We start from the raw sequence: 113,311 nt of genomic DNA, 5'->3' as shown, positions 1-113,311 counted from the left end.
TCTTCTTCGGCGCCTTGCGCGGGAACGTCTCCTGCGTGCCTAGCGCACGCGCCGTGCAATCCTCGGTGAACGGGCACAGCGAGCAGGCTGGCTTCTTCGGCGTGCAGATCGAGGCGCCGAGATCCATCAGCGCCTGCGCGCTGTCGCCGGCCCGGGAGTTCGCCAGCAGCGTCGCTGCCAGTTGCTGGATCAGCGGCTTTGCCTGCGGCAGTTCCTCCTCAACGGCAAAGAGCCGCGACACCACCCGCTCGATATTGCCGTCGACAGGCATGGTGTGGCGGTCGAAGGCGATCGCGGCGATCGCCGCCGCCGTGTAAGGTCCGATCCCCGGAAGCGCACGCAGGCCTTCCTCGGTGTCGGGAAACACGCCGCCATGCTCGCGCGTCACCGCGACCGCGCAGGCATAGAGATTGCGCGCACGCGAATAGTAGCCGAGGCCGGCCCACATCCGCAGCACGTCATCCTGCGAGGCGCTGCCGAGCGCCGTGACATCCGGCCAGCGCGCGACGAACTTCTCGAAATAGGGGCCGACCGCCTTCACCGTGGTCTGCTGGAGCATGATCTCCGACAGCCAGACGCGGTAAGGATCCGAGGTCTCGCCGGGCATCGCGCGCCAGGGCAGCCGGCGGCGATGGCGATCGTACCAGGCGAGCAGCAGGGTGGGGCGCGAGCCGGCCTCCGCCTGTCTTGGTTCCGATTTCGCCTTCAGCGCGGATTTGGGGCTCATGCCCTCACTGTAACGAGGTCACGCCGATCTCTCCACGTCATGCCCGCGCTCGCCGCGGGCATCCACGTCTTTCTTCACGGATCGCTCGCAAATAGTGAGGCCGGCCGAACCCGGTGCTATAAGGCCCCATGTCCAAATTCGGTCCCATCTTCAAACCCGGTCCCCTCAGCGCCAAGCCGCTGTCGCTGCTGCTCAACGACGTCTTTGCCGAGGCCTATGCCAAGCAGGGGTTTGCCGCGCGCGAGCTGGTGACGCGGTGGGCACAGATTGCCGGGCCTGAGATCGCGGCCCATGCCGAGCCGCTGAAGATGCAATGGCCCCGGCCGGTCGAGGGCCAGCCGCAGGAGCCGGCGACCCTGGTGCTGCGGGTCGAGGGACCGATGGCGCTGGAGATCCAGCACTCGGCCGACGTGATCCTGGAGCGGGTCAATCGCTTCTTCGGCTGGAGCGCGGTCGGCAAGCTCGCCTTCCGCCAGGCCCCCCTGTCGCGGCCCCGAACCCGGAAGCGGCCCGGCCCGCCGGATCCCAAGAGCGTCGCCAGGGTGGCGGAAAGCCTGGGGGACATCGAAGATGAAGAATTGAAGACGGCGTTGGCCCGGCTCGGGGCCGCCATCAAGCGAAATTGAGCCTCATTTCGCGGTCAATCTGAACCTGCTCCTGTTGCTCGCCATTGCCTCAACCCACGTTTCAAGCTAGCGACAGGCCGCCCGGGAACCTTGATGCAACCCTCGGGGTGAGACCACGCCAATTCGGGAGCCGACCTTGATCATCACCCGCCGCGCCTTCAACACGATGCTGTCGCTGACCGGGCTCGCCGCTCTCGCCGGGCTCTCGCCGCTGCGGTTCATCTCGGAAGCGATGGCTCAGACCGCGGCCGAGGTCGCCAAGCCCGTCTCGCTGCCCGACATGGCCCTCGGCCCGGCCGATGCCGCCGTGACCATCACCGAATTCGCCTCGATGACCTGCCCGCACTGTGCGGCGTTCAACGAGCAGGTGTTCCCGAAGATCAAGAAGGACTACATCGACACCGGCAAGATCCGTTACATCTTCCGTGAGTTCCCGCTCGACATCAAAGCCGCCGCGGGCTCGATGCTGTCGCGCTGCATCGCCAATGGCGACGCGCCGAAATACTTCGCCGTCACCGACATGCTGTTCCGCCAGCAGAACGACTGGGTGATGAAGAACACGACCGAGACCCTGACGCGGATCGGCAAGCAGGCCGGCCTGACCCAGCAGCAGGTCGAAGCCTGCCTGAAGGACCAGGCCCTGCTCGACAAGATCGCCGCCGACCAGAAATACGCCAGCGACATTCTCAAGGTCGATTCCACGCCGACCTTCTTCATCAATGGCGAGAAGATCAAGGGCGAGACCTCGTACGAGGAGTTCGCCAAGAAGATCAATTCGCTGCTGAAGAGCTGATTTTCAACGCATCACGCCTGATTCGCATCTCGAAAGCCGTATCTTTCCCGTCATAAATCCCTTGGGAAAAGCGGCTTTCGCCGGTTGCCCTCGCGGCGCACCGCGGCCATTGTCCGCCGCATGAGGCGCCTCGCGCGACTCGCCCGGATAGCGACACTGCCTTCCATGGTATTGTCCCGGCAGGGGATTCGCGCCTGCCAATAGAGATGCGTGCTTATGAAAATCACCCGCCTGCGCCTTCACGGCTTCAAGTCCTTCGTTGAGCCCACGGACTTCGTCATCGAGCCCGGCCTGACCGGCGTGGTGGGTCCCAACGGCTGCGGCAAGTCGAATCTCGTCGAGGCGCTGCGCTGGGCGATGGGTGAAACCTCGTACAAATCGCTGCGCGCCGCCGACATGGACGCGGTGATCTTCGCCGGCTCCGGCAACCGTCCCGCGCGCAACCACGCCGAAGTGACGATGACGATCGACAACGCCGATCGCACCGCGCCGGCGGCGATGAACGACAGCCAGCTGCTTGAAATCTCCCGCCGCATCGAGCGCGAAGCGGGCTCGGTCTATCGCATCAACGGCCGCGACGTGCGTGCGCGTGACGTGCAGATCCTGTTCGCCGACGCCGCCACGGGCGCGCGCTCGCCCGCACTCGTCCACCAAGGCAAGATCGGCGAGATCATCCAGGCCAAGCCCGAGCAGCGCCGCCGCGTGCTTGAAGACGCCGCCGGCGTCGCCGGTCTGCACGCCCGCCGCCACGAAGCCGAGTTGCGGCTGAAGGCCGCCGAAACCAACCTCACCCGCGTCGAGGACGTGATCGGTCAGCTCTCCGGCCAGATGGAAGGCCTGAAGAAGCAGGCCCGCCAGGCCGTGCGCTATCGCGAGGTCGCGGCCAAGGTCCGCAAGGCCGAAGCCACGTTGTTCCACCTGCGCTGGATCGGCGCGCATGCCGACGTCAACGAATCCGGCCAGACCCACGATCTCGCCGTGCGCGAGATGGCCGAGCGCACCCAGCACCAGGCCGAAGCCGCCCGCATCCAGGCGATCCGCGCCACCGAAATGCCGGCGCTGCGCGATGCCGAAGCGCGCGCCGCCGCCGGCCTGCAGCGCCTGACCAATGCCCGCGAATTGCTCGACCGCGAGGAAGAGCGCGCCAAGGAGCGCGTCGCCGAGCTCGAGCGCCGCCTCGCGCAGTTCGAAGGCGACATCTCGCGCGCCCAGCAGCAGACGATGGATGCCGACGTCGCGCTGCAGCGGCTCGACACCGAAGACGCCGAGCTGAAGGAAGAGATCAAGTCGCGCGTCGAGAAGCGCTCCGGCGTCGACGAGCGCGTCGGCGAAGCCGAGGCGGTGCTGACCGAAACCGAGCAGCAGTTCGCCGAGCTCACCACCGCGCTCGCCGACCTCACCGCCAAGCGCAACCAGCTCGAAGCCAACGTCCGCACCCACCGCGACAAGCTCGCCCGGCTCGACCAGGAGATTTCGAACGTCACCGCCGAAGAGCAGAAGCTTGCCGCCGACACCGGCGGCTTCGGCGATCTCGACGAGCTGACCGCTGTCGTCGAGACCGCCGAGCAGACGCTGGCAGCGTCCGAAGCCGCAGCACAGGCGAGCGAAGCCGCGCATGTTGCCGCACGCCAGACGCTCGAATCCTCGCGCTCGCCGCTGGTCGAAGCCGACAAGCGCGTGCAGCGGCTCGACACCGAGGCGCGTACGATCTCCAAGATCGTCAACGGCGAGACCAAGAATCTGTGGCCGCCGATCATCGACGGCATCACCGTCGACAAGGGCTTTGAAAAGGCGATCGGCGCCGCGCTCGGCGACGATCTCGACGCGCCCGTCGATCCCTCGGCGCCGATGCGCTGGACCAATGCCGGCGCGGTCACCGATGGCGATCCGGAACTGCCCGAAGGCGCCGTGCCGCTCTCCAACCACGTGCAGGCTCCGGCCGAGCTGACGCGCCGCCTGGCGCAGATCGGCGTGGTGCCGCGCGAGCGCGGTGCCGAGCTGGTCTCGCAGCTCAAGACCGGCCAGCGGCTGGTCTCGCCCGAAGGCGACGTCTGGCGCTGGGACGGCTTCGTCGCCGCCGCTCACGCCCCGACCGGCGCCGCACGGCGCCTTGCCGAGCGCGCCCGTCTCGTCGACATCGAGAACGAGCTGGAGCAGGCCCGCATCGACGCGCAGATCAAGCGTCAGGCGCTGGAGAATGCCGAGTCCGAGCTGCAGATGGCCGCCAGCACCGAAGGCGCCAGCCGCGAAGCCTGGCGCGCCGCGCAGCGCGAGCTCAACACCGCGCGCGAGCGCCATGCCACCGCCGAGCGCGAGATCAGCCGCCATGCCGCACGCAAGGCGACGCTGTCGGAAGCGCACAGCCGTCTCGCCGCCGACCGCGCCGAGGCCGAAGCCGCCTACGAATACGCCGAGGCCGGCATCAGCGAGCTGCCGTCGAGCGAGGACACCGAGACCCGTCTCGCCGCCGTTCGCAGCGACATCGAAGGCCATCGCCGCATGGCCGCGCAGGTCCGCGCCGAGGCACAGGCGCTGGCGCGCGAGGCCGAGCTCGCCGATCGCCGCGTGCAGGCGATCCTCGCCGAGCGCACCGAGTGGGCGAACCGCAAGGAAAGCGCGGCCTCCCACATCGACACCATCCAGGCGCGTATCGCCGAACTCACGATCGAGCGCAGCGATCTCGAAAACGCGCCCGCCGTGTTCGCCGAGAAGCGCAGCGCGCTGATCACCGAGATCGAGTACGCCGAGAACGACCGCCGCATGGCTGCCGACGCGCTCGCGACCGCCGAGACCGCGATGGCCGAGACCGATCGCGTCGCCAAGCTGACGCTCGAAGCCCTCTCCAGCTCGCGCGAAGCCACCGCCCGCGCCGAAGAGCGCATGGAAGGCGCGCGGCGCCGCCTTGAAGACATCGAGCGTGAGATCCGCGACATGCTCGAAGTCGAGCCGCAGGCGGTTGCCGGCCTTGCCGAGATCGAGCCCGGCGCCGAGCTGCCGCCGCTGCACGACATCGAGGAAGACCTCGAGAAGATGCGTCGCGACCGCGAGCGCCTCGGTGCCGTGAACCTGCGCGCCGAAGAAGAGCTGCGCGAGGTCGAGACCCAGCACACGGGCCTGGTCACCGAACGCGACGACCTGGTCGAGGCCATCAAGCGGCTGCGCCAGGGCATCCAGAGCCTCAACAAGGAAGCGCGCGAGCGCCTGCTGACCTCGTTCGAGGTCGTCAACAACCACTTCAAGCGCCTGTTCGTCGAGCTGTTCGGCGGCGGCGAAGCCGCGCTGCATCTGATCGAGAGCGACGACCCGCTCGAAGCCGGTCTCGAAATCATCGCCAAGCCGCCGGGCAAGAAGCCGCAGACGCTGTCGCTGCTCTCGGGCGGTGAGCAGGCGCTGACCGCGATGGCGCTGATCTTCGCGGTGTTCTTGACCAACCCCTCGCCGATCTGCGTGCTGGACGAAGTCGACGCGCCGCTCGACGACCACAACGTCGAACGGTACTGCAACCTGCTGCACGAGATGACCGGCTCGACCGACACGCGCTTCATCATCATCACGCACAATCCGATCACGATGGCGCGGATGAACCGTCTGTTCGGCGTCACCATGGCCGAGCGCGGCGTCTCCCAGCTCGTTTCGGTGAGCCTGGCCGAGGCCGTGGACATTCTCGACCAGAACGTGGCCTGACGCTGCGCTCGTTCCACACCCATTGACGTCATCATCCGCGAAAGCGGATGATCCAGTACGCCGCGGCCTCTCGGTTTTGACGGCACTGTCTCGGAGTACTGGATGCCCCGCCTTCGCGGGGCATGACCGCGGATGATGATCGCACCCACCCTTCCCGCCGAACTCAAGGCCGCCCTCGACGGCAAGCTCCAGGGCTTCTCCCGCACCGACGCGGCGCAGCGCTCGCAGAAAATCTCGACCACCTATCGTGCCGGCGGCGGCTCAGGCACGATCAAGTCGGAGGCCGATGCGCTCGCCTATGCGCTGGCGCGTATGCCGGCGACCTACGCGGCCGTGGCCGCCAGCCTAAATGCGCTGACCGAGATCGCGCCAGGCCTCGCCCCGGAGACATTGCTCGATGTCGGCGCAGGTCCCGGCACCGCGAGCTGGGCTGCCGCAGAGGCTTTTCCATCCCTGCAGGATTTCACCCTGCTCGACGCCAACGCCACGCTCAGCCGGCTCGCGCTCGAGCTGGCGAGGGACAGCACACGTCTGGCGGAGTGCCGCTATCTGCCGGGCGATGCCGGCGGCAACCTCGCCGAGGTCTCGCAGGCCGATCTCGTCATCGCCAGCTACATCATCGGCGAGCTCGGTGAGGCCGATCAGCGCAAGCTGACCGAGGCGATGTGGGCCAAGGCGCGCCACGCACTGGTCGTGATCGAGCCTGGCACGCCGGCCGGCTATGCCCGCATCCTCGCGCTGCGCCAGCAGCTGATCGCGGCCGGCGCGTTCGTTGCCGCGCCCTGCCCGCACGAAAAGCCCTGCCCGCTCACCGCGCCCGACTGGTGCCATTTCTCCCAGCGCCTGCCGCGCTCACAGGCGCACCGCCAGATCAAGGGCGCCGAGGTGCCGTTCGAGGACGAACGCTTCATCTACGTCGCCCTCACCCGCACACCGCCCGCAAGCCGCGCCGCGCGCGTGCTGGCGCCGCCGGATGTCGGCAAGGCCGAGATCACAGCCAAGCTCTGCACCGGGGAAGGCATGGTCGTCGCCAAGGTCCCGCGACGCGACAAGCCCGCCTATGCAAGCGCCCGTCGCTGGCGCTGGGGTGATGCCGCCATTGCCGAAAGTTAACCTCGTTCAAGGCTTTCGCCTTGAACTTGAATGGTTCCCGATCCGACCAAGTCTTACCTTCCTCCGCGCCGGGGCTCTCGCCCTGCGCCAATTTGGTCTAGGCTGCGCCCGCCTTCTTCCCCCTTCAGGAGTTCTCCATGTCGACCGGCTGGATCGTTCTCGGCGTCATTGTCGTTCTCGTGTTCCTGGCGTTCAGCGCCTACAACCGGCTCGTCGCACTGGGCCAGCGTGTCGGCCAGGCCTTTGCCGATATCGACGTGCAGCTCAAGCAGCGCCACGACCTGGTCCCCAACCTGGTCGAAACGGTGAAGGGCTATGCCTCGCATGAGCGCGGCACGCTCGACGACGTCATCAAGGCGCGCAATTCGGCGATCTCGGCGCAGGGACCGGCGCAGGTGTCTGCGGCCGAGAACCAGCTCTCCGGCGCGCTCGGCCGGCTGATCGCGCTGTCGGAGGCCTATCCCGACCTCAAGGCCAACGCCAATTTCCAGCAGCTTGCATCCGAGCTCTCCGACCTCGAGAACAAGATCGCCGCGAGCCGGCGCTTCTTCAACAACGCGGTCCAGGAATACAACACCGGCATCCAGCAGATGCCTGCGGCGCTGTTCGCCGGCATGTTCGGCTTCACCAAGAAGGACTTCTTCGATCTCGGCGCCAGCCGCACCGAGGTCGAGGCCGCGCCTCAGGTGAAGTTCTGATTTGAGCCGATAGGCCGGCAGGGCAGCGCGTCATGGCCGCGTATGGTCTCTACACGCATATCGCCTCGAACAAGTTTCGTTCGATGCTGCTGCTCGCCGGCCTGTTCGCGCTGGTCTATGTGCTGGTCTATGCCGGCGCGCTCGTCGCCGAAGTCCTGATCGACAGCAACCGGACGGCCTCCTTCTACCTGAGCCACGCCTTCCAGGATCTGAAAGTCGCAGCGCCCGTTGCGACGGTCGTGGTGGCGGTCTGGATCGTGATCGCCTATTTCTTCCACCAGTCGATGATCGATGCGGTGACCGGCGGCCACGACGTCACCCGGAAGGAAGAGCCGCGGCTCTACAATCTGCTCGAAAACCTCTGCATCTCGCGCGGCATCCCCATGCCGAAGCTGAAGATCATGGAGAGCCCGGCGCTGAACGCGTTCGCGACCGGTCTCAATCCGCGGCAATATTCGGTCACCGTCACCACCGGTCTCCTCAATGCGCTGAACGACAAGGAGATCGAGGCGGTGCTGGGCCACGAGCTGACCCACATCAAGAACGGCGATGTGCAGCTGATGGTGGTCGCCGTGATCATCGCCGGCGTGGTCGGCTTCTTCGGCGAGCTGTTCTTCCGCCTGTTCACGAATTTCAGCTGGAGCTCCGGCTCTCGCGGCTCGTGGTCCTCCGGCTCCTCCTCGTCGTCGCGTTCGTCTTCATCGAGCGACAGCAAGAACTCCGGCGGCGGCGCGGTGATCGTCATCATCATCGCGGTCGTGCTGATCGTGGTGGCCTGGCTGATGTCGCAGGTGGTGAAGCTGGCGCTGTCGCGCTCGCGCGAATACCTCGCCGACGCAGGCTCGGTCGAGCTGACCAAGGACCCCGACGCCATGATCTCGGCGCTGCGCAAGATCGAGGGCCGCGGCGAACTGCCGGGCGCGACCTCGGCGGTGATGGAGCTCTGCGTCGACAATCCGCGCGAGGGTTTTGCCGATTTGTTCGCCACTCACCCCTCGGTCCAGTCCCGGGTCGACGCACTGGTCAAGTTCGCCGGCGGCCACGATCCCGGTCCGCTGCCGGATCCCACTGAAGAGGCGGAACAACCCGAGACGCAGGCCGCTCCGCAGGACACCCCGCCGCCGGTGCCGCATGGCCCGTGGGGTGATGCAGGCAACCCGGGCAATCCGCCGCCCGTGCCCGCGCCAAGCCCCTCAGGAACCCCGGCAGGCAATCCGATAGGAAACCCCATGGGTCCTTGGGGCCGCCACTGAGTCTCGCATTTGGCAGCGACTTGCGGCGGGGTTTCCCGATGATCGGAAAAACCTCGGGAATTGCCGCAACGGGGTGCCAGAGATTTGAATTCTCCCTTGTTTCTGCCATGTTCGCGCCCAACAGGAGACTTGGGACATCCTTGGGACATCCTTGGGACATCGACTTGGGGCCCGGCCGATTGCGACCTCGCGATCGGGGGCGCGCGTTAGGGGACAGCAATGGCAAAGCCGGCAGTGGTTGTGGTGGGCGCGGACAAGGGCGGGGTCGGCAAGACCACGGTATCGCGCACCCTGCTCGATTATTTCTCCGCCAACAACGTGCCGACCCGCGCCTTCGACACGGAGTCGCCGCGCGGAACGCTGAAGCGCTTCCACCCCGATATCACCGAGATCGTCGACATGACGACGACGGCCGACCAGATGAAGATTTTCGACACCCTCAACGCGGTCAGCCCCTCGGTCACCGTCATCGACGTCCGCGCCGGCCTGCTCTCGCCGGCACTGGCTTCGCTCCGCGACATCGGCTTCCTCGACGCCGCCAAGGCGGGCCAGATTACCTTTGCGGTGTTCCACATCCTCGGACCCTCGATCGCCTCGCTGGAGGAGATCGCCGAGACCGCCGGCTTCATGACCGGTGCGAAGTATTTCCTGGTGAAGAACTTCATCAACGACACCCAGTTCTTCCAGTGGGACCAGGCAACCTACAATTCCTACTTCCACCGCATCAAGGACGCGACCGAGCTGACCATCCCCAAGCTCAACGAGATGGCCTATGAGCAGGTCGAGGTCTCGTCCGTCCCGTTCCTGAAATTCGTCGCCAACAAGGGCATTAACGACGAGGCCGCGAACTATTCGTTCGTGCTGCGTGGCTATGTCCGGCACTGGCTCGCCAATGTCTGGAGCGAGTTCGACCGCATCCGCCTGACCGACATCGTCGGATCGAAGCCGGTGCCCCGCAGCGAAAAATAGTTGCACGGCCCGGGCTGATACGGCTGGATTGGAGCGGTGAGTTCGCTCAGATATAGCCCGCAATGTCCGCGACACCCGTCTACATCATCTGCTCGCCCCGCCCGCAGGTCGGCAAGACCCTGCTGGCGCGGCTTTTAAGCGAATTCCTGCTGCTCAAGAACGGCAACGTCGCGGCCTTCGACGTCAATCTGAAGGAGCCGTCGCTGCTCGACTATCTGCCTGGCATCACGGAAACCGCCGACGTGATCGACACCTACGGCAAGATGCAGCTGATGGACCGGGTCATCCTCGATGACGGGCTCGCCAAGGTGATCGACCTCGGCTTCCACGCCTTCGACGAGTTCTTCAAGATGACCGACGAGATCGGCCTGCTCAAGGAAGCGGCGCGCCGGCATGTCGCGCCGCAGATCATGTTCGTCGCCGACACGGACCGTGTCTCGGCCCGCGCCCACGAGATGCTGCGCGCCCAGATCCCGCGGATGAACCTGATCACGGTAGACAACGAGTACGTCGTGCGCGGCGAGCTTCCGGCAGCGATGGAAGGCGGCCGGCTGTTCCGCCTGCCCGCCCTGCCCGGCTTCCTCAAGACCTATATCGACCGGCTGAGCTTCTCCTTCACGGGCTACCTGCGCCAGGAGAAGGACACCTCGACCGAACTGCACCAGTGGACCCGGCGCAACTACTTCGCCTTCCGGGAGCTGGAGCTCAGCTTGATCCTGCAGCGATCGTAGGCAGGAATTTACCCCGGGCGATATCCTCCGCCCGTACCCAACTCAGTGCCCCTCGAACGTCATCAGCGTGCGTACCGGCACGTCCATGGCACGCAGCTTGGCGGCGCCGCCGAGCTCGGGCAGGTCGATGATGAAGCAGGCAGCGACGACATTGGCGCCGATCTGCCGCAGCAGCTTCACCGCCCCCTCGGCAGTACCGCCGGTAGCAATGAGGTCGTCGACCAGGATGACGCGCTCGCCGGGCTGGATGGCGTCGACATGCATCTCCATCTCGTCGATGCCGTATTCGAGCGAGTAGGCGATGCGCACCGTGGTATGCGGCAGCTTGCCCTTCTTTCGGATCGGCACGAAGCCGGCCGAGAGCTGGTGCGCCACCGCGCCGCCGATGATGAAGCCGCGCGCCTCCATGCCGGCGACCTTGTCGATCTTGTTGCCGGCCCAGGGATTGACGAGCTCGTCCACCGCGCGGCGGAATGCACGCGCATCCGCGAGCAAGGTCGTGATGTCGCGGAACATGATCCCCGGCTTGGGATAGTCGGGGATGGTGCGGACGCTCGCCTTGATGTCGTGGTCAAAGGTCATCGATCTCTCGCTCTGGTTTTTCCACCGTCATTGCGAGCGAAGCGAAGCAATCCAGGTTTCTTCCGCTGCAGCAGTCTGGATTGCTTCGTCGCTCCGCTCCTCGCAATGACGGCACTCAATTTGTTTCAGTATTCAGCCGAAACGCGTTCTCGACAATCTTCAAGCCCACCTCGTTGCCGAGCGACATCAGCGATTCCGGGTGGAATTGCACGCCGGCGACCGGCAGGGTCTTGTGCTCCAGCGCCATGGCGACGCCGTCCTCGGTGCTGGCGGTGACGGCCAGCACCTCCGGCATGCTGTCGCGCTCGACGAAGAGCGAATGATAGCGGCCGATGACGATCTCGTTCGGCAGATTGCGCATCAGCCGTCCGCCCCGCACCTGCACCCGCGAGGGCCGGCCGTGGGCGGGATGGGTGAGCTGACCGAGCTCACCGCCGAAATATTCGCCGATCGCCTGCACGCCGAGGCAGACGCCGAACACCGGCAGCTTCTTCTCCAGCGCCGCATCGATCGTCGTCTTGATCCCGAAATCCTCCGGGCGCCCGGGGCCGGGCGACAGAACCAGCAAATCCCACCTCTTCCGCTTGAGCATGTCGAGCGCATGCACATAGCGGACCACGGTGACCTCGGCACCGACCTGGCGGAAATAATCGGCGAGCATGTGCACGAAACTGTCGTCGTGGTCGATCAGCAGCACCTGCTTGCCCGAGCCGGTCGCATCGGGCGCAAAGGTCGACAGCGGCTTCGGCGGATCGCCGCGCAGCGCCTGGAACAGCGCGGCGGCCTTGACCTGGCATTCGCGGTCTTCCGCAGCAGGATCGGAATCGAACAGGCAGGTGGCGCCGACGCGCACTTCAGCCAGGCCATCCTTCATGCGGATGGTGCGGATGGTGAGGCCGGTGTTGATGCTGCCGTCGAAGTTCACCGCGCCGATCGCACCGGCGTACCAGCGCCGCGCCGAGCGCTCGTGATCTTCCACGAACTGCATCGCCCAGAGCTTTGGCGCACCGGTCACGGTGACGGCCCAGGCATGGGTGAGGAAGGCGTCGAGCGCGTCGAAGCCGGGGCGCAGCATGCCCTCGACGTGATCGACGGTGTGGAACAGCTTCGAGTAGGTCTCGATCTGGCGGCGCGCCAGCACCTTGATCGTGCCGGGGACGCAGACGCGCGCCTTGTCGTTGCGGTCGACGTCGGTGCACATGTTGAGCTCGAACTCGTCCTTCTCCGAGTTCAGCAGCTGGCGGATCTGCTCGGCATCGCCGATCGCGTCGGTGCCGCGCGCGATGGTGCCCGAGATCGGGCAGGTCTCGACACGGCGCCCGTCCGAGCGGACGAACATTTCCGGCGAGGCGGAGACGAGGAACTCACCCTCGCCGAGATTCATCAGCGCGCCATAGGGCGACGGGTTGATGACGCAGAGGCGCTGGAACACTTCGGCCGGCGAACGATCACAGGGCTCGGCGAAGAGCTGGCCAGGCACGGCTTCGAACAGATCGCCGCGCGCGAAGGCCGCGCGGGCGGTCTCGACGGTGGCCTGATATTCGCCTGGGGCGTGATCGGCAAAACCCTGGCGCGGCGTCTTGAGGTAGGGGCTGTCGGCGGTCTCGCGCGGCAGGCCGTCGGTCGATTTGCCCTTCCAGGCGAAATCGTACGAGAGCACCACGCCACGGCCGGTGGCGCGGTCATAAGCCAGCAGGCGGTCGGGGACGTAGAGCACGATGTCGCGCTGGTCCTGCTCGCGCGGGCGCTTCTGCACGAGGTCCTCGATCTGGAACACGAGGTCGTAGGCGAAGGCGCCGAACAGGCCGAGCAGGCCGTCGTCATTGGCGGAGAAGGCGGCGACGAGGTCGCGCACCAGCGACATCACGCTGGCGCGCCGCGTGCGCTGGTCCTCTTCGATCGGCGCATCGCCGCGGATAATGTGGCCGGACAGGCGGGAGGCGGTCTTGTCGGAGATCACGACGCAGGGCTCGCGCAGCACGTCGGCCAGGAAGGCAATCAGCACCTGCCCGCGCCCGTTCAGCGCTTCCAGCTTGAAATTGACGCCTGTGGTCTCGAGCTTGAGCGGTGGATCGGAGAAGCCGAGGTCGAAGCTCTCGTAGCGGCCCGGCACGGTCGTGCCCGAGGACAGCACCACGCCGCGGCGGCGGTCGAGCAGGCTGATGAGATCGTCGAGCCGGTTGGCGCCGCCGGTGAACTGCTCGGCCACGCGCGTGATCGCCAGACCCCCGCGGGTCACGTAGTCGCTTCGGGCCGGGAGGGCAAAGACTGTCCTGTTCATGTCGTCCTCTTACGAAACTTGCCGAGGGAACGCCACACAGGACAAACGATCAGGCCGCCGCACTGCGTGGGCGACCTTCGACGATTTTGGGAAAAGAAATCGCACCGGCCACCTCTTAGGAGGTGCGCCACCAACGACGGGATGGGCGGGCTGCGGTGTTCATGGGGCGGATACTCACCATGGCACGGGGACGGCGTCAAGGGTGGGCACAGTGCCGTAGCCCGGATGGAGCGCAGCGCAATCCGGGGTTCGTGTCACAATGGGAAAGTCCCCGGATTACGCTGCGCTCCATCCGGGCTGCGCGGACCTACCCCAGATGCTTCCTGAAAAACTCCGTCGCCCGGCCCCAGGCGAGCTCGGCGGCTTCGCGGTCGTGCACGGCCTGGCGCTGCTCGTTGACGAAGGCGTGTTCGGCGTCATAGCGGAACAGCTCGAGCGACTTGCCGGCGGCCTTCATCGCCTTTTCAAAGCCGTTGACCAGCTCCGGCGTGCACCAATCGTCCTTGTTGGCGAAATGGGCCTGCAGCGGGATCTTCACGTCGGCGGGCTTGGCCGCCTGCTCCGGCGGGATGCCGTAGAACACGACGCCGGCGGTGAGCTCCGGCACATGCACCGAGCCGATGACGGTGACAGCGCCGCCGAGGCAGAAGCCTGTCAGCCCGACCTTGGCGCCGTTGCGCGACAGATATTGGGTGGCGCCGCGCACGGTCTGCGTGGTCGCGTCCATGAAGTCGAGCGAGTTCATCTCTTTACCGGCCGCATCCATATCGTGATACGGCACCACCTTGCCCTTGTAGAGATCGGGCGCCAGCGCATCGAAGCCGGCGAGCGCAAAGCGGTCGCACAGGCCCTTGATCTGGTCGGACAGGCCCCACCATTCCTGGATCACGACCACGCCCGGCGCGTTGCCGCGCGCGGCATTGGCGAGATAGCCCGAGGCATCCTTGCCGTCCGGGCGCTTGAAGGTGATGGTGGTTCCCATGGGGTCCTCCGACGAGTTTCTGGGGGAGCAGTTGGCGGTATTTTGGCCGCTGGGCGCGCGATAGGCAATCGCGCCAAACAACACACGCTCGTGTCCCGGATGCAATGCAGCGCGCCGCCCTTGCGGCGTGGTGCGTTGCTGATCCGGGACCCAGCCATGAGCATTCCCTGGGTCCCGGCTCTGCGCAGCAGCGTTGCACGCTGCAGCGCGTCCGGGACACAAGCGTCATAAACAAAAAAGCCCCCTTGCGGGGGCTTCTTCATTCTCGTTTCACCGCTCGCTCAGTGCGAGTCGGCCCAGACCTTCTTCTTGGTGAAGTACATCAGGAAGGCGAAGATGATCAGGAATACGAACACCTGGAAGCCGAGGCGCTTGCGCGCTTCCATGTGCGGTTCGGCGGTCCACATCAGGAACGTGGTGACGTCCTTGGCGTACTGCGCAACCGTGGTCGGCGAGCCGTCGTCATAGGTCACCTGGCCGTCGCTGAGCGGCTTCGGCATCTTGATGGCGTGGCCCGGGAAGTACTTGTTGTAGTACGAGCCCTCCGGGATGGTCACGCCTTCCGGCACCTTCTCCTCGAAGCCCTGCAGCACCGCTGCGACGTAGTCCGGACCCTGCTCCTGGTACTGGGTGAAGAAGTCGAAGATGAACCAGGGGAAGCCGCGCTTGTAGGAGCGCGCCTTGGTGATCAGCGACAGGTCGGGCGGTGCCGCACCGCCGTTCGCCGCACGCGCCGCCTGCTCGTTCGGGAACGGCGAGGGGAAATAGTCCGCCGCCCGGCCCGGGCGCTCGAACATGTCGCCCGCATCGTTCGGACCGTCCTTGACCTTGTAGTCGGAGGCGAACGCCGCCACCTGCGCCACGGAATAGCCGGGTCCGCCGGGATCTCCGAGATTGCGGAAGGCGATGAAGGACAGGCCGTGGCAGCTCGCGCAGACTTCCTTGTAGACCTTCAGACCGCGCTGAAGCGCGCCACGGTCGAACTTACCGAAAGGGCCCGAGAACGACCATTTGTTGGCCGGCGGCTGGTCGCTGCCTTCGGACGCGCGTGCGTCCTGCATGCTGCCGAGGAACAGCGCGCCGGCGGCGACGATCGCGACCATCACGGAAGCCACCGCTTTGCCGCCCTTGCTCAGGATCGCCTCCGAGATCGAGTTCGGAACCGGCCGCGGCGTCTCGATGCGCGAGAGCAGCGGCAGCACGATCAGGAAGTAGGCGAAGTAGCAGACCGTCAGGACGCGGCCGGCGATCACGTAGATGCCCTCCGGCGGCTGCGCGCCGAGATAGCCGAGCAGGATGCAGACCGCGACGAAGATCCAGAAGAACTGCTTGGCCAGCGGACGGTACTTCGACGACCGCGTCCGCGCGCTGTCCAGCCAGGGCAGGAACACCAGCACGATGATCGCCGAGAACATCCCGATGACGCCCGCGAGCTTGTTCGGGATCGAGCGCAGGATCGCGTAGAACGGCAGGTAATACCATTCCGGCACGATGTGCGGCGGCGTCACGCCCGGGTTCGCCGGAATGTAGTTGTCGGCGTCGCCGAGATAGTTCGGCATGTAGAAGATGAACCAGGCGTAGAGCAGCAGGAAGCAGGCGACGCCGAAGCCGTCCTTGATGGTCGCATGCGGCGTGAACGGCACCGTGTCCTTTTCCGTCTTCGGCTCGACACCGTCAGGATTGTTCTGGCCGGCGACGTGCAGCGCCCAGACGTGCAGCACGACGACGCCCGCGATCAGGAACGGCAGCAGATAGTGCAGCGAGAAGAAGCGGTTCAGCGTCGGGTTGCCGACCGAATAGCCGCCCCACAGCAGCGTCACGATGCTCTCGCCGACATAGGGAATGGCGGAGAACAAATTGGTGATGACGGTGGCGCCCCAGAAGCTCATCTGGCCCCAGGGAAGCACGTAGCCCATGAAGCCCGTCGCCATCATCAGGAGGTAGATGATGACGCCGAGGATCCAGAGCACCTCGCGCGGCTCCTTGTAGGAGCCGTAATAGAGGCCGCGCAGCATGTGGACGTAGACCGCGAAGAAGAACATCGACGCGCCGCAGGCATGCATGTTGCGCAGCAGCCAGCCGAAGTTCACGTCACGGACGATCAGCTCGACCGACTTGAAGGCGAGATCGGCATGCGGCGTGTAGTGCATCGCCAGGATCACACCGGTCAGGATCTGCATCCCCAGCATGAAGGAGAGGATGGCGCCGAAGGTCCACCAATAGTTCAGGTTACGCGGGGTGGGATAGACGACGAAGGAAGAGTGCATGAGGCCGAGGATCGGCAGGCGCCGCTCGAGCCATTGCAGGGCCGGATTACTCGGCTGGTAGTCGGATGGTCCGCTCATGATGCGATCCTGAGGAAATAATACGACGAGACGGCGCGAAGCTTCGGGCGTGGGTCCGAAGCTCAGCCGATCTGGATTTTGGTGTCGGAAACGAACTGGTACGGCGGCACCGGCAGGTTCGCGGGCGCGGGCCCCTGGCGGATGCGGCCGGACGAATCGTACTGCGAACCATGGCAGGGGCAGAAGAACCCGTCGTAATTGCCTTCATGGGCGATCGGGATGCAGCCGAGATGGGTGCAGATGCCGATCACGACCAGCCACTGCTCGTGGCCGGGCTTGACGCGGGCCTCGTCGCTCTGTGGATCGGGCAGGCTCGCCACGTTGACGGCGCGCGCCTCGTCGATCTGCTTCTTGGTGCGGTGGCTGATGTAGATCGGCTTGCCGCGCCAGAACACCTTGATGTCCTGGCCCTCGGCGACCGGGCTGAGATCGACCTCGATCGGCGCACCAGCCGCGATGGTCGACGCATCAGGATTCATTTGAGAGATGAAGGGCCAGAGCGCGGCTGCGCCCCCTACTGCTGCAGCTGCCCCCGTTGCAACGAATAAGAAATCACGGCGTGTCGGATGGTCCGCCGAAGACGCTGTCGTCACGATTCCAACCCTTTCTTCTTATGCTGCCGGTGGAACCGCTCCAGGGGCCCCCAAGGTCCCCGGAACAGTGCTGCCGGCGCCCGCGGCCCCCCGCGGCGGCAGAACTTGACTTGTCCCCGCCAAAACAAGGCGAAAACAGCAGTCCAGAATCGTTCTATTGGCACCCTTGCCGGGCGAGCGCAAGCCCGCTAACGGCGGGGAAGCGTGCAATGCACGAATTCCGCGGCCAGCGATGTTTTATTGAGACATTTCCGGCCCACAACCAAGCCGCAGCCGCCCATGCAGATCGCACTTTTCCAACCCGACATTCCCCAGAACACCGGGACGATTCTCCGCCTCTGCGCCTGCCTGGACATCGCCGCCCATATCATCGAACCGGCGGGGTTCCCGATCTCCGACCGACATTTCCGCCGGGCGGGAATGGATTACCTCGACCATGTCAGTATCGTCAGGCATGACTCCTGGACGAAATTCGAGGAGTGGCGCGCGGCACAGGGCTACCGCCTGATCCTGTTCACCACCAAGGCCGCCACCGATTACCGCGATTTTCATTACCAGACGTCGGACATCCTGCTATTCGGGCGCGAGAGCGCCGGTGTCACCGACGCGGTGGTCGAGGCCGCGGATGCGCGGCTGGTGATCCCGATCAGCCCGGGGCTGCGATCGCTCAATGTCGCCATGACCGCGGCGATGGCCGCAGGCGAAGCGCTGCGGCAGACCCGGAACCCGCAAGTTTGATATGTTGAGGAGAGATCAGTGAGCTACGCGGTCAAGGAAATCTTCCTGACCCTGCAAGGCGAAGGCGCCCATGCCGGGCGCGCGTCGGTGTTCTGCCGTTTTGCCGGCTGCAACCTCTGGAGCGGTCGCGAGGCCGACCGGCAAGATGCGACCTGCCAATTCTGCGACACGGACTTCGTCGGCACCGACGGCACGCTCGGCGGCCGCTATGCCACCGCCGCCGACCTCGCCGACACCATCGCCGCGCAATGGACCGCCTCCGCCGACAACCGCTACGCGGTGCTGACCGGCGGCGAGCCGCTGCTGCAGGTCGACGCGGACCTGATCGACGCGCTCCACGCGCGCGGCTTCGAGATCGGCGTCGAGACCAACGGCACGATCGCCGCGCCCGAGGGACTCGACTGGATCTGCGTCAGCCCCAAGGGCGGCAGCGAGCTGGTGCTGCGCCGCGGCCACGAGCTGAAGCTGGTCTACCCGCAGGCGCTCGCGGCCCCCGAAACCTTCGAGGGCCTCGCCTTCGAGCGCTTCTCGCTGCAACCGATGGACGGCCCCGAGGTCGTCCAGAACACCGCGCGCGCGATCGACTATTGCCTGCGCCATCCGCAATGGCGGCTGAGCGTGCAGACGCACAAGTCGCTCGGCATCAGATAGGATTGGTTTTCGAACAGATGTGGGAATTGACGAAATCGTTCCGCTTCGAGGCGGCGCATTCGCTGTCGGGAACGACCTTTGGTGCCGCCAGCGAAGAAATCCACGGCCACTCCTTCCGCGCCGAAGTGACGGTCCGCGGCACGCCGGACCCCAAGACCGGCATGGTGATCGATCTCGGCCTGCTCCAGCGCGGCATCGAAGAGGTGCGGCTCACGTTGGACCACAAGTACCTCAACAAGATCGAGGCGCTGGGCACGCCGACGCTGGAGAACCTGTCGCGCTTCGTCTGGGAGCGGCTACAGCATATCGGCAAGCTCACCCGCGTCAGCATCCACCGCGACAGTTGCAACGAGAGCTGCACCTATTACGGTCCGCAGACATGAGGTCTCGTAGGGTGGGCAAAGCGGAGCGTGCCCACCATTCGAGATGACGGAGAGAGATCGTGGGCACGGCGCAAGGGCGCCTTTGCCCACCCTACAGGCAGTCCGCATTGGAATGAACATGGACGTTTCGACAATCGAAGACCGCAAGGGCCGCGCCCGCACCTGGTTCGAGCATCTGCGCGACGATATCTGCGCGAGCTTCGAGCGGCTCGAGGACGATGCGCCGCAGAGCCTCTATCCGGGCGAGGCCGGCCGCTTCAAGCGCACGCCCTGGCAGCGCACCGATCACAGCGGCGCGCCGGGCGGCGGCGGCGTGATGTCGATGATGTCCGGCCGGCTGTTCGAGAAGGTCGGCGTGCACTGCTCGACCGTGCACGGTGAATTCGCGCCCGAGTTTCGCGCGCAGATTCCCGGCGCGGCGGACGACCCCAAATTCTGGGCCTCCGGCATCTCGCTGATCGCTCACTTGCGCAATCCGCACGTCCCCGCCGTGCACATGAACACGCGCTTCGTCGTCACCACGAAAGCCTGGTTCGGCGGCGGCGCCGACCTGACGCCGGTGCTCGACCGCAGGCGCACGCAGGACGACACCGACACGCTCGCCTTCCACGCCGCCATGAAGGAGGCCTGCAGCGGACCGAACGGCGTCGCCGATTACGACAAGTACAAGAAGTGGTGCGACGAATATTTCTATCTGCCGCACCGGAAAGAGGCGCGCGGCGTCGGCGGCATCTTCTACGACTGGCACGACAGCGGCGACTGGGAGGCCGACATCGCCTTCACCCAGGACGTCGGCCGCGCTTTCCTGAAGATCTATCCCGAGCTGGTCAGGCGCAATTTCGCGAGCGCCTGGACGACGGAGGATCGCGAGGAGCAGTTGATCCGGCGCGGTCGCTATGTCGAGTTCAACCTGCTCTACGACCGCGGCACGATTTTCGGACTCAAGACCGGCGGCAATGTGGACTCCATCCTGTCGTCGCTGCCGCCGGAGGTGAAATGGCCATAAGTACGATGAAGCTGAATTCGAAGCCGCTGCCGCGCGCCATGCTGATCGACATGGACGACACCATCCTGTCGGCCTATGGCCGGCCGGAGATCGCGTGGAATACGATCGCGACCGAGTTTGCCGAGGAGCTCGCGCCGCTGCCGCCGCATCAGGTCGCGACCACCGTCCTTGCCTTCGCAAAGAATTTCTGGGCCAACGCCGACGCCTCGTGGCGGCTCAGGCTCGCCGAGGCGCGGCACCTGACGGTCAAGGGCGGCTTTGCCGCGCTCGCCGCGGCCGGCCATCGCGCCCTGCCCGACGATCTCGCCATTCGGCTCGCCGACCGCTTCACCGCCTATCGCGAGGAGGAGATGTTCGTGTTCCCCGGCGCGCATGAGGCGATCGACAAGCTGAAGGCGCTCGGCATCAAGCTCGCGCTGGTGACCAACGGCGCCGCCGACATGCAGCGCGCCAAGGTCGAGCGCTTCGAGCTCGCGCACCGCTTCGATCACATCCAGATCGAGGGCGAGCACGGCTTCGGCAAGCCCGAGGAGCGCGCCTATCTGCACGCGATGGACGCGCTCGGCGTCACCGCGAAGGACACCTGGATGATCGGCGACAATCTCGAATGGGAAGTCGTGACGCCGCAGCGCCTCGGCATCTACGCGATCTGGATCGACGTGCATGGCGACGGGCTGCCCGAAGGATCGACCATCAAGCCCGACCGCATCATCCGCTCGCTGACCGAACTCGTGCCGGACCATCGGTAACGCGTGTCGGGAAGCTCGCCCGCGGCCATCCTTCGAGACGCCCGCCTCCGGCGGCCCCTCAGGATGAGGTCGCGTTTTGCGGCGAGATCGGCGTAACGGGGCACAAAAACAAAAACTTCGAAAACAACCCCATGCACAGTAGACGGCTGCTGCAGAATCAAGGACTTACGGATTTAGCGAAATCGCTTGCTCCGTCGGGCAAAACAGGAGCATGATGGCATGGTCGCCAAACGTGCGATGGCCAAGCCTTTAACGTCAAGCGCACCCGTTCGCTCGGCGAATTGACGCTGCGATTTCCGACAGCCCTCCTGCCCAACTCAACGTGAAATACTTCACAAGCCGCAATCTCGCGTTGCGGTACCCTCGCTCCATGGGGCGTGGAGTGAGTTGGAGGCAACGATGGAGCAGGACACCCCGAAAGACACAGCGCGCACGCAACCTGCGGCCGACGCCCCCGGCGTGTGGCAGAGGATTCAGTCCTGGGACAGCCGCCTGTCGGTCACCAAGGGATTGACGGCCGTCACCCTGCTGACCGGCTTCCTCGGCGGATACTTCCAGTATCTGAACTCCTACGAGCAGAAGGTCGGCGAGCAGGCCAAGGCCGACATGCAGAAGGCGACAGACGCCTTCCTCGAAATCTCCAACGCCTTCGCCGACGTGCAGATGCAGCAGGAGATCATGCTGCGCGAGCAGTCCGGGCCGCTGAAGGCGCAAGCGAGTCCCGCCTTTATCCCGGTGGACGCCAAGACGCCCGAGCCGCTCCTGGAGTATTGGAAGGCACGCACGGCCTTGCGGCGCAACGGCGCCATCTTCGCGCGCAAGGCGGAGATCTACATCGACTGGCCCAGCGACATTTACCGCGATGCCGCAGCCGAGCACACGCTCGACCAGGATCCCCTGACGGCATCTCTGCTCACGAAGTACAATTTCGATTGCGACTCCGAAGCCAATCTTCCGCAGTTCAAGGGCGCTATCTATTCCGGCGGCGATCCCGGGCGCCCCAGCGAAGAGCTCTGCACCGACCCGACGGCCAACGGCCTGAAGGCCTATGTCGAGCTCTGCGCGAGGACGCCGACCGGGGCGATCGATCCGTTGCAGAAGGTCGTCGCCGTCAACTGGTGGAGCGCCAAGCACCACGTCCTGGTGATGCACCATTGCTTCGAGGCACTGCGCGGCCAGCCGAACGCGGTGGCATCGAGCGCCGATGTCCCCAGCAAGCCGGCCACCACCAAGCCGCCGATCACCAGCGAGCAGAGGCTACAGCTTCAGGCCCGCCGGCTCGATGCGTTCATGACGCTGACCATGGCGCAGCTCGACCGCATCAGGGTGCGATACCGGCCGACCGGCTTCGTCTGCCATGTTCCGGTGGTGCGCGACGCCGTCGGCTATTTCAGCAACGAGTGCCTGCCGATACAGCCGGTCAAGAACGAGCGCAGCTAAGATCGGCGCCCGCAAGGCCGCGATGAAAACGCCCCGCGCCGCACGCCTGGCTGGCGTGATCGGCGTGTCATGACCGCCTGCTAGCCTCTCCGCCGCGTCGATCAACTCGAAAGGACAATCCATGGAATTGAAAGCCGGCGATGTCGTGATGCTGAAATCCGGCGGCCAGCCGCTGACCGTTGCGGAAGTGAAGGACGACGATGTGCTCTGCCTCTGGATGGGCATGGAAGGCGATCTGTTCCGCGAGACGCTCCCGCTGGCCACCCTCGTGCAGGTGGAAGAAGACCCCGACGAGGAAGAGGACGACGAAGACGAGGATGAGGACGAAGACGAGGACGACGAGTAGGCCCGCCCAGGTTCCTGGGCGACTGCCGACACAGCACCTCCTGAATTTGCAGTAGCCTGTCCGCCGGCAAGTCGCCGAACTCAAGCGATCAAAAACATCCGCGTCGCGTCAGAGCGCCCCGGTTCGACCGAAGAAGAGCGTCAGGATCAAGCTCTCGAGCTCCGTTCCGATTGCATCGGAACGGAGCAATCCGCTGAGGTCGGTCTTCGGTCAAAGGCAAACATTCGTAATGCCGCACTGCGGGGCGAAAATCCCAGCTAAGGGCCGGATTTGGCATTTCGGCTCGCGACTGGATCCGAGGCCTCCACGGGCTGGTCCTCCCAGTCTTCCCACTCCACGTTGTTGGTTTCGAGATAGCGGGAGACGGCGACGCCGATGGTCGGGAAGAAGTAGTGCTCGCCGAGCTGCGCGAACAGGCCAAATCTCTTCAGTTTGTCCTTCACGGGGTCCTTGAGCTCGGCGAAGCAGAGCTCGATACCCTGCGCGTGCAGCGTCTGGTCCAGTTCGGCCACCACGTCGCAAGCGGTGACATCCACGCTCGTCACCGGCTCTGCGGTGACAACCAGCCAGCGCACCGGCGTCGGTGACGTCGCGACGGCATCCAGGATGCGTTCCCTGAAGAACTCGGCGTTGGCGAAAAACAACGGCGCATCCCAGCGGAACAGGACGAGCCCGGGGATCCGTCGTGCATCCGGATATCGCGTGATGTCGTGGTAACCCTTCACGCCGTAGGCGCGCCCCAATATGGCCGAGTGGGGGCGCCAACCATCCCACAGGAATTCGATGATCGCGAGGACGATCGCAAGACCTATCCCCTGGATCACCCCGAGCACGGCGACACCGACGAAACAGACGATCGCCAACCAGAATTCCCACCGCTGGATGCGATAGATCCGCTTGAGGTCGGCAATTTCGAACAAGCCAAGAGCTGACGCAATGACGACGGCGGCCAATGCAGCGGTCGGCAAATGTTGAAGCAGACCTGGCGCGACCAGCAAAAGCAAGGCGATGGCAAGCGCACCGATGACGCTGGTGAGTTGCGTGCGCGCACCGGCGGCTTCGGCGACGGGCGTCCGCGAACTGCTGCTGCTGATCGGGAAGCCCTGGAAAAATCCGGTCGCCAGATTGGCGGCACCGAGCCCGACCATCTCCTGGTTGGGATCGACCCGATCTCCCAATCGCGCGGCATAGGCTCGTGAAAGCACGCTCGTATCGGCGAACGAAACCATCGCGACCGCGCAGCCGCCGAGCACCACGGGGACGATGTCGCTGGCGGTCATCCACGGGATGACGAAGCCCGGCAGCCCCTGAGGAAGAGGGCCCAACACCTTGACGCCATGCAGCGTTCCAAGATCCAACGCCCCGACGATGACCGTGGCACCGACGACCGCAATCAGGATGCCCGGCAGCTTGCTGTTCCTGAGAAGCAGGATCACGATCAAGGTGGCAAACCCGATCGCAAACGCGACCCAGTTGATCTCTCCCGCAAGGATCGCACTGACGATCGCCCACAGGCTCCGCAACGGCCCTTCGGTGTCGATGGAAAAGCCGAGCAGCTTCGGCAACTGGCTGATCAATACCGTCAGCGCGATGCCGTTCATGTAACCATAGCGGATCGGCTTGGAGAGAAGCTCGGTGACGAAGCCGAGACGCGCGACGCCTGCCAGGATGCAAACCGTCCCCGAGACGATGGCCATCATGCCGGCGAGCGTTACGGCGCGCATGGGATCGCCCTGTGCCAGCGGCGCAATCACGCCCAGAAGGATTCCCGCCAGCGCCGAGTCCGGTCCGAGGACGAGAATGCGGCTTGGGCCGAACAACGCGTAGGCCAGCAGCGGCACAATCGTTGCGTAAAGGCCGTAGATGCCAGGCAAGCCCGATGCGACAGCATAGGCAATGCCGACCGGGACCAGCATTGTCGCAAGGACGAGACCGGCAAAGATATCGTGCGGGAGCCAGGCTGCCTCATAGCGGCGGAGTGTCTCGAGTCCCGGCAGCCAGTGCATCATCAGCCATCACTCCCGCAGGCGACGTTGCATCTGCTGTGCGGTTCGCCACGCGGCTCTGCTGTGCCGCAGCAGGGCCTCATTGATCCGAAAGCGATGAGTTCAGCAATCGCCTGGAAGGCCATTGATCAAGATCAATACTTGCGCGCATGGCCCCTTGAAGGGCCGGCTCAACCTGTTGCAGGGCGAGTGATCGCGCGCTCCAAACAGACACGGCGATGGCGGGCGCATCAAGCGCGTCGCCACCGCCATTCCTGCTCGGCACGGACTACCGTCGCGCAGCTTGGCGAACCGTCAGGCCGACTTGCGAAGCGGTCGCCTCAATGGTTGCTGCCTCGCCGCGCGACCGGCGGCGGCGATCGCCTCCATCTCGTCGACGAGGCCGGACCGATCGATATCGGCCTTGATGGCCTCGCCGATGAGACGGGCCGACTTTCTGAATTGCGGCTCTGCAATCAACCGGTTCACCGCCGCGGCAATCTCCGCTGCGGAGGCGGTTGGCTGCAGTTGAAGCCCGGCTCCCTTCGCCACGATGCGCGCGGCGTTGGCGGCCTGGTCCCGCCCCATCGGCAGAATAAGCTGCGGTAGCCCGTTAATGAGCGAACGCGTGGTCGTTCCGTGGCCGCCTTGCGATATCACCACGGAGACATCCTTCATGACGAGGTCATGAGGCGCGCCCCGGATCAGGTGCACATTGTTCGGCGCCTTGAGATCGGCGACGTCCAGATTGGGACCGGCCGTTGCGAGGGCATCGATCTCCACCGCCTCCATCGCGTCGATGATGCGCTGAAACATGTCGCGCTGGCCTTGCGCGCCCGTGCTGCATGCGATCAGCGCGCGAGGACGATCCGATCGTGCCGGCCATGGCGTTCGCCACGCCTCCGCCTGCAGGGATCTGGACCAGTTCGGGACATCGAGCAGCGGTCCGACATAGCGGAGATTGTCGGGCAGCGTATCCGCCTGGAAGTCGAATGCCTGGCTGGTCGCGAGCAAAAGCCGGTTGGCACGATCGAACAGGTCGAAGACATCTGCCAGCAGCGGGAGACCGAGATCGGCACGAACGCGGTTGAGATCCGGCAGGAACGCATTGGTCGTTTCGGCCTGCGTCGCATTGGCGGCGTCGACTTCGGCGCGCTCTGCAGCCGTTCTCGGTTGGCTCAATGCGGTGGTGACAGGCGGCATTCCCGGCAGCGGCCGAAGGCTGACATGAGGGGACAGGAGCGCGAACGGCACGCCGGATGCCTCCGCGCCGAGCGCGCCGCCGAAAAGCGCGTCAAGCACGAGAACGGCATCCGTCGGCGTACGGCCGATCTCATCCAGGATATCGGCCGCATAGAGCGCGGCAGGATCGAAGAGGGCCCGGCGCAGGAAGTCCTGGATGTCCGAAACATCGACCGGATCCGCAGCCGTTCCGGTCGGGGCGTGGCGCCATGTGACGAAGGCAAAGCCGGAGGCCTCGACCTCGGAGCGCATCGCCGGATCCGCCATCACCCGGACGCGGTGTCCATTTCGATGCAGCCTCCGCGCCGCGGTGAGCATCGGGCTGAGATTCCCGAGGGTTCCCCACGAGGCCAGCAGAAAATCGTACGACATCATCGAGCCTTTCCGTCACGCTGGTGAATGGACTTGCCATCCATCCCAGGCAACGCAGTGCAGGCTTCGGACAGATGGTTGGCCGCGCGTGCATCCGCGCGAACCGCGCCGAGAATGAAGCGGCGCGCGCTACCGAACGATGTCTCTCCGGAGTGGGATGGTTACATCTGTAAGAATGAAGACCGCTCGTGGGCGCAAAGCGGACATATGCGTTTCAATCCGCACTCCGCAGTTCGTTCATCGCGCCCTGCGATCGCAACTCATCGCGCGACCGGCGCTTCGCATCGGCTAGAAGAATCCGGCGCTGAGATCCAATCCTGCGGTCAGCGACAACAGCCACACGAACACAACAGCTCCGCAGAGCAACGCGATCTGCCTGAGGAGATCTGCCCGCAGCGATGTTGTGGGAAACGCCCGCACGAAAGCGTTTGCGATGGCGGCGATGACGAGAGCCCGCATGGCAACTCCGGGCGGCGCTATTGGCCTGATAACATCGAGCGACGCGCCTCTCGCACGTGCTCGCGCTGCTGCTGTCGATGTCTGTGCGCTTGTTCGATCTCCCAAAAGGCCCGGACGAAACACGCTCCAAGGCAGGCTGAAATCACCACGAGCATGAACGCCTTATCGCTGGCGGTCTGAATCATGAAATGTCCAATGCAAATCAAACTTCAAAGCCAAAGAAACGCGCTGAAAAGCGGCTCAATCAGGGAATGTTGACGCTCGGCATCGGCCCCGTCGGGCGGATCGACATCCTGGCCGGTGGCTCCTGCGCGAGCGCTGCGAGTGCAACCAGAACAGCGGATGACAGGGCGACGAAAAAGCCGAGGCGCCATCGCCTCTCCGTCCGCTCGTCGTCGGACCTCTCGATCCGGCGCGTGCCCGTTGTCGTGCGCATCGTTGATCTCCGAATATCGTTACGGCGGGAGGCCCGTCCCCAGCACCCGCGCCGAATATCGCGTCACGCGATGCGTCTGAAAACTACCTAGAAAGGTGGTCCGCCGTACCTTATGAAGGTTCACGCAGGTCGGCGACCTGCACGCGCTTTGGAAACGACATGCAGCTCTCCACGGATCCTTCCGGTCCGCAAAATCTAGAAGTCTACGCACTCTGGGATCAACTCGCCGACTTCTCGGTCGGCGACGCCGACGCCGCGCTGACACACTTGCTGTCCGCATTGTGCACCATGTTGTCGGCACGCAATGCGCTATGGGGTGTGGTCGTGCGATTGCCTTCGCCGAAGCGAGCCGATCCCCTGCTCGGCTGGCGTCCGCGCCTCGTCCGGGTGCTGGACCCGATACCGGCGGTGGCAGCATCGGTGCAGAAGCAATACGACACGCTCTGGTCCGACAACGTCGACCTCTCCCAGATTCTCTCCATGTCGGGAGATGAGCCGTTCCGCGTCCGCCTCCTGTTCGAAGCGCTGCCGCCGGAATGGTTCGACGGCGAGCACTATCGGCGGCACTATCTGGACGTCGGCTTCGCCGACAGCGTTTCCGTCCGCATTGCGCTCAACGACGACGTGAGGATTCGCCTGTTCGTGTTTCGCGACGCGCAGGCCCCCCGCTTCTCGGCGCAGGACGCCCAGCGCCTGGGCTTCACCATGCGCGGGTTGAGATGGTTTCACCGGCAACAACTGCTCAGCCACGGCCTGCTCATCGCCAACGCGCCCCTGACACCGACCGAGCGCAAGGTGTTGCTAGCCCTGCTCGACGGGCACACGGAAAAGCAGATCGCGCAGAAGCTCGACCAGAGCCCGAACACCACGCACTTCCACGTCAAGTCGATCTACGGCAAGTTCGGCGTGCGCAATCGCGCGGCGCTCACCGCGCTGTGGCTCGGCAAGCTGCGATGAGGAACGCGCCGAGGGATCGCGATGCCGCCGATCAGCTTGCGGGCGTAAAGCAGATACGGGCTGGCTCATCACCTGATCTTCACTTGCTGTTGGGCCTGATGGCATCAACAGTGCCCTGGATGAAGGCCTGGAGTTTGCCGATGTCTCCTTCCCTCAACTTGCCGCTGAAGTCAGGCATGCCCTGGTCGCGGAATGGACCATGGAAGACGATGTCTCTCAGATTGTTGATCGTGTCGGCGCCGACATAGCCGAGATTGATGATGTTGCCGCCGCGACCGACGCCGGGCACGCCGTGGCAGGCGACGCAGGCCGCCGTGACATAGATCTCCGCGCCTTCCTTGATGTCTTTCGGATCGTACTTTACGCCCTGCAGCAGACCTTCGGTCTGATACCTGACGAAGGCCGGCAGCTTCGCCGTGCCGCCGAGCGCGTAGGTGTAGATCGTTCCGGGGTTCTGGTACTCGGTCGCGCGATGCGCCAGGCCGTAGGAGCCGCCCCAGCCGACCGCGATCGAGATGTATTGCCTGTCACCGACCATGTAGGTTGCGGCAGCCGCCATCGCGCCGGTCCCGGTCGGGATCTCCCACAGCCTGGTGCCGTTTGTCGCGTCATAAGCGACGAAGCGGCCATCCGCCGTCCCCTGGAAAACCAGATTGCCGGCCGTGGTCAGCGTGCCGCCGTTCCAAGGCGACACGTGCTCGACGCGCCAGACTTCCTTTTGATGCACGGGATCCCAGGCGAGCAGACGTCCGAATGGGGCCGACGTCGGCGGGTTGAAAACGAAGCCGATATTTCCGCCCATGATGGAGCCGAGCTTGCCTGGCGCAGCGGCATTCTGCACAAACGACTTTTCCGGCGTCAGATTGACCGGGATGTGCTGCGCCGGAAGGTAGACGAGGCCGGTCTGCGGATTGAAGGACATCGGCTGCCAGTTGTGGGCGCCGTCCGGTCCCGGAATGGACTCGTATTGATCCGCGTCGCGCGCCGCCGGCAGCTCGATGGGCCGCCCGTTGGCGTCGTATCCCGTCGCCCAGCTCACGTCGACGAAGTTCTTCGCCGAGATGAACTTGCCGTTGGTGCGATCGATGACGAAGAAGAAGCCGTTCTTCGGCGCGTGCAGGATCACCTTGCGCGGCACACCGTCGATCTTGATATCGGCGAGGATCATCGGCTGGGTCGACGTATAGTCCCAATTGTCGCCGGGCGTCTCCTGGTAGTGCCAGATATACCGGCCTGTGTCGGCGTTGAGCGCGACGATGGAGGCGAGATAAAGATTGTCGCCACCCGACGGACTGCGCAGCTTGCGATTCCAGGGACCGCCGTTGCCGGTGCCGACATAGATCATGTTCAGGTCGGGATCGAACGTGATCGTGTCCCACGGCGCGCCACCGCCTCCGTTGATCCAATATTTGCCGGCGGGATCCCAGGTCTTCGCCGCGGCTTTCATCGAAGCGTCCTCGAACGGCTTCGACGGATCCCCGGGCACGGTGAACCAGCGCCAGAGTTGATGACCCGTCTCGCTGTCGTACGCCGTGACATAGCCGCGCACACCATATTCGGCACCGCTCTGGCCGATCACGACCTTGCCGTTGAAGACGCGCGGCGCGCCGGTGATCGTGTAGGAATGCGCGTGATCGATCAGCGTGTCCGTTTCCCAGACCTTAGCTCCGGTCGCGGCATCGAGCGCGATCAGGCGTCCGTCATAGGCTGCGACGAAGACCCTGCCCTTGTAGAGGGCGAGGCCGCGGCTGACAGCGTCGCAGCACCCCCGATAGGTCTTCGACCGGTCAACGCCCGGATCGTACGACCAGATTTTTGTCCCGGTCCGCGCGTCGATGGCATGGACCACGTTCCAGGGTGCCGCCTGATACATGATGCCGTCGACGACGAGGGGCGTTGCCTCGATGCCGCGCGACGATTCGAGATTGTAGCTCCAGACCAGGCCAAGGTTCTTCACGTTGTCGGTGTTGATCTGATTGAGCTTGCTGAACCGCGTTTCGGCGTAGTCGAGGCCGACTGTCGGCCAGTCCCAGGATGTTGTCGTATTGGCCTTGATGAAATCGCTGTCGACCCGCGAGATATCCGCCTTGATGCTATCAGGCGTCGCGCTCGTCCCGGTCTGCGCCCAAGCACCGGACGAGAGGGAAAGACCCACGAGGGATAGAACGATATGGAGCCGGCGGAAGGCGATCTGGATGTTGAACCGATTGCCCGACTCGTTTTCTGGCCATTGGCACGCTGTGTTGGATCGTCTCATGCTTCACCTTCTTCCGCACACGTCGAGACCACGATGCGCGCGAGCGCCCGCATCCGTTGAGATGGAGCGTCAACCCTGCAGCGACGGTGCTACTGAAGCATTTCAGTCCGGACGGACCTGATTGCAGTTGTAAGGCAGCTGTAAGAAAGCGTCCCGCGCCGAACGAAGGCGCCTCGGGAAAATTTTCAACCCGTGGTGGTCAAGCCCGGAGGTTTAGGCTAGCGTTTGGTGGCGTGAAAGCATTGGGACGGAATATCCGTCCTTGAAAGGACATGTTCATGAGACTGTCGTCAAAGTTTGTCGCGCCCTCAGCCTTCGCTTTCCTGTCAACTGTCATGCTGTGCGGCCCGGCCGCATCGCAACCCACACCAAATGCTCCCGTGCCGGTCCCCTCCGTCACGGTCGAGGCGCCGAAGCCCGCGGCAACGCCGAAACGGGTGGTCGATACCGGAGCATCGCGCCCGACATCGTCAACCCGTCACACACGATCGGCAAGTACGCAGCCATCAACCGCTCGAACACCGGCCCCCGCGCCGGATTCAGTCATGGGGAGGATCGCGAAGCTGGAGCGATCCGCCAGCAGTTGCAACGGCGGCTGTGAATCGAGCTTCCCACACGGCAAGGATCCCTGGGTTGGATGTAGCGGTCCGGGCGGCATATCCTCCAATGAGCCTTTCTCGCCAACGTGCAGAGACACCCTCACCTATACGTCCTACCTGAACTGCGTTGAAACCAAGGTGTTCCTGGGCGAAATCCGAAACAGAGCCTACTGGTTCTGCAGCAGCCTTTCCGCCGGCAACAAGTTCAAGGTCGCGGAGCTCAAGCGAACACGACAGCCGCGCTAGGGCGTCTTAATCCAGCGGGACGTTCAGACTGGTCCCCTTGGTGATGATGCCGCCGCGGTTGCCGATCTCGATCGAACCATAACGCTGCCTGAAGCAATCGGGCAGCGGCCGGTCGCCTACCATGCTGAGCCAGAGGCGCAACAAATGACGCTTCTGGCTTGCATTGGGCCAGTCGCGGAATCCGGTCCGGTCATGCAGCAAGGCATGATTGTAGACGAACTGCATGTCGCCCGGCTGCAGCCGCATGTCGAAATGCAGCACGGGATCATTTGCGAGCGCGTCGAAGAGATCGAGCGCCTCGACGTGAATAGGCGTCAGTCTCGGCGCATCGGGAAAGCGCTGCGCGCTGTCGATATACTGGCGCTGATAGAAGCCGGTCAGGAAGCCCGCGTGCCAATTCAGCACCGGGATTTCGAGATATGGCTTTTCGTTCTCCGGCACCTCCCCTCGCCGGTCCGTCGCGATGGGTTCGAACAGGAGGGCGGCAAGGTCGGGACGCCTGTCGAACATCGCGTTGTAGATGGTCGACGTACTGACGAGGAGAGAGTCTCCTCCCTCCATCGCCTCACGAATGCATAGGAGGCCAACCACGTCGGACGAATCCGTGTGGAATGTCTGCCGTTCCGACGTCTGATAAATCCGGGTGTTCGGATCCCTCGCGTCCGCGCCAATGTCGCGGACATGACCGAGAATGTGACCCGCCGCATTCTGGGACCGCGCCGAGCCGAGATGCGCGCCCACGCCGCAAAATATCGTCGCGGCAAACTCCTGGCTGTAATTTGCCACGGGCAGGCCGCGGATGACTTCGAAGCCGAGGCCGGTCAGCAACGTTGTCTTGAGCTCTTCCAGGTGCGCACTGAGGCGGGGAAGCGGAAAGCTTTCCTTGGTGATGTCGGCGATCTTCCTGGTCCGACCCAGATATGACTCAGCTGCGGCCTCGAGCTCGGCGATCTCGGCGCCCCCAAGCGATATCAACCATCGATCGGGATTGGCCTTCATCTCGGCACCGAGCCAGGCCGATGGGATGTCGATCTTCCCCTGCGGGCGATCGATCCCGCTGGTCGCTGAGACCACGTTCATAGTGCTGGCTCCGGGAAGATTGGTCGTCAGAAAGGACGTCGGACCATCGACGATATTGTGCCGACCATTTGTTTGCAACTTGGCAAGGCCAGATGCACTGATATCGCGCGAAGCGCCGACAGGCGACGTCGTTCAACGCGGCGGAACCATGCTGTCCGGCGCAAACTCGGTCGGCAGGCCGTCGATGCTGTTCATGTTCTTCAGCCGCCAGTATTTCCTGAGATTGTCCAGGCCCTGCTTGGTCCAGTAGCGCACGAGGCTGCCGCGCTCCTCCTTGTAATCGAACAGCGGCACGCCCATGCCGCACGACGTCTGCACGAGGTCGACCGAGAGCCGGACGATCTGGCGCGCGCCGGCAACGTCCTCGAACTGCGGAATGAGATCGTCGTAGTCCGGCGTGCCGCGCATCAGCGATCGGCCCTGGCCGTAGAGCCGCAGGATCATCGGCGCGCCCTCGAAGGCGCAGAACATGATGGTCAGGCGTTTGTCCTGCGAGGCGACCAGGTGCGCGCGGGTCTCGCTGCCGCTGCCGGTGCAATCGAGATAGGCGACGTCATTCTCCCCGAGCACCCGGAATGAGGACAGGCCTTTTGGAGAGACGTTGACGCGCCCCTTCGGCGGGGCGGTGGCGACGAAGAAGATCTTCTGCTGCGCGATGAACGCCGCGTGCTCCGGTTCGATCTTTGCGAATTGCTTGCCCATGCCCGTCCGTCCTCTGCGTGGCGACGAAGCCGAGACAAAGAGCATATCAAATGTACCGGTTTAAGGAGACATCTTATCCTGGTATAGATACCACCATGAAAGCTCAGGACCCGATCGCTCCGGCGCTCTCCCTCAGCGCGTTCCTGCGGGCGCTCCGGGAGCGCCAGTCTCCGGCGGAATTTGGCCTCGCCGCCGGACCACGGCGGCGGACGCCCGGGCTCCGCCGCGAGGAGGTCGCCCAGCTCTGCGGCTTGAGCGCCACCTGGTACACCTGGATCGAGCAGGGCCGCGACGTCTCGGTCTCCGCTGCAACACTGGCGCGCCTCGCTCGCGGACTTCGCCTGTCACGCGCCGAGCGCAGCTACCTGTTCGAGGTCGCGGGCAAGCGCGATCCCGAGCGGCCGGGCCACAGGGACGATCCGCCCGAGAGCGTGCTGGCCTGCGTCGATGCGATCGTCGGTCCCGCCTACATCCTCGATCGCAGCTGGGGCGCGCGGCGCTGGAACGCGAAAGCGTCCAGCCTGTTTGCAGGATGGCTCGATGCCGACGGCGAGAAGAATCTGCTGCGCTACATCTTCCTCAGGCCCGAGGCCCGAACGCTCATCCTCGACTGGACGTCCCGCGCGCAACGCGTCGTCGCGGAGTTCCGCGCCGCGGTGACCGGCTATTCCGACGATCCGGAGATTCGCCGCCTCGTCGACGAACTGCGCATTGGAAGCGCCGATTTCGCGCGTTGCTGGGAAGCACAGGGTGTCCTGGCACGCGAGGGCGGCGAGCGCGCGTTCAACCATCCGGCGATGGGAGTGCTGCACTATCAGCAGGTGTCGCTGTCGCTCGCGGGCTGGCCCGACTACCGGCTGACGATGCTGCTGCCTGCCCAACCTATCAGATCATAATGCTTCCCGAAGAAAGGACGACCGTGATCGCACCGGGCGCGCGCGCCCATGCTCGCACGGCTTTGTTGGCAGCCCGCAGAACCGAGGGGCGCAAGATTTGAACTGCATCGCGGATGGTCGCGCTGACCGGCTGACGGCCGATCCGTCCGCGCAGCCGAGCAACCCGGAGCGCGCGCACCATCGTTTCGGGATCGGGAAATTCTTCCTTATTTTGCAAAAGGCTCCAAATGAGACGTTTGAGATCGATCGTCTCCCGGTCAATTTGGGCGAACGATCCGTCTGCCGTGATGCAGGCATGGTCGGTCATGTCGTAAAAGACAAGGCCATCGTCTATTGCCACCATATCTCCATGACAGGCCAGATCGACGAAGAACAGTTGGTCTACCCCCCATCTTATCGACTCGTAGTTTCGCATTCGGCAGCCGGCTTTGATGACCTTGCTGTTGACCAGAAGGGTCGAAGGGACAATCCCGAGCAACCGCGTCTTGCCCGCCAGATAGAGATCTGCGAGGCACTCCTGACTCGAATACAGGTAAACGTCACTGCCTCGCCGATACCTTATGCCCTTGTCCTGCACCAGATGGGAGGTGGAGGTCATGAACGCCACGGCCGGGTAAGCCATCGCAAGTCCCGCGAAAATCCGGAGCGCCCCCGGCGCAAGCCAGTCATCGTCATGCAACAGTTTGATCCAGTGACCGCGGCACGAAAGCATCGCGTTGTTCGTGTTCTCGACCTGACCGCGGCCCTCACGGTTCTCGACGACCCGGATGCGGGGATCTCGGCGAGCATACTCGGACGAAACTTGCCAACTTTCGCCAGCCGGCTTTTCGTCATCACTGATGACCAATTCCCAATCGGAAAAATCCTGCCCCAGCACACTTTCGATCGCACGGCGCAGCATATCCGGACGGCGGAAGGTTGGTAGCGCGATCGAAATGAAGGGTCGGAGTTCCGAACGTCGGGCATTTCCGTTTCGATCAGTCTGAAGTGATCCCATCGGTGGCCCCTCATTCTTCGAAGCGGCTATTGGAACTCGCATCCGTTGGTCGAGCGCATCTGCAGGCATGATGAACGTTCTCGCACTGATCACGTTGAGATGGCCGATTGATGAACCGCGAGGGCGACAGCAGTCACCGTCCATTCGCATGAAGCACAGTGTCGCAGTCCGCGATTTCTGAGAGAGGAACCGCGTCATATGCGGGAGATGGTTTTACAATTTGCAGTTGATGTGTTTGACGCCCCGCGTCCGCGATGACACAGGCGCGGCGACTTCCGCTTTGGAATCGAAAGCCGACACGTCCCGACCAGCTTCGATCCGCAGCTAGGCGATCAACTGCCTCGCCGCCGCAGAGATCATCACGAGCCCGCCCGTGATCACGGCGACGTCGAGGATCGCGGCGTGGATATGCACGGGCATCCGCTCGACGAAGGCCTTTGCGAGGAAGGCGCCGGGGATCGCGATGCCGCCGATCAGCAGCGCGAAGGCGAGCACCTGCGCGGTGACGGCGCCGGCGAGACCAAACACCGAGATCTTGATCAGGCCGGTGCCGAGCGAGATCAGCGCGTCGGTCGCGATCACGGTGGCACCTTCGAGGCCCGCGGCCATCAGCAGCGACAGCAGGATCACGCCGGAGCCGGAGGTGCCGCCGACCAGCACGCCGTAGCCGACCGAGCCGGCGGCAAGGCCGCTGTCACCGATCCTGACCTCGCGGCGACGAAGCACGCGGCGCAGCGGCACGCTCAGGATCAGCATGGTCCCGATCACGATGGCCGCGCCCGCATTGGTGAGGCGCGTATAGCCATAAGCGCCGAGCGCGGTCGTCAGCGCCGCGCAGGCGAGCACGATCAGCGCGCGGCGGCGATCGACATAGCGGAGATAGGCGAGTGCGCGGCTGGAATTGGTGAGCATCGCGGAGATCGCGATGATCGGCACCACCGGCTCGGCGCCGACCAGCGGCACCAGCACTAGGGGCATCAGCGCGCCGGTGCCGTAACCGGCGAGACCACCGATGATCGAAGCAAACAACGCCATCAACGCGACCAGCAGAAGCTGAAAGATCGAGATGTCGGCGAAGCCCGAAACGATGGTCACGTTCTCTCATCGCGGCTGACGCGTGCCGCAGCTTGATCGGCGATGGAAGCGAGTGCGGCTTCGTCTAGTGGAAAATCCGCCGCAAGCCAAGCGTCCTCGGCCAATGTCAACACATGTCCGAGCGCAGGCCCTTCCTTGACTCCGCGCGCGATGAAGTCGGCGGCACGAAGCGGAAATTTCGGCGCAGTCCAGTCCTGCGGCAGCTCGGCGAGCGTGCGCCAGTACGCCGAATTCACGTCGCTGCCGGTCCGCGCCCAGCCGAGCAACACGCGATCGTGATAGCGCTCCGCGCCGAGCCGGTAGAGCAGCCGCCGCGCATGGGCTTCGTCCATGGCGGCAAACCGCCACCAGCGGTGTCCCATCGAATCCAGCGCCTTGGTCTCGGCATTGGAGAGACGCAGCCGCGTCGCGACGCGCTTGGCGTCTTCCGTCACGGCCACCGTCAGCGCGGCGAGGCGCCGCGTGCTGCTGGCGGTGAGGCCGAGTTCGCGCTCGATCGCGATCATCGTCGTCAGCGGCCCGGTATAGGCAACGCCGCCGATCAGCGCCTGCAGCAATCCGCCGTCGGCCATGGCGAGCGCTGCCGCGGATGCGCCGCCGGCCAGCAGCAGCTTCAGCATCTCCATCCGCACCCGTTCGGCCGAAAGGGCGGCGAGGCCGGCACGCCCGCGAATGCAGGCGAGATTGCCGTCGCGGTCGGGATCGCCGGCGCCGAAGGCGGCGTGGATGCGAAAGAAGCGCAGAATGCGCAAATAGTCTTCGGCGATGCGCTGGTCGGGATCGCCGATGAAGCGCACGCGGCGCGCTTTGGCATCGGCGATGCCGCCGACATAGTCGTAGACGACGCCGCGCGCGTCGACCGACAGGCCGTTCATGGTGAAGTCGCGCCGCTCGGCGTCCTTGACCCAGTCGCGGCCGAACGCGACCTTGGCCTTGCGGCCGAAGGTCTCGGTGTCCTCGCGCAGCGTCGTGACTTCGTAAGGCACACTGTCGATGACGAGCGTGATGGTGCCGTGCTCGATGCCGGTCGGTACGCTCTTGATGCCGGCCTTTTTGGCGCGCCGGACCACTTCCTCCGGCAGCGCCGTGGTCGCGATGTCGATGTCGCCGGGCACGAGGCCGAGCAGCGCGTTGCGGACGGCGCCGCCGACCACCCGCGCCTCTTCGCCGTCCCTGCCCAGCAATTGCAGCACGCGCGCGGTGCCGCCTGCAGTCAACCAGGGCGCATCGGCGAGTATCGGCTCCGCGCTCATCGTTCCGCCCCTATCTTTCCGTGCCCGGCACGAGCTTGCCGTTCTCGATATGGGCGGGAATGTAGGTCGAATCCGGTGCGGCGCCCGAGAAATGTGCGAGCCCGACCAGGCCCGCGATGACGAGCACCAGCGCGCACAGGATGAGGCGCGCGACGACCGTGACCGGCCAGGACGAGCGCGCGAACAGGCCGGAGCGGGTGGCGGCGAGGAACAACGCATAGACGGCAAAGGGGATGAGGAAGATTCCGATCTCGGTCAGAACCGTCCGGATCATGATGAATAGATCCGCTCATACAGCACACGCAGCATTCCGGCCGTCGCACCCCAGATGTAGCGCTCAGCAAACGGCATCGCGTAGTAGAAACGCTCCATGCCGCGGAACTCCTTGCTGTGCAGCTGGTGGTTCGCCGGATTCATCAGGAAGGATAGCGGCACCTCGAACGCATCATCAACCTCGGAATGGTTGATGGTGAGCTCGAAGCCGGGCCGCACCTTGGCGACCGTCGGCAGGATGCGGAAGCCGAAGCCGGTGCCGTAGAGATCGAGATAGCCGATCGGCTCGACGAAGTCCCTGGACAGGCCGACCTCCTCCTCGGCCTCGCGCAGCGCCGCATCGAGCGGCGAGGAATCGGTCGCGTCGATCTTGCCGCCGGGAAAGGCGATCTGGCCGGCATGGTCGTTGAGATGGGCCGAGCGCTGCGTCAGCAGGACGGTCGGCTCGGGACGATCGACCACGGCGATCAGGACCGCCGCGGGGCGCACCGGCTGCTCGCGCGCGACGATCTCCAGCATCTTGTCGGTACCGGGATCGCCCGAGGCCGGAATGATATTCGGGTCGAACAGGCCAGGCGGCACGTCGAAGTGCAGCCGCGCCCTGGAGCGGGCGAAGAAGTCCGCAGCGCCAAGGGCTGCCGGATCGCTCTTCAGGATAGGCTTGTTCAAAGCGCGGCCCTCACCTGCTCCGCATCGGCCATGGCGAAGAATTCGCCGGCCGACTCGACGCCGAACATCGGCTGGCCATCGACCATCCGCTCCTCGCCCATGTCAACCAGATCGTAATAGAGCGCGCGGGTGACCTTGGCCCAGAGATCGGCGCGGACATGCAGATAGGGCGTCAGCCCGCCGTCCCTGGCCTGCTCGAACCGGAGCCGGTGCGCGGCGTCGCAGGTAACCCAGTCGTCGACATTGGTGCGGAAGCTCAGCACGTGATGGTTGTCCTCGCCGCTCTTCAGCATCTCGACCGCCATGAACGGCGCGTCGTCAACGCGGATGCCGACCTTCTCCACCGGCGTGACCAGGAAATGCTTGTCGCCCTCGCGCTTGAGGATGGTCGAGAACAGCCGGACCAGGGCATGACGCCCGATTGGCGTCCCCATGTAGAACCAAGTACCATCGGAGGCGATTCGAATGTCGAGATCGCCGCAAAACGGCGGATTCCACAGATGCACCGGAGGCAGGCCCTTTTTGGCGCCTTCGGCACTGGCAGCACTTTTGGCAGCGGCAGTCAGCCCCTCAAGACCGCGTTCGGCGCTCTGCCCTTGGTTCGCCATGGTTTGCCCTGACTTTGTCATTTGGCACGATTGGTGCAGGTCTACGTTGTAAGTCGCTGTGCGGTTCCACCCCGGATTAGTCCGGTGTGGAGGTCGCCACTTCGTGATGCCCTACATACCCTTAAGCCGATAAGGTGGGGATAGGTTAATTCAACGAATACATGGCCTTCCTGCAAGTCTAGCATAGGGCCCATGTGATGGCGTGACGGCGCAAGCAAGTGCCCGCGCAAGACGACGACGCAGGAACGTGACGACGCGAGCGAGCCGCGTGGCAGGCTGAAGGAGCGAACGGATGGCGGAGAGTGTCGAGAAACTCGAAGACGGGATCGTCCGTTCGGCCGAGCAGGTGTCGGCCCAGATTCGCGCGGCGAAAGACGCGATCGGATCCGTCATCTTCGGCCAGGACCGCGTGATCGAGAACACGCTGGTCACGATCCTCTCCGGCGGCCACGCTCTGCTGATCGGTGTGCCTGGTCTGGCCAAGACCAAGCTGGTCGAGACGCTCGGCGTCACGCTCGGTCTCGATGCCAAGCGCATCCAGTTCACGCCCGATTTGATGCCGTCCGACATTCTCGGCGCTGAAGTGCTGGACGAGAGCACCGCAGGCAGGCGCGCCTTCCGCTTCATCGCAGGCCCGGTGTTCGCGCAGCTGCTGATGGCCGACGAGATCAACCGCGCCAGCCCGCGCACGCAGTCGGCGCTGCTGCAGGCGATGCAGGAGCAGCACATCACGGTCGCCGGCGCACGTCACGACCTGCCGAAACCGTTCCACGTGCTCGCCACGCAAAATCCGCTGGAGCAGGAAGGCACCTATCCGCTGCCCGAAGCCCAGCTCGACCGCTTCCTGATGGAAATCGACGTCGATTATCCCGATCGCGACGCCGAGCGCCGCATCCTGTTCGAGACCACCGGCGCCGAAGAGACGCTGGCGAAGGGCTCGATGAGCGCGGATGCGCTGATCACCGCGCAGCGGCTGGTGCGCCGCCTGCCGGTCGGCGATTCCGTGGTGGAGGCGATCCTGTCGCTGGTGCGCTCGGCCCGTCCGGGCGAGGAGAGCGGAGAAGCCGGCAAGTTCATCGCCTGGGGCCCCGGCCCGCGCGCCAGCCAATCGCTGATGCTCGCCGTGCGCGCCCGCGCGCTGATCGACGGACGCCTTGCGCCCTCGATCGACGACGTGCTCGATCTCGCTGAACCCATTTTGAAGCACCGCATGGCATTGACGTTCCAGGCGCGCGCCGAGGGGCGCACGATTCCGGACGTGATCAAGCAATTGAAAACACGGATCGGTTGATGGCTGCAGAGACCGGGCACACAGCGAAGGAGATCATCGCGATCCGACGTGCCGATGGCGAAAGCCGTACGCTCGCCGCTTCGCTGCCGCGCCTGGTGCTTGAGGCCCGCCGCATCGCCGCCAACGTCATTCACGGCCTGCACGGCCGGCGCCGCGCCGGCTCCGGCGAGAATTTCTGGCAATACCGCCGCTTCGTCTCGGGCGAGCCGGCGCAGAATGTCGACTGGCGCCGCTCCGCACGCGACGATCATCTCTATGTCCGCGAGCTCGAATGGGAAGCCTCACACACGGTGTGGATCTGGCCCGACCGCTCGCCGTCGATGGCGTTCGCCTCGAAGACCGCGCGTGAGTCCAAACTGGAGCGCACGCTGATCGTCGCCTTCGCGCTGGCCGAGCTGCTGGTCGCGGGCGGTGAACGCGTCGGCATTCCCGGGCTGATGGCGCCGACCACGAGCCGCAGCGTGATCGACAAGATGGCACAGGCGATGCTGCATGACGATGCCGACCGGCTGAGCCTGCCGCCGTCCTTCGTGCCCGCGGCGCTGGCCGAGATCATCGTGCTGTCGGACTTCTGGTCGCCGATCACCGAGATCAGGACGACGCTCGCAGGGCTCTCCGGCTCCGGCGCGCATGGCACGCTGGTGCAGGTCGTCGATCCCGCCGAGGAGACGTTCCCCTATTCCGGCCGCATCGAGTTCGTCGAGCCCGAGGGCTTTGGCGTGATCACCGCCGGCCGCGCCGAGAGCTGGGCGCAGGATTACACCGCGCGGCTCGCGCTGCACCGTGACCAGATCCGTGCCGAGACCTCCAAGCTCGACTGGCTGTTCACGACCCATGCGACCGACCGCTCCGCCGCCGAGTTGCTGCTGTACCTGCATGCGGGCATGCAGGTGAGCAAGTCCGGCGCTCGCGCCACCACGATCAAGGCGGGGCCGGCCGCATGATGGGATTGCCGCTCGCCTTCACCGAACCGCTGCTCCTGATCGGCCTCGTCAGCCTTCCGGTGCTGTGGTGGCTGCTGCGCGTGATGCCGCCGCGGCCGCGCCGGATCGAGTTTCCACCGACGCGCCTGCTGTTCGACATCGCGCCACGGGAGGAGACCCCGTCGCGGACACCGTGGTGGCTGACGGCGCTGCGCCTCCTGGCCGCCGCGCTCGTCATTTTCGCCGCCGCCGGCCCGATCTGGAATCCGCAAGTCGGCGCCGCCGGCAGCAAGGCGCCGCTGATGATCATGCTCGACGACGGCTGGAGCGCCGCATCGAACTGGGATGTCAGGCTGAGGGCCGCGGACGAACTGATCGCCAATGCCGACAACGACCGCCGCGCCATCGCGCTGGTGCCGCTGTCCGAGCCGAACCGCGACATCACCCTGATGCCGGCGGGCGCCGCGCGCGTCGCACTGCGGCAGATCGCGCCGAAGCCCTATTCGATCGATCGCGTCGAAACCCTCGCCGCGGTCGACCGTTTCCTCAAGGCCACCGGCGATTGCGAGATCGCCTGGCTGTCCGACGGCGTCGATACCGGCCGCGGCGACGAGTTCGTGCAGGCCCTCGGCAAGACCATCGGCGATCGCAGCCTGACCGTGTTCGAGGGCGGCACCTCCTCGCCGCTGGCGCTGGTCGCGGCCGAGAACGCCGCCGCCAAGATGACGGTGAAGGTGCTGCGCACCGACAGCGGCATCGCGGTCGGCAGCGTGCGCGCGCTGGACCAGAAGGCCTCGCCGATCGCCGAAGCGCGTTATTCGTTCGGCCCGCAGGACAAGGAGACCGAGGCCTCGTTCGACCTGCCGGTCGAGCTGCGCAACGACATCACGCGGCTCGAGATCACGGGCGAGCGCTCCGCCGGCGCGGTGCAGCTGCTCGACAAGCGCTGGCGCCGCCGCGCCATCGGCATCGTCACCGGCACGACCAGCGAGACCGCCCAGCCGCTGCTGGCACCGACCTTCTATCTCACGCGCGCGCTGGCGCCGTTCGCCGACGTGCGGCTGGCCGACCGCGGCTCGCCGCAGCAGGGCATCACCCAGTTCCTCGACCAGAAGCTGCCGATGATCATCCTCGCCGACGTCGGCACGGTGGCGCCGGAGCTGCGCGATCGCCTCAATGCCTGGGTCGACCAGGGCGGCGTGCTGGTGCGCTTCGCAGGTCCCCGCCTCGCGCAGGCCGAGGACGATCTCGTTCCGGTCAAGCTGCGCAAGGGCGGCCGCACGCTCGGCGGCAGCCTGACCTGGGAAAAGCCGCAGCACCTCGCTTCGTTCACCGCTGACGGACCGTTTGCCGGCGTCGCGGTCCCCAAGGACGTCACCATCAACCGCCAGGTCCTCGCCGAGCCCGACGCCGTGCTCGCCACCAAGAGCTGGGCCTCGCTGGAAGACGGCACGCCGCTCGTCACCGGCGAGCATCGCGGCAAGGGCATCGTCAGCCTGTTCCATGTCAGCGCCGACATGCGCTGGTCGGATCTGCCGATGTCGGGCACCTTCGTCGAGATGCTGCGGCGGATCGTCGACATGTCCGGCTATACCGCCAAGCCCGGCGCAGGCCCTGCCGGCGAAGCCACCACCGAAACGGTCGCGCCGCTGCACATCCTCGACGGCTTCGGCGCGTTCGGCCCGCCGCCGGCGACCGCAAAGCCGCTGCCCGCGGATTACCGCGACCGCGCCACACCCGATCATCCGCCGGGCTTCTATGGTCCGGCTGAAGGACCTCTCGCCGTGAACACGCTTGCCGCCGCCGACCGCATCGCAGCCCTGAACACCGCGAGCCTGCGCGCCCGGCACGCCACCTACACCAATGCCGAGCCGCGCGATCTGCGCGGCTGGCTGCTCTCGACGGCGCTGGCGCTGTTCCTGGTCGACGCCATCATCGTCGCGGTGCTCGGCGGCGCCATCGCCGCGCTGCTGCGCCGGCGCGCCGCGACCGCAGCGATCGTGCTCGGCTTGATGCTGGCCGGCCTGGTGTCGCTCGCGCCGACGCCGTCCTATGCCGACAACGCCTCCGACGAGTTCGCGATGAAGGCGGTGTCGCAGACCCGCCTCGCCTATGTCGTCACCGGCAATGCCGACGTCGATTCCATCGTCAAGGCCGGGCTATCAGGACTGACGCTGTTCCTGGCGCAGCGCACCGCGCTCGAGGCCGGCGATCCCGTCGGCATCGATCCTTCGCGCGACGAGCTCGCCTTCTTCCCGCTGATCTACTGGCCGATCGTGCCCGGCGCGCCCAAGCCGCCGCAGGACGCCATCAACAAGATCGACGCCTATATGAAGCAGGGCGGCACCGTGCTGTTCGACACCCGCGACGCGATCGAGGCGCCGCCCGGCGAGAACGGCGCCGCGCAGACGCCGGGGATGCAGACGCTTCGCCAGATCCTGTCCTCGCTCGACGTGCCCGAGCTCGAGCCGGTGCCGCGCGAGCACGTGCTGACCAAGACCTTCTACCTGCTGCGCGACTTCCCCGGGCGCTTCAACAGCGGCCAGACCTGGGTCGAGAGCCTGCCGCGCGAGGAAGACGACGACAGCGCGCAGCGGCCGGCCCGCGGCGGCGACGGCGTCTCGCCGATCATCATCACCTCGAACGACCTTGCCGGCGCCTGGGCCGTGCGCCCCGACGGTCAGTACATGCTGCCGGTCGCCGGCGGCGACGCCCGCCAGCGCGAATTCGCCTACCGCGCCGGCGCCAACATCGTCATGTACACGCTGACCGGCAACTACAAGGCCGACCAGGTGCACGCACCGGCCCTGATCGAACGGTTGGGGCAATAGGATCAATATGAATTACGGCATCGCGTTCACGCCGCTTGTTCCCGCGATCGTCCTGTGGCTCGCGCTGGCCGCGATCATCGTCATCGCGATCGTGCTGCTGGTGTCGCGGGCGCGCGGCGCAGCCGTGCGCGTGGCGGCGCTGGCGCTGTTCCTGCTGGCGCTCGCCAACCCCTCCTTCACCCGCGAGGACCGCGATCCCCTCACCTCGGTCGCCGCCATCGTCGTCGACAAGAGCCCGAGCCAGAATTTCGGCAACCGCAATCGCGAGGCCGCCCAGGCGCAGGAAGCGCTGGTCGACAGCCTGAAGAAGATCAAGGGCCTCGAGGTCCGCGTCGTCGACGCCGGACAGGCCGACGGCGAGACCGACGGCACCAAGCTGTTCGGCGCGCTCGCATCGGTGCTGGCGGACGTGCCGGTCGACCGCGTCGCCGGCGCGTTCCTGATCACCGACGGCCGCGTCCATGACATTCCCGCAAACGCCGCCGCACTCGGCTTCCAGGCGCCGGTGCACGCGCTGATCACCGGACAGAAGGACGAGCGCGACCGCCGCATCGCGATCACCGCGGCGCCGCGCTTCGGCATCGTCGGGCAGACCCAGACCATCACCTACCGCCTCGACGACCAGGGCGTCTCCGGCGAGCGCGCCAAGGTCACGATCCGCCGCGACGGCGAGGTCATCAACGAGCGCCAGCTGTCGAGCGGCCAGAGCGCCAGCGTCGACGTCGACATCAAGCATGCCGGTCCGAACATCGTCGAGATCGAGGCCTCCCCGCTCGAGCGCGAGCTGACGCCCGTGAACAACCGCGCCGTCGTCTCGATCGACGGCGTGCGCGACAAGCTGCGCGTGCTCTTGGTCTCGGGCGAGCCGCATTCCGGCGAGCGCACCTGGCGTAACCTGCTGAAGTCCGACGCCAGCGTCGATCTCGTGCACTTCACCATTCTGCGTCCGCCGGAGAAGCAGGACGGCACGCCGATCAACGAATTGTCGCTGATCGCGTTTCCGACCCGCGAGCTGTTCCAGCAGAAGATCAACGAATTCCAGCTGATCATCTTCGACCGCTACGCCCGCCAGGGCGTGCTGCCGATCGCCTATTTCGACAACATCGCGCGCTATGTGCGCGCGGGCGGCGCGGTGCTGGTCTCGGCCGGTCCCGACTATGCCTCCAACACCAGCATCTGGCGCACGCCGCTGGATTCGGTGCTGCCGGCCGAGCCGGTCGGCGTGACCGAGAAGCCGTTCTATGCGCATCTGTCCGACATCGGCAAACGCCACCCCGTCACGCGCGGGCTGGAAGGCTCGGCGTTCGAGCCGCCGCACTGGAGCCGCTTCTTCCGCACCGTCGACACCCGCAATGCCGTCAACCCGCCGGTCATGACCGGCGTCGACGGCAAGCCGCTGCTGTTCCTGTCGCGCTTCGGCGAGGGGCGCGTCGCGCTGCTGCTCTCCGACCACATCTGGCTGTGGGCGCGCGGCTATGAAGGCGGTGGCCCGCATCTCGATCTGCTCAGGCGGATGTCGCACTGGCTGATGAAGCAGCCCGACCTCGACGAGGAGGCGCTGCGCCTGCAGGTACAGGGCAAGGATCTCGTCGTGGTGCGCCAGACCATGGCGGACAGCGTCCAGCCGGTCAGCGTCACCTCGCCCTCGGGCGTGTCGCACGATCTGACGCTGAGCCCCGGCGATCCCGGCGAGTGGCGCGCCAGCCTGCCGGCGAGCGAGCTCGGCCTGTGGCAGGCGACCGACGGCACGCTGAAGGCGCTGATCAATGTCGGCCCGACCAATCCGAAGGAATTCTCGGAAGTCACCTCGACCACCGAAACCCTGAAGCCGCTGACGCAGGCGACCGGCGGCAATGCCGTGCGCGTGGCCAGCGGCTCCAGCGTCGAGCTGCCCCGCATCGTGCCGGTACGCTCGGCCAGCATCTTCGCCGGCGACGGCTGGATGGGCGTGCGGATGCGCGACGCCAGCGTCGTGAAGGGCGTCGGCGTGCTGCCGATCTTCGCCGGCCTGATCGGCCTGTTGCTGCTGCTCGGCGCATTCGCCGCCACCTGGGTCCGCGAGGGGCGCTAGTTGCCCGAACGACACATCGGATCGGCTGCCTGCGTGCGCCGGTCCGCTCGCGATTGACATTCGCTAAGCAATGCTGCGATGTTACATTATAACATCGCGACGCCCGGTCGGCGCCTCGCGATGCGGGGTGGCGTTTCCAGATGAAGTGGTTCCGGTCGAATATCAGGCACGGCGCCCGGCTCGCTTTGTTCGCGATGCTGGTGCAGCTCGCGCTGACCTTCGGCCACAGCCATTGGTTCGCCCAGGCGACGTCTCTCGCCCAAGCCTCGCTGCAGCAATCAGCCTCGGTCGAGAAGCAATCGCCTGCGGGTCCCGACCGCGAGCAGCCGGGCGACGACAATTGCGCGATCTGCGCAGTGGTCGCGATGGCCGGTACCGTCGTGTTCGCGACGCCGCCTTTGCTGTTGCTGCCGCAGGCGATCGACCTGCTCTATCGCACCACCGATGCCGAATTCGCTCACTTGAGTTCGGCCAGCACGGGCTTCCAGCCCCGCGCCCCACCCGCGTCCTGACCTCCAACGCTTGATCACACCTGGGCACGCGCCCGGGAACCGTTGAAGTCGAATTCCGTCGCGCTGCGACGGCAGGCCGCCTCCGATCAGCAAAAATCTTCCGGACGGCGCCTGACTGGAATCAGGACCATGTCATTTGAATTGCGACGCGTGCAGCGTCTCGGCGGAGCGAGCCTGCTCCTGCTCGGCGCCGCCGCCACGTCCGCGTTGGCCCAGGAATCTGCAAAACCGCCTGCACCGCAGCCCGCACAACAGACGGCACAGGACAACTCGTCGACCGAGATCCCGTCCGTCACCGTGACGGCCCCGAGCCCGATCGTGCGCCGGGCGGTGGTGCCGACGCGCAGTCCGGTCCGCACCACGCGAACCGCCCGCGTGCGCAGCCAGCAACCTGCGCCCGAAGCGGCACCGGCGGCGGCAGCCGCAGCAGCAGCCGCTACGCCCCAGCGGGGCGTGCTGCCGATCGTCACCAATCAATTCGCCACCGTCACCGTGGTGCCGAACGAGGAAATTCGCCGCGAGGGCGGCGGCCAGCTCGGCGACCTCCTGTTCTCAAAGCCCGGCATCACCGGCTCGAGCTTCGCGCCCGGCGCCTCCAGCCGGCCGATCATCCGGGGCCTCGACGTCAACCGCGTCGGCATCGTCGAGAACGGCACCAATTCCGGCGGCGCCTCCGACCTCGGCGAGGATCATTTCGTCCCGATCGATACGCTCGCGACCAACCAGGTCGAGGTGGTGCGCGGCCCGGCCGCGCTGCGCTACGGCTCGACCTCGATCGGCGGCGTCGTCAGCGCCACCAACAACCGCATTCCGGACGCGCTGCCGTCCTGCGCGCCGTCGTTCCAGACCTACGGTCTGCCGACCAAGGCGCCGCTCGCGACCGCAACGACCTCGCCCTGCGTCACCGCCGAGACGCGGACCGCATTCAGCTCGGTCGATCGCGGTGTCGAGAGCGGCGTGCTGCTCGACACCGGCGGCGGCAATTTCGCCTTCCACGCCGACGCCTATGGCCGCACGAGCTCGGACTACAACATCCCGGGCTATCCCTATCTCAACGACCCGTCGCGTCCCGTGAACGGCCGCCAGCCGAACTCGGCGGCCCGGTCGGACGGCGCCTCGATCGGCGGCTCCTACTTCTTCCAGGGCGGCTATATCGGCGCGTCGATCACGCAGAACGACTCGCTCTACCACATCCCCGGCATCGACGGCGCCGACCACCAGACCCGGATCGACGGCCACCAGACCAAGATCAACGTCAAGGGCGAGTACCATCCGGACGCGACCGCGATCGACACCGTCCGCTTCTGGGCCGGCGCGACCGACTACCGGCACAACGAGATCGGCCTTGCCGATCCCGCCGATCTCAACAGCGACGGCATCCGCCAGACCTTCACCAACAAGGAGCAGGAGATCCGCACCGAGGTGCAGCTGATGCCGTTCAACGCGCGCTTCGCCGAGGTGACGACGGCGCTGGGCTTCCAGGTCGGCCATCAGGAGCTGACCGCGCCGAGCCCCGACAATCCCGGCTCACTGTTCAACGGGTTGTGGGACCCGAACAACAACACGCGCGTTGCCGGCTACGCCTTCAACGAGTTCAAGTTCACGGAGGCGACGCGGGCGCAGATCGCCGGCCGCATCGAGCATGTCGAGTTGCACGGCACCACGCCGAACTTCCCGGCGGATTATCTCCCCGACGGCACGCCGCAGGTGGCCATCGCGCGCAATCCGTCGTTCACGCCGAAGAGCGGCAGCATCGGCTTGCTGCAGGACCTGCCCGGCGGCATGGTCGGCAGCATCACCGCCCAATATGTCGAGCGCGCGCCGAAGGCGGCCGAGCTGTTTTCACGCGGCGCACACGATGCGACCGCGACCTTCGACATCGGCAATCCGAACCTGAAGATCGAGACCGCGAAATCGGTCGAGCTCGGCGTGCGCAAGGCGACGGGCCCGTTCCGCTTCGAGGCTACCGTCTACTACACGCATTTCGACAATTTCATCTATCGCCGTCTCACCGGCGTGATGTGCGACGAGGATTTCGACTCCTGCGGCACTCCGGGCGCCGAGCTGAACCAGGCGGTCTATTCACAGGCCAACGCCAACTTCCGCGGCGGCGAATTCCAGTCGCAGCTCGACATCGGCGCATTCCGGGGCGGTATCTGGGGCATCGAGAACCAGTTCGACGTGGTCCGCGCCACCTTTACCGACGGCACCAACGTGCCGCGTATTCCGCCGGTGCGATTGGGCGGCGGCGCGTTCTGGCGCGACGACAACTGGCTGATGCGCATCAATTTGCTGCACGCCTTCGCGCAGAACAACGTCGCCGTGATCGCGGAGACGCCGACGGCGGGCTACAATCTGCTGAAGGCCGAGGTGAGCTACAACACCAAGCTCGATCCGCGTCAGTTCGGCGCGCGCGAGATGACGGCCGGCATCGTCGGCAACAATCTCCTCAACGCGAACATCCGCAACTCCGTGTCCTACACCAAGGACGAGGTGCTGTTGCCCGGCATCGGCGTGCGAGCATTCGCGAACTTCAAGTTCTAGGCTTGAACCTGTCGGGGCCTGCGGGCCCCGACATATGCGGTGGGCCGTAGCCCGGATGGAGCGCAGCGAAATCCGGGACAGTGCATCCGCGGCAACAGGTTTCCCGGATTGCGTGGAGCCTGTCATCGGGCGGCGCTTCGCGCCGACCCGTTGGCTCCATCCGGGCTACGGGCTCCAAGACCTACGAAGGCGTCAGCCGCTTCTCGAAGCGCCATTGGTCGACGGGGAAAGGTCCGTTCGACGTCTCCGACATCATCACGAAACTGCCGGCGTTGCGCCAGCCGCTCTTCTCGTAGAACCGCGCGGCGCGATCGTTGCCGATGGCGCAGGCCAGCCACGCCAGCTCGACTCCGCGCGCGGCGAGGCGCGCCTCTGCGTCGGCGATCAGCGCCGTGGCAACACCCGTACCGTGCGCCTGCGACGACACGAAGAGCTGGTACAGTTCGTCAGCCCTGATGGCGCAGAAGCCGAGCGGTGCGCCGGCCGGGCCGGCAACGCTGATGTTGGGCAGCATGACCGCGAGACGATCGCGAAAGCTTGCGAGCGTGCGCAGGCGAACCAGCTCGGCTGGCGCGAGCGCGGCGTGCGACCCATGCCAGGCATCGTGCCATACCTGTGCGAGATGATCGATCTCACCGGCGTCCGCGGGCCGCACCTGCATGGTCGAAACTCCGTGTGAAAACGATGTAGCCCGGATGAGCGAAGCGACATCCGGGAAACCTGTCGCGACAGAGGCACCGTCCCGGATATCGCTTCGCTCATCCGGGTTACGAAAGACGTGCACTACCCCGCGCGTGCCATGCTCCAATCCGGGGCGACCGCTCCCGACACGCCCTCGAACGCGCCGTCGACGAGCTCGAACACCAGCACGCGCGCGGCATCGACCGGGCCCGGCATGATGACGCGGCCCTTCGGCACCTGCTTGAAGCCGACGCGGCTGTAATAGGGCTCGTCGCCAACCAGCAGCACGAGGCGGTGCCCCCTCTCCTTCGCGTCCTTCAGCGCCCGCTCCATCAGGACACGGCCGATGCCGCGGCTGCGGAACGGCGGCTCGACGGTGAGCGGGCCGAGCATCAGCGCCTTGGTGTCGCCGATCAGGATCGGCAATTGCCTGACCGAGCCGACCAGCAGCGTGCCGATGCGCGCGGTAAAGGAGACGTCGAGCAGATGGTCGACATGCTCGCGGATCCGGTAGGCGCTGAGCACGAAACGGCCGGGGCCGAAGGTACGTTCGTGCAGCCGTTCGATCGCCTGGGCGTCGCCGACGGCTTCGGGAAGGATGGTGAGCGAGAGATCGGTCATGGAGGCATGCGTCTTCGAGCGAAATGGACCCGGGTTCGCGTCAGGAAAACGCGTCAATTCGGGATGCGGGATATCATCTCGGGGGCCCGCGGTCCATCGGCCACATGAACCTCCTTGGCCGGGCCGCGCGTGAAAACGGCGGCGAACAGCATGGTCCAGAACGACAGCATCAGGACGGGGATGATGTAATACTGCGTGAACACCGGATGCGTGGCGAAGAACGCCAGATTCAGCGCCAGATTGCCACCGACCAGCAGAGTGAGCTGCCTGACGCCGGCATGATTCGCGATACGCCACAGCAACGGAGTCCAGATACAGGCGACCACGATCAACGGGAACTGGGGGTCGCTGAGATAGGCGCGCAGGACGGCGGGATCCAGACTCGGTGGGGCCGTGTCCTGGCCGCCATAGGCCGAGACCAGCGGATTGCCTGAATTGACGAGATTCGCCGCAAACACCGGCAGCATGCCCACGAGGAACGCAAGGCCGAGCGTCAGGCCTGCCGCGAAGGTCTCGCGGTTGCGCCCGACCAGGAAAGACACTCCGAAGAAAAGGAAATAGCCGGCCGCAAGAACGACATTGGCGATTCGGAAGCTCGCGGACAGGCCGAGCAGAACGCCGACGGCCGCGATCATCAGCAGGCGTCGGCGATCATCGCCGACGAACAATCGCGCCGTGCACAGACCCACCAGCGCGCAGACGACCATCGTCGGTGCCATCGAATAGCTCGCCTTGGCCGGATTGATCATGAAGTAGATCGAGGCCGCACCGAACACTGCAGCGAGCGCCAGCGATGCGGATTCTCGCGCCCGCCACAGGCCGTACAGCGCAAAGCCGGCGATGATCAGATTGGCCAGCACATAGAGCGGAACGACCTGAAAGCCTTCGGGGAACAGCGCCAGCACGAAGCCGGTGCCCGGCGGCGGCGTCATCACCCGTTTGCTGCCGTCCGCGGTCTCGGTATGGCAGGGCGCCTTGGTCGGCTCGTTCCATTCGGCAAAAGCGATGCTGCGCAGCTTGCCGGCGAGATAGCCGTCGGTTTCCCTGGCGAGGCTGGTATCGAGACCGTGCCAGCCGAAGCGCTGGAACAGATGCGCCTGCCGCAGATAACAGATGTCGTCATAGACGCCCCGGCTCTCGCTCCACTGCGAGATGAGGCGGACGTTGTTGGCCAGGATCGCCAGAATCAAAAGCGAAAAAAATACTTTAACAGCTTTCATGGACGCCTGCAGGGCGAGTCGCCCCAGCTTGAAATGGGCTCTGCCGCCTGTACAGGAAAAGCAGCGGCAAGTATAGCAAGGCTGGGCTTTCGGGGGCGGAGCGGCCGTGACCAATCGGGAATTGGGTTCGACCGATAATTGCAGTTCTGCACAGCACGCAGGCGCGCCGCGGATTCTGCTCGTCATTCCCTGTCTCAACGAGGAGGCCTCGATCGGCGGTCTCCTGGACGAGATCGCGGCGACGGGCTGCCATTACCACACGCTGGTCGTCGACGACGGCTCGTCGGATGCGACGGCTGCGGTGGCGAGCCGCCGATCGCCCGTCGCGCGCCTTGCACAGAATCTCGGCATCGGCGGCGCGGTGCAGACCGGCATCAAATACGCAGCGCGCCAGGACTTCGATTTCTGCATCCAGATCGACGGCGACGGCCAGCATGATCCGCGCGCCATCGCAACGCTGCTGAACGCCTATCGCAAGCAGCCGAGCAACATCACCATCGGCAGCCGCTTCATCGACAATTCCGGGTTCGGCTCGACGCGGCTGCGACGCGCCGGCATCAGGCTCATCGCGCTCGCGCTCAACAGTCTCTTTCGCGGCGGCGGCCGCATCACCGATCCGACCAGCGGCATGCGGCTGCTCGACCGCTCCGCCATCGCCTTCTTCGCCAAGGCCTATCCGACGGATTTTCCCGAGCCGATCTCGCTGGCCTGGGCGATGCGCGCAGGCCTCACCGTGAGCGAGGTCCCGGTCGAGATGCGCCCGCGCGAGACCGGCGTCAGCTCGATCGACGGACTGAAGTCGGCGAGCTACATGGTCCGCGTGCTCGGCTACATCCTGCTCGCGCGTCTGAGGTCGTCATGACGCTGCGCCGATTTTCGATCCTGTCATCCATTGAACACAGAGAGGAGGCGCCATGACAAACGTCCTTCCAAGCGCAGAGACGATCGTCGTCATCTCCGCCTTCGCACTGATCTACATGCTGGTGCTGCTGAAGAAGACGCTGCAGGGGAAGTTCGATCTCTACGACTTCCTGATGCTGTCCATGGTGGCGATCATCCCGGCGGGCTTCACGCTGTTTCCGCGGCTGGGCTATCTCGTCAGCCATCTGACCGGCGTGGTGTTTCCGTTCGTCGTGATGTTCGGCGCGCTGTTCCTGGTGGTGTTCGCGTTCATGCACAACATGACGGCGCGGCTGCACAAGCTGGAGCGGCAGAACTGCGCGCTGATCCAGGAGCAGAGCCTGCTGGCGCTGGAGCTGCAGGCCAAAGAGAGCAACGGGTCCGGCGGCTGACCCTTACCGCCACGTCGCGGTCAGCGGCTTGCCGTCCAGCACCTCGGCGAGCCGCAGCCGCGTTCCTTGCGTGGTCCCCTCGGGCAGCGCCGTGATCGCGAAGAAGCCGCATTCGACGATCTCGTGGTTGGGCTCAGGGACGCGCTCCTGCTTGAACTGCCTGACGACGTAGACCGCGACATGGTCGCGGCGGGAGACGTGGCTGTTGAGGAAGATGCCGTGCAGCACGGCCTCGCCGGTGAGGTCGATATCGCCCTCCTCCTTGAGCTCGCGCCGCATTGCCTGCTCCATGCTCTCGCCGAGATCGACGCCGCCGCCGGGCAGATACCAGCCGGCGACGTAACTGTGCCTGACCAGGAACACCCTGTTCTCGGCATCGAGCACCACGGCGCGAACGCCGAGGGTCATTCCGCGCACCAGCAGGAACCAGGCGTGGAAGATCCGCCGCAGCAGCGGCTCGAATTTCTGTCGCACCCGGTTCAGACGATTCCCCATCAGGCTCTCTCAAGTCCCCTCTTCAGGCTTTGCGCGAGGCTCTGCTCGAGGCTCTGCTTGAGGCTTGGCTTGCGCAGTCCGCGCGACCTTGCCATTACAGCGCAGCAATAGCGAGGCAATCGCGCGTCATGGCCCCCTTCACGCTCGCCCATCTGTCCGATCCGCATCTGCCGCCTCTGCCGAAGCCGCGGCTGATCGAGCTCGCCGGCAAGCGCGCGCTCGGCTACGTCAACTGGACGCGCAACCGCCACAAATACCAGCGCCGCGAGGTGCTCGATGCCCTCGTCACCGATGTGAAGGCGCAGACGCCGGACCACATCGCGGTGACAGGCGATCTCGTCAACCTTGCGCTGGAGGCGGAGTTCGCGCCGGCGCGCGCCTGGCTCGACGGCGTCGGCCCGCCCGACCGCGTCACCACGATTCCCGGCAATCACGACGCCTATGTCCGCGCCACCTTCCACCGCTTCGGCGAGACCTTTGCGCCCTACCTCACGGGCGACGACGGCCGCATCGGCTTTCCCGTCGTGCGACGGCGCGGGCCGCTCGCGCTGATCAGCCTGTCCACAGCGGTGCCGACCCCGCCGCTGATGGCAACCGGCACGCTCGGGCCCGATCAGCTCGCAGCGCTCGAACAGGTCCTCGACCGGCTCGCCGCCGAAGACGTCTTCCGCGTGCTGCTGGTGCATCATCCGCTGAAGTCCAAAGCACGCCAGAAGCGGCTGACTGATTCCGCCGACCTGCTGGCGCTGCTCAAGCGCCACGGTGTCGAGCTGATCCTGCACGGGCACGACCACATTCATTCGACGATGTGGTTCGAGGGCCCCAACGGCAACATTCCCGCGATCGGCGTGCCGTCGGCCTCCGCGCTCGCGCACGGGCACTATCCGGCGGCGGCGTATAATCTGTTCAGAATCGAGAAGGACAATGCCGGCTGGCGCTGCGAGCAGACGGTGCGCGGGCTTGGAGCCGGGTTTCAGATCCAGCAGATCAAGCATGTGAGGTTGATTTGATTCCACCGTCATTGCGAGCCACCGGGTCCGCGCAGCGCGCGGCCCGATGACAGGCTCCGCGAAGTAATCCAGAGTGCCTCTTCGGAGACAGTCGGATTGCTTCGTCGCTTCGCTCCTCGCAATGACGAGATAGCCCGTAGCCCGGATGGAGCGCAGCGTAATCCGGGACAGCACATCTGCAGTGGCCGGTTTCCCGGATTGCGTGGAGCCTGTCATCGGGCGGCGCTTCGCGCCGACCCGTTGGCTCCATCCGGGCTACGAGACCTTCCGGGACGCGACGCCTCACCAGCTCCGCAAGACCGCGACCGCCGCAAGTCCAAACAACGCGCCAGCACCGAGCACGAATCCGAACACGAACGGCCAGACGCGCGAGCGGCGCGGCGGCGCGGCGGCCGGGGCTTGCGGCTCGGGCGGGACCACCATCGCGCGCTCGCGCTCGACGATGCGGCGGGCGACGTAGTCGGTGACGGCCTCGACGATCACGGCGGTGTCGTGCGATTCGGCGAACACGATGCGGCCGAAGCGGGTGTCCTGGACGAAGCGGTACTGCCGCTTGTCGCGCCCCATCATGATGTGGGCGACGACGTCGATCCAGAGTCTGGGCGTATCGCCCTGGCTGATGCCGCGGTCGAACAGGTCGATCTGGTCCGGCACCTGGGCGAACAGCGGATCGAGCGCGTCGTTGAGGATCTCCAGCCGCGCCACCTCGGCATCGCGCAAATCGACGACCACACCGGTCCGGTCGGCGGCCTCGATTCGGGCGCGCAACAGCGCATCGCGCAGCCGTACCGGGCGCGGCTGGCTGGGATGGGTCCCGCTGGTCTCGGGCTCTGACATTGTCGGCCTCATCCTGAATTGCTGACGTTAACCTATCAGCAACCACCACGTCCGCAAAGGGCCTACAATTCCAGATACTTACAGCGCCCACAGGGGCGTCATCTGTGCCAAAAACAGACGATCCCACCCAGGCAGCGCCTGGATGGGACCCTCCGTCCTTGGACGTCTTCTTGATTCAGGTGGGCGGCCGGGCCCTTAGGCCGAGACGCGCGACGGCTCTTCCACGATCGAGAAGCGGACGCCGGCCTTGTGGCGGCTCTCTTCCGACACTTCCTTCCAGCAGTCCTCGGCTTCCTTGCGGGACTTGAAGGGGCCTTTGACCTGAGCGGAGCCTTCCACGAGCTTGTGGAAGTTCATCGAGCCGAACTCGCCGCCGATCACCCAGAAATTGCTGCCTTTGGTCATTGTCAGTCTCCTCTCGAAGCGCGTGTGCGTTAGCCGAACTGGTTCATCGTGTTGTGGGCGCCGCCCGCCTTGAGGGCAGCTTCACCCGCGAAGTATTCCTTGTGGTCGTCGCCGATGTCGGAGCCGGCCATGTTCTGATGCTTGGCGCAGGCGATGCCCTGACGGATCTCCTGGCGCTGCACGTTCTTGACGTAGCCGAGCATGCCCTGCTCGCCGAAATATTCCCTGGCGAGGTTGTCGGTGGACAGCGCGGCCGTGTGATAGGTCGGCAGCGTGATCAGGTGGTGGAAGATGCCGGCGCGCTTGGCCGAATCCGCCTGGAAGGTCCGGATGCGCTCGTCGGCTTCGATCGCCAGCGGCGTATCGTCGTATTCCGGCTTCATCAGCTCGGCGCGGTTGTACTTGCTGACATCCTTGCCGGCTTCCTTCATCGCGTCGTAGACCTGCCAACGGAAGTTGATGGTCCAGTTGAACGACGGCGAGTTGTTGTAGGCCAGCTTCGCGTTCGGAACCACCTTGCGGATCCGGTCGACCATCTTGGCGATCTGCTCGATATGCGGCTTCTCGGTCTCGATCCAGAGCAGGTCGGCGCCGTTCTGCAGCGAGGTGATGCTGTCGAGCACGCAGCGGTCCTCGCCCGTGCCGGGACGGAACTGGTAGAGGTTCGAGGGCAGCCGCTTCGGACGCATCATCTTGCCGTTGCGGTTGATGATGACGTCACCGTTGCGGGCGTTCTCCGCGGTGACTTCCTCGCAGTCGAGGAAGCTGTTGTACTGGTCGCCGATGTCGCCCGGCTTGTGGCTGACGGCGATCTGCTGCGTGAGGCCGGCGCCGAGCGAGTCGGTGCGGGTCACGATGACGCCGTCTTCGACGCCGAGCTCGAGGAAGGCGTGGCGGCAGGCGCGGATCTTCGCGATGAACACCTCGTGCGGCACGGTGACCTTGCCGTCCTGGTGGCCGCACTGCTTCTCGTCCGAGACCTGGTTCTCGATCTGCAGCGCGCAGGCGCCCGCCTCGATCATCTTCTTGGCGAGCAGATAGGTCGCCTCGGCGTTGCCGAAGCCCGCGTCGATGTCGGCGATGACGGGGACGACATGGGTCTGGAAGTTGTCGATCTTCTCGATCAGCTCCTTCTCGCGGGTCTTGTCGCCTTCCTTCCGCGCCTTGTCGAGCAGGCGGAAGATGTCGTTCAGCTCGCGCGAGTCGGCCTGACGCAGGAAGGTGTAGAGCTCCTCGATCAGGGCCGGCACCGAGGTCTTCTCGTGCATCGACTGGTCGGGCAGCGGGCCGAACTCGGAGCGCAGCGCGGCGATCATCCAGCCGGAGAGGTAGAGATAGGTGCGATCGGTCTTGCCGCCGAAGTGCTTCTTGACCGAGATCAGCTTCTGCTGAGCGATGAAGCCGTGCCAGCAGCCCAGCGACTGGGTGTACTTGGTCGGATCGTTGTCATAGGCGGCCATGTCGGCCCGCATCAGCGCCGCGGTGTAGCGGGCGACGTCGAGGCCGGTCTTGAAGCGGTTCTGCAGGCGCATGCGCGCGACGGCCTCGGCCGACACCCCGTTCCAGGTCGGCTGGGTCTTGAGGAGCGCCTGCGCTGCCTCGATCTCGCTCTGGTACGAGGACGGACCCTGAAGGGTGTTGATGCCACGGGGCTGGTAGTTCATGTGCCTGATCCTTCTCGCTGACGATGGCGATGGCTTGCCATCGACATTTTTGACAGTGCATTGCGAAATGCGTGTCCTGAGCTAAACGCGAGAAAGGGAAGTTCGTATAGAGGCCTTGTATTTGAATGGTGATGTCATGTAACATCAGAACATGTAATAGATGTTATTTTGTAAATTTTGTAAAAATATAGGTCAGAAAAGCTGACCTTGATGCTGCTGGAGACCTGAAAATGCCCGCCGAATCCGGGAAGAAACTGTTCGTCGGCCCGCGCTTCCGGAGGATCCGGCAGCAATTGGGGCTGTCGCAGACCCAGATCGCCGAGGGGCTCGGGATCTCGCCGAGCTACGTCAATCTGATCGAGCGGAACCAGCGTCCGGTGACGGCGCAGATCCTGCTGCGGCTGGCGGAGACCTACGACCTCGATCTGCGCGACCTCGCCACCGCCGACGAGGACCGCTTCTTTGCCGAGCTGAACGAGATCTTCTCCGATCCCCTGTTCCGCCAGATCGACGTTCCCAAGCAGGAACTGCGCGACCTCGCCGAGCTCTGCCCCGGCGTCACTCATGCGCTGCAGCGGCTCTATGCGGCCTATACCGAGGCGCGCCAGGGCGAGACGCTGGCGGCCGCGCAAATGGCCGACCGCGACGTCGGCACGCGCTATGAGGCCAATCCGGTCGAGCGCGTGCGCGAGCTGATCGAGGCCAACCGCAATTATTTTCCGGAGCTCGAGCAGGCCGCGGAGACTCTGCGCGACGAGCTCAACGTGCCGGCCGAAGAGCTCTATGCGGCACTGGCCGCGCGCCTGCGCGAAAAGCACTCGATCCAGACCCGCATCATGCCGGTGGACGTGATGCGCGAGACGCTGCGGCGCTTCGACCGCCATCGCCGCCAGCTCCTGATTTCGGAACTGGTCGATCCGCCCGGCCGCGCGTTCCAGCTCGCTTTCCAGCTCGGGCTTGGTGAATGCGCGCAAGCCCTGGAGACCATCATCGGCCGCGCCGGCCCGCTCGACGATGCACCGCGCCGGCTGTTTCGCATCACGCTCGGCAATTATTTCGCAGCCGCCGTGATGATGCCCTACCCGGCGTTCCTCGCCGCCGCGGAAGCGCTCAGCTACGACATCCACGTGCTGGCGCAGCGTTTCAATTCCGGCTTCGAGCAGGTCTGCCACCGCCTCACCACGCTGCAACGGCCGAACGCGCGCGGCATTCCGTTCTTCCTGCTGCGCGTCGACAATGCCGGCAACGTCTCCAAGCGCTTCTCCTCCGGCACGTTCCCGTTCTCGAAGTTCGGCGGCACCTGCCCGCTCTGGAACGTGCACTCGACTTTCGACACGCCGGACCGCCTGCTCAAGCAGGTGATCGAGCTCTCCGACGGCACGCGCTATTTCTCGATCGCGCAGATGGTGCGCCGGCCCGTCGCGCCGCACCCGCTGCCGCAGCCGCGCTTCGCCATCGGCCTCGGCTGCGAGATCCGCCACGCCGCCCGCCTGACTTACGCCGCCGGCATGGATCTGGAGAAGACCGAGGGCACGCCGATCGGCGTCAACTGCCGCCTCTGCGAGCGCGAGAACTGCGCCCAGCGCGCCGAGCCGCCGATCACGCGCACGCTGATTTTGGACGAGACGACGCGAAGAGTGAGCTCGTTCGCGTTCTCGAATGCGCGGGAGTTGTGAGGGGGGGCGCGTTTTGCGAAAGGCACGCGCTCCGCACACAACTGTCATTCCCCGCGAAGGCGGGGAATCCAGTACGCCGCAGCCCATCGGCTCCATCATCACTGTCACGGAGTACTGGATCGCCCGGTCGAGCCGGGCGATGACAGCGGAGAGTGTGGGCCTACGCCAGCGTATGCACGATCACCGGCCCGGCCGCCGCGCTGGCATGCCCCGCGAGCAGTGGGGCCAGATCCTTCTCGATCCAGGCGATGGCGCGCTTGTTCGCTTCCTCGGCCTGCTCGAACTTGTCGAAGATCGAGATCGCGGTGACGGTGTCGTCGCCGGCATAGACGACGTAATAGGCGCGGAAACCGTCGACGTCGCTGATGATCGGAACGGCGCCGTCCTTGATGCGACGCGCCAGCTCTTCGGCGCTCCCGCTCTTGGCCTTGGCCTGACGGATGGCGGCATACATGGCATCCTCCCTTCCGGCTTATGATGTGGGGCCTGGTGGCCCGAGGTGATGTTACGCCGAAGCGCGCCGCCGATCCATGCTTGGTTAACCCGCCCCTAATCCGCCCGCGCGTTCTGCAACCAACGGTTAAGCACGCCTCAACATCGCTGCCCTAGTCTCGCCCCACTCACTTTTCGCAAACAACGGCAGCCTATCCTGCGGCGTGAAGTGACATCAGGGGGTTCATCATGCGCATTGCGTTGCTGCTGACCGCGACCATCGTCGGCGCGCTTTTCGCCAGTCCGTCCAATGCCGGCTCGCCGGAGGCCGCCAGCCAGCCGCTGCCGCCGGGCTTCCAGAGCTATCGCGGCTACATGTTCGACCTCACGGAGAATTCCGACCGCAAGGACGTCGACAAGCTCAAGGAGAATCTGAAGCAGCAGATCGACGTCGTCGAAGGCGTCGGCCTGTCGCCGCGCGTGCTGCGCTTCTTCCACACCGTTCCGATCGTCGCGAGCGAGCTGGCCTGCCTCGACGAAGGCGCCGCGACCGCGTGCTACGGCCGCGTCACGCCCGACATCCAGCGCACCGCGCCCCGCACGCTGACGGTCTGGGACCCCGGCAAGCAGCGCTGGACCAATCCGAACGCGGTCGACCTCGCGGTCGATTCCGGGCTCGGCGTGATCATGCTGCGCCCGGACATGCGCTACGAGAAGGAAGCCGTGCTGCTGCATGAGCTGCTGCACGCCTATCATGCGCGGCTCTTGCCGGACGGCTACGCCAACAAGGGCGTGATCGGCTATTACGCCTATGCCAAGTCCAAGGACCTGCTGCCCAAGGAAGCCTACGCGCTGAAGAACCCGATGGAGTTCTTCGCCGTGACCGCCAGCGTCTTCCTGGCCGGCAAGAGCGAAGTCCACGATCCCAAGTCGCGCGAGGCGCTCAAGGAGAAGATGCCGGACTATTACAAATATCTGGTCGGCGTGTTCGGCTTCGACCCCGATCCAGCCGCATCGAGCGGCCCGGTCGCCTCGCTGAAATAAGGCGGGCAGCAAGCCGCCAAAAGCCGCGCGAAAAGCGCGGCTTTTTTGTTTTGGGAAGCTGCGGATGACGGGCGGCCGGGAATTGCCAAGGCGGGGCCCGATCTGCATAGTCCCGCCCGCATCGATACCTGTTTTCAAGAGGATAGAAGAACATGGCGGACGCCGACCTGGATGTCGTGATCCGGCAACTGGCCAGACAACTGCAGACGGGCCTGATGACCCGCGCCAAGGAGCGGCGGGATCGCTTCAGCGGCCTCGCGGCCAAGGCCAAGGGCAAGGAGACCGGCGACCGCTTCAAGATGATGGCCAAGGCCACCATGGAGCAGGCCACCGCCGCCGCTAGGCGCCTGCAGATGTCCGCCGACAACGTCGCCGACAGCTACGCCCGCGCCATGCGCCTCGCCGCCAGCACGCCGATCGAGGTGAAGGCGGAGAAGAAGGCGAAGCCTGAGAAGAAAGCCAAGCCGGAGAAGAAGGCCAAGGCGAAGAAGGCGAAAGCCAAGAGGGCGAAGTAGCTGCCGCTCGCGCCTTCCCTCACCTTCTCGGCGCCGACACCTGGGTCGGCTCGGCGCTGATCAGCTCGGCGAGCTTGGCGCGGGCGGCATCGCGGGTGCGGGCGTCCTTGCCGGCCGGCAGCGCCAGCGCGGCTTCGAAATCGGCGCGCGCATCGTCGGCCTGGCCGCGGGCGAGGAACGCGAGGCCCCGGTCGAGCCGGGCCTGCGCATCCGAGGGGTCGAGACGGATCGCCGTGTTGTAGCTCAGGATGGCGCGATCGAGATCGCCGGTGCCGGCGAGCGCCAGGCCGCGCTGGTGATAGGGCGCGGCGAGCTTGGGATCATGCGCGATCGCCTCGTCGTAATCCTCGATGGCGAGCTCGAGATCGCCGTTCTGCCGGCGCGCCATCGCGCGGTCGCGATAGAGCGAGGCACGGTTGGGATTGAGATGGATGGCCTCGTCGAAATCCGCGATCGCCCGCCGCCAGTCGCCATGGCGCAGCGCGATCCGGCCGCGCCCTTCATAGGCAAAGGCGATCAGCGAGCCGCGCAGCGGCGAGAAGCCGATGACCGCCGAGCAGATGTCGGGCTCGTCCTCGTCCCCGCAATTGACGACCGTATGCGTGGACAGCCCGATGAGCACGCCCGCAACGATCAAGAATGGTACGACGGCCCTTTTCATCTTCGGCGGTGACCGGCGTTGCGCCGGCCACGCATCCCCTTTCGAAGAAACACTCACGCCGAGGTGTTAACACCGGGCGGGACCGCCTTGTGTGCGCCAGGTCACAAAGCACGGCGCGAATTCCGGCCGGTTCCATCAGCCCCAGGGACCCCGCGTGGGGCCACGCGACGGACCGTTTGAGGACGAGCGGCCCCACGGGCCCTGCGGCGGGTAATTCTCGTTGGCGCCGACCGACGGTGCCGCATGCGCGCCGAGCTCGGCCGCGAGCTGCTGGAGCGCGGCGATGCGGTTCTGCGTCGAGGGATGGGTGGCGAACAGATTGTCCACGCCATGGCCCGACAGCGGATTGATGATGAACATGTGCGCGGTGGCGGGATTGCGCTCGGCATCATAGTTCGGCACCTGATGCGCGGCGCCCTCGATCTTCACCAGCGCCGAGGCCAGCCACATCGGCTGTCCCGCGATGCGCGCCCCGAGATTGTCTGCGGCATATTCGCGGGTGCGGCTGATCGCCATCTGCACCAGCATGGCGCCGAGCGGGGCGAGGATCATCATCAGGATCGAGCTGACGATGCCCGGGCCGTTGTTGTTGTCGCGGTGCCCGCCGAAGAACATGCCGAACTGCGCCAGCATCGAGATCGCGCCCGCGATGGTCGCCGTGATCGTCATCAGCAGCGTGTCATGATTCTTGATGTGCGCGAGCTCGTGCGCGATCACGCCGGCGAGCTCCTCGCGGCTGAGCTGGTTCATCAGGCCGACGGTCACGGCGACCGCGGCATTCTCGGGATTGCGCCCCGTTGCAAACGCGTTGGGCTGCGCCTCGTCCATCACGAACACGCGCGGCATCGGCAAGCCCGCGCGGCCGGCAAGCTCGGCAACGAGCCCGACCAGCTCCGGCGCGCTGTGGCGGTCGACCTCATGGGCGCCGTACATCGAGAGCACGGCGCGATCGGAGTTCCAGTAGGTGAAGATATTGGTCGCGGCGGCAATGACGAGCGCGATCATGGCGCCCGAGGCACCGCCGATCAGATAGCCCACGCCCATGAACAGGGCGGTGAGGCCTGCAAGCAGCATTGCGGTACGCAGATAGTTCATGGCCGTCTCCTGGGGCGGCCGCGGGCAAACCTCTGGCCGGCGCACTTCAAGTGGGGATGACCCCGGCCCGGGCGCAAGGTTTCAAGGTGCGTCGCGGAGCCGCGGCACTGGTTTGAGCCAGATCATTCCATTAAACTTCGACGAGAATCCGAGCGGGGATGGCCTGTTTTTGGATTGCGCTTCGCTCCATCCGGGCTACAGGGCGTAATCCGGGTGAAGTTCCCGCGCTCATCGAAGTCGCCTTTTTCTCGTCCCTTCCCCCGTCCGGAAACCTCATGCTCAAGACCCGATTTGCGATCGCGGCCGCTGCTCTGCTCACGCTCGCCCTTCCCGCCTCCGCCCAGTTCGCACCGCCGCCCGCAAGGCCTGCGGCGCCCAAGGCCACCGCGCCGTCGCCGCGCGCGGCCTCGTGCCATAACGGCGCGAGCTTCGATCGATTCCTGGCCGAGGTGAAGCAGCAGGCCGTCGCGGCCGGCGTGTCGCAGCGGACGATCTCGGAGGCGTCGCCCTACCTCGTCTACGACCAGGGCATCGTCAACCGCGACCGCGGCCAGCGTGTGTTCGGCCAGCTCTTCACAGAGTTTGCCGGGCGCATGGCCGCGCCCTATCGCATGCAGAACGGCCAGCAGCACATCAAGAACCACGCAACGGCGTTCGCGCGCGCCGAAAAGGAATACGGCGTGCCGCCGGCGGTGATCGCCGCGTTCTGGGGGCTGGAGAGCGATTTCGGCGTCAACATGGGCACTCTGCCGACGCTGAAATCGCTGGTCTCGCTCGCCTATGATTGCCGGCGCTCGGAGATGTTCGTGAACGAGACCATCGCCGCGCTGAAGATCATCGACCGCGGCGATCTCACCCCCGAAGAGATGATCGGGTCCTGGGCCGGCGAGCTCGGGCAAACGCAATTCCTGCCGGTGCATTACGTCAACTACGCCGTCGACTATGACGGCGACGGACGGCGCGATCTGCTCCGCAGCGAGGACGACGTGATCGGCTCGACCGCGAACTACATCGCCAACGGCTTGAAGTGGCGGCGCGGCGAGCCGTGGCTCGAAGAGATCAAGGTGCCGCAGAACCTGCCGTGGGATCAGACCGATCTCACCGTGCAGCTGCCGCGCTCGAAATGGGCGCAGTTCGGCGTCACCTATCCCGACGGACGACCGCTGCCGAACGACAATCTCGCGGCCTCGGTGCTGCTGCCGATGGGACGGTTCGGGCCGGCCTTCATGGCCTATCAGAATTTCGCGGCCTACACCGAGTGGAATAACTCGCTGATCTATTCGACCACTGCAGGCTATCTCGCCACCCGCATCGCCGGCGCGCCGCCGATGCGCAAGCCGGCCCAGCCGGTCGCACAACTGCCGTTCAACGAGCTCAAGCAATTGCAGCAGCTCCTGGTCCAGGCCGGCTTCAATGTCGGCAAGGTCGACGGCGTACTGGGCCAGCAGAGCCGCGCCGCGGTGAAGGCGATGCAGATCAAGTATGGCCTGCCGGCGGATTCCTGGCCGACGGCGGAGCTGCTGGCGCGGATGCGGGGCGGCACGGCGCAGGCGCAGCCGGGGGCGGTGGTGCGGTAGAATTTTGGCACTGCACAGGCCGTTCGCGCGATTGTATTTTTCCATGAGGCTCCCATGTGAGTGGCTCAGGTTTTCTCCTGAGATTTCCCATCATTGAAGCGAGCATCACATGTCCTTCTACGACGCCGTCGTCCCTGCCTATTTGCAAATGCTGAACAGCCTGAACGGCCTGCTCACCAAAGCCGAGGCGCATTGCGCGGCCAAGAAGATCGACCCGAGCGTGCTGCTCGGCTCCCGCCTGTTTCCGGACATGCTGCCGCTGTCGAAGCAGATCCAGCTCGTCAGCGATTTCGCCACCAAAGGCTGCGCCCGGCTGACCCACAGCGAGGTGCCCTCCAATCCCGATACCGAAAAGACCTTCGAGGAATTGAAGCAGCGGCTGGCCAAGACCATCGACTACGTGAAGTCGTTCAAGCCCGCGCAGTTCGAGGGTGCCGACACCAAGGACGTCACCTTCCCGACCGGGCCCGATAAGACCACGACCCTGAAGGGCCAGCAGTTCCTGAGCGCGTTCTCGCTGCCGAACTTCTATTTCCACTGCGCGACCGCCCACGGCATCCTGCGTCACAACGGCGTCGAGATCGGCAAGCGCGATTTCATGGGCCAGACCTGATTTACGCAATCGCACGGCCATGGCAGCGGGATTCTGCTGTCGCGGCCGAAATTGCACATGAATTATGCTACGCGGGCCCTGCCGCGTAGCTCGCCTGCACTTTCCGTATGGCTCCTCCCTTGCGTTGATTGCCGCGATGCACAAGTGTTCCGGACCTCTCACCGCCTGGAAGCATTCCCATGAGCCGTTCGACCAAATTGTTTGAGACCTACAAGCTTGGCCCGATCACGCTGGCCAATCGCCTCGTGATGGCGCCGCTGACGCGCAACCGCGCCGTTCCCGGCACCTTCGTGCCCGGCACGCTCGCCGCGGACTATTACGGCCAGCGCGCCTCCGCAGGGCTCCTGATCACCGAAGCAAGCCAGGTCTCGCAGCAGGGCCAGGGCTACCAGGACACTCCCGGCATCTACTCCAAGGATCAGGTCGCCGGCTGGCGCAAGGTCACCGACAAGGTGCATGAGCGCGGCGGCAAGATCTTCATCCAGCTCTGGCATGTCGGCCGCATCTCGCATGTCGATCTGCAGGCGAATGGCGGAGCGCCGGTGGCGCCGAGCGCAATCCGCGCCAAGGGCAAGACGTTCGTCAACGGCGGCTTCGCCGATGTCTCCGAGCCGCGTGCGCTCGAGCTCTCCGAAATTCCAGGGATCATCGACGACTTCAAGCGCGCCACGAAGAATGCGCTCGAGGCCGGTTTCGACGGCGTCGAGATCCACGGCGCCAATGGCTACCTGCTCGAGCAGTTCGCCAAGGACGGCGCCAACAAGCGCACCGATGCCTATGGCGGCTCGATCGAGAACCGCGCAAAGCTGATGCTGGAAGTCTCCAAGGCTGTCGTGGCCGAAGCCGGCGCCGATCGGACCGGCATCCGCATCTCGCCGGTGACGCCCGCCAACGACATCTCGGATTCGAACCCGCAGGCGCTGTACGACCATATCGTCGACGGCCTCAACGCGCTCAAGCTCGTCTACCTCCACGTCGTCGAGGGCGCCACCGGCGGTCCGCGCGACATCGCCCCGTTCGACTATGCGTCCTTGCGCAAGCGCTTTGCCGGCGCCTACGTCGCCAACAACGGCTACGATTTCGACCTCGCCAGCAAGGTGTTGGACGCGAACGCGGCCGACCTGATCGCCTTCGGCAAGCCGTTCATCTCCAACCCCGACCTCGTCGAGCGGCTGAAGCAGGGCGCGGCGCTGAACGACTGGGACAAGAACACGTTCTACGGCGGCGGCGCCAAGGGCTACACGGATTACCCGACGCTGGCGGCCGAGCCGGCGGAGTAAGCGGCTTCCTCCGCCTCATCCTCCGTCATTGCGAGGAGCCCGCGACAAAATTGCGAAGCAATTTTGCGCTGGCGACGAAGCAATCCAGACTGCCTCCGTGGAAAGACTCTGGATTGCTTCGCTTCGCTCGCAATGACGATGTGGTGAGAGCTGCGCCACACAAACAAAAAGGCCGGGATTACTCCCGGCCTTTCGTCGTTGTGAGACCTTGGCTTACTTCGCTTCCGCGCGCTTGGGCGGAGTGGCCGGCCACGACTTGATCAGCGTGTCGTAGTCGACCGTCTCGCCCTTCGGCTTCTCGTTGGCGAGCTTGCGCTGCGGAGCGATCGTGCCGTCCTTCTGGGCCTTGGCGAACCAGAACTCGGCCGACTCCTTCTTGTGCAGCTTCGGACCGCAGGCGCCCTGCACGCCCGACTTCTCGAGGCGCTCCATGACGGAGTCCTGAGCGGCCGCGAGTGCGTCCATCGCCTGCTGCGGCGTCTTCGTACCGGACGACGCATCGCCGATATTCTGCCACCAGAGCTGGGCGAGCTTCGGATAGTCGGGCACGTTGTTGCCGGTCGGGGTCCACTGCACGCGCGCGGGCGAGCGGTAGAACTCGATCAGGCCGCCGAGCTTCGGCGCGCGCTCGGTGAACGACTTGTCCCAGATGTCGGATTCACGGATGAAGGTGAGACCGACATGGCTCTTCTTCAGCGACACCGTCTTGGAGACGATGAACTGCAGATACAGCCAGGCCGCCTTGCGGCGATCGGCAGGGGTCGACTTCAGCAGCGTGAGCGAACCGGCGTCCTGGTAACCGAGCTTCATGCCTTCCTTCCAGTACGAACCGTGCGGCGACGGAGCCATACGCCATTTCGGCGTACCGTCCGCGTTCATCACGGCAATGCCCGGCTTCACCATGTCGGCGGTGAAGGCGGTGTACCAGAACATCTGCTGGGCGATGTTGCCCTGCGCCGGCACGGGACCCGACTCGGAGAAGGTCATGCCCTGAGCCTGCGGCGGGGCATACTTCTTCATCCACTCCAGGTACTTGGTGATCGAGTAGACCGCGGCGGGACCGTTGGTGTCGCCGCCACGCTCGACCGACGAGCCGACCGGACGGCAGCCTTCCATGCGGATGCCCCATTCGTCCACCGGCAGACCGTTCGGAATGCCCTTGTCGCCGTTACCGGCCATCGACAGCCATGCGTCGGTGAAACGCCAGCCGAGCGACGGGTCCTTCTTGCCATAGTCCATATGGCCGTAGACCTTGACGCCGTTGATCTCCTTGATGTCGTTCGTGAAGAACTCGGCGATGTCCTCATAGGCCGACCAGTTCACGGGAACGCCGAGCTCGTAGCCATACTTGGCCTTGAACTTGGCCTTGTAGTCGGGGTTGGTGAACCAGTCGTAGCGGAACCAGTAGAGATTGGCGAACTGCTGGTCGGGCAGCTGGTAGAGCTTGCCGTCCGGCGCGGTGCCAAACGACTTGCCGATGAAGTCGTTGACGTCGAGCTGGGGATCGGTGACGTCCTTGCCCTCGCCGGTCATGTAGTCCGACAGCGCGATGGTCTGGCCGTAGCGGAAGTGCGTGCCGATCAGGTCGGAGTCGTTGATCCAGCCGTCATAGACGTTCTTGCCGGACTGCATCTGGGTCTGCAGCTTCTCGACGACGTCACCTTCCTGGATGATGTCGTGCTTGAGCTTGATGCCGGTGAGCTCGGAGAACGCCTTGGCCAGCGTCTGCGATTCGTATTCGTGGGTGGTGATGGTCTCGGAGACGACGTTGATCTCCATACCCTTGAACGGTTCGGCGGCCTTCGCGAACCACTCCAGCTCCTTCTTCTGGTCTTCCTTCGACAGCGTCGAGGGCTGGAATTCCGCAATCCACTTCTGGATCGTGGCGTCGTCGGCGGCGCGCACCGGCGCCGAGACGGCGAACGACACCGCAACGATGGCGGCGGCGCTGGACATGGTCAGAAAGCTATTCTTGGTCAATGGACCTTTCCTTCTCCTAAACTGTCGCATGTTGTTCCTCCGTTGCAGCGACAAAATTTTATACAGACCCGGTTGCTCCGGATCTGGCCGTCCCTTCGCGAGCGTCAGACCGTGCGAAAAATGAGCACGGCCGTGGCCAGCGAAATTCCACTTGCGAGCCAGAGGCTCGAAATCTCAAAACCCTCCTCGCCGATCGGCAGCGTGGCGATCGCATCGGTGCCGACGAGGCCGATCCACAGCAGATGGATGACGGCCGCAGTGATCAGCGAGATGAACAGGCGGTCGCCGCGCGTGGTCGGAATGCTGAGCACACCGACGCGCTCGGCCTCGGGATAGACCGCGGCAAGCCAGGTCATGACCGCGAGCGTGCAGGCCAGCGCGGCAAAGAAGATCGCTGTCGGCAGCGTCCAGGCCATCCATGCGATGGATTCCATTGATGCCTCCCTACACGCGCCCGAGCGCGAAACCGCTCGCGATGTAATTGCGGACGAACCAGATCACGAGCGCGCCCGGGATGATGGTGAGCACGCCGGCGGCTGCCAGCAGCCCCCAGTCCATGCCCGCCGCCGACACCGTACGCGTCATGATCGCGGCGATGGGCTTGGCCTGCACCGAGGTCAGCGTGCGCGCGAGCAGCAGCTCGACCCATGAGAACATGAAGCAGAAGAAGGCGGCGACGCCGATACCGCTCGCGATCAGCGGCACCAGGATCTTGATGAAGAAGCGCGGGAAGGAATAGCCGTCGAGGAAGGCGGTCTCGTCGATCTCGCGCGGCACGCCGGAGACGAAACCTTCGAGGATCCACACCGCCAGCGGAACGTTGAAGATGCAATGCGCGAGCGCAACCGCCCAGGGCGTATCAAACAGCCCGATCGCCGAATAGAGGTTGAAGAACGGCAGCGCGTAGACCGCCGCCGGCGCCATGCGGTTCGACAGCAGCCAGAAGAACAGGTGCTTGTCGCCGAGGAAGCGGTAGCGCGAGAACGCATAGGCCGCCGGCAGCGCCACCGAGATCGAGATGATGGTGTTGAGGACGACGTATTCCAGCGAGTTGATGTAGCCGGAATACCAGCTCTCGTCGGTGAAGATGCGCCTGTAGTGCTGCAGCGTCGGCGTATGCGGCCACAAGGTCATCGTCGAGACGATCTCGGCGTTGGTCTTGAAGCTCATGTTGACGAGCCAGTAGATCGGCAACAGCAGGAAGATCAGGAACAGCGCCATGATGACGCGGCGGCCGGGGATCGAATGCATCACGCGGCTCCTTCCTGCGGCTTGAGCGCGGGCTGGAGCGCGCCTGCGGGCTTGGGCTCCACCGCCGGCTCCTTCTCCGTCTGCGCCTTACGCTCGACGCCGGCATTGGTCATGACGGTGTAGAAGATCCAGCAGACGATCAGGATGATGAGGTTGTAGACCAGCGACAGCGCCGCCGCCTTGCCGAGGTCGAACTGGCCGAGCGCGATCTTGACGAGCTCGATCGACACGAAGGTGGTGGAGTTGCCGGGGCCGCCGCCGGTGACGACGAACGGCTCGGTGTAGATCATGAAGCTGTCCATGAAGCGCAGCAGCACCGCGATCAGCAGCACGCGGTTCATCTTGGGCAGCTGGATCGCCTTGAACACGGCCCAGCGCGAGGCGCCGTCGATCTGCGCGGCCTGGTAATAGGCCTCGGGGATCGACTTCAGACCGGCATAGCAGAGCAGCGCGACGAGGCTGGTCCAGTGCCAGACGTCCATCACGATGACGGTGACCCAGGCGTCGAGGGCGTTGGAGACGTAATTGTACTCGATGCCGATGCTGTTCAGCGTGTAGCCGAGCAGGCCGATGTCGGGACGGCCAAAGATCTGCCAGATCGTGCCGACCACGTTCCAGGGAATAAGCAGCGGCAAAGCGAGGATGACGAGGCAAGCCGCGACCGTCCAGCCCTCGCGCGGCATCGACAGCGCGACGACGATGCCGAGCGGCACCTCGATCGCGAGGATGATCGCGGAGAACAGCAGGTTGCGGCCGAGCGAGGCGAGGAAGCGGCCGCCGAGATCGGTCGAGGGATCGAGCAGCTCCTTGAACCAGCCGACGCCGTTCCAGAAGAACTGGTTGTTGCCAAAGGTATCCTGCATCGAATAGTTCACCACCGTCATCAGCGGCAGCACCGCGGAGAAGGCGACGACCAGGAACACCGGCAGCACCAGGAACCAGGCTTTTTGGTTGACGGTCTTGTCCATCAGGCGGCCCCCTCCACCAGAAGGCTGTCGGCATAGACGTGGATGTGCGACGGATCGAATTTCAGTCCGGCGTTGCCGTCCGAGCTGGTGAAGCCCGCCGGCGCGCGCGCCGCAAGCTTGGCCTCGCCGACGCGAACGCGCGCGAAGCGGATACGGCCGAGATCGTCGATGCGCTCGATCTTCGAGGTGAGCAGGCCGGGCGCGGGCGCGACGGCCTCCACGAATTCCGGACGCACGCCGATCTCGATCTTGGCGCCGGCGGGCAGGTTGTCGTAGGTGCGATTCAGCGCGATGACGTGACCGTCGACCCTGGCCTCGCGTCCCCTCACCTCCGCCGGCAGGATGTTCATGCCGGGCGAGCCGATGAAGTAACCGACGAAGGTGTGCGCCGGCTTGTCGAACAGCTCGGCCGGCGTGCCGCTCTGCACCACGCGGCCGTCATGCATGACGACGACGGTGTCGGCGAAGGTCAGCGCCTCGGTCTGGTCGTGGGTGACGTAGATCATCGTGAGGTCGAGCTCGCGATGCAGCGCCTTCAGCTTGGAGCGGAGCTGCCATTTCAGCTCGGGATCGATCACCGTCAGCGGCTCGTCGAACAGCACGGCGGCAACGTCAGAGCGGACAAGGCCGCGGCCGAGCGAGATCTTCTGCTTGGCGTCGGCCGTGAGGCGCGTCGCCTTGCGGTTGAGATAGGGTTCGAGGTCGAGCAGGCGGCCGATCTCGGCGACGCGCTTGTCGATCTCGGCCTTCGGCACGCCACGATTCTTCAGCGGAAACGCCAGGTTCTGCCCCACCGTCATGGTGTCGTAGATCACCGGAAACTGGAACACCTGGGCGATGTTGCGCTTCTGGGTTGACAGCGGTGTGATGTCCTTGTTGTCGAACAGGATCTTTCCACGGGACGGCGTAATGATCCCGGAGATGACGTTGAGCAGCGTGGTCTTGCCGCAGCCGGACGGGCCGAGCAGCGCATAGGCGCCGCCCTGCCGCCAGGTCATCGTCACCGGCTTCAGCGCAAAGCTCTCCTGCGGCGCATCATTGCCGCCGTAGGAATGGGCGAGATCGACGAGGTCAATGCGAGCCATGGCGCATCTCCCTCACGAGCCTGGTGCCGCGACAAGGCGATCCGCCGCGTCGAAAACAAAGACATCATTCGGATCGAGCACGGCATCGATGGTCTGGCCGGGCTCGAACTCGTGCACGCCGTGCAGCACCGCAACCCAGTTCGATCCGTCGCGGGTCAAATGCACAAAACTCTCCGAACCGGTGATCTCGGTCACCGTGACAGTGGCGTGGAAGGCATGGCGGTCGGCCTCGCCATTGGCAAGGGCGAGCTGGTGCGCGCGAAAACCGACGCGATAGGCCCCGTCCGCCAGCGAGGAATAGAGCCCCGAGGCGGGCGAAGCCGTGCCGCCGGCATATTGCACCGAGCCGTTCTTCTTCTCGATGCCGACGAGGTTGAGCGGCGGATCGGAGAACACCTGCGCCACGCGCAGGGTCTGCGGACGGCGGTAGACGTTGGCGGTCTCGCCCATCTGCAACGCCTTGCCTTCCCACATGCACACCGTGTTGCCGCCGAGCAGCAGCGCCTCGGTCGGCTCCGTGGTGGCGTAGACGAAGATCGCGCCCGAGGCCTCGAAGATGCGCGGCAGCTCGGCGCGCAGCTCCTCGCGCAGCTTGTAGTCGAGATTGGCGAGCGGCTCGTCGAGCAGCACGAGATCGGCACCCTTGACCAGCGCGCGGGCGATCGCGGTGCGCTGCTGCTGGCCGCCGGAGAGCTGGAGCGGCGTGCGCTTCAGGAACGGCTCGAGCCGCAGCAGCTTTGCGGCCTCCGCCACGCGCGTCTCGATCTCCCCGCGCGGCTTGCCCTGCACGCGCAGGGGCGAGGCGATGTTCTCGTAGACGCTCAGCGAGGGATAGTTGATGAACTGCTGATAGACCATCGCGACCGAACGCTGGCGCACGTCGGCGCCGGTGACGTCCTTGCCGTTGACGATCACCTTGCCGGTGCTCGGCTTGTCGAGGCCGGCGAGCAGCCGCATGATCGAGGTCTTGCCCGACAGCGTCGGCCCGAGCAGCACGTTGAGCGTGCCGCTCTCGAGCGTCAGCGAGACGTCGCGGATGTGCGCGACGCCGTCGACGGTCCGGGTGACGTGATCGAGTGTCACGCTCATGAGCGTCCTCCCGCTTCCAGCAGGGGACTTTGCGGCACACCGTGGGTTGCAATCCAGTCGTTCAGCGCCGCGATCTCATCGGCAGATAGTCGCAGGCCGAGTTTCGAGCGGCGCCAGACGATGTCCTCGGCGGTGACGGCCCATTCATTGGCCATGAGGTAGCGGACCTCGCGTTCGGTCAGCGTGGCGCCGAAAGACTGGCCCATATCAGTGGCCGATTTCGCATCGCCGAGCAGCTTGATGGCGCGGGTGCCATAGGCGCGGGCGAGACGCCGGGCATGTTCATGGCCGAGGAAGGGATAACCGCGCTGCAACTCGGCGATCAGGCCGTCGACGTCGGAGACGCCCATGTCGCCGCCGGGCAGCGGCCATTTGCCGGTCCAGCCTTCCCGCGCTTTCGCACTGCGAAGATAGGGCGCGAGCCGTTCCAGCGCCTCTTCGGCAAGGCGGCGGTAGGTGGTGATCTTGCCGCCATAGATCGACAGCAGCGGCACGCCGCCGGGCGTATCGAGCTCGAACACGTAATCGCGGGTCGCGGCCTTGGCTTCGCTGGCGCCGTCGTCATAAAGCGGTCGTACACCGGAATAGGTCCAGACCACATCCTCGGGCGTCACCGCCTTGGCCAGATATTCGCTGGCGGCGGCGCAGAGATACTGAATCTCCTCGGGCGTCGCCTTCACCTTGGCGGGATCGCCGTCATAGTCGCGATCGGTGGTGCCGATCAGCGTGAAGTCGTCCTGGTACGGGATCACGAAGATGATGCGGCCGTCGGCGTTCTGGAACATGTAGGCGCGGTCATGGTCGTAGAGTTTCTTGACCACGATGTGCGAGCCCTGCACCAGGCGCACCTTCGCTTTCGCATTCACTCCGGCGCCGCGGCCGAGCACGTCCTCGACCCAGGGACCGCCGGCATTGACCAGCGCCTTCGCCTGGATCTGCGAGCGCTCGCCGCTCAGCGTGTTGACCATGCTGACGGTCCAGATGCCGCCGGACTGCTTGATATCGGTGGCGCGGGTGCGGGTGCGGATCTCGGCGCCCTTGTCGGCGGCATCGCGCGCATTGAGCACGACAAGGCGAGCATCATCGACGAAGCAGTCGGAATATTCGAATGCGCGGCTGTAGCGGTTCGGGATCAGTGGCTTGCCGACCTCGTCGCGCCTGAGATCGACCGAGCGGGTCGCCGGCAGCAGATGGCGGCCGCCAATGTGGTCGTAGAGGAAGAGGCCGAGGCGCAGCAGCCAGGCCGGGCGCAGGCCGGCGTGATGCGGCAAAACGAAACGCAGGGGGCGGATGATGTGGGGTGCGATTCCCCAGAGAATCTCGCGCTCGATCAGCGCCTCACGGACCAGCCGAAACTCGTAATATTCGAGATAGCGCAGGCCGCCATGCACCAGCTTGGTCGACCAGGACGAGGTCCCGCTCGCCAAATCGTTCATTTCGCACAGGAAAACCGTGTTGCCGCGGCCCACCGCATCGCGAGCGATGCCGCAGCCGTTAACACCGCCTCCAATGATGGCGAGATCGAAAATACGCTCCAACAGACGCATCCCCCGGCGGCCGCTCGTTCCTTCGAGCGGTTACTTTCGTTTTTGATTAGATCACACCGAGAAACGAAAGCAAGACGAAAGAGAGACGAAAGGAAGTGAAATAGGAACTTTCTGGTGGGCAAGCAGCCGCGGAAATGAGCAGTTTAAACGGCAATTCGAGAGGCAGCAGTGCCCTTGAAAGACCAGCGGCGTGAAATTATAGTCATAATAGTCATATTGGTTTTTAATCGCATGGCCGACCGCAACGCTGTACCCGACACGCTTCCGACTGATGACACCTGGACACTTGCCAACGCCAAGGCACGGCTGTCTGAAGTGATCGACCGCGCCCAAACCGGCCCGCAGGTGATCACCCGACACGGCAAGCCCAACGCGGTGGTCGTTTCCGCCGAGGAGTGGGAGCGCAAGACCGCGCGCAAAGGCACTCTCGCCGAATTCCTGCTCTCGTCGCCGCTGCGTGGCGTCGACCTCGAGGTCGACCGCGTGCACGACGCGCCGCGCGACGAAATGCCGTGAACCTGCTGCTCGATACCAACGTGCTGTCGGAGGTTCAGCGGCCCGCGCCTTCGCCGAGGGTTCTGGCGTGGCTCGATACGGTCGATGAAGACCGCACATTCATCAGCGTTGCCTCGATCGCCGAGCTTCGCCGCGGCATCGCGTTGCTGGAGGACGGCCGCCGGCGCGCGTCACTGGCCGCCTGGCTTACCCACGACCTGCCTACGCGGTTTACCGACCGCGTCCTGCCGATCGACCATGCTGTGGCCGAGCGGTGGGGCGACCTGATGGCTCAGAGCCGCAGAAGCGGCGTAGCATTATCCGTCATGGACGGCTTCTTTGCAGCCACCGCGCTGGCGCACGGCCTCACGCTCGTCACGCGAAACGTGAAGGACTTTTCGGCGTTTGGCGTCCCGCTGCTCAATCCGTGGGACGACGCATAGGACGTCAGCCTGCCCGAAGCTCAGGGCAACAGCCCCGCCGCCCGGTAGGCCTCGATCGCCTGATCATAGACGGCGATGTCGCCTCGCCCGCGCGCGACGAGCTGCGCACCCTCGACGGCTGCGAAAATGGCGAGCGCGCGCTGCGCAACCGTGCCCGTCGCCGCCTTCGATTCTCCACGCGACAGCAACTTCACCAGCCACCGGATGTTGACGTCGGTGAACCGGTCGACCTCGGCTCTCACCTCGGCCGGCAAATCATCGTGCTCGGCGGCCATGATCCCGCACAGGCACATCCTGTTGTCGTTCGACAGGGCGGAACGGAAGACATCCGTATACATCCTCATGCAGGCCCCGACGTCCTGCGAGGCCTCGAGAAACCCGTCCAATATCTCAATCGCCTCGTCGGCATAGCGACGCGCAAGCGCAGCTCCGAGGTCGCCCTTGGTCGGGAAATGATAATGGACGCTTGCGCTCTTGACCCCCACCTCCTTGGCCAGCTCGCGAAAGCTCAGGCCGTTGTAACCGCGCGTCTGCACCATCGCGCGGGCCGCATCCATGATCTCCTGCCTCGTATCGGCCGTCATGACTCCCTCCGTCTATCTATCGATAGATAGCCCTTGACTCCACCCCTGCAAAGCCCCTAGATGGATCATCAGCCTATCTATCGATAGATAAAGGACGCTTCCGTGAAGATCTATGACCGGCCTGGATTCCCCAATCCCTCACGCATTCGCATCGTTCTTTCCGAAAAGGGGCTCGACGACCAGGTCGAGTTCGTCAGTGTCGACCTGATCGGAGCAGAGCACAAGCAAGCGCCGTTTCTCGCGATCAACCCTTCGGGGAAAATCCCGGTGCTTGAGCTCGATGACGGCACATTGATCTCGGAATCGACGGCCATCACCGAATATCTCGACCATCTCGACGGCCATCCGGTCCTCACCGGCAGGACCCCTCGCGAGAAGGCGGTGATACACATGATGCAGAACCGCGCCGAGGCCGAGCTCATGGGCGCGGTCGACGGCTACTTTCACTACGCCACCCCGGGTCTTGGGCCCGCGATGCAGCCTTATGTGGCTCCGGAGTGGGCCGGCGGGAAGGAATGGGGCGAACGACAGCGCGCCAGGGCGATCCGCGGCATGAAATACTTCGACGGGGTCCTGCAGAGCACACCGTTCGTTGCCGGCGATGCGTTCTCGATGGCGGACATCACGGTCTTTGCGAGCCTGGACTTCGCCGGAGCGGCGGGAATATCGATTCCGAACGAGTACAAATCGCTCATCGCCTGGCGAGAAAAGGTATCGAATCTGCCGAGCGTCAGGAACCGGACAGGTCGAGATTTCCTGCCGGAAGACCTGAAGCGTTTTGGTCTATGAGCAACGGCGCGATGTCTGCTTCGGATCGGTCGCAACGATCGGCGCGCATCGATTGGCATGCTTCTCCGCGAAGGCGGACATCACCCGTTCCTGATCGGAAAACCTAGCGCAGCCGCACCACCGGAGCCGCCTCAGGCGCGGCGTCCTGCGGCTCGGCCTGCGCGTCGTCGATATCGCTCGCGTCCTTCGGCATCGCCGCCATCACCTCGATGCCCTTGCTGTGGCAGATGGTGGCGAGCCGCTCGGGAAGCTCCTGGTCGGTGACGAAAGTCTGGATCTGGGTGATGTGCGCGATGCGCACCGGCGCGCTGCGGCGGAGCTTTGTGGAATCGGCGACCAACATGACGCTACGGGCATTGGCGATGATCGCCTGCGCCACCTGCACCTCGCGATAGTCGAAGTCGAGCAGCGCGCCCTCCTCGTCGATCGCAGACGCGCCGATGATGGCGTAGTCGACCTTGAACTGGCCGATCAGTTGCGTCGCGGTCGAGCCGACCACCGCACCATCGGCGCGCCGCACCGTGCCGCCGGCGACCACCACCTCGATGCGCGGATGGCGGTAGAGCAGCATCGCGACGTTGAGATTGTTGGTGATGACGAGGAGGTCCTCGTGCGAGGTCAGCGCGCTCGCGACTTCCTCGGTCGTGGTGCCGATGTTGATGAAGAGCGAGCAGCCGTTCGGGATCAGCGAGGCGGCGGCGGCGCCAATCGCCTTCTTCTCGTCGGCGGCGACGAAGCGGCGCGCCTCGTAGGCGAGGTTCTCGACGCCGGAGGCGATGATCGCGCCGCCATGGATGCGGGTCAGCGATCGCCGCTCGCAGAGATCGTTGAGATCCTTGCGGATGGTCTGCGCCGAGACCTCGAATCTGCGCGCGAGCTCCTCGACCATGACGCGGCCCGAGGCGCGCGCGATGTTGAGGATTTCGGCTTGGCGATGGGTCAATCCGGTCACGGCGATGGCCTCAAATCAGGAAACCACATGGTGCGGCGGTTCGCGCTCTCGGTCAATGCGGACGCCGATCACGGTTAATGGACCAAGCCGCTCACCACGCCATTGCGGCAGCGAGGCGCGCGAGCAGGTCCGGATCGTCGAAGGCACCGGCGGAGGCAACTGCGCCGGCGCCGACAAGGTCAGCGTGGCTGAGGCTGGTGCGGATCCCGATGGTCGGAATGCCGGCCGCGGTCGCCGATTGCACGCCGGTGCGGGAGTCCTCGAATGCGACCGAAGCCGCCGCACTGCCGCCGACAAAGCGCAACCCTTCCTGATAGGGCAACGGATGCGGCTTGCCATGCGGCAGCTCATCTCCGATCACGAGCGCCTTGAAGCGGTGCGTGATGCCGAGGCCGGAGAGCAGCAGCTCGGCGTTGAGGCGCGGCGCGTTGGTCACGGCGACCATGGGAATGCCGGCGCCATCGGCCCGGTCGAGCAGCGCCATCAGGCCCGGCAGCGGCTCGATCTGGCCGGCGACGAGCTCGCGGAAGACCTGCTCCTTCTCACCGAGGATCACGACCCGCTTCTCCACAGCTTCGTGCGGCAGAAAGCGCTCGCCGATCGAGGCGTTGGAGAATCCTTGCAGCTCCTTCGAGAAGCGCGCGTGATCGAACACATGGCCACGCGGCCCGAGCACCTGGTTGAAGGCCTTGAGGTGCAGCGGGTCGGTATTGGCGAGCGTGCCGTCGATGTCGAACAGCAGCGACTTGCCGAGAGCTTCGATCATTTCCGTACTTTCCAGAATGCGCCTCGCATCAATGCGGAAGACGTATCAATACCGCTTCGATCGCGCAATGACGCACGTGCATGACCACCACGTGACACTCGACAAAGCCGCGCGCGGCTGCAACACTCCATGCAAGACCAAAAAGGAGGAAACGATGACGATCAACCGACGCGATCTGGCTCTCTCGACTCTCGCTGTCTCCGCGCTTGCGCTCACCACACCGGCGCTCGCCGCTTCGGCGGACGAGGAAGCCGTGGCGAAGAAGGTCGAGGCCTTCCGTCTCGCCCAGATCGCGGCCGACCCGAAGGCCCTCGGCGCGCTGTGCTGGGACGATCTCAGCTACAGCCATTCCAGCGGCAAGGTCGAGGACAAGGCGACCTTCATCACCAACGCCACCGACGGCAAATCGAAATTCCTGTCGATCGCGTATCAGGACCCGACCATCAAAGTCGTCGGCCCGGCCGCAATCGTGCGCTTCCACTGGGTCGCGGAACAGGAGATGGCGGCCGATGGGAAGAAAGTGCCGACCAACCTTCACATCCTGATGAACTGGCAGAAGCAGGGCGACGAGTGGAAGCTGCTGTCGCGGGCCGCGACGAAGCTGTGACGACGGCTCTTGCCCTCTCCCCTTGTGGGACAGGGGGGCATAGGCGGCGCCACAGCCGAAGCCTTGCTTCGGCGTTCTCTTGAGAACGGCCGCCGAAGGCGGCCTACGCCACCTTCTCCGACAAGGGGAGAAGGAAAGGGCAGCATCAAGGGCTGCAAAAAATTCCGACCACGCTTCGCGCGCCAGAAATCGCGCCACCCGACGCAATGCGGCGCATTGCGACGACGATTACGACCTGACGCTCGACAAAATAAAGTGCGGCTGCAACAGTGGGCGCAAGATCAAGAATGGAGGATACGATGGCACTGAATCGCGATCATGCTGCCGCGACAGACCATGAGGCGGTGGCAAGGAACGTCGAGGCATTTCGCCTCGCCCAGATCGCGGCTGACCCGAAGGCGCTCAGCGCGCTGTGCGCGGATGATCTGAGCTACAGCCACTCCAGCGGCTTCCTCGAGGACAAGGCGACCTTCGTCGCCAACGCCACCGACGGCAAGACGGAGTTCCTGTCGATTGCGTACAAGGATCCGACCATCAAGATCGTCGGCCCCGCCGCAATCGTGCGCTTCCACTGGCTGGCCGAGATGATGACCGGCGGACAAAAAGTGGCGAACAGCCTTTATATCCTGATGAACTGGCAGAAGCAGGGTGACGATTGGAAGCTGTTGTCGCGCTCCGCGACAAAGCTGTGATCGATTACGTCATTCCGGGACGCGCCGAAAGACGCGGGCTATGATGCGCAATTGCGCATCTGAGAATCCATTGGTCGGCAATTTCTGCAGCATGATAGATTCCGGGCTCGCGCCACGCGCGCCCCGGAATGACGAGAGCGGCGCTTACGCCGCCTCCTTCACATCGCCGTTAACCAGCTTGCGCGCGGCGCGTTCTGCTTCGCGGGCGTTGCGGAAGAGTTGGCCTTCGAGGCGATTGAATTGCTGGGACGAGGCGAAAAAGCAGTAGCCTCCCTGGCCGCGAACGACGATGCCCGCGGTCTCCGAGTTCACTTCGATGATGTAGCTATCCGGCATGCCCGTAGATCCTCAATGCGGGCAGATAACGGCATCTCTGCCCTTTGGTTCCTAGGGCAAATCAGACCGGTTTCCACCCCGAATCGACGCGTAAATGGGTACGCCCGGACCTCATCCATTTTATGACTGGTTGTTGGCGAAGGTGCGACGCGTTGATTCAGTCGCGCCGCGTTTGGCGCGCTGCAACTGTTCGTGAGATGGGACAGGGCGCCGCGCGCGATTACGTCGCGATGGGCGTTTCGGTCGAGCGAACTTCCTGCGGGCGGCCGTGCTCGTCGATCGAGACGTAGGTGAAATTGCCGTCGGTGACGAGGAACGGGTGCTCCTCCCCGCGCCGCAACGCCCAGGCTTCCAGATGCACGGTCATCGAGGTGCGGCCGACGCGGACCAGATTGGCATAGACTGAGACGAGATCACCGACATAGACCGCTTTGCGAAAATTCATCGCCTCGATCGCGACGGTCACGGTGCGGGACTTCGCGACCTTCGATGCGAACACACCGCCGCCGACGTCCATCTGACTGAGCAGCCAGCCACCGAAAATGTCACCATTGGCGTTGGTGTCGGCGGGCATCGCCAGCGTGCGGATGCAGAGATCGCCGCGCGGCGCGGTGTCGGACTTCTCGGTCATATGGCTCTCACTTGAAATTGTCCCAGCCCGGGTCGGGCGCGAAGCGTCCGCCGAATCGCTCGGCCAGCCCCCGCAGGGTGGATACGACATTCTCCACAGCGCGCGTGCGCGCATAGTTCAGCGGACCACCGCGGAACGGTGCATAACCCGTGCCGAAGATCATGGCACCGTCAACCGCATCGGGATCGTCGACGATGCCTTCGCGAAGCGCGGCGACGCAGACATTGGACATCGGCAGCACGAGGCGGTCGATCATCTGGTCGGTGACGCGCGGGCCGGTCTCGGGCAGCGGCGTCTTCTCCGCCTTGCCGTCCTTCCAGGTGTAAAAGCCCTTGCCGGACTTGCGGCCGAGCTCGCCCTTGACGACCTTCTCGCGCAGCCAGGCCGGCGTCGGCGGCAGCAGATCGCCGAACTTGGTGCGCAGCATGTCGCCGACGTCGAGGCAGATGTCGAGGCCAACCTGGTCGGCAAGCTCGATCGGCCCCATCGGCATGCCGAACTGTTCGGCGGCCGCATCGATCAGGCGCTGGTCGACCTTCTCGTCCAGCATCACCATCGCTTCCAGCATGTAGGGCGTCAGCGCGCGGTTGACGAGGAAGCCCGGCGAGCTCTTCACCGACAGCGGCAGGCGATCGATCGCGCCGACGAAAGCGAGCGCCTCTTTCAGCACCTGCGCGTCGTTGCCGTCATGGCTGACCACCTCGACAAGCTGCAGCCGCGACACCGGGTTGAAGAAATGCAGCCCGACCAGCCGCTCCGGCCGCGCCAGCGTGGTGCGGAGGTCCTGCAGCGGAATACTGGAGGTGTTGGTCGCAAGGATCGCGCCCTGCTTCATCTTTGGCTCGAGGCCGGCATAGACCTTCTGCTTCAGGTCGAGCTTTTCCGGCACCGCCTCGATGATGAGATCCGCATTGCGAACGCCCTCCCCGTCCATGTCGGGGATCAGGCGATCCAGCGCATCGCGCACCTCGGTCGGCTTGCGGATGATCTTGCCGTAGAGCTCGGCGGCGCGCTTCACCGCGCCCGCGATCGGCTCGGCCTTCATGTCGGCGAGCGAGACGCGCAGCCGCTGCCCCGCGCACCACGCGGCGATGTCGCCGCCCATGGCGCCGGCACCGATGACATGGACATGCTTGATCGCATTGCCGCTGCCGGCGGACTTCTTCATCTGCTCGCGCAGGAAGAACACGCGGATCAGATTCTGAGCGGTCGGCGTCACCATCAGCTTGGCGAACGAGGCCTGCTCCGCCTTCAGCATCGCGGCCTTGCTGCCCCCATGGGTCTCCCAGAGATCGATCAGCGCGTAAGGCGCAGGATAATGTTCGCGGGAAGCAGCCTTCGCCGCCTCCGAGCGCATGCGCTTGGCGAGCAGCCCGCGCACGGGACCGAAATTGGCCGCGTGGGCCAAAAGGCTCGGGCGCGCCCGCTTCAGGCGGCCGAACAGCGCATCCTTCACCGCGCCCCTGATGTGACGCTCCTGCGTCACGGTGTCGACGAGGCCGAGCGACTTGGCGCGGCGCGCATCGATGGTGCGGCCGGTCAGCATCAGCGCCATCGACTGGGTCGGATTGACCAGCGCGGTGAAGCGCGCGGTGCCGCCGAGGCCGGGATGCAGGCCCAGCATCACCTCCGGAAAGCCGAAGCGCGCGCCGTCGATGGCGATGCGCGACTGGCAGGCCAGCGCGACCTCGAGGCCACCACCGAGGCAGAAGCCGTGGATGACTGCGACCGTCGGCAGCTTCAGGGCTTCCAGATGATCGACCACCGCATGCGCGGCGCGGATGCGGGTCTCCACCATCTCGGGATCGGTCGCGCCGCGGAATTCGTTGACGTCGGCGCCGGCAATGAAGCCGGACGGTTTTGCCGAGCGGATCACGAGGCCGGCCGGACGCTCGGTCTCGATCGCCGCAAGCACGGCGTCGAACTCCTCCATCACGTCGGAAGACAACGTATTGGCGCTGGCGTCGGCACGATCGAACAGCAGCCAGGCAACACCATCGGCATCGCGTGTCAGTTTGAAGTGCTTGTAGGGACCGTCCGCCGCAGTCTGGGGGCCGAGCTCCAGAACACGGTCAGCGAGCGCGGTCATGATCTTGGAATCCATGATCACACCGCCTCGATCAGCATGGCGCCGCCGAGCCCGCCGCCGATGCATTCGGTGGCGACGCCACGCCGCGTGCCGAGCCGCTTCAGGGCGTTGACGAGATGCAGGACGATACGGTTGCCGGAGGTGCCGACGGGATGGCCGAGTGAGATCGCGCCGCCATCGACATTGAGTTTTTCACGATCGATCTCGCCGGCCGCGCCGTCGAGACCAAGAATCTCGCGGCAGAACTTGTCGTCGTTCCAGGCGGCGAGACAGCCGAGCACCTGCGTGGCAAAGGCTTCGTTCAATTCCCAAGTGTCGACATCCTTGATGGTGAGGTCATTGCGCTGGAGCAGCGGCGTCGCCGACATCACCGGGCCGAGCCCCATGATGCTGGGATCGAGCGCGGCCCAGTGGCTGTCGACGATCGCGGCCTTCGGCGTCAGCCCGTGCTTTGCGACGGCCGCGTCGGAAGCAAGGATCACCCAGGACGCGCCGTCGGTGATCTGCGAGGAATTGCCGGCGGTGACCTGCCCCCAGGGGCGTTCGAACACCGGCCGGAGTTTTGCGAGGGTCTCGACTGTGGAGTCCGGACGCACACCGTCATCGTGATCGAAGAATTTGCCGTCGCGGGAGAACGCGGTCTCGACCTCGCCTTTCAGATAGCCCGCGCCTTGCGCATGCGCGAGCCGGCGATGGCTCTCGGCGGCATAGGCATCCGACTGGGCGCGCGTGATGCCGAAGAGATGGCCGACGACCTCGGCGGTCTGCCCCATGTTCAGTTCGGTGATCGGATCGGTCAGTCCACGCTCGAGGCCGATGATCGGCTTGAGATAGCGCGGCCGCAGCTTGAAGGCGGCGGCGAGCTTCGCCGCCATGCCCTTCGCGGTGGCAAGGCCGGCGAACCAGCGCACGCCGGAATTGGGCCAGACCAGCGGCGCGTGGCTCAGCGCCTCGGTGCCGCCGGCCAGGATCATGTCGGCATGGCCCTCGCGGATGTAGCGATAGGCGGTGTCGATCGACTGCATGCCCGAGCCGCAATTGATCTGCACGGTGAAGGCGACCATGTCCTCGCCCATGCCGAGCCGGAGCGCGGCGACACGGGCCGGGTTCATCTCGTCGGCGATCACGTTGACGCAGCCGAGGATGACCTGGTCGAAATCGGTCGGAGAGAACGGCTGGCGCGCCAGCAGCGGCCGCCCGCACTGCACGGCGAGATCGACCGGCGTGAACGGTCCCGGCCCTGAGCGTGCCTTCAGAAACGGCGTTCGGCTGCCGTCGACGATGAATACCGGTCGTGCCATCAGCTCGCCGCCCTCTGCTCACCGAGTTCCTGGAAGAACTGATGCACGTCGCCGGTTTTCTTGTAAATCGGCGACAGCGCCTCCGGCGCAAAATCGTCGACCTCGATGACTTTTGTGACGGCTTCGTGAGCGGCCGCAAGCTGCTCGCCTTCGGCCTGCGTGATCACGCCCTTGGCGACGGCGTCCTTCCAGTCGCGGATATGCGCGGCGCGCATGCGCTTGGCGATGGCGTCGGTGTTCGCCACCAGCTTGAACGCGCGCTCCAGCCGGGCGAAGCCGCTGTCGTCATCGACATGGGCAAGATCCGGCGTGAGGCGCTCGCGCGCGGCCGACGGCTCCAGCACCAGGCTTGCGCATCGATGCACGACGCGGTCGGACGGGCCGAGCACGCGCGCGCCAAAGGGCTGGACCAGGAGCTTGAGGATGATAGCGACGAAGCGGTTCGGCAGGTTGGCGAGGATCTCGGCAAGCCGGTTCTCGATCGTCTTGAAGCCGGTCGCCATGCACCATTCCAGCGCGGCAAAATCCTCCTTCTGCCTTCCCTCGTCCTGCCAGCGCTTCAGCGCGGCCGAGAGCAGGTACAGCTCGGAGAGGATGTCGCCGAAGCGCGCCGACAGCATCTCCCTGCGCTTGAGCGCGCCGCCGAGCGTCAGCAGCGCCATGTCGGCGCAGAGCGCGAACGCCGCGGAGTAGCGCGAGAGCTGGCGATAGAACGGCGCGGCATCGCCTGCATCCGGCGCCAGCGCGAAAGCGCCAAACGTCCAGCTCCGGCCGAAGGCACGGAGCAGCGTCTCGAAACTGTGGCCGACGTGCTTCCAGAATGCCTTGTCGAACGCGGTGAGACCGCGCTCGCGGTCGGTATCGGCAAGCGCATTCATCTCGTCGAGCAGATAGGGATGCGCGCGGATCGCGCCCTGCCCGAACACGATGAGATTGCGGGTAAGGATGTTGGCGCCCTCGACCGTGATGCCGACAGGGACGGCACGATGCAGATTGCCGATATAGTTTTGCGGACCATCGATCACGGCCTTGCCGCCATGGATATCCATGGCGTCGTCGACAGCGGTGCGCATCCGCTCGGTCGCGTGCAGCTTCATGATGCCGGAGATGACGGCGGGATGAACGCCGGCATTCAAAGCGGCACAAGTTAGCCGCCGCGCCGCGTCAAGCTGATAGGCGGTGGCGACGATGCGCGCGAGCGGCTCCTCGACGCCCTCGAATTTCGAGATGGAGATGCCGAACTGCTCGCGGATGCGGGCATAGGCGCCGGTGGTGCGCGCGGCATAGGCGGCGCCGGCCGCCGAAAGCGACGGCAGCGAGATGCCGCGGCCGGCGGCAAGCGCCGTCATCAGCATCTTCCAGCCCTGCCCGAGGCGCTCCTGGCCGCCGATGACATAGTCGAGCGGGATGAAGACGTCGCGGCCCCAGTTCGGGCCGTTCTGGAACACCTGCATCGACGGCAGATGGCGCTGGCCGATCTCGACGCCGGGCAGATGAGTCGGGATCAGTGCGACAGTGATGCCGAGCTCTTCCTGGCTGCCGACGAGATGATCAGGATCATAGGCCTTGAAGGCGAGGCCGAGCAGCGTCGCAACCGGGCCGAGCGTAATGTAGCGCTTGTGCCAGTTGAGGCGGAGGCCTGTGACCTCGCGGCCCTCGAAATCGCCCTTGCAGATGATGCCGGTGTCGACCATCGAGGCGGCATCGGAGCCGGCTTCCGGGCTGGTGAGGCCGAAGCAGGGAATGTCGCGGCCGTCGGCGAGGCGCGGCAGCCAGCGCTCGCGCTGCTCCTTGGTGCCGAAATGCATCAGCAGCTCGCCGGGCCCGAGCGAGTTCGGCACCATCACGGTGACGGCAGCCGCGATCGAGCGCGTCGAGATTTTCCGCACCACTTCCGAATGCGCGTAGGGCGAGAAGCCGAGGCCGCCGAATTCCTTCGGGATGATCATGCCGAAGAATTTTTCGCGCTTGATGAAGGCCCACGCGTCATGCGGCAGGTCGCGCCATTCCCAAAAGATCTTCCACTCGTCGAGCATGGCACAGAGCTCGTCGACGGGACCGTTGAGGAAGGCCTGCTCCTCCGCGGTCAATGTCGCCTGCGGGACCTTCAGCAGCTTCGACCAGTCGGGATTGCCGGCGAAGAGATCGGCGTCCCACCAGACGTCACCTGCCTCCAGCGCCTCGCGCTCGGTGTCGGACATCGCCGGCAATACGCCGCGCGCCCAGGAGAAGATCGGCTTGGTGATTTTGTCGCGGCGGAAGCTCATGGCGGACCTCATGGATCGGCGCGGGTGTCGGACATTTTAGCGGAAAGTGGCCGGGGCGCGTGAACACTTCGGCGGCAAAAAGACGCGAATTGACGCGGCCGGGCGGCCGCCCGGGGACCATAACGGCCGGGGCGTGGGGGCAGTTCCGGGAGGGATGAAGGGCAGTAGCCCGGATGGAGCGAAGCGCAATCCGGGAAAGTCTATCCGCAGCGAGAATCCCGGATTTCGCTTCGCTCCATCCGGGCTACGGGAGCTTCCGGACCTAATCCGGCCGGACCATCTCGAACATGTTTTCCGGCTTGATCTCGAAATAGTCGCCGCGGCGGCCGGCGCGGACGATTGGGCGGGCGGCGGCGGTCTGGTAGACGCCGTCCTTGATCATGGCCTTGTCGATATGGACTGCGACGACCTCGCCCAGGGTCAGCCAGGCATCGGCTTCCTTGCCGTCGGCGCCCTTGAGGCGGACGATGTCGGAGACCTTGCACTCGAAGGCGACCGGGCTCTCGCCGACGCGCGGCACGTTGACGAGCTTGCCGGGCACGGCGGTCAGCCCTGCGATCTCGAACTCGTCGACCTCGGGGGCGACATGCGCGGCGGTCGCGTTCATGTGCTTGGCGAGGTCCATGGTGGCGAGATTCCAGACGAACTCACCGGTCTGCTTGATGTTCTCGACCGAGTCCTTCCAGTTGGTGGAGGAGAAGCCGATGATCGGAGGGACGTAGCAGAAGGCGTTGAAGAAGCTGTAGGGCGCGAGGTTGACGTGGCCGTTTGTGTCGCGGGAGGAGATCCAGCCGATCGGCCGCGGCGCGATGATGGCGTTGAAGGGATCGTGCTTGAGGCCGTGGCCCTTGGAGGGCTCGTAGAAGTACAGGTCTTTGTCGGTCACGCGCTGCTTCTCCGTTCCACCGTCATTCCGGGGCGATGCGAAGCATCGAACCCGGAATCTCGAGATTCCGGGTTCGCCTCTTTGAGGCGCCCCGGAATGACGGAAGGCCTAGTTATTGGAGAATTCGCCGCCCCGTCAGTGGCGCGGGGACAGACCCGCGATGACGAAATCGATCATCTGGTCGATGGTCGGGCCCGGCTTGGTGGCGCACTGGGCGATCATCTGGGGGTGGAAGAAGCGCATCATCGCGGTGCAGGCGCAGAGCGAGGCCAGCTGCAGGTCCGGCGCCTCGAATTCGCCGGAAGCAACGCCCTGCGCGATCATCTGGCCCATGAAACCGGCAATGCATTCCATATGGGCGACACAGACGTCCCAGTCCTCCTGCATCGCGATCTCGACCATCTCGTGCAGCTTGTTGTCGCCGACATAGCGCTCGGTGTTCATGCGATGGATGGTGGTGAGCAGCTCGCGGAAGCGCTCGAGCACCGGACCGGGCTTGGCCACGATCCGCTGCGCTTCGACCTCCACCTCGCCCATCAAGCCCCGCGCCACCGCCTGGTGGATCGCCTTCTTCGATTCGAAGAAGCGATACACGTTGGCGGGGCTCATCCTGAGCTCCTTGGCGATGTCGCCGACCGTGGTCTTCTGGTAGCCGATCTGGCGGAACAGCCGCTCGGCCACCTCGAGGATGCGATCCCGGGTGTCGACTTCGATATGTTCCGAAACAAGGGCCATCGGTCAGGACTCGTTGGTCAGTAGTCTTCTCATTTATTCAGCCGCCTCAGCAAGCGGAATTGCGTGCTGGTCATCGCTCCCATGCTGCGGCGCGGCAGGCTGCTCGGGCGAACCGGCCTCGTCCAGGCTCTTCCTGAACCACAGGGCGTAGAGGCCCGGCAGGTACAGCAGGGTCAGGAAGGTCGCGACGAACAGGCCTCCCATGATCGTGATCGCCATCGGGCCCCAGAAGGCCGAGCGCGACAGCGGGATCATGGCGAGGATGGCGGCCAGCGCCGTCAGCACCACCGGACGGGCGCGACGGACGGTCGCCTCCACGATCGCCTCGCGGCGGGTCAGGCCATGCGAGACGTCGGTCTCGATCTGGTCGACCAGGATGACGGTGTTGCGCATGATCATGCCGGCGAGCGCGATCAGGCCGAGCAGCGCCACGAAGCCGAACGGGGCGTTGGCGACGTTGAGGCCGAAGGAGGCGCCGACGATGCCGAGCGGCGCGGTCAGGAACACCAGGGTCAGGCGCGAGAAGCTCTGCAGCTGGATCATCAGCAGCGTCAGCATCACCATGACCATCACCGGGAAGAGGATGAAGATCGAGGCATTGCCCTTGGCGGATTCCTCGAACGCGCCGCCCGCTTCGATGCGGTAGGCCGGCTCGAGGTGATCCTTGATCGCCTTCAGCTTCGGCGTGATCTGGTTGGTGATGTCGGGCGCCTGCACGCCGTCGACGACGTCGGAGCGCACGGTAATCGCCATATCGCGGTTACGCCGCCACATGATCGGCTCCTCATGGGAATATTCGATCTTGGCGATCTGCTGCAGCGGCACGGCGACGCCGTTGCGCGAGGTGATGGTGAGATCGCCGACGCCGCCGAGGTCGAGACGCTCGGACGGAATCGCACGGGCGACCACGCCGACCTTCTCGATGCCGTCACGCACCGTCGTGACCTGCGAGCCGGAGATCAGCATCGCGAGCGCCTGCGAGACGTCCTGCGGGGTCAGGCCCATGGCACGGGCACGATCCTGGTCGACGACCAGCTTCAGGTAGGGCGACTGCTCGTTCCAGTCGAGCTGGACGTCCTTGACGCTCTTGTTCTGGCGCATGACGTCGCGGACCTGGTAGGCGATCTCGCGCACCTTGTTGGCGTCGGGGCCGATCACGCGGAACTGGACGGGGAAGCCGACCGGCGGACCGAAATTGAAGCGGTCGACGCGGACGCGCGCCTCGGACAGGAAGCCATCGCCGGCCGCGCCCTCGATCTTGGCCTTGATACGCTCGCGCGCCTCGACGCCCTTGGCGACGATGACGATCTCGGCAAAGGCCTCGTTGGGGAGCTGCGGGTTGAGGCCGAGCCAGAAGCGCGGCGAGCCCTGGCCGACATAGGACGTATAGGTCTCGATGTCCTTGTCATCCTTGAGCAGCGTCTCGGCCTTCTTCACGGCCTTCTCGGTGACGTTGAAGGCCGTGCCCTCAGGCAGTCGCAGCTGCAGGAACAACTCGGGCCGCTCCGACAGCGGGAAGAACTGCTGCTGGACATGGCCGAAGCCGACGATCGAGGCGATGAAGATGCCGACGGTCGCGACCACAACGGTGATGCGGTGGTTGACGCACCATTGCACGATGGCGCGCAGGCCCCGGTACATGCGGGTCTCGTAGACCGCGTGCGGATCGTGGTTGTGGTGCGCCTTCATCTCCGGCAGCAGCTTGACGCCGATATAGGGCGTGAAGATCACCGCCACGAACCAGGACGCGACCAGCGCGATCGCCACGATCCAGAAGATGCTGCCGGCATATTCGCCGACCGCCGAATTGGCAAAGCCGATGGGGAGGAAGCCAGCGGCCGTGACCAGCGTTCCCGTGAGCATCGGAAACGCGGTCGATTCCCAGGCAAAGGACGCCGCACGCATGCGGTCCCAACCCTGCTCCATCTTCACCACCATCATCTCGACCGCGATGATGGCGTCGTCGACGAGCAGGCCTAGCGCGATGATCAGCGCGCCGAGCGTGATGCGGTGCAGGTCGAGCGACATCGTGTTCATGACGATGAAGACGATGCCGAGCACCAGCGGCACCGACAGCGCGACCACGATGCCGGTGCGCCAGCCGAGTGCCAGGAACGAGACGAACAGCACGATGACGAGCGCTTCCATGAAGGAGTGCACGAACTCGCCGACGGCGTGCTCGACCACCTTGGGCTGGTCGGCGATCAGCTTGACGTCGATGCCCTGCGGCACGGCCTTCATGAACTCGGCCGTGGCCTTCTCGACCTCCTTGCCGAGCTCGAGGATGTTGGCGCCCTTGGCCGTGACGACACCGATGCCGATCGCGGCCTTGCCTTCCTGACGAACGACGAAGCTCGGCGGATCGACATAGCCATGGGTGACGGTGGCGATATCGCCCAGGCGGAACACGCGGCCGTTGCTCTCGACCGGCGTCTCGGCAACCGCCTTGGCGCCGTCGAGCGCGCCGGTGACGCGCAGCGGCACGCGCTGCGACGAGGTCTCGACCGTGCCGGCCGGCGTCACGTTGTTCTGCTTGGCGAGCGAGTCGAACAGCGCCTGCGGCGTGATGCCGAGCGTGGCGAGCTTGGCGTGGCTGAATTCGACGAAGATGCGCTCATCCTGGTTGCCGTAGACGTCGACCTTGGTGACGCCGGGCACCTTCAAGAGGCGCTGACGGAAACCTTCGGAGACCTTCTTGAGCTGGGCGTAATCGGCGCCGTCGCCGGTCATCATGTAGAGGATGGAATCGACGTCGGAGAACTCGTCGTTGACGACGGGTCCCAGGATGCCTGCGGGCAACTGGCCCTGCACGTCGGCCAGCTTCTTGCGCAGCAGGTAGAAGAGATACGGCACGTCCTTCGGCGGCGTGGAGTCGCGGAAGGTCACCTGCAGCGCGGTGAAGGCAGGCTTGGAATAGGTCTGCACCTTCTCGAAATAGGGCAGCTCCTGGATCTTCTTCTCGATGGGGTCTGCGACCTGGGTCTGCATCTCCTGCGCGGTCGCGCCGGGCCAGATCACGGAGACGTTGACCACCTTCACCGTGAAGAACGGATCCTCCGCGCGGCCGAGCTTCTCATAGGAGAAGAAGCCGGCGACGCCGAGGATGATCATCAGGAAGAGCACCAGCGTCGGATGGCTGACGGCCCAGGCCGAAAGGTTGAAGCGCTTCATCGCACTCTCCGAAAGATGATCCAGTTGCAAAAAACCACAGCCGCTCTGTTCAAACCGTCGTCGGGAGGCAGCGAAGCAATCCAGGGGGCTGGGCAGGTTCTGGATCGCTTCGCCGCTTCAGCCTTTGCTTAGGGACAAAGGCCGAAACTCACCTCACACGACGGAAACGCTTAGAAAGAAAGGGACGAGACGATCCGGACCTTCTGGCTCGGATCGAGCTTCTGCACGCCGAGGGCCACGATCTTGGCGCCCTCTTCCACACCGCTGGTGATGACGACGTCGTTGCTCTCGTAGGACTTCACCACGACAGGCTTCAACGTGACCGCGCCATTGTCGTCGACGACGTAGAAGGACGGCTTGCCGCCCTCGTTGAACAGCGCCGACAACGGCAGCCGCGCAACGCGCTCGGTGGCGGCATCCGACAGCGTCAGCGTCGCGGTCATGCCGAGCGCGACCTTGTCGTCGGCCTCGGGTAGCGAGAACTTCGCGAGATAGGTGCGCGTGGCGGGATCCGCCGCCGGCGCGATCTCGCGCAGCTTCGCCGCGTACTTCTTGTCCGGCTCGGACCAAAGAGTGACGCTGGCGACGCCCGACTTGGCGCGTCCAACCAGCGTCTCAGGGATCGCGACGACCGCTTCCTTTTCGGCAAAGCGGGCGACACGGATCGAGGCCTGGCCCGCGGCGACCACCTGGCCGGGCTCGATCAGCGTTGCGGTGACGACGCCACGGGCGTCGGCGTTGAGCGTCGCGTAGGAAAGGGAATTCTTGGTCAGCTCGACCGAGCGGACGGCGCGATCGAGACGCGCACGCGCCTCATCGGCGGAGGCCCGGCTCGAATCCAGCTGCGCATCAGTGGTCCAGCCCTTGGCCTTCAGGTCCTTGGCGCGCTGCTCGGCGGCGGCGGCCTGGGCCAGTACACCGGTCGCCGCCGTCTGCTCGGCGACGGCCTGCTCGGCCTGCAGCTTCAGATCGATCTCATCGAGGGTGGCGAGCGGCTGGCCGATCTCGACGGTCTGGCCGACTTCCACCAAGCGCTTGGCAACCTTGCCGGCCACGCGGAAACCGAGATCACTCTCGATCCGGGGCCTGACGGTACCAACGAAGCTGCGCTCCGGCGTCTCGGCATCATAATGGGCAGCGGCGACCAGGACCGGCCGCGGCGGCTCGGCCTTTTCGGCAACGGTGTCATTGCACCCGGCGAGCGTGGCGGCCATCAGGGCCAGCGACACACCCGCCAAGAGCCTGGAATAGCTCGACAAAACTGACTGGACGAACATCGAAGGACACTCCTGCCGCTGCAATGAGAGGAATGTCGACTAATCACTGATGAAAGTCAATAATCGTCAGTCATCAGGAAAGCGTGATCGTTAAGGGGTGGTAAGGATTGGGCGGACGCAGTTAGGGAAGTGTGATCGTAGGGTCAGCAGAAGCCCGGTAGCCCGGATGGAGCGCAGCGCAATCCGGGGTCTTCGGACCACCGCAGGCGCCGGTCCCGGATTACGCTGCGCTCCATCCGGGCTACGCTGTGGCGATGGCGGCTCTACCGCTTCTGCTCGACAAACTCGTGCTTGGTCTCGTGACCGCCGACGAAGACCAGAATGCCGGAGAGCAGCGGCAGCACGGCGAGCACCAGCAGGCCGTTCGAGGTCTGCCCGGTGGCTTCCTTGACCCAGCCGATCAGATACGGACCGCCGAAGCCGGCGAGGTTGCCGATCGAGTTGATCAGCGCGATCGCGCCCGCGGCCGCGGTGCCCGAGAGCCAGGCGGTCGGCAGCGTCCAGAACACGCCGAAGACGCAGAACACGCCGATCGCGGCGAAGGTCAGCGTCACCATCGTGATGGTGGGATCGGTAATGTAGCTGGAGACGGCAAGCGCGACGGCGATCAGGATCATCGGCGCGCCGACATGGAACACGCGTTCGCGCGTCGCATCCGAATGCCGCGCCCACAGGATCATGGCGATGGTGCCGAACAGATAGGGGATCGCGGTGACGAAGCCGGTCTGGGCATTGGTGAGACCGAACGCCTTGACGATCTGCGGCAGCCAGAACTGCATGCCGTAGAGCGCGCCGACGAAGCCGAAATAGATCAGGCTGAGCGCGATCACCTTCGGCGAGGACAGGGCTTCGCCGAGCGACAGATGCTTCACTGCCTGCTTGGCCGCGACTTCCGAATCGAGCTTGCCCTTGAGCCAGGCCTTCTGCTCGGCCGAGAGCCAGTCCGCCTTCTCCGGCTTGTCGGTGAGGTAGAACCAGGTGACGATGCCGAGCAGCACCGAGGGGATGCCCTCGATGATGAACAGCCACTGCCAGCCCTTCAGGCCCATGACGCCGTCGAGCCCGAGCAGCAGGCCCGAGATCGGCGCGCCGATCACGGTCGAGACCGGCACGGCGATGGCGAAGGCGGCGAGGAAGCGGGCGCGATATTCGGCCGGGTACCAATAGGTCAGATAAAGGATGATGCCGGGGAAGAAGCCGGCTTCGGCAACGCCGAGCAGGAAGCGCAGGACGTAGAAGCTGGTGACGCCGCTCACCGTCGCCATCAGCGCCGAGATGATGCCCCAGGTCACCATGATGCGGGCGATCCAGCGGCTGGCGCCGAACTTTTCCAGCGCCAGATTGCTCGGCACCTCGAAGATGAAATAGCCGATGAAGAAGATGCCGGCGCCCCAGGAGAAGATCAGCGGCGTGAACTTCAGCTCGGCGTTCATGGTCAGCGCGGCGAAGCCGAGATTGACGCGGTCGAGATAGGAGAAGAAGTAGGCCAGCACCAGGAACGGGATCAGGCGCCAGGAGATGGCGCGGATCGTCGAGGTCTCGACTTCGCTCTTGGCTGTGCCGGTGGAACCGGCATAGGTCGTGGTCTGGCTCATGGCTTCCCCCGGGGTTGTTGCTTTTATGGGCTGGGAAGCGGTTTTCAGCATCGTGGGCAAAGAGTCAATGGAAGCCATGCATGGAGCGCAGCCGATCAACACCATAGCGCTGCGACGGAGCATGCTGACCCGCACCGTCCTCGCGCTCGTCGTGATCGTCTCCGGACTGTCCTTGCGCTGGTACGGCTTTCCGCTCGGCCTTCCTGCCTTCATCGTGAAGTATGGCGGCTCGCTGTTGTGGGCGACCATGGTGGTCCTGCTGGTCGGGGCGCTGGCGCCACGGCTGTCGCGGACGCAGATCGCGGCAATCGCGGCAGCAATTGCCATCGTGGTCGAGTTCTCGCGGCTGGTGCACACCCCGTGGCTCGATGCGTTCCGGCTCACCACGGCCGGCGCGTTGCTGTTAGGCCGAATCTTTTCGCTGTGGAATTTGGTCGCCTATCTCATCGGTATCGTGGCCGGCGTCTGGCTCGACGGCCGTGTCGCCAGCGTCGGCCAAGACCGCATCCTTCCCCGACGTGGCAAGCTCAATTCGCAAGAGGCCGGCTCGACCCGCGAATGATCAGCTGCGTAGGCACGGTGAGACCACGGCCGCGCTCGATCTCGTCGCCGCGCATCCGCTCCAGCAGCATGGTCGCGGCGTGGCGGCCCATGGCCGCAAGATCCCACTCGATCGCCGTGATAGGCGGCGTGTGCAATTCGGCCAGGTCGGAATCGCTGCCAGCCACCACCGAAATCCCGTCACCGACGGCAATGCTCATCGTCCGCAGGGCTCTCAGGCAGCCGCCGAGCATATCCATCGCCGCGACGAAGAGCGCCGTCGGGGGATTCGCGAGACTCATGAGCGACGCCGTCGCCCGATAGGCGTCTTCGCTCGAGAGCACATTATCGCGCAACAGTTTCGGATCCGGCGCGATCCCCGTAGCCGAATACGCCTCGCGAAATCCGTCGAGGCGGCTTCGCGACGGGAAGGCCTTGGTGTCGCCGACAAGCATGGCGATCCGCCGGTGCCCAAAGCCAATCAGATGGTTCGTCGCAAGGCGCGCCCCCTCGCGATGATCGGCCATGACGCGATCGAGCGACGCGATGCTGTCCCGGTCGATGAGCAGGACCGGCATCGGCGCCTCCGACAGCGCTTCGCGCACGTCCCGGTGCCGCTCGTCGCTCAGCGTCATCATCACGCCATCCACCCGGCGCCTGCGAAAGGCGCCCAGCAAGTCGATCTCGACGTCGGGGCGGTTGGTCGTGCTTGCCAGAAGCAAAGTGTATCCAGCCTCACGCAGGACCACCTCGGCCTCCTTGATGAACAACGCGAAGCGCGGGATGTCGAAATCGCGAATCGCACAGGCCACGAGGCGCGAGCGTCCCGCGCGCATGCTCTGCGCCGTGACATCGACCTCGTAGCCGAGATCAGCCATGGCCCTTTCGACACGCTCGCGCAGCGCTGGGGTCACCGTGGGATGACCATTGAGCACGCGGGATACCGTGCCGACCGCGACGCCGGCCTCACGGGCGACGTCCTTGACCTTTACAGTCTGCGATCGGAGCGGCTGTGACGACATGCCTGCTTTATGAACCGGTTCATCACATCGAGCAAGCTTTTGCGATTACACGAACCTCAAAACTAGGCGCGATCGTAACAAGTGGTCTTCCACGACGAAACTATTTATGAACCGGTTCATTGACTCCAGCGCCGGACTCGGCACAATGGCGGCAGCGGTGAGAGCCGCACGAGGAGACCTCATCCTCTCGATCGGACGCATCCGGAGAAGAGCCATGCCGCAGCCAAAGGTCGCCTTTGTTGGATTTGGCGAGGCAGCGCAATGCTTTGCAAAGCATCTCACGGCGCAGACTGGTGCACCGATGGTCGCGTTCTGTCAGGGCAAGACGAATGCACCGCCCTACTCGCAGGCCTTTCACGCGATGGCCGCCGGTTGTGGCGTCACGCTGGTCGAGCGGCTTGACGATCTGTCGGACGCGGACGTGATCTTTTCTGCGGTCGTCGTTGCGGTCGCAGCCGAGACCGGCGAAGCGATATCCACGATCGTACGTCCCGGCTGCCTCGTGGTGGACATCAACGCCGCGAGCCCGCGAACCAAAAGGCGTGTCGCCGAAGCCATCGAGGCGCGCGGCGGCGTGTTCGCGGACACGAATCTGATGGGTTCGGTCGACCTCTATGGCGCCGCGGTCCCGCTCTATACGTCCGGCAGCGGCGCCGAGCGCTTCGCAGACATCTTCAGGCCACTCGGTTTTCATGTCGAGGTGGCGGGTCCCGAAGCTGGAACGGCAGCGGCCGTGAAGATGCTGCGGAGCGTGGTGACGAAAGGCATGGAAGCGCTGTTGGTCGAGGCACTGACCGCCGCAACGCTCGCCGGCGTGCGCGACGAGACCATGCGCGGGCTTTGCGCATCGATGGATGCCACCACGTTCAGCAAGTTCCTGGACATGTGCGTCCGCTCCGACGTGCTGCATGCCGAGCGTCGCGCCGTGGAAATGCAAGGCGTGGCGGAGGGCCTGCGGGAATTGGGCTTCGATCCCCTGATGACGACCGCCACGACGGAGCGATTGAGAGTCTCCGCGCAACTGGGGTTACGGGAAGAGTTTGCGCAACGCTCTGGCTATTCGGCCGACGAGGTGCTGGACCGATATGCTCATGCGCTATCCGGTCCTTGAGGCGAGCCACGAGAATGAAGGCCGTAGAAAGGGCGGCGATGACGCTCAATCCGCCAACTGAAACCGCTCGAACCGATCGAGCTCGTCCTCGATCTTCCGCTTCAGTTCCTTGCGCCCCGCGGTCTTCTTTCCCTGCCCGACCCAGGTCCATTTCTGCATCAGGAGCTTCTTCGCCTGCCGGTCGGTCTTGAGGTCCAGCGCGGCGACGATCTCGTCGCCGACCAGCACCGGCAGCGCGAAATAGCCGAGCTTGCGCTTGGCCTTCGGCACGTAGGCTTCAAACAGATGGTTGTAGCCGAAGATGAGACTGGTGCGCTTGCGCTGGATGATCAGCGGATCGAACGGCGAGAGGATGTGGACGAGATCGGGCGACACCTCACCGTTCGCTTCGAGCGCCGCGGGGCTCGCCCAATGCTCCTGCTTGCCGGCGCCCTCGATCGCGACGGGCACGATCTCGCCGCGGCGGACGCGGGAGCCGATCAGGCTTGCCACCGCCTTCTTGCTGGGCGCATCGAGATGGCAGATCGAATCCAGGCTCACCACGCCTTGTGAGCGCAGCGCGCGGTCGAGCAGATAGGTCGTGATGTCTTTGGCCGAGGCCGGCTTCGGCAGCTTCTCCCAGCCGAAGTGCCGCGTCATCAGCTCATAGGTCTTGAGCATGCCCTGGCGCTCGCTGATGGTCGCAACGCCGGTGTAGAAGGCGAGCTGCAGTGCCCGCTTCGAGGGCTTGCGGCTCTGCCACAAATGCTCCTTCTCGGTGAGCACGTCGTCCTCGATGTCGCGGATCGTCAGCGGGCCGGAGCGCAAGAGCCGCATCACCTTGCGCGTGTCGGCCGGCTTCACCGAGGCGTACCATTTGTGGCCCTCACGCTTGTGCTCGCGCATCGCCGGCAGGAAGAAGCGGAAGTCGCCGGCCGGCACGTAAGAGAGCGCGTGGGTCCAGTATTCGAACACGCTCCTGTCGACGCTCTGGGCCTGGCGCAGATCGGCACGCCGATAAGAGGGGATGCGACTGAACAGGATGTGGTGGTGGCAGCGCTCGATCACGTTGATGGTGTCGATCTGCACATAGCCGAGATGGGAGACCGCGTCCGCCACCGCCTGCGCGCCCTCCCCGAAGGGCGCGCGGTCGTCCAGCCGCTGGGCATGCAGCCAGATCTGCCGGGCCTGTGTCGTCGTGAGGGGGAGCGGTTTGGGCGCGCGTGACATTGCAACACGCAATGTAGCGGGATTCGCGCCAAGAGAAAGAACGGGGCAAAACGGCGGTCAAAGAAAAAGCCGCGCTGCCAACTGCTGACAACACGGCTGAACGATCAACGCCCGTCCTTGGACCCCCTCGATCGGTCGCCGACGCTTCCCGTAGCAATATCCGGCTCGCATGAGGCCTTGCCGCGCCCCTCTGCCTGGCAGCGGTAGACGCTGCCGGTGAGGCGATCCACCAGCCACATGTTCTCGTCGTTCGGTCCGTCGAGGCCGACATAGCGGGAGGTCAGCCCCGTGATCAACGTCGACAGCAGGATCGCCACGGCGATCATGGCCGCCCCGATGTAGATGGGCATCGAGCTCAGGGACACAGTCCGATCCGGCGAGCCACTGCGATGAAACTGATAGTCACTCGGCCTTGGCACTGGGCGGAACTCGGCTCCCATTCATCAGACTGGCGAATGGTTTTTGCTAGGAGCGCATCTGGCCGATTTCTTGTTCGCAGGCAGGCCATGCCGCGACGGCTTTGCGACGTTCAGTGTGCACAGGCTTCCAAAGCAGAAGCGGCCCGGATCGGGCCGCTTCGTGCATCGTGGTTCCCAGGTCAGTGCCGGAACAGCCCGCCCATCATGTGGCCGAACAGACCGCCCGGCCCGCCCATGCCGCCGCCACCGCCTCCGCCGTGAGCGCGGCGAGCGCCGCCGGAGGAGCGGCGGCGCGCGGGTTCGTCCTCGGCCTCGTCGGAGGCAACGCGGCTGGAGACGATCTCGGACTGCATCGCCTTGTGCTGGAGCTTGTTGAGATAGCCGGTGGTGGGGTAGCCGCGCGCCGCCTGCCAGCGCCTGATCACCGACCGGGTTTCCTCGTCGAACTTGCCGGTCGCCTTGACGTCGAAGCCGAGCCCGGTGAGACGGCGCTGCACGTCGCGGCGCTGGTTCTTGTCGAGGCCAATCTGGTCCTCCGAGACCTGGTCGGCCGTATCCGTGAAGGTGGCGGGATCGACGCCGGCGGTGAGGTTGCGCGTCGTCGTCGACGGGCCGTCCTGGAGCGCGGCGATGCGGGCGAGCGCCAGCGGCCTGAAGGTGCCGTTCGGATAGTTGGTGAGGTAGGCATTGAGCTCCTCGACCTTGTTGGTGTCCTTGATCGAACGCCAGAACTCGAGCTCGACTTCGCCGGCCTGGGCGACGCTCGCGGGCGCCGCAGCATCCTTCGCAGGCCCGACGGCCGGATTGAGATAGACTGTGCCGGTAAGATTGGTGTGGCCCCAAGGCAGCTGCGCCTTGTTGGTCTCGTCATTGACCTGGGCACGCACCTTGGTCATCGCCTGCTGGATCTCGAGGCCGGGAGCCACGATGTTGGCGAGAAGCGCGCGGGTAAAGGGGCTGTTGGTGCCGGCTTCGCCGTCGAGCGCGGTCTGGCCGGGCCCGGTGGCGAACGCGATCAGCGTGCCCTCGCCCGATTTCATCTCGGCAAGACCGTTTGCGACGTTGACGGACCGCGTCGCTTTGGCCGAGCGGATTTTTGCGGCGAAGGGATTGTCGCGGCAGGCATCGAGGAACACGAGCTTCACCTTGGCATCCGCCATGGTCTGCTCCAACGTCAGATCGACATTGATCGCCGCGCCGAGCTTGACGTCCATCTCGGATTTGAGGTCGGCATCGACCGGCAGCAGATAGTTGGTGCCGTTCACCGCGATGCCGTGGCCGGCATAGAAGAACAGCGCCACATCGGCGCCTTCGCTCTTCTTGCCGAACTCGAGCAGCTTCGCCGTCATGGCGTCGCGGGTGAGATTGGCTCCCTCGACCACGTCGAAGCCGACATTGCGCAGCACCCGCGCCATCGACTTCGCGTCGATTGCGGGATTCGGGAGCTGCGGTACGTTCTTGTAGGCGGCGTTGCCGACCACGAACGCGACGCGCTTGTCGGCGAGCGCCGCGCTGCTGCTGAAGACGAAGGCTGCGAGAGACATTGCCGCGAGCAGAGAACGCATGGTCTTTCTCCCCGAGATCAAGAACCACCGATACGTCCAGTGTGATCTTCGCCACGACCGCCGAATGTGATCTAGATCACGTTTTGGGCGCCAGAGATCGAACCGGCCATAAAAAGGACGCGACGATACCTGTTCGCCCGCCCGGGATACCTCCGCGGCAGAAGGCAACCGCCCGCTGGCGCGACCAAAATGCGGCGAAATCCGCTGGATTGGGCCCGGACGCACCCCGGCCAGCGTGACCAGGATCACATCAGGTGCCTTTGAACCTGCCCTATGCTCGCAGCATCAAATCGCCATCAGGCGTAACAGCGAGGATACGATAATGACCCGTTTTGATAAGTTCTTTGCACTGAAGGCGATCACCCTCACGGCCGCCCTGTCGATGACGGCAGGCCTGGCGCTCGCCGGCGACAACAATGTCTCGTCCGACAAGATTCTGGATGCGCTGAAGCCGAAGCCGGCGACCCGCGGCCTGTCCGTCGGTCCGCAGGCCGATCCGACCGCGCAGGCCAAGGAAGCGACTTTCCTGAACACCGTACGCAACCGCTCGACCCGGTCGCTCTCGACCGGCGAGCGCGAGCAGATCGCCGAGCTCGCCGCGACCAAGCCGAAGATCGATCTGGAGATCCAGTTCGACTACAACTCGGCCGACATCGCCAAGACCTCGGTGCCGTCGGTGCAGGCGCTCGGCAAGGCGCTGTCCGATCCCGCGCTCAAGGGCTCGACCTTCGTGGTCGCCGGCCACACCGATGCGGTCGGCGGCGAAGAGTACAATCAGGGCCTCTCCGAACGGCGTGCCGATACCATCAAGAAGTACCTGGTGCAGAACTACGGCCTCAACGGCACCGATCTGGTCACCGTCGGCTACGGCAAGACCAAGCTGAAGGACACCGCCAACGGCGCCGACCCGGTCAACCGCCGCGTCCAGGTCGTGAACATGGAAGCCAAGACGACGGCGTCGAAGTAATTCTCGAGCCATCGCGAGACGAAACACGCCGCCTGCCGCTCCCCGGCAGGCGGCGATGTCATATCCAGCTCTGGAACAGCATCAGCCGGTTGAAATTCTGCATCGACGTGCCGATGAAGGCCGCCGAGATCGGTAGCATCGCCGCAAAGCCGATTGCGGAGAGGCCGACATAGGCCCACAGCAGCCAGCGCGGCAGCCCCTCCCGTCGCAGCACATAGACCAGCGCAAGCGACGCGATCGTTGCGGCCGGAAGATAATAGTAGATGAAGCCGAGCGTGCGCGGCAGCAGCGCCCAGGCGAGCCAGCAGCCGAAATAGAACGCCGCGATCAGGAACGCATCCCAGCGGCGCACGACGATGACATCGCGCAGCACGACGATCAGCGCGAGCAGTGCGGGCCACGCTACCAGCGGATTTCCGAGGAAGACGATCGCCGAGATCCTGTCCTCCGCAATCTTGTCGAACAGGAACCACACCGGGCGCGCCAGCAGCGGCCAGGATGGCCACGAGCTCATATAGGTATGACCGGCGATCGCTGTCGTGGTGTTGTCGGCAAAGATGCGGCGCTGCGCCTCGATGAGATCGGCCGGCGACACTCCGTAGAGTGGAACAAACGCAGCGAGATATGTCAGCGCCGGCAGCACGGCAAAGCACAGCGCGACATGCACCGCCCTGAAGTCGGGCCAGAGATCGGGCCGATACCAGTCATCCGGCCTCGCGTCAGCGAACAACGCGCGCCAGCCCCGCATCAGGCGGACCAATGCGAGGATGGCGACGCAGGCACCGAGCGGAAACAGGCCGCTCCATTTGCAGGCCGCCGCAAGACCGAACAGGCTGCCCGCGAGCGCGAACAGCGCATGCGGCCGCTCGCGTCGAAAACCATGCATGTAGGCGGCAATCGCGAGCAGACCGAAGCCGAGCGCGAAGATGTCGAGCATCGCGATGCGCGCCTGCACGTAGAGCATCTGGTTGAAGCCGGCGATCAGTGCGGCCGCAATCGCGGGCCCTTGCGCAGCGAACAGCGCGAGGCCGCACAGATAGATCGCGACGATCGCGAGCGCACCGAACAACGTCCCCGGATAGCGCCAGCCGAGCGCATTGTCGCCGAACGCCGCGATCGATGTCGCGATCAGCTCCTTGGCCAGCGGCGGATGCATCGGATTGAGCATCGGTTGCGACATCACGGGCGCCAGCATCTGCCGTGCCGCCGGCACGTAATGCACCTCGTCGAAGACGAACTTCTCCGGCGTGGTGAGTCCGATCAGCAGTGCCAGATGCGCGGCTAGGAAGATCGCGACAGCAATCACTGCACTCTGCGACACCTTCGGAACCGCAGGCAAACTGATCGGCACTTCTGGGGAGATTTTGCGTGGCAAATTTGCGTCACCGCGGACAAAAACGAAAATCACTCTTCTCATTGAACGCAATCCGCCGCAAGTGCCACTAAGCATAACGCACGTCCACGCCGCTTGTGATAATTTCGCTACATCAGAAGCGCGCGCGGTCCGGTACGATCAGGGACACATCGATCGGTTGCGAAATGAATTTGCGTTTCTGGCTTTTCCCCACACTGCTATCGGTCGCCTTCTGCGCTGCATCCGGCGCACAGGCGCAGACCCGCGTCGGCGAAGCCGTCGTGATTCAGAACGAGGTCGTGCGCGTCGCCGCGACCACGACGACGATCAGTGTCGGCGACAGCATGCTGCGCGACGAGACCGTGCGCACCGGCGCCGACAGCGCAGCGCGCTTCGTCATGGCCGACAGCACCAACCTCTCGCTCGGGCCGAGCGCGACGCTCAAGCTCGACCGCACCGTCTTCAACGACGAGCACAGCTATCGCGACGTCGCGATCCGCATGACCACCGGCGCGTTCCGTTTCGTCACCGGACATTCGGAGAAGACCGCCTACAAGATCACGACGCCGCTGGCGACCATCGGCGTGCGCGGCACCACGCTCGACATCCTGTCCCAGCGCGGCCGCTCCGTCGTCGTGCTGCAGCATGGCGCTGCCAGCGTCTGCACGACGAATCTCCAATGCGTGCAGCTCACCCAGCCCGGCGACACCGCGATCATCATATCCAGCGGCGGCAAGATCTCGATCAGCAAGACCAACACGCCACCCTGGACCTTCGCCGCCAACTGCGCCGCAAGTGCCGGGCTGTGCGCGGTCAACCAATATGCCGACGCCTCGCCGACCATCACGCCCGCCGTCCATGACGACGGCATGCTGTGCGGGCGGTGACGATGTTGAAGTTCGACGTCAGGCGCCTCATCGTCGCCGCTGCACTGACCGCTACGGCTGCGTTTTCGCTTGTCGCGTTCAATGCGCGGCCGGCGGCGGCAGCCCGAGTGACTGAGTGCGAGTCCGAGTGCGGCGAGCCGAACCCATACCCGTCGCCGACCTACTCGCCGTCCCCGACGCCTACGCCCACACCCACACCTACGTCGACGCCCACACCGATACCCTCGCCCACGCCGACACCTACCCCCTCGCCGTCACCGAACCCCTATCCGTCGCCCGCGCCGAGCCCGTCTCCACCGCAGGGGCCGACCGGTGCGGATTCCAGCGGCAATTCGATCGGCGGCCTCGCCAACCAGCGCTTCAACCAGATGATCACCAACCGGGTGCTCGGCACGGTACTGCTCGGCGTCAACGAGCAGGTCAATTGCAGCGACTGCATCAGCGCGTTCGGCTCGGCCGGCTCGTTCTCGGCCGGCATCCACGGCCGCAAGGAGCTCACCAGCAATCTGTCGCTGCTCGCCGGCATCGCCTACACGCAATACAACGAGGGCGGCTACCACATCACCAGCGCGCCGATCGGCGCCTTCGCGCTGCGCTACGACTTCACCGACTGGGGCTCGTCGCGCCCATTCTTCGATATCGGCACGATCCTGACGCCGTGGGAGAAGGCGCGCTACACGCGCAGCTACAATACCAGCCTCGGCCCGGTCACCGTCACGGGCTCGACCAACGCCTCGAACTACGCGGTCTATGGGCGTGCCGGCTGGATGAGCCGCGTCTCGCCGCGCGACGAGGTCGCAGCGTCCATCGAGGTCTGGCAGCTCTGGCAGCGCGTCTCCGGCTATTCGGACAGCGCGGTCGCGTTCAATCCATTCGACGCCACGATTGCGACCGGCACCGACCGCACCAGCCTCGTCAAGATCGGCGGCCAGTGGACGCATCTGTTCGGCAGCAACATCGAGACCAACATCAATGGCGGCTGGGTGCAGTCGTTCGCCAGCCACAGCGGCATCGTCGCCACCGTCACCGGTGACGGCACGGTGGTGCCGACCATGGGCAACCAGGGCTGGTTCGAATATGGCGGCCGCCTCGGCTTCCGCGTGCAGAAGGGCTGGATCGTGGACCTGTTCGCCAATGGCACGCTCGGCCCGCAGCCGGTCGGGAACACGATTCACGGCGGCGTGGGGCTGAGGATCAATTATTAGCGCGAGGTTCGCGCGTAGCCGTAAATTCCGCCGTCATGCCCCGGCTTGACCGGGGCATCCAGTACGCCGCGGCGGCTGTTGTGAGAGCGAGCTCTTCGACGAAGGCCTCTGGAATACTGGATCGCCCGCCTTCGCGGGCGATGACACCTGTCGTGTAGCGACCGTACTACCCGTTACGCCGCCGACCTGCCCTCGAACGCGCGCCGCAAGACCTCCACATCCAACTTCACCATCTTCATCATGGCCTGCATCGCGCGCGCGGCCGCGGCCTTGTCGGGGCTGGTGAGGAACTCGAACATCACCTTCGGCACGACCTGCCAGGCGACGCCCCAGCGATCCCTGAGCCAGCCACACTGCTCTGCCTTGCCGCCATGGGCGAGGAATGCATTCCAGACGCTGTCGACCTGGGCTTGATCGTCGCAATGGATCATCAGCGAGATCGCGTGGGTGTATTCCATCGTCATGCCGCCGTTGAGCGCGACCAGGGGCTGCCCGGCCACCGTGAACTCGACGACGAGCACCGAGCCGGTCTTGCTGGAGGGGCCGTCCGAAACGTTCTGCTGGACATGCGTGATCTCCGAATTCGGCACCAGCGAGGTGTAGAATTTCGCGGCTTCCTCGGCATCGCCGTTGAACCACATGCAGGGCACCAGCTTGGACATGGAGAGCGCTCCTCTTCAGGTTTTCAATGCGCACGGATCTGATCAGGCATGCGCCTTTTCGGACTGCGCGGCGAAGGCCGCGAGATCCATCCAGTTGATGCCCCACATATGACCATCCGGATCCTCGAAGCTGCGGCCATACATGAAGCTATACTCATCCTTCGGACCGGGATCGGCCACACCGCCCGCGGCCTCGGCTCTGCCGACGATGTCGTCGACCTCGTTGCGGCTGTCCGCGGACAGGCAGAACAGCACCTGGTTCGAGGCCCTCGCATCCGAAATCGGCTTCGGCGTGAACTGGCGGAATTTGTCGTGGGTCAGGAGCATAGCGAAGATGGTCTCGGAGAAGACCATGCAGCTCGCGGTCTCGTCGGAAAATTGCGGGTTCCTGACCGCACCGACCGCCTCGTAAAAGGCGGTGGCGCGCTTGAGGTCGGTCACCGGCAAATTGACGAAAATCATCCTGGGCATCGGAAGCTCCTTGGGCGGGGTTTGCCCAAGGACGGACGGCCCGACGGCCATCCGACATCGCTTCCGGATATTTTTAGGGTCTCATTTTCAGAGCCTGGCCTGCGTGGTTCTGTCGCACGGACGCCCGCAGGCTTGGCCTTACTTCTTCTCGCCGGATTCGCGATGGATCGGGTCGACCCACAACACGGTCTCGGGCTTCTCGACCGGCTCGATGTCGAGATTGATCGCGACCGCCTCGCCGTCGCTGCGCACCAGCACGCATTCCAGCACCTCGTCCGGGCTGGCGTTGATCTCCTGATGCGGCACGTAGGGCGGCACGAAAATGAAATCGCCGGGGCCGGCTTCCGCGGTGAATTGCAGGCTCTCGCCCCAACGCATCCGCGCCTTGCCCTTCACCACATAGATGACGCTTTCGAGATGGCCGTGGTGATGCGCGCCGGTCTTGGCGTCGGGCTTGATGCTGACCGTTCCCGCCCACAATTTCTGCGCGCCGACACGGGCGAAATTGATCGCGGCCGCGCGGTCCATGCCCGCCGTCGACGGTACGTTGGTATCGAGCTGGTTGCCGGGAATGACGCGCACGCCGTCATGTTTCCAGCGATCATCATGATGATGATCGTGGTCATGGTGGGAATGCGAATGGTCATGGCCGGTCATGGGTCTTGCTTTCTGTTGGTTCCGTGCGCGCGAAACTAACCAAAGCCGGCCTATCAAGCCATACCAAAATCGGAACTCTCATAGCCGCCAGACGTTGTCTTCGCGAGCAATCTGGAAGGAGAGTTTCATGGGTAGCACGAGCGACAAGATCAAGGGCACCGCCAACGAGGCGATCGGCAAGGCCAAGCAGGGCATCGGTGAAGCGACCGGTTCCGAACGTCTGCAGGGCGAAGGCGCGATCCAGGAAGTGAAGGGCAAGGGCCAGAAGGCCATGGGCGATGCCAAGGACGCCGCGAAGGAAGCGATCGATCGCGCCGCGGCGGCCGCACGCCGCGCGGCCGAGTAACGCGCCTCGATCCGAAAGTGAAAAGACCGGCCGCGAGGCCGGTCTTTTTGTTGGGGCGGCTATTTCACCGCGAGCAATTCCACATCGAACATCAGCGTCGCATTCGGCGGGATCACGCCGCCGGCGCCGCGGGCGCCGTAGCCGAGCTGCGGCGGGATGATCAGCGTGCGCTTGCCGCCGACCTTCATGGTGGCAACGCCCTCGTCCCAGCCGGCGATGACGCGGCCCTTGCCGATCGGGAATTCGAACGGCTCGTTGCGATCGACCGACGAGTCGAATTTCTTGCCCTTTTGGCCGTTCTCGTAGAGCCAGCCGGTGTAGTGCATCACGCAGATCTGGCCGGGCTTGGGCGAAGCGCCGGTGCCGACAACACTGTCGATAGTCTGCAAGCCTGAAGCTGTGGTCATGGGTTTTCCTGCGGTCTGGGCCGAGGCCGTGGTGGAGATGAAGCCGGACACGCCGCTGATCAACGTGATCGCAAGTGCCGACATGATGGCGAGGAGTGCGCGCTGAAAACGCAGCATTAAGACACCTTCCGTTTGAGGCGGAAGGTGTCTAGCGCAATGCGTTGGTCGTTTCCAGTCCTGCTATTTCCGGCCTTGGGAGCTCTCGATCAATAGCCGAGTGCGCAGCCGTCCTTGCGCGGATCGGAACCGCCGGTGAGCGTGCCCTTGTCCCAGTCGACCCAGATCGCCTGGGCGCCGCCGAGCGGGCCGACCACGCTGGTGGTCTTGTGGCCGAGCTTCTTGAGGCCTTCGACAACGTCCGCAGGCACGCTGTCCTCGAGCTGGTACTGGCCCTCATAGTGCAGGCCGCGCGGCATATCGATGGCTTCCTGCACGTCGCAGCCATAATCGAGCATGTTGGTCAGCAGATGGGTCTGGCCGGTCGGCTGGTACTGGCCGCCCATCACCGCGAACGACATCGTGGAACGGCCGCCCTTGGTGAGCAGTCCCGGCATGATCGTGTGCAGCGGACGCTTGCCGCCTTCGATGCAGTTGGGATGGCCCGGCTGGATACGGAAGCCGCCGGCGCGATTCTGGAACAGCACGCCGGTCTTGTCGGAGACGATGGCCGAGCCGAAGGAATGCGCGACCGAGTTGATGAACGAGCAGACGTTGCGATCCTTGTCCACCACGGTGATGTAGATGGTCGAGGGATTCATCGGCGGCGCGACGTTCGGCAGGTCGAGCATGCCGTCCAGGCGGATCTTGCTGATGTACTCGTCGGCAAAACCCTTCTCGAGCATCTCGGCGACGTTGATCTTCATGTGCTCGGGAGAGGCGACGTGCATCTCGCGGTTCATGTAGGCGATGCGCGCGGCTTCCGCCTCGAGATGGAAGCGCTCGACGCTGACGGGCGCGTACTTGGTCAGGTCGAAACGCGACAGGATGTTGAGCATCAGGAGCGCGGTGACGCCCGGGCCGTTCGGCGGGCACTGCCAGACGTCGTAGCCCTTGTACCCGGTGCCGATCGGCGTCGTCGTCTCGGTGGTGTGCGCGGCGAAATCGTCGAGCGTGTGGAGGCCGCCGATCGAACGCAGGGTCTCGACCATGTCTTCGGCGATCGGGCCCTTGTAGAAGGCGTCGCGGCCGTCCTTGGCGATCGCACGCAGCGTCTTGCCGAGCTCGGCCTGGCGGATCACGTCACCGGCGACCGGCGGCTTGCCGCCCGGCAGCAGGTAACGCACGGTGTTGGTGCCGTTCTTCAGCTTCTCGAACTGGTTCTTCCAGTCGAAGGCGATGCGGGGCGCAACAACGTAGCCCTCTTCCGCCGCCTTGATCGCGGGCTGGAGCAGGCGGTCGAAGCCGAACTTGCCATGGTCGCGCAGCACGGTCGCGAACGCGTCGATCACGCCGGGGATCGAGACCGCATGGGCCGAGGTCAGCGGCACGGAATTGATCTTGCGCTCGAGATACCAGTCGGCATTGGCCGCCTTCGGGGCGCGGCCGGAGCCGTTATAGGCGATGATCTTGCCCTCGCCGCGCGGCTGGATCAGCGCGAAGCAGTCGCCGCCGATGCCGGTCGATTGCGGCTCGATCACGCCGAGCACGGCCGAGCCCGCCACGGCCGCGTCCACCGCCGTGCCGCCCTCGCGCAGCACCTCGATCGCGGCGAGCGATGCCTGCGGATGCGAGGTCGCCACCATCGCGTTGGTGGCGTGGACGGTGGACCTGCCGGGGAAGTGGAAGTTTCTCATCGAATTCTTGCTCTCGTTAGGCCGCTCGGGCCGCTGGCGCGGGGCGCGCGCCGTCTCGGAAAAACCGGGCCTACATGACACATTCCGGCCGGTCCGGGCAATGCTGGCATACCAGGGAAATGGCTGCCATCCGCTGGGCGTATAGACCTTTTGCCGTCCGGGGCCATGCGGGTTTTCTGGGCGGCGGCCGCCTGCTAAACGAGCCGCCAGGATTCAAGAGAACATGATCTTCAAGGTCGCCGCCTTTTACCAATTCGCCGCCCTGCCCGATTACCGCGAGCTGCGCGAGCCGCTGCGCGCGTTCTGCGCTGACCTTTCGTTGAAGGGCAGCGTGCTGCTGGCCCAGGAGGGCATCAACGGCACGATCGCGGGTGCGCCCGAGGCGATCGACGCCTTCGCCCATGAGCTTGCCCACGGCGCCCTGTTCGGCGGCCGGCTGGACAATCTCGAGTTGAAGTTCTCGAGCGCCGATGCCATGCCGTTCGGCCGGCTCAAGGTGCGGCTGAAGAAGGAGATCGTCACGCTCGGCGATGCGGCCGCCGATCCGACCCGTCAGGTCGGCACCTATGTCGATGCGAGCGAGTGGAACGCGCTGATCGCGGCGCCCGACACGCTGGTGCTCGACACCCGCAACGCCTTCGAGGTGGCCATGGGGACGTTCGAGGGCGCGGTCGACCCTGACATCAAGAGCTTTGGCCAGTTCAAGGATTTTGCCGCAGCACAGCTCGATCCGGCAAAGCACCGGCGTATCGCGATGTTCTGCACCGGCGGCATCCGCTGCGAGAAGGCGAGCGCGCATCTGCTCGCGCGCGGCTTTGCCGAGGTCTATCACCTCAAGGGCGGCATCTTGAAATATCTGGAAGAGGTGCCGGAGGCGCAGAGCCGCTGGCGCGGCGAGTGTTTCGTGTTCGACGAACGCGTCGCGCTCGGCCATGGTCTGCAAGAAGTTGGCTTGCGCGAACGGGGGCACGATCGTGACGAACGAGATCAAGAGCCTGGGTGAGCGCGTCGACGCGCTGGAGATGCGCATCGCCTATCAGGACGACGCCATCGAGACCCTGAACCAGACCATCACCGCGCAGTGGAAGCAGATCGATGTGCTGACGCGGAAGATCGCAGAGCTCGGCGAGCGGCTCCAGGAAGCCGAGGCGAATGCGCCCGGCCCCGCCAACGAGCCCCCGCCGCATTACTGAACTCTCGTGCCCCGGGCGCAGCGCAGCGCCCTTCGCGGTGCGCTGCTGAACCGGGGCCCATCTTTGCGGCGAAGAGAGAACTGGGTCCCGGCTCAGCGCCGCATCGTTTCACGCTGCGTCGCGTCCGGGACACCGATGGCGCTTACGCCGGACGATATTACTCACCGGCCGCCCTGGGCAGCAGGTTCGCGACCTGGACCGACATCATCAGGCGGTCACGGCCGCCCTCCTTGGCCGCGTAGAGCGCCTGATCGGCGGCCTCGACCAGCGTGCCGACGCCGGCGGTGCGCTCCAGCGCCGGCCGGCAGGCCGCGCCACCAAGCGAAGCGGTGACACAGCCCGAGGCGCGATTGCTGCCGTGAACAAGGCCCGCCTCACGAATCGCCTTCCGGATCCGCTCGCCGATCCGCACGCAGCCGGCGGCATCGGTGTTCGGCAGCAGCATGGCGAATTCCTCGCCGCCGTAGCGCGCCGCGAGATCGCCGGCGCGCCTCATCTCGGCGGCGATGATTTGTGCCACCACGCGCAGGCATTCATCGCCCGCGGGATGGCCGTATTCGTCGTTGTAGGACTTGAAATGGTCGACGTCGATCATCAGCAAAGCGAGGCTCGATCGGTCGCGATAGGCCCGCGCCCATTCTTCCGCGAGCCGCTCGTCGAAGCGGCGGCGGTTGGCGAGCCCGGTGAGGCCGTCCTCGATGGCGAGCGTCTCCAACCGGGTCTCGAGCTGCTTCTGCGCGGTGATGTCGCGCGAAATCGCGACCACGCCGTCGACGCTGCCGCCGTCCTTGCGCGTCGCCCGCATGGTCGATTCGAGCCAGACCTCGCCGTTCTGGCGGTGCGTGTTGCGGTAGGTGACGCGCGCTTCTTCCTTCTCGCCGCGCTTCATGGCGTCGACGATGGCCTGGACCTGAGGCCGGTCTTCCTCATGAATGCCGGCGAGCGCGGGCGTTCCGATCAGCTGATTGGCGCGCCAGCCGACGACGCGGACCGACGACGGCGAGACATAGCGCAACCGCTCGTCGAGCCCGATCCGGGTCACCATGTCGCTGGAGCCTTCGGCGAGCAGGCGGAAATGCGCTTCCTTCTCGACCAGCGCGGCGGCCATGCGTTGCCCGCGCTGCAACTGCCGCACCAACACCGCGCCGATGATCGCGATCAGCAGCACGAGGGCGACCACGTAGAGCATGCGGGAGATCGCCGCGGCGCGCCAGGGCGCCAGCAGCTCGTCCTTGTCGACGGTGGCGAGCAGGACGAGCGGATAGCGGCCAGAGCGCTTGAAGAAGCTGACGCGTTCGGCGCCGTCGAGCGGCGACTTGAAATGATAGGCGCCGCTCGGCCGTTGCAGGCTGGCATCGCGGAACAACGCGGTGTCGGCGACGCTGCGGCCGACGAACTTGTCGTTGCTGGGATTGCGCGCGATGATCAGGCCGTCGCCATACATCAAGGCCACCGAGCTGTTGCGGCCGATCTCGAACTGCTCGTAGAAATGCGAAAGATATTTCGAGCTGATGGTCGCGAGCACCACGCCGCCAAAGCTGCCGTCCGGCTTGTTGAAGCGGCGGGACAGGGTGACGACCCATTCGCCGTCGAGCAGGCTCTTCACCGGACCGCCGGCATGGGCCTCGCGCTTCGGAGAGAGCTGGTGATGGCGGAAGAAGGCATCGTCGCTGAGCGTCGAGCCGATGGTGCCGGGCGCGGTCAGCCAATTGCCGCGGTCGTCGATGATGGCAAAGCTGTGCACGCGCTCCATCGCCTTCTTGCGCACCTCCATGAGGGTCGTGAGCTTGGCGATCGTGACGGGATCGGTGCCGTCCATCTCCAGCCGGCTGACGACGCCGACGACGCCGGTATCGAGCAGGTCGAGGCTGTCCTCGGCATGCTGGGTCAGCGAGCGCGCGACGTTGGCCATCTCGGTCTCGGCACCCTTGAGCACCGCATCGCGCGCCGCCCATTCACGCCAGCCGCTGACGCCGAGGATGGTCGCGCAGGTCAGCACGACGAACGCCGCCGCGCGCAGCGGCAGGCGGCTCCATCCGGCTCTCTGGGCAACGGCGTTCATACGGCAGGGTTCTCCCATCGTCGGGGAACCTCTGCCGCTTCTGTTAGTGAACTCTGAAATGATTGGCGGAATACGCCGCGATATCCCCCGTTTCCCGTAGTCGTACGGACGGCGGGATCAGCGCATCGCTAACAAGGGATTAGCGAACCTATCGGAATCTGGCGCCCCGTCCCGCTAGCTGAAGATCGCCTTAACCTTGTCCCAGAGCGAGGGGTTGTCGGCGTCCGCATCGGCCTTCGTCGGCGTCGGCTGCGCGGCGCTGACGGGATCGGAGGCCGGGAAGGTATCTTCCAACCCTGTATCGAGCTTGGCGTGACCATCGGCGGCGAGCGCTTCGCGTAAGTCGTCGGCGTGCTTGTCATGCGGCGCGGGATTGAATGTCTGAGCCATGGAATTCCTCCTCCATTGGCGGGTCAACGCGGCGCATTTGCGCTGGTTCCCCTGTTCCGATTCCGCCCCTGGCGGTGTATCAGGAACCTCACATCTGCATCAGGATCATTCGTGCCCCAGTCTGCGACAAAGCCCTTCATCGACGTGCTCTCCGGCCAGCGGCAAGCCGTCCCGCCCATGTGGATGATGCGGCAGGCCGGCCGTTATCTGCCCGAGTATCGCGAGGTGCGCGCCAAGGCCGGCGGCTTCCTCGATCTCTGCTTCAATCCGGAGCTCGCCGCCGAAGTCACGCTGCAGCCGATCCGCAGGTTCGGCTTCGATGCGGCGATCATCTTCTCCGACATCCTGGTGATCCCCTACGCGCTCGGCCGCTCGGTGCGCTTCGAGGTCGGCGAGGGTCCGCGGCTCGAGCCGCTGGATGATCCGGCCAAGGTCGGAACGCTCGCTGCGCATGCCGACTTCGGCAAGCTCCAGCCGGTGTTCGAGTCGCTCAGGATCGTGCGCGGCGCGCTTGATCCGAAAGTGGCGCTGATCGGCTTCTGCGGCGCACCGTGGACGGTTGCGACCTACATGGTCGCGGGCCATGGCACGCCCGACCAGGCGCCGGCGCGGATGATGGCCTACCGGCATCCGGAAGCGTTTTCGAAGATCATCGACGTGCTGGTCGAGAACTCGATCCAATACCTGCTGGCGCAGCTCGAGGCCGGCGCCAATGCGCTGCAGATCTTCGACACCTGGGCCGGCGTGCTGCCGCCCGTCGAGTTCGCACGCTGGTCGACCGAGCCGACGCGGCGCATCGTCGAGGGTGTGCGCGCCAAGGTGCCTGACGCGAAGATCATCGGCTTTCCGCGCGGCGCCGGCGCGCAATTGCCCGGATACGTCGAGGCGACCGGCGTGAACGCCGTCAGCATCGACTGGACCGCGGAGCCGGCCTTCATCCGCGAGCGCGTGCAGTCACGCGTCGCCGTGCAGGGCAATCTCGATCCGCTGGTGCTGATCACGGGTGGTGCTGCGCTCGACCGCGCCGTGGACAGTGTGCTGGCGAGTTTCGCGCAAGGGCGCTTCATCTTCAATCTCGGCCACGGCATTCAGCCGGAGACGCCGATCGCCCATGTCGAGCAGATGCTGAAGCGCGTGCGGGGCTGATTTTTTTCCGCGCCGGAGGGGGCGGAAACAAAAAACGCGAAAACAACCCCATGCACAGTACAAATCATTGAAGAATTTCGCGCGGCGTGCCGTCACGCCGTGCCGCAACGCGGTTTGACCCGTCGAGGCCGAGCAAGAACTCGGCATTTCGGGGAGTTGATGTACGATTCTGTTCATGACGAATCGCACATTCAAGTCCGGCGAGAGCCGAGAGCAACTCAGTCTGCTTCCAGCGCGGGTTGAGGACTATGTCGGGGCGGACA

At 65.1% G+C, this 113,311-nt stretch carries 108 protein-coding genes (1 of these 108 cut by a window edge); 46 read left to right on the top strand and 62 right to left on the bottom strand.

Annotated features, from left to right (window positions below):
- Window positions 1-727, bottom strand: partial view of an A/G-specific adenine glycosylase gene (mutY, locus tag VGR99_RS15230; RefSeq protein ID WP_326899300.1) — the 5' portion only. Its footprint begins 371 nt before the window's first position; only the first 727 of its 1,098 coding nucleotides appear in the window; the start codon lies at window positions 725-727; its stop codon lies off the left edge, out of view.
- A gap of 128 nt (window positions 728-855) precedes the next feature.
- Between mutY and VGR99_RS15225 the strand changes: the two genes are divergently transcribed.
- The 8 genes from VGR99_RS15225 to VGR99_RS15190 all read left to right on the top strand — a co-directional run bounded on the left by VGR99_RS15225 (window position 856) and on the right by VGR99_RS15190 (window position 10,594).
- A complete protein-coding gene (locus VGR99_RS15225) occupies window positions 856-1,353 on the top strand; it encodes a DUF721 domain-containing protein (RefSeq protein ID WP_326899299.1) in 498 nt (165 codons plus the stop codon).
- Window positions 1,354-1,489: 136 nt separating this feature from the next.
- A complete protein-coding gene (locus VGR99_RS15220; RefSeq protein ID WP_326899297.1) occupies window positions 1,490-2,146 on the top strand; it encodes a DsbA family protein in 657 nt (218 codons plus the stop codon).
- Window positions 2,147-2,362: 216 nt separating this feature from the next.
- On the top strand, window positions 2,363-5,830 hold the full coding sequence (smc, locus tag VGR99_RS15215; RefSeq protein WP_326899296.1) for a chromosome segregation protein SMC: 3,468 nt from the start codon (window positions 2,363-2,365) through the stop codon (window positions 5,828-5,830).
- A gap of 132 nt (window positions 5,831-5,962) precedes the next feature.
- Window positions 5,963-6,943, top strand: a complete 981-nt coding sequence (locus VGR99_RS15210) for a small ribosomal subunit Rsm22 family protein (RefSeq protein WP_326899295.1) — start codon at window positions 5,963-5,965, stop codon at window positions 6,941-6,943.
- A 137-nt stretch (window positions 6,944-7,080) separates the two neighbouring features.
- Window positions 7,081-7,641: a LemA family protein gene (locus VGR99_RS15205; RefSeq protein WP_326899294.1), complete on the top strand. Its 561-nt coding sequence runs from the start codon at window positions 7,081-7,083 to the stop codon at window positions 7,639-7,641.
- A 32-nt stretch (window positions 7,642-7,673) separates the two neighbouring features.
- Window positions 7,674-8,894, top strand: a complete 1,221-nt coding sequence (locus VGR99_RS15200; protein WP_326899293.1) for a M48 family metallopeptidase — start codon at window positions 7,674-7,676, stop codon at window positions 8,892-8,894.
- Between the two features lie 219 nt (window positions 8,895-9,113).
- A complete protein-coding gene (locus tag VGR99_RS15195; protein WP_326899292.1) occupies window positions 9,114-9,863 on the top strand; it encodes a hypothetical protein in 750 nt (249 codons plus the stop codon).
- A 62-nt stretch (window positions 9,864-9,925) separates the two neighbouring features.
- Entirely contained in the window at window positions 9,926-10,594 is a 669-nt protein-coding gene (locus tag VGR99_RS15190) for a hypothetical protein (protein WP_326899291.1), read from the top strand.
- Window positions 10,595-10,636: 42 nt separating this feature from the next.
- Here the strand turns inward: VGR99_RS15190 and VGR99_RS15185 are convergent, their stop codons facing one another.
- The 5 genes from VGR99_RS15185 to petA form a co-directional block, all read right to left on the bottom strand.
- Window positions 10,637-11,176 carry an adenine phosphoribosyltransferase gene (locus VGR99_RS15185; RefSeq protein ID WP_018323310.1) on the bottom strand — a complete coding sequence of 180 codons (540 nt, stop codon included), beginning with the start codon at window positions 11,174-11,176 and terminating at the stop codon, window positions 10,637-10,639.
- A gap of 115 nt (window positions 11,177-11,291) precedes the next feature.
- The gene (locus VGR99_RS15180) at window positions 11,292-13,457 is read right to left on the bottom strand and encodes an anthranilate synthase component I (protein ID WP_326899284.1); all 2,166 of its coding nucleotides are present in this window, start codon (window positions 13,455-13,457) and stop codon (window positions 11,292-11,294) included.
- Between the two features lie 307 nt (window positions 13,458-13,764).
- Window positions 13,765-14,439 carry a dienelactone hydrolase family protein gene (locus VGR99_RS15175; RefSeq protein WP_326899283.1) on the bottom strand — a complete coding sequence of 225 codons (675 nt, stop codon included), beginning with the start codon at window positions 14,437-14,439 and terminating at the stop codon, window positions 13,765-13,767.
- 281 nt (window positions 14,440-14,720) lie between these two features.
- Complete coding sequence (gene fbcH / locus VGR99_RS15170; RefSeq protein WP_326899282.1) at window positions 14,721-16,784, bottom strand: cytochrome b/c1; 2,064 nt, start codon at window positions 16,782-16,784, stop codon at window positions 14,721-14,723.
- A 62-nt stretch (window positions 16,785-16,846) separates the two neighbouring features.
- On the bottom strand, window positions 16,847-17,377 hold the full coding sequence (gene petA, locus VGR99_RS15165) for a ubiquinol-cytochrome c reductase iron-sulfur subunit (protein WP_254116871.1): 531 nt from the start codon (window positions 17,375-17,377) through the stop codon (window positions 16,847-16,849).
- Window positions 17,378-17,656: 279 nt separating this feature from the next.
- Here petA and VGR99_RS15160 point away from each other — a divergent pair, with 279 nt between their 5' ends.
- The 7 genes from VGR99_RS15160 (at window position 17,657) to VGR99_RS15130 (ending at window position 22,690) form a co-directional block, all read left to right on the top strand.
- Window positions 17,657-18,115, top strand: coding sequence for a tRNA (cytidine(34)-2'-O)-methyltransferase (locus VGR99_RS15160; RefSeq protein WP_326899280.1), 459 nt, complete (start codon window positions 17,657-17,659; stop codon window positions 18,113-18,115).
- Window positions 18,116-18,133: 18 nt separating this feature from the next.
- On the top strand, window positions 18,134-18,766 hold the full coding sequence (queE, locus tag VGR99_RS15155) for a 7-carboxy-7-deazaguanine synthase (protein WP_326899279.1): 633 nt from the start codon (window positions 18,134-18,136) through the stop codon (window positions 18,764-18,766).
- 17 nt (window positions 18,767-18,783) lie between these two features.
- A complete protein-coding gene (locus VGR99_RS15150) occupies window positions 18,784-19,149 on the top strand; it encodes a 6-carboxytetrahydropterin synthase (protein ID WP_326899309.1) in 366 nt (121 codons plus the stop codon).
- 118 nt (window positions 19,150-19,267) lie between these two features.
- The gene (hemF, locus tag VGR99_RS15145) at window positions 19,268-20,155 is read left to right on the top strand and encodes an oxygen-dependent coproporphyrinogen oxidase (protein WP_326899278.1); all 888 of its coding nucleotides are present in this window, start codon (window positions 19,268-19,270) and stop codon (window positions 20,153-20,155) included.
- Window positions 20,146-20,904, top strand: coding sequence for an HAD family hydrolase (locus VGR99_RS15140; protein WP_326899277.1), 759 nt, complete (start codon window positions 20,146-20,148; stop codon window positions 20,902-20,904). Before hemF ends, VGR99_RS15140 begins: the two co-directional genes overlap by 10 nt.
- A 399-nt stretch (window positions 20,905-21,303) precedes the next feature.
- Window positions 21,304-22,344 (top strand): hypothetical protein, encoded by a 1,041-nt coding sequence (locus VGR99_RS15135; protein WP_326899276.1) that lies wholly within the window; start codon window positions 21,304-21,306, stop codon window positions 22,342-22,344.
- Window positions 22,345-22,465: 121 nt separating this feature from the next.
- Window positions 22,466-22,690 carry a YodC family protein gene (locus VGR99_RS15130; protein WP_326899275.1) on the top strand — a complete coding sequence of 75 codons (225 nt, stop codon included), beginning with the start codon at window positions 22,466-22,468 and terminating at the stop codon, window positions 22,688-22,690.
- Between the two features lie 257 nt (window positions 22,691-22,947).
- Here VGR99_RS15130 and VGR99_RS15125 read toward each other — a convergent pair whose 3' ends face one another.
- From VGR99_RS15125 to VGR99_RS15110, 4 genes are all read right to left on the bottom strand, one after another.
- Window positions 22,948-24,699, bottom strand: coding sequence for a SulP family inorganic anion transporter (locus VGR99_RS15125; RefSeq protein ID WP_326899274.1), 1,752 nt, complete (start codon window positions 24,697-24,699; stop codon window positions 22,948-22,950).
- Window positions 24,700-24,990: 291 nt separating this feature from the next.
- The gene (locus VGR99_RS15120; protein ID WP_326899273.1) at window positions 24,991-26,292 is read right to left on the bottom strand and encodes a glycosyltransferase; all 1,302 of its coding nucleotides are present in this window, start codon (window positions 26,290-26,292) and stop codon (window positions 24,991-24,993) included.
- A 285-nt stretch (window positions 26,293-26,577) separates the two neighbouring features.
- On the bottom strand, window positions 26,578-26,748 hold the full coding sequence (locus VGR99_RS15115; protein ID WP_326899272.1) for a response regulator: 171 nt from the start codon (window positions 26,746-26,748) through the stop codon (window positions 26,578-26,580).
- Between the two features lie 244 nt (window positions 26,749-26,992).
- Window positions 26,993-27,184, bottom strand: a complete 192-nt coding sequence (locus VGR99_RS15110) for a hypothetical protein (RefSeq protein ID WP_326899271.1) — start codon at window positions 27,182-27,184, stop codon at window positions 26,993-26,995.
- A gap of 159 nt (window positions 27,185-27,343) precedes the next feature.
- Here VGR99_RS15110 and VGR99_RS15105 point away from each other — a divergent pair, with 159 nt between their 5' ends.
- A complete protein-coding gene (locus VGR99_RS15105; RefSeq protein WP_326899270.1) occupies window positions 27,344-28,141 on the top strand; it encodes a helix-turn-helix transcriptional regulator in 798 nt (265 codons plus the stop codon).
- A gap of 79 nt (window positions 28,142-28,220) precedes the next feature.
- Here VGR99_RS15105 and VGR99_RS15100 read toward each other — a convergent pair whose 3' ends face one another.
- The 3 genes from VGR99_RS15100 to VGR99_RS15090 all read right to left on the bottom strand — a co-directional run bounded on the left by VGR99_RS15100 (window position 28,221) and on the right by VGR99_RS15090 (window position 33,025).
- On the bottom strand, window positions 28,221-30,398 hold the full coding sequence (locus tag VGR99_RS15100; RefSeq protein WP_326899269.1) for a PQQ-dependent dehydrogenase, methanol/ethanol family: 2,178 nt from the start codon (window positions 30,396-30,398) through the stop codon (window positions 28,221-28,223).
- A gap of 851 nt (window positions 30,399-31,249) precedes the next feature.
- A complete protein-coding gene (locus tag VGR99_RS15095) occupies window positions 31,250-32,323 on the bottom strand; it encodes a TauD/TfdA family dioxygenase (RefSeq protein WP_326899307.1) in 1,074 nt (357 codons plus the stop codon).
- A 132-nt stretch (window positions 32,324-32,455) separates the two neighbouring features.
- Window positions 32,456-33,025, bottom strand: a complete 570-nt coding sequence (locus tag VGR99_RS15090; protein ID WP_326899268.1) for a pyridoxamine 5'-phosphate oxidase family protein — start codon at window positions 33,023-33,025, stop codon at window positions 32,456-32,458.
- Window positions 33,026-33,120: 95 nt separating this feature from the next.
- Between VGR99_RS15090 and VGR99_RS15085 the strand changes: the two genes are divergently transcribed.
- Window positions 33,121-33,921 (top strand): helix-turn-helix transcriptional regulator, encoded by an 801-nt coding sequence (locus VGR99_RS15085; RefSeq protein ID WP_326899267.1) that lies wholly within the window; start codon window positions 33,121-33,123, stop codon window positions 33,919-33,921.
- Here VGR99_RS15085 and VGR99_RS15080 read toward each other — a convergent pair.
- From VGR99_RS15080 to VGR99_RS15055, 6 genes are all read right to left on the bottom strand, one after another.
- Window positions 33,911-34,918 (bottom strand): glycosyltransferase family 2 protein, encoded by a 1,008-nt coding sequence (locus tag VGR99_RS15080; RefSeq protein WP_326899266.1) that lies wholly within the window; start codon window positions 34,916-34,918, stop codon window positions 33,911-33,913. The genes VGR99_RS15085 and VGR99_RS15080 overlap by 11 nt on opposite strands.
- A 324-nt stretch (window positions 34,919-35,242) precedes the next feature.
- Complete coding sequence (locus VGR99_RS15075) at window positions 35,243-36,013, bottom strand: sulfite exporter TauE/SafE family protein (RefSeq protein ID WP_326899265.1); 771 nt, start codon at window positions 36,011-36,013, stop codon at window positions 35,243-35,245.
- Window positions 36,010-37,266 carry a CCA tRNA nucleotidyltransferase gene (locus VGR99_RS15070; RefSeq protein WP_326899263.1) on the bottom strand — a complete coding sequence of 419 codons (1,257 nt, stop codon included), beginning with the start codon at window positions 37,264-37,266 and terminating at the stop codon, window positions 36,010-36,012. Before VGR99_RS15070 ends, VGR99_RS15075 begins: the two co-directional genes overlap by 4 nt.
- A gap of 10 nt (window positions 37,267-37,276) precedes the next feature.
- The gene (locus VGR99_RS15065) at window positions 37,277-37,540 is read right to left on the bottom strand and encodes a DUF6111 family protein (protein ID WP_326899261.1); all 264 of its coding nucleotides are present in this window, start codon (window positions 37,538-37,540) and stop codon (window positions 37,277-37,279) included.
- Window positions 37,537-38,208 (bottom strand): CoA pyrophosphatase, encoded by a 672-nt coding sequence (locus VGR99_RS15060; protein ID WP_326899259.1) that lies wholly within the window; start codon window positions 38,206-38,208, stop codon window positions 37,537-37,539. Before VGR99_RS15060 ends, VGR99_RS15065 begins: the two co-directional genes overlap by 4 nt.
- Entirely contained in the window at window positions 38,205-38,816 is a 612-nt protein-coding gene (locus VGR99_RS15055; RefSeq protein ID WP_326899258.1) for a DUF1285 domain-containing protein, read from the bottom strand. Before VGR99_RS15055 ends, VGR99_RS15060 begins: the two co-directional genes overlap by 4 nt.
- A 292-nt stretch (window positions 38,817-39,108) precedes the next feature.
- Between VGR99_RS15055 and VGR99_RS15050 the strand changes: the two genes are divergently transcribed.
- From VGR99_RS15050 to VGR99_RS15025, 6 genes are all read left to right on the top strand, one after another.
- Window positions 39,109-40,107: a MoxR family ATPase gene (locus VGR99_RS15050; protein ID WP_326899256.1), complete on the top strand. Its 999-nt coding sequence runs from the start codon at window positions 39,109-39,111 to the stop codon at window positions 40,105-40,107.
- Window positions 40,107-41,051, top strand: coding sequence for a DUF58 domain-containing protein (locus VGR99_RS15045; protein WP_326899255.1), 945 nt, complete (start codon window positions 40,107-40,109; stop codon window positions 41,049-41,051). The genes VGR99_RS15050 and VGR99_RS15045 overlap by 1 nt, the downstream gene beginning before the upstream one ends.
- Window positions 41,048-43,861: a DUF4159 domain-containing protein gene (locus VGR99_RS15040; RefSeq protein WP_326899254.1), complete on the top strand. Its 2,814-nt coding sequence runs from the start codon at window positions 41,048-41,050 to the stop codon at window positions 43,859-43,861. Before VGR99_RS15045 ends, VGR99_RS15040 begins: the two co-directional genes overlap by 4 nt.
- Window positions 43,862-43,868: 7 nt before the next feature.
- Window positions 43,869-45,932, top strand: coding sequence for a hypothetical protein (locus tag VGR99_RS15035; protein ID WP_326899253.1), 2,064 nt, complete (start codon window positions 43,869-43,871; stop codon window positions 45,930-45,932).
- Between the two features lie 140 nt (window positions 45,933-46,072).
- Entirely contained in the window at window positions 46,073-46,444 is a 372-nt protein-coding gene (locus VGR99_RS15030) for a DUF2946 domain-containing protein (protein WP_326899252.1), read from the top strand.
- A 129-nt stretch (window positions 46,445-46,573) separates the two neighbouring features.
- Complete coding sequence (locus VGR99_RS15025; protein ID WP_326899251.1) at window positions 46,574-48,988, top strand: TonB-dependent receptor; 2,415 nt, start codon at window positions 46,574-46,576, stop codon at window positions 48,986-48,988.
- Between the two features lie 181 nt (window positions 48,989-49,169).
- Here the strand turns inward: VGR99_RS15025 and VGR99_RS15020 are convergent, their stop codons facing one another.
- The 3 genes from VGR99_RS15020 to VGR99_RS15010 form a co-directional block, all read right to left on the bottom strand.
- Window positions 49,170-49,649 carry a GNAT family N-acetyltransferase gene (locus tag VGR99_RS15020; RefSeq protein WP_326899250.1) on the bottom strand — a complete coding sequence of 160 codons (480 nt, stop codon included), beginning with the start codon at window positions 49,647-49,649 and terminating at the stop codon, window positions 49,170-49,172.
- Between the two features lie 122 nt (window positions 49,650-49,771).
- Window positions 49,772-50,290, bottom strand: a complete 519-nt coding sequence (locus VGR99_RS15015; RefSeq protein WP_326899249.1) for an N-acetyltransferase — start codon at window positions 50,288-50,290, stop codon at window positions 49,772-49,774.
- A gap of 53 nt (window positions 50,291-50,343) precedes the next feature.
- On the bottom strand, window positions 50,344-51,510 hold the full coding sequence (locus VGR99_RS15010) for a hypothetical protein (protein WP_326899248.1): 1,167 nt from the start codon (window positions 51,508-51,510) through the stop codon (window positions 50,344-50,346).
- 106 nt (window positions 51,511-51,616) lie between these two features.
- Between VGR99_RS15010 and VGR99_RS15005 the strand changes: the two genes are divergently transcribed.
- Both VGR99_RS15005 and VGR99_RS15000 read left to right on the top strand, forming a co-directional pair.
- Window positions 51,617-52,372, top strand: a complete 756-nt coding sequence (locus VGR99_RS15005) for a glycosyltransferase family 2 protein (RefSeq protein ID WP_326899246.1) — start codon at window positions 51,617-51,619, stop codon at window positions 52,370-52,372.
- A gap of 52 nt (window positions 52,373-52,424) precedes the next feature.
- Window positions 52,425-52,802, top strand: coding sequence for a DUF2304 domain-containing protein (locus tag VGR99_RS15000; protein WP_326899245.1), 378 nt, complete (start codon window positions 52,425-52,427; stop codon window positions 52,800-52,802).
- A 3-nt stretch (window positions 52,803-52,805) separates the two neighbouring features.
- On the opposite strand, the gene VGR99_RS14995 is transcribed toward VGR99_RS15000, so the two are convergent.
- Window positions 52,806-53,297, bottom strand: coding sequence for an NUDIX domain-containing protein (locus VGR99_RS14995; RefSeq protein WP_326899243.1), 492 nt, complete (start codon window positions 53,295-53,297; stop codon window positions 52,806-52,808).
- Between the two features lie 128 nt (window positions 53,298-53,425).
- Between VGR99_RS14995 and VGR99_RS14990 the strand changes: the two genes are divergently transcribed.
- Window positions 53,426-54,307, top strand: a complete 882-nt coding sequence (locus tag VGR99_RS14990) for a metallophosphoesterase (RefSeq protein WP_326899242.1) — start codon at window positions 53,426-53,428, stop codon at window positions 54,305-54,307.
- A 282-nt stretch (window positions 54,308-54,589) separates the two neighbouring features.
- Here VGR99_RS14990 and VGR99_RS14985 read toward each other — a convergent pair whose 3' ends face one another.
- The 3 genes from VGR99_RS14985 to VGR99_RS14975 form a co-directional block, all read right to left on the bottom strand.
- Window positions 54,590-55,144: a hypothetical protein gene (locus tag VGR99_RS14985; RefSeq protein ID WP_326899241.1), complete on the bottom strand. Its 555-nt coding sequence runs from the start codon at window positions 55,142-55,144 to the stop codon at window positions 54,590-54,592.
- Window positions 55,145-55,339: 195 nt separating this feature from the next.
- Window positions 55,340-55,549 (bottom strand): DUF4170 domain-containing protein, encoded by a 210-nt coding sequence (locus VGR99_RS14980; protein WP_326899240.1) that lies wholly within the window; start codon window positions 55,547-55,549, stop codon window positions 55,340-55,342.
- 29 nt (window positions 55,550-55,578) lie between these two features.
- The gene (locus VGR99_RS14975) at window positions 55,579-57,213 is read right to left on the bottom strand and encodes an isocitrate lyase (protein WP_326899238.1); all 1,635 of its coding nucleotides are present in this window, start codon (window positions 57,211-57,213) and stop codon (window positions 55,579-55,581) included.
- A 230-nt stretch (window positions 57,214-57,443) separates the two neighbouring features.
- On the opposite strand from VGR99_RS14975, the gene VGR99_RS14970 reads away from it, so the two are divergent.
- A complete protein-coding gene (locus tag VGR99_RS14970) occupies window positions 57,444-58,889 on the top strand; it encodes a helix-turn-helix domain-containing protein (protein WP_326899237.1) in 1,446 nt (481 codons plus the stop codon).
- 160 nt (window positions 58,890-59,049) lie between these two features.
- Here the strand turns inward: VGR99_RS14970 and VGR99_RS14965 are convergent, their stop codons facing one another.
- Window positions 59,050-59,343 carry an antibiotic biosynthesis monooxygenase gene (locus tag VGR99_RS14965; protein WP_283081352.1) on the bottom strand — a complete coding sequence of 98 codons (294 nt, stop codon included), beginning with the start codon at window positions 59,341-59,343 and terminating at the stop codon, window positions 59,050-59,052.
- A 227-nt stretch (window positions 59,344-59,570) separates the two neighbouring features.
- Here VGR99_RS14965 and VGR99_RS14960 point away from each other — a divergent pair, with 227 nt between their 5' ends.
- Both VGR99_RS14960 and VGR99_RS14955 read left to right on the top strand, forming a co-directional pair.
- On the top strand, window positions 59,571-60,365 hold the full coding sequence (locus tag VGR99_RS14960) for a hypothetical protein (protein ID WP_326899235.1): 795 nt from the start codon (window positions 59,571-59,573) through the stop codon (window positions 60,363-60,365).
- A 152-nt stretch (window positions 60,366-60,517) separates the two neighbouring features.
- A complete protein-coding gene (locus VGR99_RS14955; RefSeq protein WP_326899234.1) occupies window positions 60,518-60,880 on the top strand; it encodes a hypothetical protein in 363 nt (120 codons plus the stop codon).
- Window positions 60,881-60,899: 19 nt separating this feature from the next.
- Here the strand turns inward: VGR99_RS14955 and VGR99_RS14950 are convergent, their stop codons facing one another.
- Complete coding sequence (locus VGR99_RS14950) at window positions 60,900-61,541, bottom strand: tetratricopeptide repeat protein (protein ID WP_326899233.1); 642 nt, start codon at window positions 61,539-61,541, stop codon at window positions 60,900-60,902.
- 135 nt (window positions 61,542-61,676) lie between these two features.
- Entirely contained in the window at window positions 61,677-62,636 is a 960-nt protein-coding gene (gene htpX / locus VGR99_RS14945; RefSeq protein ID WP_326899232.1) for a zinc metalloprotease HtpX, read from the bottom strand.
- Between the two features lie 275 nt (window positions 62,637-62,911).
- Here htpX and VGR99_RS14940 point away from each other — a divergent pair, with 275 nt between their 5' ends.
- The 3 genes from VGR99_RS14940 (at window position 62,912) to VGR99_RS14930 (ending at window position 66,106) form a co-directional block, all read left to right on the top strand.
- Window positions 62,912-64,213, top strand: a complete 1,302-nt coding sequence (locus VGR99_RS14940; protein ID WP_326899231.1) for a lytic murein transglycosylase — start codon at window positions 62,912-62,914, stop codon at window positions 64,211-64,213.
- Between the two features lie 109 nt (window positions 64,214-64,322).
- A complete protein-coding gene (locus VGR99_RS14935) occupies window positions 64,323-64,826 on the top strand; it encodes a DUF1993 domain-containing protein (protein ID WP_326899229.1) in 504 nt (167 codons plus the stop codon).
- A gap of 179 nt (window positions 64,827-65,005) precedes the next feature.
- Complete coding sequence (locus tag VGR99_RS14930) at window positions 65,006-66,106, top strand: alkene reductase (RefSeq protein WP_326899228.1); 1,101 nt, start codon at window positions 65,006-65,008, stop codon at window positions 66,104-66,106.
- A gap of 213 nt (window positions 66,107-66,319) precedes the next feature.
- Here VGR99_RS14930 and VGR99_RS14925 read toward each other — a convergent pair whose 3' ends face one another.
- The 7 genes from VGR99_RS14925 to glpD all read right to left on the bottom strand — a co-directional run bounded on the left by VGR99_RS14925 (window position 66,320) and on the right by glpD (window position 74,026).
- Entirely contained in the window at window positions 66,320-68,062 is a 1,743-nt protein-coding gene (locus VGR99_RS14925) for an ABC transporter substrate-binding protein (protein ID WP_326899306.1), read from the bottom strand.
- 128 nt (window positions 68,063-68,190) lie between these two features.
- Window positions 68,191-68,520 carry a DUF2160 domain-containing protein gene (locus tag VGR99_RS14920; RefSeq protein WP_326899227.1) on the bottom strand — a complete coding sequence of 110 codons (330 nt, stop codon included), beginning with the start codon at window positions 68,518-68,520 and terminating at the stop codon, window positions 68,191-68,193.
- 10 nt (window positions 68,521-68,530) lie between these two features.
- Entirely contained in the window at window positions 68,531-69,337 is an 807-nt protein-coding gene (locus tag VGR99_RS14915) for a carbohydrate ABC transporter permease (RefSeq protein ID WP_247325747.1), read from the bottom strand.
- The gene (locus VGR99_RS14910; RefSeq protein ID WP_326899226.1) at window positions 69,337-70,305 is read right to left on the bottom strand and encodes a sugar ABC transporter permease; all 969 of its coding nucleotides are present in this window, start codon (window positions 70,303-70,305) and stop codon (window positions 69,337-69,339) included. The genes VGR99_RS14915 and VGR99_RS14910 overlap by 1 nt, the downstream gene beginning before the upstream one ends.
- Complete coding sequence (locus VGR99_RS14905; protein WP_326899225.1) at window positions 70,305-71,390, bottom strand: ABC transporter ATP-binding protein; 1,086 nt, start codon at window positions 71,388-71,390, stop codon at window positions 70,305-70,307. Before VGR99_RS14905 ends, VGR99_RS14910 begins: the two co-directional genes overlap by 1 nt.
- Before the next feature lie 12 nt (window positions 71,391-71,402).
- Window positions 71,403-72,479: an ABC transporter ATP-binding protein gene (locus VGR99_RS14900; RefSeq protein WP_326899223.1), complete on the bottom strand. Its 1,077-nt coding sequence runs from the start codon at window positions 72,477-72,479 to the stop codon at window positions 71,403-71,405.
- The gene (gene glpD, locus VGR99_RS14895) at window positions 72,476-74,026 is read right to left on the bottom strand and encodes a glycerol-3-phosphate dehydrogenase (RefSeq protein WP_326899222.1); all 1,551 of its coding nucleotides are present in this window, start codon (window positions 74,024-74,026) and stop codon (window positions 72,476-72,478) included. Before glpD ends, VGR99_RS14900 begins: the two co-directional genes overlap by 4 nt.
- Window positions 74,027-74,257: 231 nt before the next feature.
- Here glpD and VGR99_RS14890 point away from each other — a divergent pair, with 231 nt between their 5' ends.
- Window positions 74,258-74,542 carry a type II toxin-antitoxin system Phd/YefM family antitoxin gene (locus VGR99_RS14890; RefSeq protein ID WP_326899221.1) on the top strand — a complete coding sequence of 95 codons (285 nt, stop codon included), beginning with the start codon at window positions 74,258-74,260 and terminating at the stop codon, window positions 74,540-74,542.
- A complete protein-coding gene (locus VGR99_RS14885) occupies window positions 74,539-74,964 on the top strand; it encodes a type II toxin-antitoxin system VapC family toxin (RefSeq protein ID WP_326899218.1) in 426 nt (141 codons plus the stop codon). The genes VGR99_RS14890 and VGR99_RS14885 overlap by 4 nt, the downstream gene beginning before the upstream one ends.
- Before the next feature lie 20 nt (window positions 74,965-74,984).
- Here VGR99_RS14885 and VGR99_RS14880 read toward each other — a convergent pair whose 3' ends face one another.
- A complete protein-coding gene (locus VGR99_RS14880; protein WP_326899217.1) occupies window positions 74,985-75,548 on the bottom strand; it encodes a TetR/AcrR family transcriptional regulator in 564 nt (187 codons plus the stop codon).
- A gap of 102 nt (window positions 75,549-75,650) precedes the next feature.
- Here VGR99_RS14880 and VGR99_RS14875 point away from each other — a divergent pair, with 102 nt between their 5' ends.
- Window positions 75,651-76,337 (top strand): glutathione S-transferase family protein, encoded by a 687-nt coding sequence (locus VGR99_RS14875; protein ID WP_326899216.1) that lies wholly within the window; start codon window positions 75,651-75,653, stop codon window positions 76,335-76,337.
- 103 nt (window positions 76,338-76,440) lie between these two features.
- Here the strand turns inward: VGR99_RS14875 and VGR99_RS14870 are convergent, their stop codons facing one another.
- Window positions 76,441-77,289 carry a DeoR/GlpR family DNA-binding transcription regulator gene (locus VGR99_RS14870; protein WP_326899215.1) on the bottom strand — a complete coding sequence of 283 codons (849 nt, stop codon included), beginning with the start codon at window positions 77,287-77,289 and terminating at the stop codon, window positions 76,441-76,443.
- A gap of 91 nt (window positions 77,290-77,380) precedes the next feature.
- Window positions 77,381-78,055, bottom strand: coding sequence for an HAD-IA family hydrolase (locus tag VGR99_RS14865; RefSeq protein WP_326899214.1), 675 nt, complete (start codon window positions 78,053-78,055; stop codon window positions 77,381-77,383).
- A gap of 154 nt (window positions 78,056-78,209) precedes the next feature.
- On the opposite strand from VGR99_RS14865, the gene VGR99_RS14860 reads away from it, so the two are divergent.
- Window positions 78,210-78,662, top strand: a complete 453-nt coding sequence (locus tag VGR99_RS14860; protein WP_326899213.1) for a nuclear transport factor 2 family protein — start codon at window positions 78,210-78,212, stop codon at window positions 78,660-78,662.
- 299 nt (window positions 78,663-78,961) lie between these two features.
- A complete protein-coding gene (locus tag VGR99_RS14855) occupies window positions 78,962-79,354 on the top strand; it encodes a nuclear transport factor 2 family protein (RefSeq protein WP_326899212.1) in 393 nt (130 codons plus the stop codon).
- 144 nt (window positions 79,355-79,498) lie between these two features.
- On the opposite strand, the gene VGR99_RS14850 is transcribed toward VGR99_RS14855, so the two are convergent.
- The 10 genes from VGR99_RS14850 to VGR99_RS14805 all read right to left on the bottom strand — a co-directional run bounded on the left by VGR99_RS14850 (window position 79,499) and on the right by VGR99_RS14805 (window position 93,642).
- Complete coding sequence (locus VGR99_RS14850) at window positions 79,499-79,690, bottom strand: hypothetical protein (RefSeq protein ID WP_234681894.1); 192 nt, start codon at window positions 79,688-79,690, stop codon at window positions 79,499-79,501.
- Between the two features lie 220 nt (window positions 79,691-79,910).
- Window positions 79,911-80,321, bottom strand: coding sequence for an acyl-CoA thioesterase (locus VGR99_RS14845; RefSeq protein WP_326899210.1), 411 nt, complete (start codon window positions 80,319-80,321; stop codon window positions 79,911-79,913).
- Window positions 80,322-80,328: 7 nt separating this feature from the next.
- Window positions 80,329-82,425 carry a 3-hydroxyacyl-CoA dehydrogenase NAD-binding domain-containing protein gene (locus VGR99_RS14840; RefSeq protein WP_326899209.1) on the bottom strand — a complete coding sequence of 699 codons (2,097 nt, stop codon included), beginning with the start codon at window positions 82,423-82,425 and terminating at the stop codon, window positions 80,329-80,331.
- A 2-nt stretch (window positions 82,426-82,427) separates the two neighbouring features.
- Window positions 82,428-83,711: an acetyl-CoA C-acetyltransferase gene (locus VGR99_RS14835; protein WP_326899208.1), complete on the bottom strand. Its 1,284-nt coding sequence runs from the start codon at window positions 83,709-83,711 to the stop codon at window positions 82,428-82,430.
- Window positions 83,711-85,978, bottom strand: coding sequence for an acyl-CoA dehydrogenase (locus VGR99_RS14830; protein ID WP_326899207.1), 2,268 nt, complete (start codon window positions 85,976-85,978; stop codon window positions 83,711-83,713). Before VGR99_RS14830 ends, VGR99_RS14835 begins: the two co-directional genes overlap by 1 nt.
- A 262-nt stretch (window positions 85,979-86,240) precedes the next feature.
- On the bottom strand, window positions 86,241-86,864 hold the full coding sequence (locus VGR99_RS14825; RefSeq protein WP_326899206.1) for a flavin reductase family protein: 624 nt from the start codon (window positions 86,862-86,864) through the stop codon (window positions 86,241-86,243).
- Between the two features lie 135 nt (window positions 86,865-86,999).
- The gene (locus VGR99_RS14820) at window positions 87,000-87,599 is read right to left on the bottom strand and encodes a TetR/AcrR family transcriptional regulator (RefSeq protein ID WP_326899205.1); all 600 of its coding nucleotides are present in this window, start codon (window positions 87,597-87,599) and stop codon (window positions 87,000-87,002) included.
- Between the two features lie 33 nt (window positions 87,600-87,632).
- Window positions 87,633-90,770, bottom strand: coding sequence for an efflux RND transporter permease subunit (locus VGR99_RS14815; protein ID WP_326899204.1), 3,138 nt, complete (start codon window positions 90,768-90,770; stop codon window positions 87,633-87,635).
- A gap of 170 nt (window positions 90,771-90,940) precedes the next feature.
- A complete protein-coding gene (locus VGR99_RS14810; protein ID WP_326899202.1) occupies window positions 90,941-92,047 on the bottom strand; it encodes an efflux RND transporter periplasmic adaptor subunit in 1,107 nt (368 codons plus the stop codon).
- 263 nt (window positions 92,048-92,310) lie between these two features.
- A complete protein-coding gene (locus tag VGR99_RS14805) occupies window positions 92,311-93,642 on the bottom strand; it encodes an MFS transporter (RefSeq protein WP_326899201.1) in 1,332 nt (443 codons plus the stop codon).
- 76 nt (window positions 93,643-93,718) lie between these two features.
- Here VGR99_RS14805 and VGR99_RS14800 point away from each other — a divergent pair, with 76 nt between their 5' ends.
- Window positions 93,719-94,204, top strand: a complete 486-nt coding sequence (locus tag VGR99_RS14800; protein WP_326899200.1) for a DUF2809 domain-containing protein — start codon at window positions 93,719-93,721, stop codon at window positions 94,202-94,204.
- On the opposite strand, the gene VGR99_RS14795 is transcribed toward VGR99_RS14800, so the two are convergent.
- A complete protein-coding gene (locus VGR99_RS14795; RefSeq protein WP_326899199.1) occupies window positions 94,170-95,204 on the bottom strand; it encodes a LacI family DNA-binding transcriptional regulator in 1,035 nt (344 codons plus the stop codon). The two genes, VGR99_RS14800 and VGR99_RS14795, sit on opposite strands and share 35 nt — an antisense overlap.
- Before the next feature lie 214 nt (window positions 95,205-95,418).
- Between VGR99_RS14795 and VGR99_RS14790 the strand changes: the two genes are divergently transcribed.
- On the top strand, window positions 95,419-96,315 hold the full coding sequence (locus VGR99_RS14790; RefSeq protein ID WP_326899198.1) for an NAD(P)-dependent oxidoreductase: 897 nt from the start codon (window positions 95,419-95,421) through the stop codon (window positions 96,313-96,315).
- Window positions 96,316-96,360: 45 nt separating this feature from the next.
- Here the strand turns inward: VGR99_RS14790 and VGR99_RS14785 are convergent, their stop codons facing one another.
- From VGR99_RS14785 to VGR99_RS14775, 3 genes are all read right to left on the bottom strand, one after another.
- Entirely contained in the window at window positions 96,361-97,524 is a 1,164-nt protein-coding gene (locus VGR99_RS14785; RefSeq protein WP_326899197.1) for a winged helix-turn-helix domain-containing protein, read from the bottom strand.
- A gap of 104 nt (window positions 97,525-97,628) precedes the next feature.
- The gene (locus VGR99_RS14780) at window positions 97,629-97,874 is read right to left on the bottom strand and encodes a hypothetical protein (protein WP_326899196.1); all 246 of its coding nucleotides are present in this window, start codon (window positions 97,872-97,874) and stop codon (window positions 97,629-97,631) included.
- Between the two features lie 248 nt (window positions 97,875-98,122).
- Complete coding sequence (locus VGR99_RS14775) at window positions 98,123-99,508, bottom strand: caspase family protein (protein ID WP_326899195.1); 1,386 nt, start codon at window positions 99,506-99,508, stop codon at window positions 98,123-98,125.
- 322 nt (window positions 99,509-99,830) lie between these two features.
- Here VGR99_RS14775 and VGR99_RS14770 point away from each other — a divergent pair, with 322 nt between their 5' ends.
- The gene (locus VGR99_RS14770; RefSeq protein WP_326899194.1) at window positions 99,831-100,475 is read left to right on the top strand and encodes an OmpA family protein; all 645 of its coding nucleotides are present in this window, start codon (window positions 99,831-99,833) and stop codon (window positions 100,473-100,475) included.
- Window positions 100,476-100,533: 58 nt separating this feature from the next.
- On the opposite strand, the gene VGR99_RS14765 is transcribed toward VGR99_RS14770, so the two are convergent.
- The gene (locus tag VGR99_RS14765) at window positions 100,534-101,814 is read right to left on the bottom strand and encodes a phospholipid carrier-dependent glycosyltransferase (protein ID WP_326899193.1); all 1,281 of its coding nucleotides are present in this window, start codon (window positions 101,812-101,814) and stop codon (window positions 100,534-100,536) included.
- 200 nt (window positions 101,815-102,014) lie between these two features.
- On the opposite strand from VGR99_RS14765, the gene VGR99_RS14760 reads away from it, so the two are divergent.
- Together VGR99_RS14760 and VGR99_RS14755 are read left to right on the top strand one after the other, a co-directional pair.
- Entirely contained in the window at window positions 102,015-102,716 is a 702-nt protein-coding gene (locus VGR99_RS14760) for a FecR family protein (protein WP_326899191.1), read from the top strand.
- Between the two features lie 2 nt (window positions 102,717-102,718).
- On the top strand, window positions 102,719-103,921 hold the full coding sequence (locus VGR99_RS14755; protein WP_326899190.1) for a hypothetical protein: 1,203 nt from the start codon (window positions 102,719-102,721) through the stop codon (window positions 103,919-103,921).
- A gap of 173 nt (window positions 103,922-104,094) precedes the next feature.
- On the opposite strand, the gene VGR99_RS14750 is transcribed toward VGR99_RS14755, so the two are convergent.
- From VGR99_RS14750 to VGR99_RS14740, 3 genes are all read right to left on the bottom strand, one after another.
- Window positions 104,095-104,583, bottom strand: a complete 489-nt coding sequence (locus VGR99_RS14750; RefSeq protein ID WP_326899189.1) for a VOC family protein — start codon at window positions 104,581-104,583, stop codon at window positions 104,095-104,097.
- Window positions 104,584-104,625: 42 nt separating this feature from the next.
- On the bottom strand, window positions 104,626-105,054 hold the full coding sequence (locus VGR99_RS14745) for a VOC family protein (protein WP_326899188.1): 429 nt from the start codon (window positions 105,052-105,054) through the stop codon (window positions 104,626-104,628).
- A 138-nt stretch (window positions 105,055-105,192) separates the two neighbouring features.
- Entirely contained in the window at window positions 105,193-105,711 is a 519-nt protein-coding gene (locus tag VGR99_RS14740) for a cupin domain-containing protein (protein WP_326899187.1), read from the bottom strand.
- 127 nt (window positions 105,712-105,838) lie between these two features.
- On the opposite strand from VGR99_RS14740, the gene VGR99_RS14735 reads away from it, so the two are divergent.
- A complete protein-coding gene (locus VGR99_RS14735) occupies window positions 105,839-106,057 on the top strand; it encodes a CsbD family protein (RefSeq protein WP_326899186.1) in 219 nt (72 codons plus the stop codon).
- 59 nt (window positions 106,058-106,116) lie between these two features.
- Here VGR99_RS14735 and VGR99_RS14730 read toward each other — a convergent pair whose 3' ends face one another.
- Entirely contained in the window at window positions 106,117-106,503 is a 387-nt protein-coding gene (locus tag VGR99_RS14730) for an FKBP-type peptidyl-prolyl cis-trans isomerase (RefSeq protein WP_326899305.1), read from the bottom strand.
- Between the two features lie 167 nt (window positions 106,504-106,670).
- Complete coding sequence (gene ggt / locus VGR99_RS14725) at window positions 106,671-108,257, bottom strand: gamma-glutamyltransferase (RefSeq protein ID WP_326899184.1); 1,587 nt, start codon at window positions 108,255-108,257, stop codon at window positions 106,671-106,673.
- A 223-nt stretch (window positions 108,258-108,480) separates the two neighbouring features.
- On the opposite strand from ggt, the gene VGR99_RS14720 reads away from it, so the two are divergent.
- Together VGR99_RS14720 and VGR99_RS14715 are read left to right on the top strand one after the other, a co-directional pair.
- Window positions 108,481-109,260: a rhodanese-related sulfurtransferase gene (locus tag VGR99_RS14720; protein ID WP_326899182.1), complete on the top strand. Its 780-nt coding sequence runs from the start codon at window positions 108,481-108,483 to the stop codon at window positions 109,258-109,260.
- Entirely contained in the window at window positions 109,232-109,450 is a 219-nt protein-coding gene (locus tag VGR99_RS14715) for a SlyX family protein (RefSeq protein WP_326899181.1), read from the top strand. Before VGR99_RS14720 ends, VGR99_RS14715 begins: the two co-directional genes overlap by 29 nt.
- A 157-nt stretch (window positions 109,451-109,607) precedes the next feature.
- On the opposite strand, the gene VGR99_RS14710 is transcribed toward VGR99_RS14715, so the two are convergent.
- A complete protein-coding gene (locus VGR99_RS14710) occupies window positions 109,608-111,512 on the bottom strand; it encodes a diguanylate cyclase (RefSeq protein ID WP_326899179.1) in 1,905 nt (634 codons plus the stop codon).
- Window positions 111,513-111,686: 174 nt separating this feature from the next.
- A complete protein-coding gene (locus VGR99_RS14705) occupies window positions 111,687-111,902 on the bottom strand; it encodes a hypothetical protein (protein ID WP_326899178.1) in 216 nt (71 codons plus the stop codon).
- A gap of 111 nt (window positions 111,903-112,013) precedes the next feature.
- On the opposite strand from VGR99_RS14705, the gene hemE reads away from it, so the two are divergent.
- Window positions 112,014-113,048, top strand: coding sequence for a uroporphyrinogen decarboxylase (gene hemE, locus VGR99_RS14700; protein WP_326899177.1), 1,035 nt, complete (start codon window positions 112,014-112,016; stop codon window positions 113,046-113,048).
- Between the two features lie 64 nt (window positions 113,049-113,112).
- Here the strand turns inward: hemE and VGR99_RS14695 are convergent.
- The coding region (locus VGR99_RS14695; protein WP_326899176.1) for a hypothetical protein at window positions 113,113-113,311 on the bottom strand (199 nt) is incomplete at its 5' end.

It is taken from the genome of Bradyrhizobium sp. (genome assembly GCF_035935975.1).
Lineage (GTDB): Bacteria > Pseudomonadota > Alphaproteobacteria > Rhizobiales > Xanthobacteraceae > Bradyrhizobium.
This window is presented reverse-complemented; position numbering and strand designations above follow the sequence as displayed.

Bases quoted from the DNA above. Each gene is read 5' to 3' on its own strand.
- VGR99_RS14850 (WP_234681894.1), bottom strand. From the start codon at position 79,690: ATGCCGGATAGCTACATCATCGAAGTGAACTCGGAGACCGCGGGCATC.
- VGR99_RS15160 (WP_326899280.1), top strand. From the start codon at position 17,657: ATGCAGATCGCACTTTTCCAACCCGACATTCCCCAGAACACCGGGACG.
- VGR99_RS15135 (WP_326899276.1), top strand. From the start codon at position 21,304: ATGGAGCAGGACACCCCGAAAGACACAGCGCGCACGCAACCTGCGGCC.
- VGR99_RS14890 (WP_326899221.1), top strand. From the start codon at position 74,258: ATGGCCGACCGCAACGCTGTACCCGACACGCTTCCGACTGATGACACC.
- VGR99_RS14900 (WP_326899223.1), bottom strand. From the start codon at position 72,479: ATGAGCGTGACACTCGATCACGTCACCCGGACCGTCGACGGCGTCGCG.
- VGR99_RS15070 (WP_326899263.1), bottom strand. From the start codon at position 37,266: ATGAGCGCGGAGCCGATACTCGCCGATGCGCCCTGGTTGACTGCAGGC.
- VGR99_RS14985 (WP_326899241.1), bottom strand. From the start codon at position 55,144: ATGTCAGAGCCCGAGACCAGCGGGACCCATCCCAGCCAGCCGCGCCCG.
- VGR99_RS14735 (WP_326899186.1), top strand. From the start codon at position 105,839: ATGGGTAGCACGAGCGACAAGATCAAGGGCACCGCCAACGAGGCGATC.
- VGR99_RS15205 (WP_326899294.1), top strand. From the start codon at position 7,081: ATGTCGACCGGCTGGATCGTTCTCGGCGTCATTGTCGTTCTCGTGTTC.
- VGR99_RS15140 (WP_326899277.1), top strand. From the start codon at position 20,146: ATGGCCATAAGTACGATGAAGCTGAATTCGAAGCCGCTGCCGCGCGCC.
- VGR99_RS14780 (WP_326899196.1), bottom strand. From the start codon at position 97,874: ATGCCCATCTACATCGGGGCGGCCATGATCGCCGTGGCGATCCTGCTG.
- VGR99_RS14975 (WP_326899238.1), bottom strand. From the start codon at position 57,213: ATGAACTACCAGCCCCGTGGCATCAACACCCTTCAGGGTCCGTCCTCG.
- VGR99_RS14910 (WP_326899226.1), bottom strand. From the start codon at position 70,305: ATGGACAAGACCGTCAACCAAAAAGCCTGGTTCCTGGTGCTGCCGGTG.
- VGR99_RS14930 (WP_326899228.1), top strand. From the start codon at position 65,006: ATGAGCCGTTCGACCAAATTGTTTGAGACCTACAAGCTTGGCCCGATC.
- VGR99_RS15025 (WP_326899251.1), top strand. From the start codon at position 46,574: ATGTCATTTGAATTGCGACGCGTGCAGCGTCTCGGCGGAGCGAGCCTG.
- VGR99_RS15120 (WP_326899273.1), bottom strand. From the start codon at position 26,292: ATGATGTCGTACGATTTTCTGCTGGCCTCGTGGGGAACCCTCGGGAAT.
- VGR99_RS14920 (WP_326899227.1), bottom strand. From the start codon at position 68,520: ATGGAATCCATCGCATGGATGGCCTGGACGCTGCCGACAGCGATCTTC.
- VGR99_RS15175 (WP_326899283.1), bottom strand. From the start codon at position 14,439: ATGGGAACCACCATCACCTTCAAGCGCCCGGACGGCAAGGATGCCTCG.
- VGR99_RS14865 (WP_326899214.1), bottom strand. From the start codon at position 78,055: ATGATCGAAGCTCTCGGCAAGTCGCTGCTGTTCGACATCGACGGCACG.
- VGR99_RS15035 (WP_326899253.1), top strand. From the start codon at position 43,869: ATGAATTACGGCATCGCGTTCACGCCGCTTGTTCCCGCGATCGTCCTG.
- VGR99_RS15020 (WP_326899250.1), bottom strand. From the start codon at position 49,649: ATGCAGGTGCGGCCCGCGGACGCCGGTGAGATCGATCATCTCGCACAG.
- VGR99_RS14795 (WP_326899199.1), bottom strand. From the start codon at position 95,204: ATGTCGTCACAGCCGCTCCGATCGCAGACTGTAAAGGTCAAGGACGTC.
- VGR99_RS14755 (WP_326899190.1), top strand. From the start codon at position 102,719: ATGTTGAAGTTCGACGTCAGGCGCCTCATCGTCGCCGCTGCACTGACC.
- VGR99_RS14820 (WP_326899205.1), bottom strand. From the start codon at position 87,599: ATGGCCCTTGTTTCGGAACATATCGAAGTCGACACCCGGGATCGCATC.
- VGR99_RS14785 (WP_326899197.1), bottom strand. From the start codon at position 97,524: ATGTCACGCGCGCCCAAACCGCTCCCCCTCACGACGACACAGGCCCGG.
- VGR99_RS14830 (WP_326899207.1), bottom strand. From the start codon at position 85,978: ATGAGCTTCCGCCGCGACAAAATCACCAAGCCGATCTTCTCCTGGGCG.
- VGR99_RS14720 (WP_326899182.1), top strand. From the start codon at position 108,481: ATGATCTTCAAGGTCGCCGCCTTTTACCAATTCGCCGCCCTGCCCGAT.
- VGR99_RS14815 (WP_326899204.1), bottom strand. From the start codon at position 90,770: ATGAAGCGCTTCAACCTTTCGGCCTGGGCCGTCAGCCATCCGACGCTG.
- VGR99_RS14880 (WP_326899217.1), bottom strand. From the start codon at position 75,548: ATGACGGCCGATACGAGGCAGGAGATCATGGATGCGGCCCGCGCGATG.
- VGR99_RS15040 (WP_326899254.1), top strand. From the start codon at position 41,048: ATGATGGGATTGCCGCTCGCCTTCACCGAACCGCTGCTCCTGATCGGC.
- VGR99_RS14740 (WP_326899187.1), bottom strand. From the start codon at position 105,711: ATGACCGGCCATGACCATTCGCATTCCCACCATGACCACGATCATCAT.
- VGR99_RS15125 (WP_326899274.1), bottom strand. From the start codon at position 24,699: ATGATGCACTGGCTGCCGGGACTCGAGACACTCCGCCGCTATGAGGCA.
- VGR99_RS14965 (WP_283081352.1), bottom strand. From the start codon at position 59,343: ATGTATGCCGCCATCCGTCAGGCCAAGGCCAAGAGCGGGAGCGCCGAA.
- VGR99_RS15085 (WP_326899267.1), top strand. From the start codon at position 33,121: ATGAAAGCTCAGGACCCGATCGCTCCGGCGCTCTCCCTCAGCGCGTTC.
- VGR99_RS15195 (WP_326899292.1), top strand. From the start codon at position 9,114: ATGGCAAAGCCGGCAGTGGTTGTGGTGGGCGCGGACAAGGGCGGGGTC.
- VGR99_RS15225 (WP_326899299.1), top strand. From the start codon at position 856: ATGTCCAAATTCGGTCCCATCTTCAAACCCGGTCCCCTCAGCGCCAAG.
- VGR99_RS14710 (WP_326899179.1), bottom strand. From the start codon at position 111,512: ATGAACGCCGTTGCCCAGAGAGCCGGATGGAGCCGCCTGCCGCTGCGC.
- VGR99_RS14810 (WP_326899202.1), bottom strand. From the start codon at position 92,047: ATGTTCGTCCAGTCAGTTTTGTCGAGCTATTCCAGGCTCTTGGCGGGT.
- VGR99_RS14790 (WP_326899198.1), top strand. From the start codon at position 95,419: ATGCCGCAGCCAAAGGTCGCCTTTGTTGGATTTGGCGAGGCAGCGCAA.
- VGR99_RS14950 (WP_326899233.1), bottom strand. From the start codon at position 61,541: ATGAAAAGGGCCGTCGTACCATTCTTGATCGTTGCGGGCGTGCTCATC.
- VGR99_RS15045 (WP_326899255.1), top strand. From the start codon at position 40,107: ATGGCTGCAGAGACCGGGCACACAGCGAAGGAGATCATCGCGATCCGA.
- VGR99_RS15115 (WP_326899272.1), bottom strand. From the start codon at position 26,748: ATGCGGGCTCTCGTCATCGCCGCCATCGCAAACGCTTTCGTGCGGGCG.
- VGR99_RS15130 (WP_326899275.1), top strand. From the start codon at position 22,466: ATGGAATTGAAAGCCGGCGATGTCGTGATGCTGAAATCCGGCGGCCAG.
- smc (WP_326899296.1), top strand. From the start codon at position 2,363: ATGAAAATCACCCGCCTGCGCCTTCACGGCTTCAAGTCCTTCGTTGAG.
- VGR99_RS14980 (WP_326899240.1), bottom strand. From the start codon at position 55,549: ATGACCAAAGGCAGCAATTTCTGGGTGATCGGCGGCGAGTTCGGCTCG.
- VGR99_RS15010 (WP_326899248.1), bottom strand. From the start codon at position 51,510: ATGAAAGCTGTTAAAGTATTTTTTTCGCTTTTGATTCTGGCGATCCTG.
- htpX (WP_326899232.1), bottom strand. From the start codon at position 62,636: ATGAACTATCTGCGTACCGCAATGCTGCTTGCAGGCCTCACCGCCCTG.
- VGR99_RS15110 (WP_326899271.1), bottom strand. From the start codon at position 27,184: ATGCGCACGACAACGGGCACGCGCCGGATCGAGAGGTCCGACGACGAG.
- VGR99_RS14905 (WP_326899225.1), bottom strand. From the start codon at position 71,390: ATGGCTCGCATTGACCTCGTCGATCTCGCCCATTCCTACGGCGGCAAT.
- VGR99_RS14805 (WP_326899201.1), bottom strand. From the start codon at position 93,642: ATGAGCCAGACCACGACCTATGCCGGTTCCACCGGCACAGCCAAGAGC.
- VGR99_RS14940 (WP_326899231.1), top strand. From the start codon at position 62,912: ATGCTCAAGACCCGATTTGCGATCGCGGCCGCTGCTCTGCTCACGCTC.
- VGR99_RS15200 (WP_326899293.1), top strand. From the start codon at position 7,674: ATGGCCGCGTATGGTCTCTACACGCATATCGCCTCGAACAAGTTTCGT.
- hemF (WP_326899278.1), top strand. From the start codon at position 19,268: ATGGACGTTTCGACAATCGAAGACCGCAAGGGCCGCGCCCGCACCTGG.
- VGR99_RS14745 (WP_326899188.1), bottom strand. From the start codon at position 105,054: ATGCCCAGGATGATTTTCGTCAATTTGCCGGTGACCGACCTCAAGCGC.
- VGR99_RS14970 (WP_326899237.1), top strand. From the start codon at position 57,444: ATGCCCGCCGAATCCGGGAAGAAACTGTTCGTCGGCCCGCGCTTCCGG.
- VGR99_RS14760 (WP_326899191.1), top strand. From the start codon at position 102,015: ATGAATTTGCGTTTCTGGCTTTTCCCCACACTGCTATCGGTCGCCTTC.
- VGR99_RS15090 (WP_326899268.1), bottom strand. From the start codon at position 33,025: ATGGGCAAGCAATTCGCAAAGATCGAACCGGAGCACGCGGCGTTCATC.
- VGR99_RS14935 (WP_326899229.1), top strand. From the start codon at position 64,323: ATGTCCTTCTACGACGCCGTCGTCCCTGCCTATTTGCAAATGCTGAAC.
- ggt (WP_326899184.1), bottom strand. From the start codon at position 108,257: ATGAGAAACTTCCACTTCCCCGGCAGGTCCACCGTCCACGCCACCAAC.
- VGR99_RS14995 (WP_326899243.1), bottom strand. From the start codon at position 53,297: ATGGGGAATCGTCTGAACCGGGTGCGACAGAAATTCGAGCCGCTGCTG.
- VGR99_RS14990 (WP_326899242.1), top strand. From the start codon at position 53,426: ATGGCCCCCTTCACGCTCGCCCATCTGTCCGATCCGCATCTGCCGCCT.
- VGR99_RS14840 (WP_326899209.1), bottom strand. From the start codon at position 82,425: ATGGATTCCAAGATCATGACCGCGCTCGCTGACCGTGTTCTGGAGCTC.
- VGR99_RS15000 (WP_326899245.1), top strand. From the start codon at position 52,425: ATGACAAACGTCCTTCCAAGCGCAGAGACGATCGTCGTCATCTCCGCC.
- VGR99_RS14960 (WP_326899235.1), top strand. From the start codon at position 59,571: ATGCGCATTGCGTTGCTGCTGACCGCGACCATCGTCGGCGCGCTTTTC.
- VGR99_RS15150 (WP_326899309.1), top strand. From the start codon at position 18,784: ATGTGGGAATTGACGAAATCGTTCCGCTTCGAGGCGGCGCATTCGCTG.
- VGR99_RS14845 (WP_326899210.1), bottom strand. From the start codon at position 80,321: ATGACCGAGAAGTCCGACACCGCGCCGCGCGGCGATCTCTGCATCCGC.
- VGR99_RS15050 (WP_326899256.1), top strand. From the start codon at position 39,109: ATGGCGGAGAGTGTCGAGAAACTCGAAGACGGGATCGTCCGTTCGGCC.
- VGR99_RS15105 (WP_326899270.1), top strand. From the start codon at position 27,344: ATGCAGCTCTCCACGGATCCTTCCGGTCCGCAAAATCTAGAAGTCTAC.
- VGR99_RS14835 (WP_326899208.1), bottom strand. From the start codon at position 83,711: ATGGCACGACCGGTATTCATCGTCGACGGCAGCCGAACGCCGTTTCTG.
- VGR99_RS14775 (WP_326899195.1), bottom strand. From the start codon at position 99,508: ATGCGTTCTCTGCTCGCGGCAATGTCTCTCGCAGCCTTCGTCTTCAGC.
- VGR99_RS15185 (WP_018323310.1), bottom strand. From the start codon at position 11,176: ATGACCTTTGACCACGACATCAAGGCGAGCGTCCGCACCATCCCCGAC.
- VGR99_RS14915 (WP_247325747.1), bottom strand. From the start codon at position 69,337: ATGCATTCGATCCCCGGCCGCCGCGTCATCATGGCGCTGTTCCTGATC.
- fbcH (WP_326899282.1), bottom strand. From the start codon at position 16,784: ATGAGCGGACCATCCGACTACCAGCCGAGTAATCCGGCCCTGCAATGG.
- VGR99_RS15015 (WP_326899249.1), bottom strand. From the start codon at position 50,290: ATGACCGATCTCTCGCTCACCATCCTTCCCGAAGCCGTCGGCGACGCC.
- VGR99_RS14705 (WP_326899178.1), bottom strand. From the start codon at position 111,902: ATGGCTCAGACATTCAATCCCGCGCCGCATGACAAGCACGCCGACGAC.
- VGR99_RS15095 (WP_326899307.1), bottom strand. From the start codon at position 32,323: ATGAACGTGGTCTCAGCGACCAGCGGGATCGATCGCCCGCAGGGGAAG.
- VGR99_RS15190 (WP_326899291.1), top strand. From the start codon at position 9,926: ATGTCCGCGACACCCGTCTACATCATCTGCTCGCCCCGCCCGCAGGTC.
- glpD (WP_326899222.1), bottom strand. From the start codon at position 74,026: ATGCGTCTGTTGGAGCGTATTTTCGATCTCGCCATCATTGGAGGCGGT.
- VGR99_RS14925 (WP_326899306.1), bottom strand. From the start codon at position 68,062: ATGTCCAGCGCCGCCGCCATCGTTGCGGTGTCGTTCGCCGTCTCGGCG.
- VGR99_RS15100 (WP_326899269.1), bottom strand. From the start codon at position 30,398: ATGAGACGATCCAACACAGCGTGCCAATGGCCAGAAAACGAGTCGGGC.
- VGR99_RS14955 (WP_326899234.1), top strand. From the start codon at position 60,518: ATGGCGGACGCCGACCTGGATGTCGTGATCCGGCAACTGGCCAGACAA.
- VGR99_RS15210 (WP_326899295.1), top strand. From the start codon at position 5,963: ATGATGATCGCACCCACCCTTCCCGCCGAACTCAAGGCCGCCCTCGAC.
- VGR99_RS15080 (WP_326899266.1), bottom strand. From the start codon at position 34,918: ATGGGATCACTTCAGACTGATCGAAACGGAAATGCCCGACGTTCGGAA.
- VGR99_RS15030 (WP_326899252.1), top strand. From the start codon at position 46,073: ATGAAGTGGTTCCGGTCGAATATCAGGCACGGCGCCCGGCTCGCTTTG.
- VGR99_RS15180 (WP_326899284.1), bottom strand. From the start codon at position 13,457: ATGAACAGGACAGTCTTTGCCCTCCCGGCCCGAAGCGACTACGTGACC.
- VGR99_RS14750 (WP_326899189.1), bottom strand. From the start codon at position 104,583: ATGTCCAAGCTGGTGCCCTGCATGTGGTTCAACGGCGATGCCGAGGAA.
- VGR99_RS15065 (WP_326899261.1), bottom strand. From the start codon at position 37,540: ATGATCCGGACGGTTCTGACCGAGATCGGAATCTTCCTCATCCCCTTT.
- VGR99_RS14770 (WP_326899194.1), top strand. From the start codon at position 99,831: ATGACCCGTTTTGATAAGTTCTTTGCACTGAAGGCGATCACCCTCACG.
- VGR99_RS14860 (WP_326899213.1), top strand. From the start codon at position 78,210: ATGACGATCAACCGACGCGATCTGGCTCTCTCGACTCTCGCTGTCTCC.
- VGR99_RS14855 (WP_326899212.1), top strand. From the start codon at position 78,962: ATGGCACTGAATCGCGATCATGCTGCCGCGACAGACCATGAGGCGGTG.
- VGR99_RS14800 (WP_326899200.1), top strand. From the start codon at position 93,719: ATGCATGGAGCGCAGCCGATCAACACCATAGCGCTGCGACGGAGCATG.
- VGR99_RS15055 (WP_326899258.1), bottom strand. From the start codon at position 38,816: ATGGCGAACCAAGGGCAGAGCGCCGAACGCGGTCTTGAGGGGCTGACT.